Source organism: Escherichia sp. 93.0816 (assembly GCF_013368855.2).
Taxonomy (GTDB): Bacteria; Pseudomonadota; Gammaproteobacteria; order Enterobacterales; family Enterobacteriaceae; genus Escherichia; species Escherichia ruysiae.
In genome coordinates, this window is record NZ_JABWNC020000005.1 from 113144 (window position 1) to 226871 (window position 113728).

The following is a 113728-nucleotide window of genomic DNA, read 5'->3' on the forward strand; positions in this document are numbered from 1 at the left end:
ATTTGTACGCTGACTTCGCCGTCGCTAAAGCGACCTACAGCGGCGTCGCCGAGTGAAGTGTACAGGCGGTTGGCAATACGTTGTGCTAGTTCCGGGGTGGCGTTACCAGCAAAAAGCTTCATATCAGGCACGAGAAGAACCTCAGGCATGCGTCCATTGGTGGAAAGAATCTGCCGAAAACTGTGCGGGCCAGGCAATATTCTTTCCAGGCGGTGTATTAAAGAGCGCGATGCAACGTCTGGAACAAGGTGACGTTGTCACCGAAACTCAGCTTGCCCGGCTTAAAGCATGGCTCTGTGCAATGGGGAAAGATTAACACCTTTCGCCACAAAGCCATTGAGCCATTCCGGGGCTTGCTCTAGCACCTGGCGGGCTTCAGACTCTGTATCAAATTCAGCAAAGACACAGGCCCCTGTCCCAGTCAGGCGCGACGGGGCGTATTCTAACAGCCAGGAAAGCACCGCATCAACCTCGCGAAAACGTTTTCTTGCGATAACCTCGCAATCATTGCCGAATTCACATTTTAGCAACGTATCAATTGACCTTTTTGGCGTATTGCGCGGGAGTTCGGGATCTTTAAAAATCACCGGTGTCGGAATACTTACACCAGGGTGCGCCACCAGATACCATTTCTCTGGCGGATTCACTGGCGTTAATATTTCACCCACTCCCTCAGCAAAAGCGGCATGACCACGGACAAATACAGGAACATCTGCGCCCAGCGTCAGACCCATTTCCTCTAGCTCATCGATGCTCAGGCCGCATTGCCAGAGATGATTCAGCGCCACCAGAACAGTCGCGGCATTCGATGAACCACCGCCGAGACCGCCGCCCATCGGCAAACGCTTGTCAATGCTGATATCTGCACCGCTTCTCGCCGGAAGACGCCCGCTGTTTGCCGCTGTTTTCATCAACAACCGTGCTGCGCGAACGATCAGATTATCTTCGTGTTCCACGCCTTCAACGGGTGTTAACAGGCGAATATCCCCATCGTCACGAAGTTCAATGCTGATGGTGTCGCCGTAATCAAGAAACTGAAACAGCGTTTGCAGCGTGTGGTAACCGTCCGCACGCTGACCGGTAATGTATAAGAACAGATTAAGTTTTGCCGGAGAGGGCCACTGTGTCCGCATTATTTCACTATCCAGTTATCCATTTTTAACTTGATGCGCTGACCACCGTCGGTGAGTTCCATATTGGCTGGCATCGCAGGTTGCGTTTTGGTGTCATAACCACCGTATACGACTTTCCAGTTTTTGCCGTTCTGGCTGTAGGTGATTTCGCTCAGGCGGTACTGTTCGTCCAGTTTGTAGTCGGTCGCATCACCAGGCAAACCTAAAATCCACTGACGCAAGCTGTTGAGCGGAATCGGCATTCCTGTCAATTTGCCAATCATCTCTTCGGCGTCATCGGCGGTGTAACGCTGACCTTTGTTATCTACCAGCTGCACGTTACCCGGCTGAGCATTCAGCTCCAGTTCGGTGCTTCCCAATGGGTTAGTCAGCAGCAGACGGTAGCGATCCTGGCCAGTTTGCTGCCAGAAGAAGCGGGCATACACTTTCTGCTGGTCGGAAATATACGCAAATGCACCGCGTGTCTGATACTGATTGAGGTTACGAACGTCTTGCTGATGCTGACGCCACTGCGGGGAATCCGGGCTTTTGCCGGGGCCTTTTGGCGTGGTAACGGAACAGGCAGTGAGCACGAGGGCAGCCAGCGGTAGCAGGCGAATAAAGCGAAAATCGGGCAGGGGCATAGTGATGACAAGTCCTTGAGATACGTTGCAGTTATAACCCTTAATGCTAGCGTTACCGTCCGCTATCGTCTATGTTCAAGTTGTCTTAATTGCCAGAATCTAACGGCTTTTGGCAATTACTCCAAAAGGGGGCGCTCTCTTTTATTGATCCCACGCATCCTGTATGATGCGAGCAGACTAACCATATCAACGTTGGTATTATTTCCCGCAGACATGACCCTTTTAGCACTCGGTATTAACCATAAAACGGCACCTGTATCGCTACGAGAACGTGTATCGTTTTCGCCGGACAAGCTCGATCAGGCGCTTGACAGCCTGCTCGCGCAGCCGATGGTGCAGGGCGGCGTGGTGCTGTCGACGTGTAACCGCACGGAACTTTATCTTAGCGTTGAAGAGCAGGATAACCTGCAAGAGGCGCTCATTCGCTGGTTGTGCGATTACCACAATCTCAACGAAGAAGATCTGCGTAATAGCCTCTACTGGCATCAGGATAACGACGCGGTCAGCCATCTGATGCGTGTTGCCAGCGGGCTTGATTCACTCGTCCTTGGTGAGCCGCAAATCCTCGGTCAGGTGAAAAAAGCATTTGCTGATTCGCAAAAAGGCCATATGAAGGCGAGCGAGCTGGAACGCATGTTCCAGAAATCTTTCTCTGTAGCAAAACGCGTCCGCACTGAAACGGATATTGGCGCCAGTGCCGTATCTGTCGCTTTTGCGGCTTGTACGCTGGCGCGGCAGATCTTTGAATCGCTCTCAACGGTAACGGTTTTGCTGGTTGGTGCGGGTGAAACCATCGAGCTGGTGGCGCGTCACCTGCGCGAACACAAAGTTCAGAAGATGATTATCGCCAATCGTACTCGTGAACGTGCCCAAATTCTGGCAGATGAAGTCGGTGCGGAAGTGATTGCATTGAGCGATATCGACGAACGTCTGCGTGAAGCCGATATCATCATTAGTTCCACTGCAAGCCCGTTACCGATCATCGGTAAAGGTATGGTGGAGCGCGCATTAAAAAGCCGTCGCAACCAACCGATGCTGTTGGTGGATATTGCCGTTCCGCGCGATGTTGAGCCGGAAGTCGGCAAACTGGCGAATGCTTATCTTTATAGCGTTGACGATCTGCAAAGCATTATTTCGCATAACCTGGCGCAGCGTAAAGCTGCAGCAGTTGAGGCGGAAACTATCGTCGCTCAGGAAACCAGCGAGTTTATGTCCTGGTTACGCGCACAAAGCGCCAGCGAAACCATTCGCGAGTATCGCAGTCAGGCAGAGCAGGTTCGCGATGAGTTAACCGCCAAAGCGTTAGCAGCCCTTGAGCAGGGCGGAGACGCGCAAGCCATTATGCAGGATCTGGCATGGAAACTGACTAACCGCCTGATCCATGCGCCAACGAAATCACTTCAACAGGCCGCCCGTGACGGGGATAACGAACGCCTGAATATTCTGCGCGACAGCCTCGGGCTGGAGTAGCAGTACATCATTTTCTTTTTTACAGGGTGCATTTACGCCTATGAAGCCTTCTATCGTTGCCAAACTGGAAGCCCTGCATGAACGCCATGAAGAAGTTCAGGCGCTGCTGGGTGATGCGCAAACCATCGCTGACCAGGAACGTTTTCGCGCATTATCTCGTGAATATGCGCAGTTAAGTGATGTTTCGCGCTGTTTCACCGACTGGCAACAGGTTCAGGAAGATATCGAAACCGCACAGATGATGCTCGACGATCCTGAAATGCGTGAAATGGCGCAGGATGAACTGCGCGAAGCTAAAGAAAAAAGCGAGCAACTGGAACAACAACTTCAGGTTCTCTTGCTGCCAAAAGATCCTGATGACGAACGCAACGCCTTCCTCGAAGTGCGTGCCGGAACCGGTGGTGATGAAGCCGCATTATTTGCCGGCGATCTGTTCCGTATGTACAGCCGTTACGCAGAAGCCCGTCGCTGGCGCGTGGAAATCATGAGCGCCAGCGAGGGCGAGCATGGTGGCTATAAAGAAATCATCGCCAAAATCAGCGGTGACGGCGTGTATGGGCGCCTGAAATTTGAATCCGGCGGTCATCGCGTACAGCGTGTTCCGGCCACTGAATCTCAGGGGCGTATTCATACTTCTGCTTGTACCGTTGCTGTAATGCCAGAACTGCCTGACGCGGAACTGCCGGATATCAACCCGGCAGATTTGCGCATTGATACTTTCCGCTCTTCAGGGGCAGGCGGGCAGCACGTTAACACCACCGATTCGGCAATCCGTATTACTCACTTACCAACCGGTATTGTTGTTGAATGTCAGGATGAACGTTCACAACATAAAAACAAAGCTAAAGCTCTTTCTGTACTTGGTGCTCGCATCCACGCAGCAGAAATGGCAAAACGCCAGCAGGCGGAGGCGTCTACCCGTCGTAACCTGCTGGGCAGTGGCGATCGCAGCGACCGTAACCGTACCTACAATTTCCCGCAGGGGCGCGTCACCGACCACCGTATCAACCTGACGCTCTACCGTCTGGATGAAGTGATGGAAGGGAAGCTGGATATGCTGATTGAGCCAATTGTCCAGGAACATCAGGCTGACCAACTGGCGGCGTTGTCCGAGCAAGAATAATGGAATATCAACACTGGTTGCGTGACGCAATAACCCAACTTCAGGCGAGCGAAAGTCCGCGTCGCGATGCTGAAATCTTGCTGGAGCATGTTACCGGCAAGGGGCGTACCTTCATTCTCGCTTTTGGCGAAACACTGCTGACGGATGCGCAGTGTGAGCAACTTGACGCACTGCTGGCGCGTCGTCGTGCGGGTGAACCTATTGCTCATTTAACCGGTGTGCGTGAATTCTGGTCGTTGCCGTTATTTGTTTCGCCAGCGACCTTAATTCCCCGTCCTGACACCGAATGTCTGGTGGAACAGGCTCTGGCGCGGTTGCCTGAACAGTCTTGTCGTATTCTCGATCTCGGTACGGGCACCGGGGCAATTGCGCTGGCGCTGGCCAGCGAGCGCCCAGATTGTGAGGTAACCGCTGTTGACCGAATGCCGGATGCCGTTGCCCTTGCGAAGCGTAATGCGCAGCATCTGGCGATTAAAAACATCCATATCCTGCAAAGCGACTGGTTTAGTGCGCTTGGCGAGCAGCAGTTTGCGATGATTGTCAGCAATCCGCCATATATCGACGAGCAGGATCCCCATCTTCAACAAGGCGATGTCCGCTTTGAGCCGCTGTCGGCGTTGGTTGCGGCAGACAGCGGTATGGCGGATATTGTTCACATCATCGAAAAGTCTCGTAACGCACTGATATCCGGAGGATATCTGCTTCTTGAGCATGGCTGGCAGCAGGGCGAAGTGGTTCGACAGGCATTTATGCAGGCGGGTTATCGTGATGTCGAAACCTGCCGGGATTACGGTGATAACGAGCGCGTGACGCTTGGTCGCTATTATCGATGACAAGTTTTACTACGCTGCTTAGCGTTCATCTCATTAGCATCGCGCTTTCTGTTGGGCTATTAACCTTACGTTTCTGGCTACGTTATCATGAGCATCCTCAGGCATTTGCTCGCTGGACGCGCATTACGCCGCCGGTTATCGACACGGTGTTATTGTTAAGCGGCGTTGCGCTAATGGCTAAAGCGCACATCCTGCCATTTTCCGGGCAGGCACAATGGCTGACTGAAAAGCTGTTTGGAGTTATCATTTATATCGTTTTGGGTTTTATTGCTCTCGATTATCGTCGGGTGCACAGTCAGCAGGTGCGCATTATTGCCTTCCCGCTGGCGCTGGTGGTGCTGTACATCATCATTAAACTCGCCACCACAAAAGTACCGTTACTGGGGTAAGTCATGAGATCGTTAGCTGATTTCGAATTTAATAAAGCGCCGCTGTGCGAAGGCATGATCCTGGCTTGCGAAGCAATCCGCCGCGATTTTCCCTCGCAAGATGTATACGACGAACTGGAGCGTCTCGTTAATCTGGCGAAGGAAGAAATTAGCCAGCTTCTGCCTTTAGAAGAGCAGCTGGAAAAATTGATCGCGTTGTTTTACGGCGAATGGGGATTTAAAGCCTCACGCGGTGTTTATCGTCTTTCCGATGCATTATGGTTGGATCAGGTGTTAAAAAATCGGCAGGGCAGTGCGGTATCATTAGGCGCCGTTTTGGTGTGGGTCGCTAATCGTCTCGATTTGCCGCTGATGCCGGTGATATTCCCGACGCAGCTTATATTGCGCATTGAATGTCCGGATGGCGAAATTTGGTTGATTAACCCTTTTAATGGTGAATCGTTAAGCGAACATATGCTGGATGTATGGTTAAAGGGAAATATCAGCCCGTCAGCGGAACTGTTTTATGAAGACCTGGATGAAGCCGATAACATTGAGGTTATCCGCAAACTATTGGATACGCTGAAAGCGTCGCTGATGGAAGAAAATCAGATGGAACTGGCATTACGCACCAGCGAGGCCTTATTACAGTTCAACCCGGAAGATCCGTATGAAATTCGCGATCGTGGGTTGATTTACGCGCAACTGGATTGCGAACACGTTGCGTTAAATGATTTAAGTTATTTCGTTGAACAGTGTCCGGAAGACCCGATCAGCGAAATGATCCGTGCGCAAATTAATAACATCGCGCATAAACATATTGTGCTGCATTAATTAATCGACATTTTACTTAAGATTAAGGCGATCCTATGAAACAAAAAGTGGTTAGCATTGGCGACATCAACGTAGCAAATGACCTGCCGTTTGTGCTGTTTGGCGGTATGAACGTGCTGGAATCTCGCGATCTGGCGATGCGCATTTGCGAACACTACGTAACCGTGACCCAGAAACTGGGTATCCCTTACGTGTTCAAAGCCTCTTTTGACAAAGCCAACCGCTCCTCCATCCACTCTTATCGTGGACCAGGCCTGGAAGAAGGGATGAAAATCTTCCAGGAATTGAAGCAAACTTTTGGCGTGAAAATTATTACTGACGTTCACGAGCCAAGCCAGGCACAGCCAGTTGCTGATGTTGTGGACGTGATTCAGTTACCGGCGTTTCTTGCTCGCCAGACTGACCTGGTGGAAGCCATGGCGAAAACCGGTGCGGTAATTAACGTCAAGAAACCACAGTTTGTCAGCCCGGGCCAGATGGGTAACATCGTTGATAAATTCAAAGAAGGCGGCAACGATAAAGTGATTCTTTGCGATCGCGGCGCTAACTTTGGCTATGACAACCTGGTTGTTGATATGCTGGGCTTCAGCATAATGAAGAAAGTGTCTGGCAACTCGCCGGTGATTTTCGACGTGACCCACGCACTGCAATGCCGCGATCCGTTTGGCGCAGCTTCCGGCGGTCGTCGTGCTCAGGTGGCTGAGCTGGCACGAGCCGGTATGGCGGTAGGTCTGGCGGGGCTGTTTATTGAAGCACATCCGGACCCGGAACACGCAAAATGCGATGGCCCATCTGCGCTGCCGCTGGCTAAACTGGAACCGTTCCTCAAGCAGATGAAAGCGATTGATGATCTGGTGAAAGGTTTCGAAGAACTGGATACCAGCAAGTAATTTTTTGCTTGAAAACAAAAGCCTTATCGTTCTGCGGTAAGGCTTTTTTCATGGTTGACGGAGACAAAAAAGGCCGCAGGCTGTTACCCCTGCGGCCGGTTTCGGGCGCATATTGCCATCACGGCAGCCTGACGCCCGTTTTCACCTTACTTCCGGTTACGCCACCAGCCGACAATCGCTGCGGTAATAATTCCCGCCAGGATCGGCGCTGCCAGGTCGTGCCAGAAAATCACGGCAAACTGTGCGAGCGTCATATAACCGCCTTGTTGTAATGACAACATTTTGCGGCTATTCTTGAATTGTTGATGGTTCAAGATTAGCCCCCGTTCTGTTGTCAGGTTTTACCTCTCAACGTGCGGGGGTTTTCTCTTTCCAGCAACCAATGCCGCCAGGGATAAAGCCCCCACAACATTGCGCCTCACCGGATAACGCCGGCTTGGTGTGGATACTACGTCTCAAGTCTTCTTTACTTCACCACTGAAACGTTCGTAATGAAGAGTTCATTCCAGCTTTTCATCAACTGTTGCAGTGCTTTCTTGCATGTTGTGGTACAGGCTCGCAATCATGTCTGACGAATTGTTCAGAATAACTGAAGAAAGGAACCGGGCAGGTATTTTTATTATCTCCCCCAGCTTCCGTCGCCAGGGGAGATATTAATGTCAGGCAAATATTGTCATCAAATAGGCGGCAAAGAGTGCCAGATGTGCAGCGCCGTTGAGCACGTTAGTACGTCCGGTGGAGAAGGAGATATGGCACAGCACCAAAGAGGCTACCATCACCACCATTTCTGGCGCACCAAGCGCAAACTGCAATTCATTGCCTGTCATAAAGGCGATCAGCGTGACGACAGGTACGGTAAGCGAAATTGTCGCTAAAACCGAACCAAAGAACAGATTCATCGCGCGCTGGACCTGGTTGTTTAATACCGCTTTTAACGCCCCTAAACCTTCCGGCGAAAGAATCAATAGCGCCACCAGGAAACCGGTAAAGGCCACCGGGGCATTCATGCTGGTGAGCAGTGTTTCCAGCGGACTTGCGTTCATTTTGGTAACCGCTATCACTGCAATTAAATGGATAATCAACCAGACGGCATGCCACAGGCTGCTATGGGCAGAGGGTTTGCCATGGTGCGGATCGTCATCATCACTGTCATCTTCATGTTCATAGACAAACAGACTTTGATGCGTTTTGGTCTGAATTAGCAAAAATACGCCGTACATTGCTGCGGAAATTAATGCCACCAGCAACGCCTGACCGGTTGAAAAATTCGCCGCAGGCAGGGCCATCGGGAATACCAGCACAATAATTGCCAATGGAAACAGGGCGATTAAATACTGTTTAATACCAAACAGATTCATATATTGGGTGGCAAATTTGCGCCCGCCCAACAGTAATGAAAAACCAACCAGTCCACCAGTAACAATCATAATGATTGAATAGAGCGTATCTCGCATTAACGTTGGCGCCGCATCGCCGGTCGCCATTAAGGCTGATATCAGGCTGACCTCAAGAATAACCACGGAAAGGCTAAGAATAAGAGAACCATAAGGTTCCCCCAGTCGATGGGCTAATACGTCCGCATGACGGACAACACTAAAGGCGCTGCTTAAAATACCAATAAGCGCAAGAAGATTGATGCCTATGACCACTGGTAGTGTTTGACTGCTTCCCCAAAGGAACAGCACTACCAGCGCCAGAACCGGGAAAATAAGCGAGGTCTCCTTGTGGCGGGTTTTTACCGCCTCGTGAGCATTTGTCATTATGGTTATCCTTTGCAGATGAATTTGTCGAAAATGTAATAAATAGGCAGAAAAAATAACAGAAAGTGTCTGGATATCGGTAACATTTTACGAAATTTTACCCCGCTGTCGCTTTTTTACTCTTTGGGGTATAAAAATAATCAACGTGTTTAGACAACGTTTGTATTAGCACCTCTTAAGAAGAGTCTGACGTGAAAAGTCTTATATGCTGGCAAGCGTGGATATTGTTGACCACACTTAAAGTTCACCTTTAAAAAAGGAGTCAACAATGCCGTATAAAATAAAAAGCGATCTGCCGGAAAATGTAAAACACGTTCTACCGTCCCATGCCCAGGATATCTATAAAGAGGCATTCAACAGCGCCTGGGATCAATATAAAGATAAAGAAGATCGGCGTGATGATGCCAGTCGGGAGGAGACAGCGCATAAAGTGGCCTGGGCAGCAGTGAAACATGAATATGCCAAAGGGAGTGATGATAAATGGCATAAAAAGTTATAACTCCCGGTGATGAGTTAAAGCTATTCGTGCGGCGTCGCCTTGCAAGTGGTCTGCAGATTGCATATTGTCCCGGTAATGGTTCCAAAATGAGCAGTAAAAATGTCCGGAAGACACCAAAAAGTTGTCGCAGGGAAGTATGCAGTGGCGGAGGTATAAGGTGATAACGCGGGATTTCTTGATGAATGCCGATTGTAAAACGGCATTTGGCACTATTGAAGAATCACTCTTATGGTCGGCAGAACAGCGGGCAGCCTCGCTGGCAGCTACGCTGGCTTGTCGTCCTGATGAGGGGGCGGTGTGGATCTTCGGTTATGGATCGTTGATGTGGAATCCGGCGCTGGAGTTTATCGAGTCCTGTACCGGTACGCTGGTTGGCTGGCACCGGGCGTTCTGTCTGCGCCTGACCGCCGGAAGGGGGACTGCACACCAGCCGGGAAGGATGCTTGCCCTGAAAGAGGGCGGTCGCACCACGGGAGTGGCGTATCGCTTGCCGGAAGAGACGCTGGAGCAGGAACTGACCCTGCTGTGGAAACGGGAGATGATTACCGGCTGCTATCTGCCAACCTGGTGCCAGCTTGATCTTGATGACGGGCGCACAGTCAACGCGCTGGTGTTTATTATGGATCCGCGCCATCCTGAATATGAGTCCGATACCCGAGCTCAGGTGATTGCTCCGTTGATTGCTGCGGCGAGTGGTCCACTTGGAACCAATGCACAGTATTTATTTTCTCTGGAACAAGAGCTCAACAAACTGGGGATGCAGGATGACGGGCTGAATGATTTACTGGTGTCGGTGAAAAAACTGCTGGCGGAGAATTTCCCGGATGGTGTCTTACGGCCCGGTTTTGCCTGATGAAACAGTCATCACAGCGGGGCGTTTCTGTAACCTTGAGCGCCCCATACTGCAATTAAAACGTGAGCACTTTATCGGCAACCAGCGTCCATTGCGCCAGCTCGACCAGTGTGCCAATTTCAACTCCATCAATCAGCGGAAGTGGGCTGATACCGCGACCATCGGTGCAGGTTTTGCACAATTTCACAGGCACATTTTGCGCAGTGAGGATCTCAAGCATTTGCTGAATATTGTAGCCTTCCCCCGGTTTTTGTCCGCGTAATCCGGCAGTTACCGCATCAGACATCAGGAACAGACGTAGATCCAGGTTGCTCTCCTGCTCCCGTAGCGCAATGGCCAGCCGCAGGCTGTTAAATAAGGATTCGCTTCCGTAGGGCGCGCCATTGGCAACGATCACGATTTTTTGCATTACTCACTCCTGTATTCAGATAATTAGATTTCCGACTTCTATCTTACTGCTTTTACGCTGTCTGACCAATTTGCCACATTTTTAGGATTTTCCATAAAGCATGAGAAAGTACGAGAAAAGTTACCAGTAATCGTTATTCTATAAAGTAATGGGTGTTCATTTTTACCGGAAATTACTGACGTTTTGAGCCGTATCGTCTCTCGTGTTACCTCACTTTATTTACTCTTGCTGCTGGCAGGCGGTATAGCCAGCGCACAGCCATCCGTTGAGCAGCAATCGGCAAATCCTTTTGATAACGATAAGGATGGTCTGCCGGACTTAGGAATGGCACCGGAAAATCATGACGGTGAAAAACACTTCGCCGAAATCGTGAAAGATTTTGGTGAAACCAGTATGACTGATAACGGTCAGGATACAGGTGAGCAGGCAAAAGCCTTTGCGCTGGGAAAAGTTCGTGATGCGCTCAGTCAGCAGGTTAATCAGCATGTGGAATCGTGGCTTTCGCCGTGGGGGAACGCCAGTGTTGACGTCAAAGTGGATAACGAAGGGCATTTCACCGGCAGCCGGGGGAGCTGGTTTGTACCGTTGCAGGATAACGAGCGTTATCTCACATGGAGCCAACTTGGACTCACCCAGCAGGACGATGGCCTCGTAAGTAACCTTGGCGTTGGTCAACGCTGGAGGCATGGCACATGGTTGATGGGATACAACACGTTTTATGACAACTTGTTAGATGAAAATCTTCAGCGGGCAGGGGTTGGCGCTGAAGCATGGGGAGAATATCTGCGTCTGTCGGCAAATTATTATCAGCCTTTTGCCTCATGGCATGAACAGACTGCCTCGCTCGAGCAGCGTATGGCGCGTGGTTATGATTTGACTGCCCGGATGCGAATGCCGTTTTACCAGCATCTCAACACCAGCGTCAGTCTCGAACAATATTTTGGTCAGCGTGTCGATCTGTTTAATTCTGGTACGGGCTATCATAATCCTGTCGCCATGAGTCTGGGGCTTAATTACACCCCTGTACCACTCGTTACTATGACCGCCCAGCATAAACAAGGCGAAAGTGGAGAAAGCCAAAATAATCTCGGGCTGAATATTAACTACCGCTTTGGGGTGCCACTAAACAAACAACTTTCTGCTGGCGAAGTTGCTGAGAGTCAGTCGTTGCGCGGCAGTCGCTATGACAATCCGCAGCGGAATAATCTGCCGGTCATTGAGTATCATCAGCGTAAAACCTTAACGGTATTTCTGGCGACGCCCCCCTGGGATCTTAAACCTGGTGAAACGGTACCGCTGAAATTACAAATCCACAGTCGTTACGGTATTCGACAATTGATCTGGCAGGGAGATACGCAGATGTTAAGTCTGACATCGGGAGCAACTGCCAACAGTGCGGATGGCTGGACGCTGATCGTGCCGGACTGGCAAAGTGGAGAAGAGGCGACCAATCGATGGCGCTTGTCGGTGGTGGTGGAAGATAATCAGGGACAGCGTGTCTCCTCCAATGAGATCACGCTAACGCTTGCCGAACCTTTCGATGCAATGGCAAAGGACGAACTGCGCTGGGAACCATAATCAGAAAATACGTTCCTGATGCACCCATACTGCGGCTTCCACACGAGATTTTAGCTTCATTTTTTTCAGCATGTGCTTCACGTGCACTTTGACCGTGCTTTCAGTGATGTCCAGGCGGCGGGCGATCATCTTATTCGGTAAGCCCTGAGCAATCAGTTTCAGAATATCGCGCTCGCGCGGCGTTAACTGGTTGACGTCGCGTTCAGTCGTGGCGCGGTTAGCACGCAGGCTGGCGGCCAGAACAGGGGTTAAAGCCTCGCTTAGTACCATTTCGCCAGCTGCAGCCTGGTGCAATGCTTTCAGCAGATCTTCCGGCTCCATATCTTTTAACAGATAGCCATCTGCGCCGCGTTTCAGCGCGGTGACGACGTCCTCTTCATGGTTCGAGACGCTGAATACCACAATGCGCCCTGAGAGGGACTTTTCGCGCAGTTTATCCAACGTTTCCAGACCGTTCATACCGGGCATATTCAGATCAAGCAGAATCAGATCAGGATCGAGAGATTCCGCAAGTAAAATACCCTGCTCGCCATTGCTCGCTTCGCCAACCACAGTGATATCGGGGGCCATGCTGATAAGCTGTTTTACGCCAGTTCGCAGCATCGGGTGATCGTCGATCAGCAGGATAGTAGCCGGTTCCTGATTACTCATGGGTATCTCCTTGGACGTCTGTGAAAGTTTTTTCGGGAATAAAAGTGACTACCACTTCGGTGCCACCTGATTCACGACGGCGGACGCGGCAGTCGCCACGCAGACTTTGCGCACGGTCACGCATAATTATCATGCCGTAGTGATTGCTGCGGATGGCATTTTCAGGCACCCCGCAGCCGTTATCCTGGACGGTCAGTTTGACCTGATTATCGTTTTGCGCCACCGTTACAACGACCTCGCTCGCTTGCGAATGTTTGAGGGCGTTACTTAATGCCTCACGGGCAATTTGCAATAGATGGATTGCCTGATGCGAGGGCACCAGACGCGGTGGCAACTGGTAATCCAGCTTCACCGGGAAGCCAAATTTGGCGCTGTACTCTTCACAACTCGCCTCCAGTGCCGGGCGTAATCCCGGTTCGGTGAGCTGCAAACGGAATGTGGTGAGCAACTCACGCAACTGCGCCCATGACGCATTCAGTTCGTTACGGATCTGGCTTAACAGTTCGCGGCTGCTTTCTGGCAGTGCGTCGCCTTGCATCTGTAAACAACTCACCTGCATCTTCATACAAGAGAGAGATTGGGCAATAGAATCATGTAGTTCGCGCGCAATGGTGGCACGCTCTTCCATCACGATCAACTGCTGCTGGCGTTCCTGATGGCGATCCAGCGCCAGAGTGGCGGTTAATTGCTCAACCAGTGTATCCACCAGTTGCTGTTGATCATGGCTCAGATGGCGGCCCTGAGGCAGGGTCGCCAGCAAAATACCGTACTGCATATGAGAATCCGCCAGTCGCCATTTCAGGGTCGTGCCGCGATCGCCGACGGGTAATACCCCGCGCGGGCAGAGTTGGCAGCCTTTGTCGTCGCAGGTCATATCCGGCTGGCAGGTGAACTCCTGATGATTCTCTTCATCTTCAGTGTCATATACCCGTAGTTCGATATCACGCAGCAGGGTTAAATTTTGCAAGCCGTTGAGTACAGGTGACAGGCGTTCACACAGCGGGGCGCGAGAATGCAAACGACGATTAGCCTGCCACAAAAACGAGAGTATTTGATTTTTATGCTCCAGCCCGGCGGTTTTCTCCTGTACCCGATGCTCAAGTACGGCATAACTCTCCGCCAGTTCCGCAGACATATTGTTCAGTGCCGTTCCGAGCATCGCCATTTCGTTGCGCCCGCTGATATTCGCTCGCTGGGTAAAATCGCGATGGCTGACGGCACTCGCCATCGCCAGCAATTGCCGCCATGGCTGTAGCAGCCGTGCCCGCAGCCATATGATGGTAAATACCAGTAGAAGTGCCATAAACACAGCCATCACCCGATGGACCAGTACGACCGTCTCAATACGCATTTCCGTGGTGCGGTCAAAACCAGATACCAACTGATCAAGCCCGGCAACAAACTGGCTGACGTCAGCCGACACCGTTTCGCGGCTTTGTGCGTGTAGCAGCGCAGGAATCAGCTCATGGCGCCAGTAATCCTGCAAACCCTGCAATTGCGCCAGTTGCCCGTCTCGTTCTGCTGCTCGAGTTAATTCGGTGCTAAATGCCGTTTGTTCCATCTCCTTGATTAAGGGCTTGTCTTTCTCGCTTAATGGCACTGCCGCCAGTAGCCGATAAGTTTGCATACGCAGCGATCCCGCTTTGTTAATAGCATGGGCGCTGCCCTGAACGCCTTGTACCAGCCAGCCAGAAACCGCCATCCCCGCCAGTCCAATAGCGGTAGAAAGCAAAACAATAAGCGCAACCTGATTAACCAGGGTGAGCGGAGAGAGACAACGTTTAAGCATGTAAACCTCTTCCTTCAGGCTTTGAATGAGCAATAACCTTAATGAATGTGACGATACATTCTGGGATGGCGTTATTCTCGGCTATTGGCTGAAGTATACCCATACCCGGAAAGAGTTACTCCTTATTTGCCGTGTGGTTAGTCGATTTACATCAGTAAGAGTAGGGATTTTACAGTACTGTGAAAAATCTCATAATTTTTATGAAATCTCTGTACTCACTATGGGTAATGATAAATATCAATGATAGATAAAGTTATCTTATCGTTTGATTTACATCAAATTACCTTTGGCTACAGACACTAAGGTGGCAGACATCGAAACGAGTATCAGAGGTGTCTATGAGTCACTCATCCGCCCCCGAAAGGGCTACTGGAGCTGTCATTACTGATTGGCGACCGGAAGATCCTGCGTTCTGGCAACAGCGCGGCCAGCGTATAGCCAGCCGCAATCTGTGGATTTCCGTTCCCTGTCTGCTACTGGCGTTTTGTGTATGGATGTTATTCAGTGCCGTCGCGGTGAATTTGCCGAAAGTCGGCTTTAATTTTACGACCGATCAGCTGTTTCTTTTGACCGCACTACCTTCGGTTTCTGGTGCATTATTGCGTGTGCCATACTCCTTTATGGTTCCGATCTTCGGTGGTCGTCGCTGGACGGCGTTCAGCACCGGTATTCTGATTATTCCTTGCGTCTGGCTGGGTTTTGCCGTGCAGGATACCACTACGCCATACAGCGTATTCATCATCATTTCTCTGCTGTGCGGCTTTGCTGGCGCGAACTTCGCCTCCAGTATGGCAAACATCAGCTTCTTTTTTCCGAAGCAGAAGCAGGGTGGCGCGCTGGGGCTGAACGGTGGTTTGGGCAACATGGGCGTTAGCGTCATGCAGCTGGTTGCTCCGCTGGTGGTATCGCTGTCAATTTTTGCTGCATTTGGCAGCCAGGGCGTAACACAGCCGTATGGCACCGAGCTGTATCTGGCTAACGCGTCCTGGGTATGGGTGCCGTTCCTCGCCATCTTCACCATTGCAGCGTGGTTTGGCATGAACGACCTTGCTACCTCGAAAGCCTCTATCAAGGAGCAGTTGCCGGTACTCAAACGGGGTCATCTGTGGATTATGAGCCTGCTGTATCTGGCAACCTTCGGTTCCTTCATCGGCTTCTCTGCGGGTTTTGCCATGCTGTCTAAAACGCAGTTCCCGGATGTGCAGATCCTACACTACGCCTTCTTCGGACCGTTTATTGGCGCACTGGCGCGTTCTGCGGGGGGGGCATTGTCTGACCGTCTCGGCGGTACTCGTGTAACGCTGGTGAACTTCGTGCTGATGGCGATTTTCAGTGGTCTGCTGTTCCTCACCTTACCGACTGACGGGCAAGGCGGAAACTTCATGGCGTTCTTTGTAGTCTTCCTGGCGCTGTTCCTGACGGCGGGGCTGGGTAGTGGTTCCACCTTCCAGATGATTTCCGTGATCTTCCGTAAACTGACGATGGATCGCGTGAAAGCAGAAGGCGGTTCTGACGAACGTGCCATGCGTGAAGCGGCAACCGACACTGCGGCGGCGCTGGGCTTCATCTCCGCGATTGGCGCTATTGGTGGCTTCTTTATCCCGAAAGCGTTCGGTAGCTCACTGGCATTAACAGGGTCGCCAGTCGGTGCAATGAAAGTATTTTTGATTTTCTATATCGCCTGCGTGGTAATTACCTGGGCGGTATACGGTCGGCATTCTAAAAAATAAATCGTAATATTTGATTATCCTTTGCGCGGCGTAATGTCGCGCTTTTTTTATTTCTCATTTAGTTACAACATACTTTAAGAGGATAATTATTTCAACGGCGTCAATTAAGCGCCATTAATATGTCATCCATGGGGGATACTCCTTAATACCCATCTGTATAAAAATCCGAAGTGTTTAAATGGTGATGGATGTAAAAACCATTAATTTACAATAAGTTGTGTAATAAATATTAATTATCCCAAAGGGGTATATTAGGAATTTACTTTATTTTTCATCCCCACCACTCTTGATCGTTATCAATTCCCACGACGTTTCAGAGCGTTACCTTCGTTTTAAACATTAGCAATGTCGATTTATCAGAGAGCCGACAGGCTCCCACAGGAGAAAACCGATGAGTAAATTCCTGGACCGGTTTCGCTACTTCAAACAGAAGGGTGATACCTTTGCCGATGGGCATGGCCAGCTTCTCAATACCAACCGTGACTGGGAGGATGGATATCGCCAGCGTTGGCAGCATGACAAAATTGTCCGCTCAACCCACGGGGTAAACTGCACCGGCTCCTGCAGCTGGAAAATCTACGTTAAAAACGGTCTGGTGACCTGGGAAACCCAGCAGACTGACTATCCGCGTACTCGTCCGGATCTGCCAAACCATGAACCTCGCGGCTGTCCGCGCGGTGCCAGCTACTCCTGGTATCTCTATAGCGCCAACCGCCTGAAATACCCAATGATGCGTAAACGCCTGATGAAAATGTGGCGTGAAGCGAAGGCGCAGCATAGCGATCCGGTTGAGGCATGGGCTTCTATTATCGAAGACGCCGATAAAGCGAAAAGCTTTAAACAGGCGCGTGGACGCGGTGGTTTTGTTCGTTCTTCCTGGCAGGAAGTGAACGAACTGATCGCCGCATCTAACGTTTACACCATCAAAAACTACGGTCCGGATCGTGTCGCTGGTTTCTCGCCAATTCCGGCAATGTCGATGGTTTCTTACGCATCGGGTGCGCGCTATCTCTCGCTGATTGGCGGTACTTGCTTAAGCTTCTACGACTGGTACTGCGACCTGCCTCCTGCGTCTCCGCAAACCTGGGGCGAGCAAACTGACGTACCGGAATCCGCTGACTGGTACAACTCCAGCTACATCATCGCCTGGGGCTCTAACGTTCCGCAGACGCGTACCCCGGACGCTCACTTCTTTACCGAAGTGCGTTACAAAGGCACCAAAACCGTTGCCGTCACGCCGGACTACGCTGAAATCGCCAAACTGTGCGATCTGTGGCTGGCACCGAAACAGGGCACCGACGCAGCAATGGCGCTGGCAATGGGTCACGTGATGCTGCGTGAATTCCATCTCGATAACCCAAGCCAGTATTTCACCGATTATGTGCGCCGCTACACCGACATGCCGATGCTGGTAATGCTGGAAGAGCGCGACGGTTATTACGCTGCGGGTCGTATGCTGCGCGCCGCCGATCTGGTTGATTCGCTGGGTCAGGAAAACAACCCGGAATGGAAAACCGTAGCCTTTAATACGCAAGGTGAAATGGTTGCGCCGAACGGTTCGATCGGTTTCCGTTGGGGCGAGAAGGGCAAATGGAATCTTGAACAGCGCGACGGCAAAACTGGTGAAGAAACCGAACTGCAACTGAGTCTGCTGGGTAGTCAGGATGAGATCGCTGAAGTGGGCTTCCCGTACTTTGGCGGCGACGGCACGGAACACTTCAATAAAGTGGAGCTGGAAAACATTTTGCTGCACAAGCTGCCGGTAAAACGCCTGCAACTGGCTGATGGCAGCACTGCACTGGTGACCACCGTTTATGATTTGACGATGGCAAACTACGGCCTGGAGCGTGGTCTGAACGACGTTAACTGCGCGACCAGCTATGACGACGTGAAAGCCTACACCCCTGCGTGGGCTGAGCAGATCACCGGTGTTTCTCGTAGCCAGATTATCCGTATTGCCCGTGAATTTGCCGACAACGCTGATAAAACGCACGGTCGTTCGATGATTATCGTCGGTGCCGGTCTGAACCACTGGTATCACCTCGATATGAACTATCGCGGTCTGATCAACATGCTGATTTTCTGCGGCTGTGTCGGTCAGAGCGGCGGTGGCTGGGCACACTACGTGGGGCAGGAAAAACTGCGTCCGCAAACCGGCTGGCAGCCGCTGGCGTTTGCCCTTGACTGGCAGCGTCCGGCGCGTCACATGAACAGCACCTCTTACTTTTATAACCACTCCAGCCAGTGGCGTTATGAAACCGTGACCGCAGAAGAGTTGCTGTCGCCGATGGCGGATAAATCCCGCTATACCGGACACCTGATCGACTTCAACGTTCGTGCGGAACGTATGGGCTGGCTGCCGTCTGCGCCACAGCTAGGCACTAACCCGCTGACTATTACTCGCGAAGCAGAAAAAGCGGGCATGAATCCGGTGGACTATACGGTGAAATCCCTGAAAGAGGGGGCAATCCGTTTTGCTGCCGAACAGCCGGAAAACGGCAAAAACCATCCGCGTAACCTGTTTATCTGGCGTTCTAACCTGCTGGGCTCTTCCGGTAAAGGTCATGAGTTTATGCTCAAGTACCTGCTGGGGACGGAACACGGTATCCAGGGTAAAGATCTGGGGCAGCAGGGCGGCGTGAAGCCGGAAGAAGTGGACTGGCAGGATAACGGTCTGGAAGGCAAGCTGGATCTGGTGGTGACGCTGGACTTCCGTCTGTCGAGCACCTGTCTCTATTCCGACATTATTTTACCGACGGCGACCTGGTACGAAAAAGACGACATGAATACTTCGGATATGCATCCGTTTATTCATCCGCTGTCTGCGGCGGTCGATCCGGCCTGGGAAGCGAAAAGCGACTGGGAAATCTACAAAGCCATCGCGAAGAAATTCTCCGAAGTGTGCGTCGGTCATCTGGGTAAAGAAACCGACATCGTTACGCTGCCAATCCAGCACGACTCCGCCGCCGAACTGGCGCAGCCGCTGGATGTGAAAGACTGGAAAAAAGGCGAATGCGACCTGATCCCAGGTAAAACCGCACCGCACATTATGGTGGTTGAGCGCGATTATCCGGCCACTTACGAACGCTTTACTTCTATCGGCCCGCTGATGGAGAAAATCGGCAACGGCGGTAAAGGGATTGCCTGGAACACCCAGAGCGAGATGGATCTGCTGCGTAAGCTCAACTACACCAAGGCTGAAGGTCCGGCGAAAGGCCAGCCGATGCTCAACACCGCAATTGATGCGGCAGAGATGATCCTGACGCTGGCACCGGAAACCAACGGTCAGGTAGCCGTGAAAGCCTGGGCGGCACTGAGCGAGTTTACCGGTCGCGACCATACGCATCTGGCGCTGAATAAAGAAGACGAGAAAATCCGCTTCCGCGATATTCAGGCACAGCCGCGCAAAATTATCTCCAGCCCGACCTGGTCTGGTCTGGAAGATGAACACGTTTCTTACAACGCCGGTTACACCAACGTTCACGAGCTGATCCCGTGGCGTACGCTCTCTGGTCGTCAGCAGCTGTATCAGGATCATCAGTGGATGCGTGATTTCGGTGAAAGCCTGCTGGTTTATCGTCCGCCGATCGATACCCGTTCGGTGAAAGAAGTGATGGGACAGAAATCCAACGGTAACCCGGAAAAAGCCCTGAACTTCCTGACGCCACACCAGAAGTGGGGTATCCATTCCACTTACAGCGACAACCTGCTGATGCTGACTTTAGGTCGCGGTGGTCCGGTGGTCTGGCTGAGCGAAGCCGATGCTAAAGATTTGGGCATTGCCGACAACGACTGGATTGAAGTCTTCAACAGCAACGGTGCGCTGACTGCCCGTGCGGTTGTCAGCCAGCGTGTTCCGGCAGGGATGACCATGATGTACCACGCGCAGGAACGTATCGTTAACCTGCCGGGTTCGGAAATCACGCAGCAGCGTGGGGGTATTCATAACTCAGTCACCCGTATCACGCCGAAACCGACGCATATGATCGGCGGCTATGCCCATCTGGCATACGGCTTTAACTACTACGGCACCGTAGGTTCTAACCGCGATGAGTTTGTTGTAGTGCGTAAGATGAAGAACATTGACTGGTTAGATGGCGAAGGCAATGACCAGGTACAGGAGAGCGTAAAATGAAAATTCGTTCACAAGTCGGCATGGTGCTGAATCTCGATAAGTGCATCGGCTGCCACACCTGTTCAGTTACCTGTAAAAACGTCTGGACCAGCCGCGAAGGCGTGGAGTACGCGTGGTTCAACAACGTGGAAACCAAGCCGGGTCAGGGTTTCCCTACCGACTGGGAAAACCAGGAAAAATACAAAGGCGGTTGGATCCGTAAAATCAACGGCAAACTGCAACCGCGTATGGGTAACCGCGCGATGCTGCTGGGTAAAATCTTCGCCAACCCGCATTTGCCGGGGATCGACGATTATTACGAGCCGTTCGATTTTGATTATCAGAATCTGCATACCGCACCGGAAGGCAGCAAATCGCAGCCGATTGCCCGTCCGCGTTCGCTGATTACTGGCGAACGGATGGCGAAAATCGAAAAAGGGCCGAACTGGGAAGATGACCTGGGCGGCGAGTTTGACAAACTGGCGAAAGACAAGAACTTCGACAACATCCAGAAGGCGATGTATAGCCAGTTCGAAAACACCTTCATGATGTATTTGCCGCGCCTGTGTGAACACTGCCTCAACCCGGCATGTGTGGCGACCTGTCCGAGCGGGGCTATCTACAAACGTGAAGAAGATGGCATCGTACTGATCGATCAGGATAAATGCCGTGGCTGGCGTATGTGCATCACCGGATGCCCGTACAAAAAAATCTACTTTAACTGGAAGAGCGGTAAATCTGAGAAGTGCATCTTCTGCTATCCGCGTATTGAAGCCGGTCAGCCGACGGTGTGCTCAGAAACCTGTGTGGGTCGTATCCGTTATCTTGGCGTGCTGCTGTACGATGCTGACGCTATTGAACGTGCAGCCAGCACCGAGAACGAGAAAGATCTCTACCAGCGTCAGCTGGAAGTGTTCCTCGATCCGAACGATCCGAAAGTCATCGAGCAGGCGATTAAAGACGGTATTCCGCTGAGCGTTATTGAAGCCGCACAACAGTCGCCGGTTTATAAAATGGCGATGGAATGGAAACTGGCGCTGCCGCTGCATCCAGAATATCGCACATTGCCGATGGTCTGGTACGTGCCGCCTCTGTCACCGATTCAGTCTGCGGCAGACGCGGGCGAGCTGGGTAGCAACGGCATTCTGCCAGACGTAGAAAGCCTGCGTATCCCGGTTCAGTACCTGGCGAATCTGCTGACCGCCGGTGATACCCAACCGGTACTGCTCGCGTTGAAACGTATGCTGGCAATGCGTCATTACAAACGAGCTGAAACCGTTGACGGTAAAGTTGATACCCGTGCGCTGGAAGAGGTCGGCCTGACCGAAGCCCAGGCACAGGAGATGTACCGTTATCTGGCGATTGCAAACTACGAAGATCGCTTTGTGGTGCCGAGCAGCCATCGTGAACTGGCGCGGGAAGCCTTCCCGGAGAAAAATGGTTGCGGCTTTACCTTTGGTGACGGCTGCCACGGTTCAGATACCAAATTCAATCTGTTCAACAGTCGTCGTATCGATGCCATCGACGTGACCAGTAAAACGGAGCCGCATCCATGATCGAACTCGTGATTGTATCGCGTCTCCTTGAATATCCGGATGCTGCCTTATGGCAGCATCAACAAGAGATGTTTGAGGCGATTGCTGCGTCGGAAAATCTGTCGAAAGAGGATGCCCATGCGCTGGGCATTTTCCTGCGCGATTTAACCGCGATGGATCCGCTGGACGCTCAGGCACAGTACAGCGAACTGTTCGACCGTGGTCGCGCCACGTCGCTGTTACTGTTTGAACATGTGCACGGCGAATCCCGCGATCGTGGTCAGGCGATGGTGGATTTGCTGGCGCAGTATGAGCAACACGGCTTGCAGTTAAACAGTCGTGAACTGCCGGATCATCTGCCGCTGTATCTGGAGTACCTGGCGCAGCTGCCGCAAAGCGAAGCCGTGGAAGGTTTGAAAGATATCGCGCCGATTCTGGCGTTGCTAAGTGCTCGTCTGCAACAGCGTGAAAGCCGTTATGCCGTGCTGTTTGATCTGCTGCTGAAACTGGCGAATACCGCTATCGACAGCGACAAAGTGGCGGAAAAAATTGCCGATGAAGCGCGCGATGATACGCCGCAGGCGCTGGATGCTGTCTGGGAAGAAGAGCAGGTTAAATTCTTTGCTGACAAAGGCTGCGGTGATTCGGCAATCACTGCTCATCAGCGTCGCTTTGCCGGTGCCGTCGCGCCGCAATATCTGAATATCACCACTGGAGGACAGCACTAATGCAATTCCTGAATATGTTCTTCTTTGATATCTACCCGTACATTGCCGGGGCGGTCTTCCTGATTGGTAGCTGGCTGCGCTATGACTACGGGCAGTACACCTGGCGCGCGGCGTCCAGCCAGATGCTGGATCGCAAAGGGATGAACCTGGCGTCTAACCTGTTCCATATCGGGATTCTGGGGATTTTTGTGGGTCACTTCTTCGGTATGCTGACGCCGCACTGGATGTATGAAGCCTGGCTGCCAATTGAAGTGAAACAGAAAATGGCGATGTTTGCTGGTGGTGCCAGCGGCGTGCTGTGCCTGATTGGCGGTGTACTGTTGCTGAAACGCCGCCTGTTCAGCCCGCGCGTGCGTGCAACGACTACCGGAGCGGATATCCTGATCCTGTCGCTGCTCGTTATCCAGTGCGCGCTGGGCCTGCTGACCATTCCGTTCTCCGCTCAGCATATGGACGGTAGCGAGATGATGAAACTGGTTGGCTGGGCGCAGTCGGTAGTGACCTTCCACGGTGGCGCTTCTCAGCACCTTGATGGTGTCGCGTTTATCTTCCGTTTGCACCTGGTGCTGGGGATGACGTTATTCCTGCTGTTCCCGTTCTCGCGTCTGGTGCACATCTGGAGCGTACCGGTGGAGTATCTGACACGGAAATATCAGCTAGTGCGTGCTCGCCACTAAGTCAGGAAAATAAGTCGTCTGGCGCGAAACGGCAAAATGCCTGATGCGCTGCGCTTATCAGGCCTGCGAAAATTCTGCAATGTATTGAATTTGCAGGTTTTTGTAGGCCGGATAAGTCGTTCGCGCCGCATCCGGCATAACGTAACGCACGTTGTCAGTCTGCTGAAATCGCCAGTTACACTCTGTCGATTTTTTCAGATTGTAGGCAAACATAGCTCATCTATATGATAGGTCCCCCTGGAGCAGTGAAGGAGCACTGACCGTGGATCTACCTAATCATCCGACGCTCTCTGCGGCGTTAAAAATAATCGCCACGGGGATCGCCTTACCCCCTGATAAAATCACCTCTCAACAACTGGATGTTCAGTTAAATAAACCTGCGGGCTACGTTGAGCGACGTTCCGGGATTTGCTGGCGTTATTTTGCCAGCAACGACGCCAGCCAGGCCGAACTGGCGGCAGAAGCTTTGCATAATGCGTTAACAGCGGCTGCCTTAAAACCTTCTGATATCGATCTGCTAATTTGTGCGTCAGCCATTGCCGTACAGGCATTACCCTGTAGCGCAATTCATATTCTTAAAGCCGCTGCCATGCCCGCAGGCGTTGCCGGGTTTGATATCAACAGCAGCTGCGTGAGCTTTATTTCCGCTCTGGAAGTCGCTGCCGGATTATTAAACTGTGGAGCATACCGACGGATTGCCATCGTCTCGGCAGATATCGCTTCACGCGGTATCGACTGGGATCATGAAGAGTCGTCTTTAATTTTTGGTGATGGCGCGGCGTGCGCGATTGTCGAGCGGGGTGATGGTCGCAGCGGGATTATCGCCAGCCTGATCGAGATGTATCCCGAAGGTAACGAGCTGTGTGAAATTCGTGCTGGCGGCACGCGGCGTAATCCTCGTTCAGGCATCAGTGATAACGACTTCCTTTTTCATATGCAGGGGAAACCGCTGTTTCGTTTTGCCTCTTCGCTTATTGAAAACTATTTTTCGCGCTTACTGCAAAAAAGCGGCCTGCAACTGGCTGATATTGGCACTGTTGTTCCACATCAGGCCAGTCATCTTTCCCTTGAACATATGCGTAAACGGCTGCGAGTGCCGGAATCTGCGCTTATTGATGTCTACCGTTTCTACGGCAATCAGGTCGCGGCCTCTATCCCCACGGCGCTGCATGAAGCGGTGATTAGCGGTCGTTTTACTGCGAATAAACCGGCGATGTTGATTGGCACAGCGGCGGGATTAACGCTGGCTGGCATGGTGCTTTTACCGTGAAAATCCTTGTAACGGGGGCAACCAGCGGCCTGGGGCGAAATGCTGTGCAATATTTGTTGGAGTCGGGTGTTTCGGTTGTCGCAACAGGGCGAAATCGCGAGGTGGGCAAAAAACTGACGAGCGAAGGCGCGCAGTTTGTGGCTCTCGACTTAACCGAGGCAACTGAGGATGACTGCGCCCGATTGATGGACGGCTGCGATGCCGTCTGGCACTGTGCGGCTAAGTCCTCACCCTGGGGCGACAAAACGGCATTCTGGCTTGCCAATGTCAAAGCGACCCACACCCTGGCACAGGCGGCAGGCAGGCTGAATATTCCCCGGTTTATCCATATCTCCACGCCTGCGGTTTACTTTGATTTCCAACATCACTATGACCTGAAAGAAACGTATCTTGCGCGAGCATTCTCCAGCCATTACGCCAGCAGTAAATATGCCGCTGAGCAGACTATTGCCGGGGCAGTAGCACGATATCCTGCCACAACGTTTATTCTTTTGCGCCCACGCGGGCTTTTTGGCCCTCATGACCAGGTGATTGTTCCCCGTTTGATGCAGCAGTTGCAACAGGGCGGCGGCAGTTTACGTTTACCGCGCGGGGGCGAAGCGTTACTGGATCTCACGTTCGTGCAAAACGTGGTGTATGCCATGCAGCTCGCAACGCAAGTCGAAGGTTTACGCTCTGGCAGTATTTACAACATCAGCAATCATCAGCCGCAGCAGCTATCGGTGATGCTTGACGCCTTGCTGCGCCAGCAACTGGGTTTGAATTACCGCATTGCTACCGTTCCCTGGCCTTTGCTTTCTCTGGTCGCGCGCGGCCTGGAACTGTACGGAAAATGCGTTAACCAGGAACCCATCATCACACGTTACAGCGCCGGTACAGTCTGTTTTGATATGACGTTGAGTGCGCGAAAGGCCATTGCCGAGTTGGGATATCACCCGCGCTTTTCGATGGAAGAAGGCATTGCAATCACAGGACAATGGCTGAGGGAACATGGCAAAAATAACTGCTTTTGAAATGGGCTGGTGTACCCATATTGGCTGCATTGCGCTGAAAGGGGCAGGGATGAAAGTGTGTAAATTCCCCGCCCGCGCCTGGCTGCTGGAAGCGGGCGAGAAACGCTGGCTGTGGGACACCGGTTATTCTTCGTGGTTTGAACATTACACGCAATCCGGCGTATTTCGTCTTTATCGCCAGGTCACGCCGGTTTATTACGATCCGCAACAGGCGCTGGTGCGGCAACTTTGCGCAAACGGACTGGCGGCGAAAGATGTTGATGCGATTATTCTGTCGCATTTTCATGCCGATCATATTGCCGGTCTGCGCGATTTCCCTTATGTCGCCTGCATCTGTTCTGGTGAAGGCTGGCGGCAGGTAAGAACGCTGCGTGGCATAGCAGCACTGCGTCAGGCCTTTGTGCCAGGGCTGATCCCGGAAAATTTTGAGTCCTCATTGCGCTTTATTGAAAGTTTTTCATCGGTGAATTTACCCCCAGAACTGGCGCCGTTTGAGTACGGCTATTTGCTGCCAGAAAGTAATGGCGAAATTATCCTCGTGCCGCTTGCGGGTCATGCTGCCGGACATATTGGTGCGTTTGTGTTAACCGACAATGGCTGGACTTTACTGGCTGCCGATGCAGCATGGGCGCCAGCTAACTACCGCGAACTGCGGGGACCTTCTCCGCTGGCGCATCTGGTTATGTCGGACAGCCACGCTTACTACCGCACGCTTGGGCAATTGCATCAGCTTTGGCAAAACGGCGCAGTGGAGATTCGTTTGTGCCACGAGGGGGATTTATGATCCCGTTGGCCTTGCTCTGGCGCTACTTTCGTACCTGCCGGCTGCGTTTCACCGATCGCCAGACGCTGGAAAACTGGCAGGCAAAACGGCTGCATCAGTTCCGGCAAAATGTCTTATCTAAAAGCCCGTGGTTTCAGCGTTATCTGGCATTGCCGTTTAACCAGTGGCCATTGATGGAGAAAGCGTTAATGATGACGCACTTCGATGAGATGAATACCGCAGGTTTAAAGTGCGATGAGCTTCTCGCCTGTGCGATGCGCAGTGAACAAAGCCGTGATTTCAAACCCCGCGTTGGTACGTTCAGCGTTGGACTTTCATCTGGCACATCGGGGCGTCGTGGACTTTTCGTGGTTAGCCCGCACGAGCAACAGATGTGGGCCGCCGGTGTGCTGGCAAAAGTGTTACCTGACGGTTTATTTGCCAAAGAGCGGGTGGCGCTGTTTTTGCGTGCGGACAACAACCTTTATCAAAGCGTGAATAACCGCTGGTTAAGTCTCGATTTTTACGATCTGCTAGCGCCATTTCAGGCGCAACTCAAACTTCTCGAACAGCGAGCGCCCACGATTATTGTCGCACCTGCCCAGGTATTACGTGCGCTGGCGCTGGCGGTCATTGCCGGAGAGTTAACGCTAAAGGTTAAAAAAGTGATTTCAGTGGCGGAAATTCTGGAGCCGCAGGATCGGGAATTACTGCGCAACGTGTTCAACAATGTGGGTGAGATCTATCAGGCGACAGAGGGATTTCTCGCTTCTACCTGCCGTTGTGGCATGTTACATCTCAATGAAGAATTTGTTCACATTGAACCGCAATGGCTGGATGAGCACCGTTTCGTGCCGATCGTCACTGACTTTACCCGTACCACGCAGCCGGTGGTGCGTTATCGACTGGATGACGTGCTGGTGGCAAGTGAACAGCCATGTCCCTGTGGCAGTGCGACAATGACGATTGCGCGTATCGAAGGGCGGCAGGATGACCAACTGCAACTGCCGACAAGAACTGGCGATATGCAGACCGTTTTTGCCGATGCCTGTAGTCGTGTGCTGGCGATAACGCTGCCGCTAACGGCCGATTATCGGCTGCTACAAACCGGGCCAGCACAATTGACGTTAATAGCCGATTGTGAGCTGCGGATGCTGGAGCATTGCCGGGAGGCGTTGAATGCCTTGTTTATACGCCAGGATATCGCAGTGGAGAAATTGATATGGTCGCTGGAATCGCAAACTGTGCCAGTCGCTTTTGCAGCCAAGCGGCGGCGCATTGTGCGTCAGTGGGGGCGGGAATGAGTATTCTACTGCTACGCCTGAAACAGATGTTGCTGGGCTGGGGAACCGTTGGGGTTATCTACAACATTAGCGACTCCCTGCAAGGTGAGGGATATCAATTAACCCCGTCAGTAATTGATAATTTAATTGCGTTTTCTCCTTCTGCCGTGTGGCTGTATCTCTCGTTTTTTCTAATTGTGCCGTTAGGTTATTTATCCACGCCACTTTGCCATCTGAGCTGGCTGGTACGGTCAATGCAACTTTCGGCACTGGTAGCTGGCCTGTTTTATCTTCTCTGGCCCACAACAATGCAATACCCCTCATTTGGACAGTCGAGGATATCTGCGGATGCACTAAACGGGCTGATAGCGATTGACTCAAGCCAGAACTGTTTTCCCTCATTACACGCGGCGCTTACGCTGTTGGCAGTATGGGCGATTGCCAAAAAGGGGAACCGTTGGCTGACGTTATTGAGCGTAGTCTGGGCGATAGCCATCGCCTTTTCGATCCTGCAATTACGCAGACATTTATTTATCGATTTAGTCGGCGGCGCGTTGATGGCGTCAATTTGCGGTTGGATATGCGCAACATACGAGAAAAGGAAGACGCGTTATGAGTGATTTATTGTTCCCCATCATATCGATGGTGCTGTTGGTGTTAGCCGAAGCGGGCGTGTTGCAGATTTCCAGGCGGCAAAAAGTGGACTGGCTGGATGTGATTTTTAATATTAACTCCGGTCATATGATGCTGTGGTTATTTCGCTGCCTGGAAGTGCTCTGCTATGGCCTGGTGGTCAATCACTTTAGCCTTGGGCTGTTTGATAATGCACCGATGCTCCTGCTGTGGCTGTTTACTATTCTGGCGTGGAATTTCGGCTTTTACTGGCTGCATCGCTGGCATCATGAGATGCGCCCGCTGTGGGCGGTACATGTGGTGCATCATCAGGGGGAACACTACAACCTGTCATTAGGTGTGCGGAACTCGTGGTACTCCTCGTTAACCTCAATCCCGTTTTTTATGCTGCTGGCGATGCTTGGTGTGCCGTTGCAGGTCTTTTTGGCAGTTTCTATTATTCACTACAGTTGGCAGTTTTTTAACCATAACGCGCTCACGCCGAAACTGGGCTGGCTGGAAAAAGTACTGATCACGCCTTCGCACCATCGCGTCCATCATCTGAATGAAAAGCAATATGCCGATACCAATTACGGCGGCACCTTTTTGTTATGGGATAAACTTTTCGGTTCCTGGAGTGCAGGGCCGGATCATGACGTGGCCTATGGCGTAAAAAATAGTCGATCGTCGTGCAACCCGATGCGTGAAAGTAACCTGCCGTTTTTACGCTTAATGGGCTTTCGCTCATTTGGCAAAGCGATTGAACGTCGCTACCAGAGTTCTCCGTGGGCGGTGGGGGCAGGGGTGATCCTGCTGTTTATGCTGGTGCTTGGCTACATCCAGCAATATGGCTATGGCATTGAGTTTATTACCAGTGAGCAGGCTGTATTATTTGTGTTGCTGGTGGCAGGCTCAGTAGCCTTAGGGGGGATGAGCGACGGGCAGCGTTGGGGAATGATTCTGTGGTGCTCTGTGACGTTGTCACTACTCTATTTTATTCTTTATAGGTGCTCATGGAGCACTCTGCTCTGGAAGGGATTAGCGGGCATTTTGCTGGCCCATTGCGTGTTATTCGTGATCGGTGTGGGACGTAAGTCACTAAGGAAACGCTATGAACCTGTTTAATCCCGACAGGTTGATTACTTTTCCTGCCGATGATCCGCAACTGGTGAAACAACTGCAAAACGGTACGAAAGTTTATCTGGCGAAATCAGGCGATCATCGGTATGCCGACGGCTGGGCATTCGCCAAAATGGTAGTGTTGATTTTTGTTGGTCTATCCTGTTATTCACTGGCGTTGTCTCAAAGTCAGTGGGGACTGTACTTATTGTGGTATCTGGCGATGATGTTTTGCGCCATGCTGTTAGCGGTCAATGTGGTGCATGACGCTTCGCATGATGCGTTTTTGCGCGGTAAAAAGGCCAATGCCTGGCTTAACCGGTGGGTTGCGTTCCCGATGGGGCTTGATCCGGATTGCTGGCGGGTGCGCCACGTTCGCTTTCATCACGGCTTTACCAATATTGAATTTTACGATCCAGATACCGCAGAAAATGGCATTCTTCGCCAGACTCCGTGGCAGCGGTGGCGACCTTTTATGCGCCAGCAACATCGCTACTGGCCGCTGGTCGCGGCGCTCACCTTTCCCTGGTATATCTGGGGGGTAGACTGGCTCGATCGCGCCGGGTATACGCCGGTAACGCGTCATCTGGCTGAGCGTGGCCTTGCTGGCTGGGGGTATTTCTTAGCCGGAAAACTGGCGCATTGTGCGCTGTGCCTGATACTTCCCTGGCTTCTGTCTGAATTTGGTTTTATGACCATCCTGCTAACGTATCTGCTTAGCCAGTTGCTGGCGTCACTGATCTTTGTGATGTTGATTATCGGCACGCACTGGGCAAAGGGGCATACGCAGTTACCGCCGGAAGAGGGCAAAATGGTAAGAGGCAGGCTGGCGCATACTTTCGCCACCACCTTTGACTGGACGCCACAACCTGCATGGCTGGGCTACTGGCTGGGCGGAATTAATTTGCATCTTACCCATCATCTGTTTCCTCACTGGCATCATCGTCATTATCCAGCGTTAAGCCGCATTATTGAGCAAATCGCCACACAGCAAGGGCTGGATTATCAGTTGTTGACGTTAGCGGATTTGTTGAGGCTACAGCAGCAGTTTTTGCGGCGAATGGGGGAGAAGCCGAAGGATTGAGAGAAGAATTAAATGATGGTGGTGGGGGAAGGATTCGAACCTTCGAAGTCGATGACGGCAGATTTACAGTCTGCTCCCTTTGGCCGCTCGGGAACCCCACCACGGGGTAATGCTTTTTACTGGCCTGCTCCCTCATTGGGAAGCGGGGCGCATCATACCAAATGACACGCCGCTGTAAAGCGTTACGTTGAGAAAAATGAACTGGTTGCGTAATTTTCATCCGTAACGGATTAAAGGCAACCAGTTATTTTTGCTGGCGATTAAAGAATAATCGTCCGGTTACCGTAAACAAACACACGTTGCGCCAAAACCTGGTAAAGGGCGCGGCTTAATACGTTTTTCTCGACGTCACGACCTGCACGCATCATATCTTCGGCTGTATAAGTGTGATCCACATGAATAACGTCCTGCATAATGATTGGACCTTCATCCAGATTGTCATTTACATAGTGTGCCGTTGCGCCAATTATCTTCACGCCGCGTTCATAGGCTTGATGATACGGACGTGCCCCAATAAACGCCGGCAGGAATGAGTGGTGAATATTGATAATTTTATTCGGGAAGCGCGCTACAAATTCCGGCGTTAATACGCGCATATACTTCGCCAGCACAACGTAATCAGGCTGATAAGCATCAATGGCATCCGCCATCTTTTGATCGTGCTCGTTGCGACTTAATCCTTCATGGCTGACCAGTTCAAATGGAATATCAAAACGTTCAACCAGCGAACGCAAGGTATCGTGGTTGCCGATGACTGCCGCGATTTCCACATCCAGTCCACCGTAATTGGCTTTCATCAGCAGATCGCCAAGGCAATGCGCTTCTTTAGTGACCAGAATGACTATCCGGCGACGACCGGCGGGATTTAGTTCGCGCACAGAGCCTTCCGGCAATGCGCTATCGAGATCCGCCAGCAGGGTCGAATCATTAAAAATGCCTTCCAGTTCCGTGCGCATAAAAAAGCGTCCGGTACGATGATCAACAAATTCATTGTTCTGCACGATATTTAACTCGTGCTTGTAGCAAATATTAGTAATGCGCGCGATTAGACCTTTTTGATCCGGACAAATAGTACGCAGAACTTTTCGTTGGAGTGAGTGCATTGCTGGAAAAACCTTGTTGAGAGTGTTTGCTAAACCGTACCGTCAACCATTATTGGCCGCAGCACTTTTTAAATTTTTTACCTGAACCACAAGGGCAGGGATCGTTGCGGCCAAACTGTGGACGTGTACCGTCAATATAGTACCACTGACCGTTTTCTTTCAAAAATCGCGAACGTTCAATTATCGCTCCTGTTTTGCCCTGTTCGGCAAATCGGGCGACGAAGCTAACATAACCTACGTTATCTCCTTCGTGATATGAACGCTCAAATACGTTCAGCCCTAACCATTCGGTATGCGCAAATCCGGCAATCAATTCGGCACGTAACGCCGCTGCGCCACAGGACGGATGCCAGGTCTTAATTAAATAATCTGCGTCCTGCATCACAAAAGCGCAGTAACGCGAACGCATGAGATGTTCTGGATCAGGTGCGACCTTTTCACCAGACACATAACGGTGGCAACATAGGCTATACTCGACAGCACTACCACAGGGACAAAGCTCAGACACAAATAATCTCCCTGGAAACAATAACGGCGTATTAATCGCCTGCGTAGCACTATGTTAACCGAGCAGTAGCGATGTGGCTACGGCTGCATTCCAGGGGAAGCCTTCAGGAACAATGAGAAAGATAAAAATAGGGCTGGCGCTAGGATCTGGCGCGGCGCGAGGATGGTCGCATATTGGCGTCATTAACGCGCTTAAAAAAATGGGCATTGAAATAGATATCGTCGCAGGATGTTCAATCGGTTCGCTGGTGGGCGCAGCCTATGCATGCGATCGCCTGACCGCGCTTGAACAGTGGGTTACCTCTTTTAGCTATTGGGATGTTTTACGGCTGATGGATCTTTCCTGGCAGCGTGGTGGATTGTTGCGCGGTGAGCGTGTGTTCAACCAGTACCGCGAAATTATGCCGGAAACAGAGATCGAAAATTGTTCACGCCGTTTCGCTGCGGTCGCCACTAATTTAAGCACGGGGCGAGAACTGTGGTTTACCGAAGGCGACCTCCATCTTGCTATTCGTGCATCATGCAGCATCCCCGGCCTGATGGCGCCGGTCGCTCATAACGGCTATTGGCTGGTTGATGGCGCAGTTGTTAATCCGATTCCTATTTCCCTCACGCGTGCGATGGGCGCTGATATTGTGATTGCGGTCGATCTGCAGCACGATGCTCATTTAATGCAACAAGATCTCCTTTCATTTAATGTCAGTGAAGATAATGGCGAGAACGACGATCCTCTCCCGTGGCATGCGCGTCTGAAAGAACGATTAGGTAGTATAACTGCACGTCGGGCAGTGACTGCGCCAACCGCAACAGAGATTATGACCACGTCTATCCAGGTGTTGGAAAACCGTCTTAAACGAAACCGTATGGCTGGGGATCCGCCTGATATTCTGATTCAACCTTTATGCCCGCAGATATCCACTCTGGATTTTCATCGCGCAAATGCTGCCATTGCGGCAGGACAATTAGCGGTAGAGAAAAAAATGGATGAACTTTTACCGCTGGTTCGAACCAACGTTTTGACCTGATTTTTTATCTACACTTAAGTTAATTCTGACAGGCACTGATGGCAATAGCATGTCACTATTGAATAAAGCCAGTCAGGGGAGAGAACATGACGCAGCCATTGGTCGGAAAACAGATTCTCATAGTTGAAGATGAGCCAGTCTTTCGCTCGCTTCTGGATTCATGGTTTTCCTCATTGGGAGCAACAACAGTACTGGCGGCTGATGGGGTGGATGCCCTTGAGCTACTGGGCGGTTTAACACCCGATCTGATGATATGTGATATTGCAATGCCAAGAATGAATGGCTTAAAACTGCTGGAACATATACGCAACCGGGGAGACCAAACCCCGGTTCTGGTGATTTCTGCTACGGAAAATATGGCAGATATTGCGAAAGCATTACGACTGGGTGTGGAAGATGTTTTGCTGAAACCAGTTAAAGACCTTAACCGCTTGCGTGAGATGGTTTTTGCTTGCCTGTATCCCAGTATGTTTAACTCCAGGGTTGAGGAAGAAGAAAGACTTTTTCGCGATTGGGATGCAATGGTCGATAATCCGACAGCTGCCGCGAAATTATTGCAAGAATTACAACCACCGGTTCAGCAGGAGATTTCCCATTGCCGGGTTAATTATCGCCAACTCGTTGCTGTTGATAAACCTGGTCTGGTACTTGATATTGCAGCACTTTCGGAAAACGATCTGGCTTTTTATTGCCTTGATGTAACCCGTGCTGGACATAATGGCGTCCTTGCCGCCTTGTTATTACGTGCGTTGTTTAATGGCTTATTACAAGAACAGCTTGCGCACCAGAATCAACCTTTGCCTGAGTTAGGCGCGTTATTGAAGCAGGTAAACCATTTACTACGCCAGGCCAATCTGCCCGGTCAATTTCCTCTATTAGTCGGCTATTATCATCGTGAATTAAAAAATCTCATTCTGGTATCCGCAGGCTTGAATGCGACGTTGAATGCGGGTGAACACCAGATTCAAATCAGTAATGGCGTTCCGTTAGGAACATTAGGCAACACTTATTTGAATCAATTGAGTCAGCGATGTGATGCCTGGCAATGCCAAATTTGGGGCGCTGGTGGAAGGCTACGCTTGATGTTGTCTGCGAATTGAGCAAACGATAATTTGGGATAAAATTGCATTACCCGCTAATGTCGGCTGGTGGTACTATCGTCGCCATTCGTATAAGTAATTGTCTTAATTATGTTAACTCGCTTCCTTTTCGGAACCAGGCGTCGCCAGGGTACTGATATACTGGGATGTGATACAGAAATATGAACACGTTCAATACACGAACAGTCCAGGAGAATTTAAATGGCTGCCATTAACACGAAAGTCAAAAAAGCCGTTATCCCCGTAGCGGGATTAGGAACCAGGATGTTGCCGGCGACGAAAGCTATCCCGAAAGAGATGCTACCGCTTGTCGATAAGCCATTAATTCAATACGTCGTGAATGAATGTATTGCGGCTGGTATTACTGAAATTGTGCTGGTGACTCACTCATCGAAAAACTCTATTGAAAACCACTTTGATACTAGTTTTGAACTGGAAGCAATGCTGGAAAAACGTGTAAAACGCCAGCTGCTTGATGAAGTGCAGTCTATTTGCCCGCCGCACGTAACTATTATGCAAGTTCGTCAGGGGCTGGCGAAAGGTTTAGGGCACGCAGTATTGTGTGCTCACCCGGTAGTTGGTGATGAACCTGTGGCTGTTATTCTGCCTGACGTTATTCTGGATGAATATGAATCCGATTTGTCGCAGGATAACCTCGCAGAGATGATCCGCCGCTTTGATGAAACTGGGCATAGCCAGATCATGGTTGAGCCTGTTGCTGATGTGACTGCATATGGTGTTGTGGATTGCAAAGGCGTGGATTTAGCGCCGGGTGAAAGTGTACCTATGGTCGGTGTAGTAGAAAAACCGAAAGCAGATGTTGCACCGTCCAATCTCGCTATTGTTGGTCGTTACGTACTTAGCGCCGATATTTGGCCGCTGCTGGCAAAAACTCCTCCGGGAGCAGGCGATGAAATTCAACTTACCGATGCTATTGATATGCTGATCGAAAAAGAAACGGTTGAAGCCTATCACATGAAAGGGAAGAGCCATGACTGCGGTAATAAATTAGGTTACATGCAGGCTTTCGTTGAATACGGTATTCGTCACAACTCGCTGGGTGCTGAATTTAAAGCCTGGCTTGAAGAAGAGATGGGCATTAAGAAGTAACACCAATAGCGGTGTTTTCTACGAAACGGCATTGAGTTATCAATGCCGTTTTTTTATAGCTTATTCTTATTGGATAGTCTTAAAACGGACAATAAAAAATCCCGCCAATGGCGGGATTTTAAGCGAGCGTAATCTAAAAAAGATTATTACTTGATCAGGAAATCGTCGAGGGATTTACCTTGCTCATCCATTGCTTTTTTGATTACAGCCGGAGTACGACCCTGGCCAGTCCAGGTTTTGGTTTCGCCGTTCTCGTCAACGTAGCTATATTTAGCTGGACGCTGTGCGCGTTTAGCTTTGGTGCCGGATTTAACAGCCGCCATGCTATTCAGCAGTTCGTTCGGGTCAATACCGTCAGCGATCAGCATTTCACGATATTGTTGCAGTTTACGAGTGCGTTCTTCAACTTCAGCAGCAGCCGCACTTTCTTCTTCGCGACGCTCGTTAACAACTACTTCTAATTTTTCCAGCATTTCTTCCAGCGTTTCAAGTGTACATTCTCTTGCTTGCGCACGAAGAGTACGGATGTTGTTCAGAATTTTAAGTGCTTCGCTCATTGTAGTAATCTCAAACTTATATTGGGGTGGTTTGTTGAGGTAATAATAGAGCCTTAAATTCAGTTGTGCAATAGCCAGGAATGTAAGGAATTCAAAATTGTTCTTTATTTTGTGCCGCCAATAAATATCTTTTCATAAAATTAGCCAGAAAAGATGCGGCATATAGCCCTATTTGCACCGATGATTTCGCATCATCTAAGGTTAAAACTTCCTGATTCATGTCACATTTTATGTAGGGATTAATACGCGCTGACGTCTTTTACTCTTCGGTATTAGTCATGTTTACGAAAAATCCTCTATTAAGAGAATGATGAAAAGAAGAACAGTCGCAATAAGTGCAGGGACTTCGTATTGCCGTATCCTGGAGGTCAACAGAGGGTTATTACTTGTGCAACAAGTTAAAGATTGTGAATAGTTACCAGGAGTCATTTACGCGGTTATAACAAGCAAAAACAGACACAATGATAGCTCTGAAGGATTATGTCATCCTTCTTAAGGAATGATGTATATACGCTCTTCTGCGTGTACTGTTGGGCTGTAAAACTGGCGAATTATGATAAACTTCAGCCAACTTTATTTCATATCATTGAGGGCCTGTGGCTGATGGCACAGCTATATTTCTACTATTCCGCAATGAACGCGGGTAAGTCTACGGCATTGTTGCAATCTTCATACAATTACCAGGAACGCGGTATGCGGACCGTCGTATATACGGCGGAAATTGACGATCGTTTCGGGGCAGGGAAAGTCAGCTCGCGTATAGGTTTGTCATCACCGGCAAAATTATTTAACCAAAATTCATCATTATTTGATGAGATTCGTGCGGAACATGAACAACAGGCAATTCATTGTGTACTGGTTGATGAATGCCAGTTTTTAACCAGGCAACAAGTATATGAATTATCGGAGGTTGTCGATCAACTCGATATACCTGTTCTTTGTTATGGTTTACGTACAGATTTTCGCGGTGAATTATTTACCGGTAGTCAATACTTACTGGCATGGTCAGACAAACTGGTCGAATTAAAAACTATCTGCTTTTGTGGTCGTAAAGCAAGCATGGTGCTACGTCTTGATCAAGAGGGTAGGCCTTATAACGAAGGCGAGCAGGTAGTTATTGGTGGTAATGAGCGTTATGTCTCGGTTTGCCGTAAACACTATAAAGAAGCGTTAGAAGTCGGTTCTTTGACGGCTATTCAAGAAAGACATCAACACGATTAATAAGATTTTCTTTACTGACAGGATGAATCGAGGCTTTTATCCTGTCAGTTCGTTTTACTAACTTCTTCCGAGCCATAATCCTTTCTCTACTCCTAACCATCGCTAAAAACGTAACAGAACGATTTAGTGCTTCGTCATCTACGATGTTGAGTCATTTTCAGGTTATCGCGGTTTGTGCGCATTAGATAACAGTATATATATGAGAATACTAATGCTGTTGGGTTATTTGACTTTGTGTAGCGTGTGGCGAAAACAAAAAAAACGGCCCCAAAAGGGACCGTTTATGAGGATGTACAGAGTTACTGATTAAGCGGATTTCTTCGCTTTTTTCTCTGCTTTAGCTGGAGCTGCTTCCTTTGCTGCCGGTGCTCCTTCTACGTAATCACGACCATAGTAGGTATCCAGCAGAATCTGTTTCAGCTCGGAGATCAGCGGGTAACGCGGGTTAGCGCCGGTGCACTGGTCATCGAATGCGTCTTCAGACAGTTTATCTACGTTCGCCAGGAAGTCAGCTTCCTGAACGCCAGCCTCACGGATAGATTTCGGAATACCCAGTTCTGCTTTCAGCGTTTCCAGCCATGCCAGCAGTTTCTCGATCTTCGCAGCAGTACGGTCACCCGGTGCGCTCAGACCCAGATGGTCTGCGATTTCAGCATAACGACGACGAGCCTGCGGACGATCGTACTGGCTGAATGCAGTCTGCTTGGTCGGGTTGTCATTCGCGTTGTAGCGGATAACGTTACAAATCAGCAGGGCGTTGGCCAGACCGTGCGGAATATGGAACTGGGAACCCAGTTTGTGCGCCATTGAGTGACATACACCCAGGAAGGCGTTCGCAAACGCGATACCCGCGATAGTTGCCGCACTGTGAACACGTTCACGCGCTACCGGGTTTTTAGCCCCTTCGTGGTAAGACGCTGGCAGATATTCTTTGAGCAGTTTCAGCGCCTGCAGAGCCTGACCGTCAGAGAACTCAGATGCCAGTACAGAAACATAAGCTTCCATGGCGTGAGTGACTGCGTCCAGACCACCGAAAGCACACAGAGACTTCGGCATATCCATAACCAGGTTGGCGTCAACAATCGCCATATCCGGGGTCAGTGCATAGTCTGCCAGCGGATATTTCTGACCTGTTGCGTCGTCGGTTACAACCGCAAACGGAGTCACTTCAGAACCTGTACCGGAAGTGGTGGTGACGGCGATCATTTTCGCTTTCACGCCCATTTTCGGGAACTTGTAGATACGTTTACGGATATCCATAAAGCGCAGCGCCAGTTCTTCGAAGTGAGTTTCTGGATGTTCGTACATAACCCACATGATTTTCGCGGCGTCCATCGGGGAACCACCACCCAGCGCGATGATCACGTCTGGCTTGAAGGAGTTCGCCAGTTCGGCACCTTTACGAACGATGCTCAGTGTCGGGTCAGCTTCAACTTCAAAGAAGACTTCAGTTTCAACGCCGGCAGCTTTCAGTACAGAAGTAATCTGGTCAGCATAACCGTTGTTGAACAGGAAGCGGTCAGTCACGATGAGCGCACGTTTGTGGCCATCAGTAATCACTTCATCCAGCGCGATTGGCAGTGAGCCACGGCGGAAGTAGATAGATTTCGGAAGTTTGTGCCACAACATGTTTTCAGCTCGCTTAGCAACGGTTTTCTTGTTGATCAAGTGTTTTGGACCAACGTTTTCAGAGATGGAGTTACCACCCCAGGAACCACAACCCAGAGTCAGGGAAGGTGCGAGTTTGAAGTTATACAGGTCACCGATACCACCCTGAGAAGCCGGGGTGTTGATCAGGATACGGGCAGTTTTCATTTTCTGACCGAAGTAGGCAACGCGTGCCGGTTGGTTATCCTGGTCGGTGTACAGGCAAGAGGTATGACCGATACCGCCCATGGCAACCAGTTTCTCTGCTTTCTCTACCGCGTCTTCGAAATCTTTTGCACGGTACATTGCCAGAGTCGGGGACAGTTTTTCATGTGCAAACGGTTCGCTTTCATCAACAACGGTCACTTCACCGATCAGAATCTTAGTGTTTTCTGGTACAGAGAAGCCCGCCAGTTCAGCAATTTTATAAGCCGGTTGACCAACGATAGCTGCGTTCAGTGCGCCGTTTTTCAGGATAACGTCCTGAACGGCTTTCAGCTCTTTACCCTGCAGCATGTAACCGCCGTGGGTAGCGAAACGTTCACGTACAGCGTCATAAACAGAGTCAACAACAACAACAGACTGTTCAGAAGCACAGATTACGCCGTTGTCGAAGGTTTTGGACATCAGTACGGATGCAACTGCACGTTTGATATCTGCGGTTTCATCGATAACAACCGGAGTGTTACCAGCACCTACACCGATTGCCGGTTTACCGGAGCTGTATGCTGCTTTAACCATGCCCGGACCACCGGTCGCGAGAATCAGGTTAATGTCAGGGTGGTGCATCAGCGCGTTGGACAGTTCAACAGAAGGTTGATCGATCCAGCCAATCAGATCTTTCGGTGCACCAGCAGCGATAGCAGCCTGCAGAACGATATCAGCAGCTTTGTTGGTTGCATCTTTTGCACGCGGATGCGGAGAGAAGATGATGGCGTTGCGGGTCTTCAGGCTGATCAGCGATTTGAAGATTGCAGTTGAAGTCGGGTTAGTCGTTGGAACGATACCGCAGATAATACCGATTGGTTCAGCGATAGTGATAGTACCGAAAGTGTCGTCTTCAGACAGAACACCGCAGGTTTTTTCATCTTTATAGGCGTTGTAGATATATTCAGAAGCAAAGTGGTTTTTAATTACTTTATCTTCGACGATACCCATGCCGGATTCGGCAACGGCCATTTTCGCGAGTGGGATTCGAGCATCTGCGGCAGCCAGAGCGGCGGCGCGGAAGATTTTATCAACTTGCTCTTGAGTGAAACTGGCATATTCACGCTGGGCTTTTTTTACACGCTCTACGAGTGCGTTAAGTTCAGCGACATTAGTAACAGCCATAATGCTCTCCTGATAATGTTAAACTTTTTTAGTAAATCATCTGCTCGAATACGAGAGTATAGTCAGTGTGGTGATGATTTGCTTAACCTATGAAAATCAAAAGCTTACTCGCGCTCACACTCACTGTGATTTACTAAAAGAGTTTAAACATTAGAGAGACTAATCTCTAATGCGTCACTTCCAGGTGGCGTAAGCAAGATTACTCACTTCTGGGTACTGATTACGTGATCTAGATCAAAATTCCGCAAAGCTGACACCTTTCAGCTCCGCTTTTAGCTATAAAAGCTAATAGTTAATAAATTGTAGTATTTATTGTTGGCTACATTAGCATGTTTTGCACGACTAGATAACAATAATGAATGATAGTAATTTTAAGCGGTTAGGAGGTGAAAAATGCTGCCAAAAGGCGTATTGTCAGCGCGTATTTTTTTACCTTTGTTTATGGCTAACATTATCCGGCTTTTGCTTCGGAGCTAACCGTGATTCAGACACTCTTTGATTTTCCCGTTTACTTTAAATTTTTCATCGGGTTATTTGCGCTGGTTAACCCGGTTGGGATTATCCCCGTGTTTATCAGTATGACCAGCTATCAGACTGCGGCAGCGAGAAACAAAACAAATCTGACTGCCAACCTGTCGGTAGCGATTATCTTGTGGATCTCGCTTTTTCTCGGCGACACGATTCTGCAACTTTTTGGAATATCGATTGATTCGTTCCGCATCGCGGGCGGCATACTGGTGGTTACAATTGCGATGTCGATGATCAGCGGTAAGCTTGGTGAGGATAAACAGAACAAACAAGAGAAATCAGAAACCGCAATTCGAGAAAGCATCGGCGTTGTACCGCTCGCATTGCCTTTGATGGCGGGGCCAGGGGCGATCAGTTCAACTATCGTTTGGGGAACGCGTTATCACAGCATTGGTTATCTGTTCGGCTTTTTTGTGGCAATTGCATTGTTTGCTTTATGTTGCTGGGGCTTATTCCGCATGGCGCCCTGGCTGGTGCGAGTTCTGCGCCAGACCGGTATAAACGTGATTACTCGTATTATGGGGTTGCTGCTGATGGCATTAGGGATTGAATTTATCGTTAATGGAATCAAAGGGATTTTCCCTGGTCTGCTCAATTAATTCCTTTCATACGAAACGGAGCCATGGTGCTCCGTTTTTTCGTCATTATTTTTACTTTTGCCCAGCGCAGTTATCAAAAGCAAACGAAATAGATAAATATTTTTCCTCATATTACAGCTAGTTATAAGAATATCCTTACCCCGCCATTCTCCTCATCATGTTATTTTCGCGACATCATAATCCTGGGTCTTGCTGAAGAATAATTGAAATGATATTAGTAATTCCACTGCGTTTGGCAGAGGAATGTGCTAAATAATGGTCTGTTGTTAAATTATTGTGTATTTCTCTGTCGTGACGGCAACAAGAAAAAACAGACTTGCTTTCCTCGGTTTTATATCATTGTTTTTAAATGATTTTATTGGCGGTCTGATGAGGTCTTTAGATATTGGCGCGGTCAGTAAAAGAGAATTGCTTAACAATTTTGCAAAATGTATTGGCGGGCAAGAAGCGCATTTGATACTTTCCGGCCAACCGTCAGGCGATTTTTTTGGTAATGAGAATAATTAACAATAAAAATTGCTGCATTAAAGAATAAATGTGTCTCGACAGGGGAGACACAGTAGGAACCGACGTAAGGTGGTCGTTCGAATCACCAGAATAAATAAAGTCGGTGATAGCAAAGCGTAACGATATATCAACCTGGCAGCAGAAAGTCTCCGAATCTGTCCAGGGTCCCAACCCGGGATTACACATGCTGGTTAAAGCCAGTAATTATAATGAGGGAGTCCAAAAAACAATGACCAACATCACCAAGAGAAGTTTAGTAGCAGCAGGCGTTCTGGCTGCGCTTATGGCAGGGAATGTTGCGCTGGCGGCTGATGTACCCGCTGGTGTTCAGCTTGCAGAAAAACAAACGCTGGTGCGTAACAATGGTTCTGAAGTTCAGTCATTAGATCCGCACAAAATTGAAGGGGTTCCGGAGTCTAATATCAGTCGCGACCTGTTTGAAGGCTTGCTGGTCAGCGATCTCGATGGTCATCCGGCGCCTGGCGTCGCTGAGTCCTGGGATAATAAAGATGCCAAAGTCTGGACATTCCATCTGCGTAAAGATGCGAAATGGTCCGACGGCACGCCAGTCACTGCGCAGGACTTTGTATACAGTTGGCAACGTTCTGTTGATCCGAACACCGCTTCTCCCTATGCCAGTTATCTACAATATGGGCATATCGCCGGTATTGATGAAATTCTCGAAGGGAAAAAACCGATTACCGATCTCGGCGTGAAAGCCGTCGATGACCACACTTTAGAAGTCACATTAAGTGAGCCTGTTCCGTATTTCTATAAATTACTGGTTCACCCATCGACTTCTCCGGTGCCAAAAGCCGCTATTGAGAAATTCGGCGAGAAATGGACCCAGCCAGGAAATATTGTCACTAACGGTGCCTATACCTTAAAAGATTGGGTCGTTAACGAACGTATCGTTCTTGAGCGCAGCCCGACCTACTGGAACAACGCGAAAACCGTCATTAATCAAGTCACCTATTTGCCGATTGCTTCTGAAGTCACCGATGTTAACCGCTATCGTAGCGGCGAAATTGATATGACCTATAACAACATGCCGATCGAGCTGTTCCAGAAGCTGAAAAAAGAGATCCCGAACGAAGTTCACGTCGATCCGTATCTGTGCACCTACTATTACGAAATTAACAACCAGAAACCGCCATTCAACGACGTGCGTGTGCGTACCGCACTGAAACTGGGTATGGATCGCGATATCATTGTTAATAAAGTGAAAGCACAGGGCGATATGCCAGCCTATGGTTACACTCCTCCTTACACAGATGGTGCAAAATTAACTCAGCCGGAATGGTTTGGCTGGAGCCAGGAAAAACGTAACGAAGAAGCGAAAAAATTGCTGGCTGAAGCGGGCTATACCGCAGATAAACCGTTGACCATTAACCTGCTATATAACACGTCCGATCTGCATAAAAAGCTGGCGATTGCCGCCTCTTCACTGTGGAAGAAAAACATTGGTGTAAACGTCAAACTGGTTAACCAGGAGTGGAAAACCTTCCTCGATACCCGTCACCAGGGAACTTTTGATGTGGCTCGTGCAGGCTGGTGTGCTGACTACAACGAACCAACTTCCTTCCTGAACACCATGCTGTCGAACAGTTCGATGAATACCGCGCATTATAAGAGCCCGGCCTTTGACAGCATTATGGCGGAAACGCTGAAAGCGACTGACGAGGCGCAACGTACTGCACTGTACACCAAAGCAGAACAGCAGCTGGATAAAGATTCGGCCATTGTTCCGGTTTATTACTACGTGAACGCGCGTCTGGTGAAACCGTGGGTTGGGGGTTATACCGGCAAAGATCCGCTGGATAATACCTACACCAGAAATATGTACATTGTGAAGCACTAATGGCAATACGTGGGGCGGGGCTTCCTGCTCCACGGTGTCTGATTTTTATCGCATTACAGAAGGCACTGGCCAGAAGGTACGGCAATGTTAAAATTTATTCTACGTCGCTGTCTGGAAGCGATTCCGACGCTATTTATTCTTATTACTATTTCGTTCTTTATGATGCGTCTGGCGCCGGGAAGTCCGTTCACCGGCGAACGGACGTTACCGCCAGAAGTGATGGCAAATATCGAAGCGAAATATCATCTTAATGATCCGATCATGACACAGTATTTCAGCTACCTGAAACAACTGGCGCATGGCGATTTCGGTCCGTCTTTTAAATATAAAGATTATTCGGTCAATGACCTGGTCGCATCCAGTTTTCCTGTTTCTGCAAAATTGGGGGCAGCCGCGTTTATACTTGCGGTAGTGCTGGGTGTTAGTGCTGGCGTTATTGCCGCATTAAAACAAAACACCAAATGGGACTATACCGTTATGGGGCTGGCAATGACCGGGGTGGTTATCCCCAGTTTTGTGGTTGCGCCGTTATTAGTCATGATATTCGCGATCATATTGCATTGGCTACCAGGCGGTGGCTGGAATGGCGGGGCGCTGAAATTCATGATACTGCCGATGGTTGCGTTGTCTCTTGCCTATATCGCCAGTATTGCGCGTATTACCCGTGGTTCGATGATTGAAGTTTTACATTCCAACTTTATTCGTACTGCCCGCGCGAAAGGTTTGCCTATGCGCAGGATCATCTTTCGCCACGCATTAAAACCTGCTCTGTTACCCGTACTCTCATATATGGGGCCCGCATTTGTCGGCATAATTACCGGTTCTATGGTCATCGAAACCATTTATGGTTTACCTGGGATCGGGCAATTGTTTGTTAATGGTGCGTTGAACCGTGACTATTCATTGGTATTAAGCCTGACCATTCTGGTTGGTGCATTAACCATTTTGTTTAATGCCATTGTCGATGTGCTATATGCGGTTATCGACCCGAAAATCCGTTACTGATACTGGAGCTCGCGATGATGTTAAGTAAGAAAAACAGCGAGACGCTGGAAAATTTCAGTGAAAAGCTGGAGGTCGAAGGGCGCAGCTTGTGGCAGGACGCACGCCGACGTTTTATGCATAACCGTGCGGCGGTCGCCAGTCTGATTGTACTGGTGCTGATTGCGCTGTTTGTTATCCTGGCACCGATGCTTTCGCAATTTGCCTATGATGATACCGACTGGGCAATGATGTCCAGCGCCCCGGATATGGAATCTGGTCATTACTTCGGTACGGACTCATCTGGTCGCGACCTGCTGGTGCGCGTCGCGATTGGCGGACGAATCTCACTCATGGTCGGTGTCGCTGCGGCGCTGGTGGCAGTGGTTGTCGGTACACTTTATGGTTCACTTTCCGGTTATCTTGGCGGCAAAGTGGATTCGGTAATGATGCGTCTGCTGGAAATCCTCAACTCCTTCCCATTCATGTTCTTCGTCATTTTGCTGGTGACCTTTTTCGGTCAAAACATTCTGCTGATTTTTGTAGCGATTGGCATGGTTTCCTGGCTGGATATGGCGCGTATTGTGCGTGGGCAAACCCTGAGTCTGAAGCGCAAAGAGTTTATTGAGGCGGCACAAGTTGGCGGTGTATCTACGCCCGGCATTGTAATTCGCCATATTGTGCCCAACGTGCTCGGCGTGGTGGTGGTCTACGCATCGCTACTGGTGCCAAGCATGATCCTCTTTGAATCCTTTTTAAGCTTCCTGGGGCTGGGTACACAAGAGCCGTTAAGCAGCTGGGGCGCATTGCTGAGCGATGGCGCGAACTCGATGGAAGTCTCTCCGTGGTTACTGCTGTTCCCTGCGGGATTCCTCGTGGTGACGCTGTTTTGTTTCAACTTTATCGGCGATGGCTTGCGTGATGCCCTCGACCCGAAAGATCGTTAAGGAGTGCAGCCATGAGCGTAATTGAAACTGCAACTGTGCCGCTCGCACAACAACAGGCTGACGCACTACTGAACGTGAAAGATTTGCGTGTCACCTTTAGTACCCCGGATGGCGACGTCACGGCGGTCAATGATTTGAATTTTTCCCTGCGTGCCGGGGAAACTCTGGGTATCGTTGGTGAATCTGGTTCGGGTAAATCGCAAACCGCGTTTGCCTTAATGGGGCTGCTGGCTGCCAACGGACATATTGGCGGCTCGGCAACGTTCAATGGGCGAGAAATCCTCAATCTTCCAGAGCGAGAACTCAACAAACTGCGCGCTGAACAAATCTCGATGATTTTTCAGGATCCGATGACCTCATTAAATCCTTATATGCGCGTCGGTGAGCAGTTGATGGAAGTGCTGATGCTGCATAAAAGCATGAGCAAGGCTGAAGCGTTTGAAGAGTCGGTGCGGATGCTTGATGCAGTAAAAATGCCAGAAGCGCGTAAGCGCATGAAGATGTTCCCGCATGAATTTTCTGGTGGGATGCGTCAGCGCGTCATGATTGCGATGGCGTTGCTGTGTCGGCCTAAACTGCTGATTGCCGATGAGCCGACAACCGCGCTGGACGTGACCGTACAGGCGCAGATCATGACGCTATTGAATGAACTGAAGCGGGAATTTAATACCGCCATCATTATGATCACTCACGATCTTGGTGTCGTGGCGGGGATCTGTGACAAAGTGCTGGTGATGTACGCCGGGCGCACGATGGAATATGGCAATGCGCGCGATGTCTTTTATCAACCCGTTCATCCTTATTCTATCGGTTTGCTGAATGCGGTGCCGCGCCTTGATGCGGAAGGTGAAACCATGTTGACCATCCCGGGTAATCCGCCAAACCTGCTACGTTTACCGAAAGGTTGCCCGTTCCAGCCACGTTGTCCGTATGCGATGGAGATTTGTAGTAGTGCGCCGCCGCTGGAAGAGTTTACGCCTGGTCGCCTGCGTGCCTGCTTTAAACCGGTGGAGGAGCTGTTATGAATGCTGTAACCGAAGGAAGAAAAGTCCTCCTCGAAATAGCTGACCTGAAAGTGCACTTTGAGATCAAAGATGGCAAACAGTGGTTCTGGCAACCGACAAAAACGCTGAAAGCGGTCGATGGTGTCACGCTTCGCCTGTATGAAGGGGAAACATTAGGTGTGGTAGGGGAATCGGGATGCGGTAAGTCCACCTTTGCTCGTGCCATCATCGGTTTGGTCAAGGCCACTGACGGTCGTGTTGCCTGGTTAGGCAAAGAGCTGTTGGGGATGAAGCCCGATGAATGGCGTGCCGTTCGTAGTGATATCCAGATGATTTTTCAGGACCCGCTGGCGTCTCTGAATCCACGTATGACCATCGGCGAGATCATCGCAGAACCGCTGCGCACCTATCATCCGAAAATGTCACGTCAGGAAGTTCGTGAGCGCGTGAAGGCGATGATGATGAAAGTTGGCTTGCTACCCAATCTGATTAACCGCTATCCGCATGAGTTCTCCGGCGGGCAGTGTCAGCGTATCGGGATTGCTCGTGCACTTATTCTTGAACCGAAGCTGATTATCTGCGATGAGCCGGTGTCGGCGCTGGACGTCTCAATTCAGGCGCAGGTAGTCAACCTGCTCCAGCAGTTGCAACGTGAGATGGGATTGTCATTAATCTTTATCGCCCACGATCTGGCAGTGGTAAAACACATTTCCGATCGCGTGCTGGTGATGTATCTCGGACATGCGGTAGAACTGGGGACGTATGATGAGGTCTACCATAATCCGCTGCATCCTTATACCAAAGCATTGATGTCGGCAGTGCCCATTCCTGACCCGGATCTGGAAAAGAATAAATCTATTCAGTTACTGGAAGGGGAATTACCGTCGCCGATCAACCCGCCTTCTGGTTGTGTTTTCCGTACCCGCTGCCCGATTGCCGGTCCTGAGTGTGCCAAAACGCGACCTGTGCTGGAGGGGAGTTTCAGACATGCCGTTTCTTGCCTGAAAGTCGATCCGCTTTAAAACAAAAAGGGCTGACAACTGTCAGCCCTTTATCACGCCAAAAGCGATTATTTATTCTCGCCAGATAATATGGCAAAGTTTGTGATCTTTTTCGCGGCATAACAGGATACGGGCGAAAATATCGTTGATTTCACCATCTTCACTGTCCGCCAGGCCAATCACCACTTCGGCAAAAAAGTCCGGGTTCAAGTCGAAATCAACATGCTCCTGCCAGTCTTCTGCCGGGTCGAATAACTCCGCACCGCCGCGCTCTTCAAACTGAAGATTGAACAGCAGGACATCAGCCGGATCGAGATTATCTGCGGCCAGTTCGAGAAAAATATCATAGGCCTGTTCAAGTGTTTCATCTTCGGTCAGGCGATTGTTTAAATCCATATCCATAGTCACTACCCGTTTAACATCTGTTGGCCACGTTTTACAGCAACGGGCTGAAGAAGTAAAACAGTCGCTCGGCAACGCGCTGCCAGAGTGGTCGTTTCGCCCACAATCGCGCATCAAGTAAACGTGAACGCGAAATATAATCGTCCTGAACGGCGGCGAGGTCAGCACCAAAACCTTTATCGTCGATCGCCAGCGTGATTTCAAAGTTCAGCCAAAGACTACGCATATCGAGGTTAACGGTGCCCACCAGACTTAACTCGCCATCGACCAGCACGCTCTTGGTATGCAGTAATCCGCCTTCAAACTGATAAATTTTAACCCCTGCAGCCAGTAGTTCAGTAAAGAACGCGCGGCTGGCCCAGCCAACCAGCATTGAGTCATTTTTACGTGGCAGGATAATACTGACATCAACACCACGTTGCGCTGCCGTGCAAATAGCGTGAAGCAAATCATCGCTGGGCACGAAGTAGGGCGTCGTCATAATTAAATATTCGCGCGCCGAATATGCAGCGGTGAGTAGGGCCTGGTGAATCAGGTCTTCCGGAAAGCCGGGGCCAGAAGCAATGGTATGGATCGTATGACCGCTGGCCTGCTCAAACGGCATAATATTGACGTCTGGCGGTGGTGGCAGAATGCGTTTTCCAGTTTCAATCTCCCAGTCACAGGAATAAATAATCCCCATTGCAGTAGCAATAGGACCTTCCATGCGCGCCATCAGGTCAATCCATTGTCCTACACCTGCATCCTGTTTGAAGAAGCGCGGATCGACCATGTTCATGCTGCCGGTATAAGCAATGTAGTTATCGATCATGATCATCTTGCGGTGCTGGCGAAGATCCATACGGCGTAAAAATACGCGCATCAGATTAACTTTTAGGGACTCGACCACTTCGATACCGGCATTACGCATCAGTTCTGGCCACGGACTGCGGAAGAACGCGACGCTACCGGCGGAATCGAGCATTAGTCGGCAATGAATACCGCGTCGGGCTGCTGCCATCAATGACTCAGCTACCTGATCCGCCATACCGCCGGGTTGCCAGATATAAAACACCATCTCAATATTATGCCGGGCGAGCTGGATGTCGCGGATTAACGCCTGCATTACATCATCAGATTCGGTCATCAGTTGTAGCTGATTTCCTTTGACCCCGGCGATCCCCTGACGACGCTCGCAGAGCTTGAATAACGGCCCGGCGACACTGCTGTTTTCTTCCGCGAAGATATGTTTACAGGCTTTAAGATCGTTAAGCCATTTAGCGGTAGAAGGCCACATCGCTCTGGCGCGTTCGGCACGGCGTTTACCTAAGTGGAGTTCGCCGACTGCAAGATAGGCAATAATTCCGACCAGCGGCAGAATATAAATGATCAACAGCCAGGCCATGGCGGAGGGAACTGCACGTCGTTTCATCAGAATGCGTAATGTTACGCCTGCAATGAGCAACCAGTATCCCAGAATGGCCAACCAACTCACCAACGTATAAACGGTTGTCATAGATTAGAAATCCTTTTGAAAGCGCATTGTTATGAGTTTACGCATATGGATTCATCTGGCAAATAAAAACGCGGGAAAAGCACTGGTCAGCGTCGGGGGCGAGGGTATAATGACCGCTCTGTTATTGCATAGAGTAGTTAACATGAAGCGGAGTAGAACGGAAGTGGGACGCTGGCGTATGCAGCGTCAGGCTAGCCGGCGTAAATCGCGTTGGCTTGAGGGGCAGTCTCGCCGAAATATGCGTATCCACAGCATCAGGAAGTGCATTCTAAACAAACAGCGTAACTCGTTATTGTTTGCGATCTACAATATCTGAATGTTCCGGGCACCATCGCGGTGCCCGATAAGTTTGCCTTCAGCCTTTATAATCTATTTTTGCGCCGATTCATTACTGCCAGTTTTCGTTTCATCGTCATCGCTGAAAATACCATGCCCGGAGTTCAGCAACATTGAGACGAGCATATCATTATTAATCTCTTCACCATTTAAAACCCGCGCCAGAATTTCGCTGCCAAAAAGCTGCGGCGAAAGAATGATGTCCGGATGTACCATTTTAATTTTGTTCAGGTTTTTGCTATCACTGACCGCAAGCACCGTTTTGACATCTTTGCTCATATCTTTGGCTGACAGGACGACAAAAGCGTTATCTGCATCGTTATCACTGAGCGCCAGAATAGCCCGACAGTGATCGATTCCCGCTTTCTTTAATACCGAACTGTCATTGCTGTCACCGGGAATAACATCAGCATTGTCGCCTAAGCGTTGCTCAAGTTGTTTGATGTCATCTTCTGGCAAGTTACTGATAACAGTTACGTTTTGTCCGCGTTGATTCAGTTGTAGAATCGTGTTGATTGCCAGAATGGAGTGACCGCAAACAATAAAGTGATCTTTACGATTCATCGTATGCTTGTTTCCTTTCACAAGTTTATTGAATCCTCCTCGGATAAGGGGACCAAAAATAGAGGTCATGGAGGTGGCGAAAACGGTAATGCCAGAAATAATGACGGAAATAGTAAACAGGCGTGCCGATTCAGAAACGGGGACGATATCGCCATAGCCCACGGTTGACATCGTTTCTATCGAAAAATAGAAGGCGGTCATCAGGCTCTCTATTCGCGGATTGAAACCCTCGCTTAAATACAGCGCGCCGTAGGTGGAGTAAAACAGTAACGTCGTAAAACTAATAAAAGCAAAAATTGTCCCGGCTGCGGCACTACTGTGTGAGAAGTCTTTGCGCAGCACCAGTAAAATTACCAGCGTAAAGATGCAAAAACCGATGCTGAATTTCAGCCAGGGATAAAAATGAAGGGTGTAAATCAGTGTTATTAACAACAAAATAATACTGATTGCCCATGCCAGTTTTGCCCGAAATAACAAGCCGATCGAATTCAGAACAAGAAAGACGCCGAGCATAAACAGCGGCGCATTGGCCAGCAAGGAGAGATCAAGTTCCGAAAACGCCTGGATATGGAAGATATCGAGCAGATTGACCGACATACCATAGATTGTTTTAAAAATAAGCAATCCATTTAAAAAGACGGCTAGCGCGATAATATCGTGCCGCAGGGTCACCCATAAATTTACTGCTGTTTGCCTGAATGTAGCCCAGTGACTCACTGATACCTCTGTAACCACAATTTTGTTTAATTATCTCTACGCGTACATAATGTGAGCATACATGCGACGCGTGAATATGTTAAACAATAGTAGATGACTTTATCCGCAGTAATCAAAGGATTTGATTGAGCAATACCTTGTCCGGGAGGGGCATTTTTCCTGAATATGCTGACATCGTATAAAGAAATACAGATAAAGTTATTATCTGTTTGTGATGGTGGCTGCGATGGCATACCTACAAGGAAAGGCCAAACAAGAACACGGTTGCTAAAACCGTGTTCTAAGATGTGGAGCCTCTATTCAGAACACTTTCTTAAAGGGCTTTACTGAAACTTGTTCGTACACTCCGGCCGCCACGTAAGGATCGGCATCGGCCCAGGCTTGCGCTGCTTCCAGAGATTCAAATTCAGCAATCACCGTCGAACCGGTAAAACCTGCGGCACCAGGATCATTGCTATCAACTGCTGGCATTGGTCCCGCAGTCAGCAAACGACCTTCATCATGCAGTAACTGCAAACGCGCTAAATGTGCCGGACGAACGGAAAGGCGTTTTTCGAGACTATCGGCTTTGTCTTGAGCGTAAATTACATACAACACGGGCACAACTCCTTGTTCGGAAAAGTTGTAAAGTACGTTATTTGAAAGGGCGAAGATCTGCAACGGAAAGATGATGTCTTTGTTAAGAGTCTGGATAAAGTCAGGCTAATTACGCCAAAAATTGCGTTTTCACTGATCCTGATCGCTTTGTGTTATTGAATATGATTGCTATTTGCATTTAAAATCGAGACCTGGTTTTTCTACTGAAATGATTATGACTTCAATGACCCTTGATTTACCTCGCCGCTTCCCCTGGCCGACGTTACTTTCAGTCTGCATTCACGGTGCTGTCGTGGCGGGTCTACTCTATACCTCGGTACATCAGGTTATTGAACTACCTGCGCCCGCGCAGCCGATTTCTGTCACCATGGTTGCGCCAGCCGATCTTGAACCGCCACAAGCTGTTCAACCGCCACCAGAGCCGGTGGCGGAGCCAGAGCCGGAACCTGAACCAATACCAGAACCGCCAAAAGAAGCGCCGGTGGTCATTGAAAAGCCGAAGCCGAAGCCGAAACCTAAGCCAAAACCGAAGCCAGTGAAAAAGGTGCAGGAACAGCCAAAGCGTGATGTTAAACCAGCGGAGTCGCGTCCGGCATCTCCGTTTGAAAATACGGCACCAGCGCGCCCGACCACCAGCACGGCAACGGCTGCAACCAGCAAGCCGGTTACAAGTGTGGCGTCAGGTCCGCGCGCATTAAGCCGTAATCAGCCGCAGTATCCAGCGCGCGCGCAGGCATTGCGCATTGAAGGGCAGGTTAAAGTTAAATTTGACGTTACACCGGATGGTCGCGTGGATAACGTACAAATTCTTTCCGCCAAACCCGCAAACATGTTTGAGCGCGAAGTGAAAAACGCGATGCGCAGATGGCGTTACGAGCCGGGTAAGCCAGGAAGTGGGATTGTGGTAAATATTCTGTTTAAAATTAACGGCACCACCGAAATTCAGTAAGCAAAAAGTCAAAAGCCTCCGACCGGAGGCTTTTGACTATTACTCGACAGGTAAGGCGCGAGGCTTTCCTTCAGGATCAACCGCGACATACTTAAATAATGCTTCCGTCGCTTTATAGCGTTGCCCAAGTGGTTCAGACGCTACCTTTTTCACCCACACTTCAATATTAATGCTGACAGATGTTGTCCCTTTCTTGACACAGCGCGCATAGCAGCACACCACATCACCGACTGCTACAGGTCGCAGAAAAGTCATGCCTTCCACGCGAACGGTCACGACGCGACCATGTGCAATTTCTTTTGCCAGAATGGCACCACCAATATCCATCTGCGACATCAACCAACCACCAAAAATATCGCCATTGGCATTGGTATCGGCAGGCATGGCTAAAGTTCGTAAAACCAGATCGCCCTGGGGGACGTTATGTGTTGTTGACATGGTAAAACCGACTAAAAAGGAAAATCACAGGCGCGATGCTACTATGATTTTCCTGAGGAGAACAGAGGAGATACAGCGCCAGCCCCGAAGGACTGGCAGTCTGGTTATGATTTATCTTCCTGTGGCATGTGGCGGTAGATATAGATACCGCTTAACAGCGTGAAGATTAAGGTGAGGGCGGTCAGACCGAACACTTTGAAGTTGACCCAAATATTTTGTGGCAGCCAGAAAGCGATATAGATGTTTGCCAGCCCGCAAAGGATAAAAAAGACTGCCCAGGCCAGATTCAACTTCGACCATACTGGCTGCGGCAGGGTAAGCTCTTTACCCAACATACGTTGAATCAGCGGCTTTTTCATTACCCATTGGCTAACCAACAGGGCACCGGCAAACAGTGCGTAAATAACGGTGACCTTCCATTTAATAAACTCATCATTGTGGAAGAAAAGCGTCAGACCGCCGAAGACGACCACCAGAACAAAGGTGATCAGGGCCATCTTCTCAACCTTACGAAAGCGAACCCAGCTATAAATAAGCACAATCGCTGTGGCGACGATCAGCGCCGCAGTTGCCGCATAGATGTCATAAATCTTATAGAACGCGAAGAAGACAACCAGCGGTAGAAAATCAAGAAACTGCTTCATTTTACGATTCCGTAATCAAATGCTTAGGGTTATTGGCGAATCAACATGTACAGACGGAACAGATAGATGAGCAATACGGCTGAAATCAGGTTGCTCAAGGTGTTCGCCAGTACAGCGCCAATTTCTGGGGTTAATGCGGCAAATGAAGAGGCAAACAGCAACAACAGAGTTTTTGCCAGTAACCAGCTCAATACCGCAGGTGCCACCAGACGCATATTCGCCCATGTCAGCCGCATACTGCTGCGCATGGAGGCGAAAACGCCCATTTTATCCTGGACTAGCATCACGGGAGCCAACGCCAGCAGGATGGCCATGATGATACCAGGAACGACCACCAGCATGATGCCTATTTGCACAATCAATGTCGTCAGGAGGATTAGCAAGAATAACTTCGGTAATACCGGAGCGCTCGCGCCAATTGCCCGTAACGCGCTGACCCGCTGACCGGCGGACACTAGCTGGATCATTAATAATACGCCGCCCGCAAGAATGGCGTTACCGATTAATCCTGAAAAGGTAGAAGCGGCAGACGCACGCAGCAAAATCTGCTGTTGTTCCGGGGACATATTTTGTACCAGGTCGAACAACCCACCGCCGCCACTAACGGGTACACCGTCATTGAGCTGCGCAAGTTGAGCGTCACTGGGTGAGAAAACATGTCCTAACACCACTGTGATAAATGCACAAAGCAACGATACCAACAGAATGGTCATAAATTGATTACGGAAGAAATTTCCGGTGTCACGGTATACGGACTGCGCCGTGATAGACATGCACTCTCCTTGAGTTTTATGCAGGTGTTAATTAGCGGGCAATTGTACCCTGGTTAGCCTCTCAGTGGCAGCATCAGGTCATGTATGGAAAAGCATATCTTTGTAAAGCGGAGGTAATTGTTGGCATTTATGTGTGCAGACAGGAGCAAGTAGCGAGCGCGTTAATATTTGCGCAGCGAAAATATATAAAAATTGATTTAAATCACGTTAACCAGGATTTTTGATACAACTTCTAAATTAATCCAGATCAATAAATGGTGATTTAGAGAATGTAGTGTGATCTGTGTAGGATCATTTGTTACCCCAATGTAGGTATATTTGTCACGTTTTTATAACCATAACGACGGAGCGGATATGAAAAAATTAACAGTGGCGGCTTTGACAGTAACAACTCTTCTCTCTGGCACGGCCTTTGCGCATGAAGCAGGCGAGTTTTTTATGCGTGCAGGTTCTGCGACTGTGCGTCCGACAGAAGGCGCTGGTGGTACATTAGGAAGTTTGGGTGGGTTTAGTGTGACTAATAACACTCAGTTGGGCCTGACGTTTACGTATATGGCGACTGACAATATCGGTGTTGAATTACTGGCAGCGACGCCTTTTCGCCATAAAATTGGTACTCGCGCGACCGGTGATATTGCAACAGTCCATCATCTGCCGCCAACACTGATGGCGCAGTGGTATTTTGGTGATGCCAGCAGCAAATTCCGTCCTTACGTTGGTGCCGGTATTAACTACACCACGTTCTTTGATAATGGATTTAACGATCATGGCAAAGAGGCCGGGCTTTCCGATCTCAGTCTGAAAGATTCCTGGGGAGCTGCCGGGCAGGTGGGGGTTGATTATCTGATTAACCGTGACTGGTTGGTTAACATGTCAGTCTGGTACATGGATATCGATACTACCGCCAATTATAAGCTGGGCGGTGCACAGCAACACGATAGCGTACGCCTCGATCCGTGGGTGTTTATGTTCTCAGCAGGTTATCGCTTTTAATTCCCCGCAAAAATGACCCCGTAATTACGGGGTCAATAAGGACATGGCATAAAGGGTATTATTTCTTCGCCTCTACGCCATCAGCTTCAGAGCGAATTAAAAATTTCTCAGTTGTTTGCGGAATATGCTGAATCAGCCAGTCGGCCATCTGCTTTTCCTCATTTAAAATCGCTTCGATGACCGGAACAGAGGCGGTATCACCGGCATTTTTTGCCGCAGCTAATAGTGAGGTATAGCAGGCGATTTCAAATTGCTCGAAGACATAGCCGCTAATTGAACCTTTTACAATTTCATCAGAAGGGAAAATACCACCAATAGACTGCCCAAGTGCCGCCATTTTACTCATCGAATCTTTAATGACTGAGCGCGAAATGTCATTACGGTCAAGAATAGTCTCCAGTTGAACAATCTGGTTTTTAGTTTCGCTAAGATGTTGTTCAATACGTGCGCGTAAATCAGGATAATTATCTATGCGGCTGGCCATTGATTCAAGCATAGATTCTGCTTGTTTTTCCATTGCATGGGCGTCACGTAGCCAGTCATGATAATGTTCAATACGATTCATGAAAATGTCCTCTTTATAAAATTACTGAAAGTTGAAGTTCATATTTCAGGCTTTATTTTCGGCTTTCTTATTTACGTTATTAAGGGCCAGATCAGTCAGTTTGATATCGGTAGCCTTTTCTTCTTCCAGGCTTTCTTTAAGAAGCTTCGCTGCTTTACGATAACCTAACTGTTCAGCCAGCGTCGCTAATGTCCCGTAACTGGCAATCTCATAGTGCTCGACTTTCTGTGCGGCGGCAATCAGTGCGGCATCACGCACTTCGTTTTTCTCAGTGCTTTCGATGACCTCATTAGCTTCTTCAATGAGTCCTTCCATTGCTACACACTTCATGCGTTTAATTTTAAGATTTGATTCGGATTCTACGACTTGATCAATACGTTCTATCTGTCCATGAGTTTCCTCAAGGTGCGCATGAAAAGCCTGGCTTAATTTTTCGTTAGATGTCGCTCTGGAAAGTTTTGCCAGCGCGCGAGTTAACTGTTTTTCTGCGCTGTAGGTGTCTGAAAGCAGGTGAATAAATACATCTTCAATGGTCTTCATATTCATATTTTTCTCCAGTGAAATCACTGCGAGCCAGAAGGCTCGCAGATGCAATTATCTTTATCAGCTGATATTAATAATTAACGGTGGATCAGGATTTTCCTGATTTATTACCACCGCTTTGTTGACCGCCTTTTTTACCCGCTTCGGATGCGCGTTGCGGATCATTTTTAAAATTACCGCCGCTGTGCTGACCGCCTTTACGACCTGCGTCGGATGCCTTCTCACGATCTTCGGCGAAATTTCCTGAACCACCACGATGTTCGGCCATGTTATTTCTCCCGTTGCGTTGCATTGTTTCATTAATATGAGTGTTGTGTGTCGACACTCATTAAAATTAGTCGCTAATGAGAATTAGTCAAATTAAGCGTGACAAGAAAGAGGATGGGAAATATATTTTGAGGAAAGTTCTGGATATATTAACAATTGCCTGAGGAATAAGTGACTTAGGAAAAATTATTGATTTTACTGGTGTTATGTTGCGGGATTAATTTGTTTGATTATATTACTGTTGGGCGGAAAAATGACGTAAGTTGACGTATGTTAGGGCTAAGCGAAACAGTAAAAAGGCAAATAATAAATAAAATTAAGATTTTTCTGGCTTCGTTAAGGGAATACAAAATGCCGTCAGCAGAACTGACGGCTGTGGGATTAACTGCGTGTTGCCGCTTTCATCGGTTGTACAAAAGCTTTCAATGCTACCAGCATTTTCTCTGGCTCATTAATATGTTGCTCGATGATTTTAACAATTGCCGAACCAGAAATCGCGCCCGCAGCTCCTGCATCAATCGCTGCTTTTACCTGTTCCGGGGCAGAAATACCAAACCCTTGTAACGGAGGCGCAGCGTTGTACTCTTTCAGCTTCGCGACCAGATGATTGATGGGTAACGCGGCGCGTTTTTCAGCTCCGGTCACGCCTGCACGTGACAGCAAGTAGGTGTAACCACGACCGTAAGAGGCAATCTGGCGCAGCAAATCATCATCGGCATTGGGCGGGCAGATAAAGATAGGTGCAACATTATGGCGCAACGCGGCCTGACGGAAGGGCGCAGACTCTTCCACGGGCACATCGGCAACCAGCACCGAATCGACGCCGGCTTTCTCGCACTGGGCATAAAATTCATCAATGCCTTTGTTAAACACCAGATTGGCGTACATCAGTAGGCCAATGGGAATCGTTGGGTGCTTCTGGCGAATCAGCGCCAGCATTTCAAAGCACTGCGCGGGAGTAACACCAGCCGCAAAGGCGCGCAGGGTCGCGTTTTGAATGGTCGGGCCATCTGCCAGCGGGTCGGAGAAGGGGATGCCTAACTCCAGCGCGTCAGCACCGGCTTCAATTAGCGCATCAATAATCTTCAGCGACTGCTCAATGCCAGGGTCACCGAGAGTCACGAAAGGAACAAATGCGCCTTCTTTGCGCTCCTTCAACTGGGCAAACAGAGTTTCATAGCGTTCCATCAGATTTCCCCTCGAGCTTTCAAAATATCGTGAACGGTGAAGATGTCTTTATCGCCGCGACCGGAAAGGTTAACAACCAGCAGCTGCTCTTTTTCCGGATTTTCGCGCATCATTTTCAGCGCATGAGCCAGGGCATGGGAGGATTCCAGCGCCGGAATAATCCCTTCATGCAGGCACAGCGTTTTAAAGGCTTCCAGTGCTTCATCATCGGTAATTGACACGTAATCAGCGCGTCCAATGCTGTTGAGATACGCATGTTGCGGCCCGACGGACGGGAAATCCAGTCCGGCGGAGATGGAGTAAGATTCTTCAATCTGCCCGTCTTCGGTCTGCATCATCGGTGCTTTCATACCGAAATAGATGCCCACGCGACCATGTTTTAACGGTGCGCCGTGCTCTCCGGTTTCGATACCGTGACCACCAGGCTCCACGCCAATCAGGCCGACGTCGGTTTCGTTGATGAAATCAGCAAACATACCGATGGCATTAGAACCGCCGCCAACGCAGGCGATAACGGCATCCGGCAGGCGACCTTCTCTTTCCAGAATTTGCGCTTTCGTTTCTTCGCCAATCATCCGCTGAAACTCACGCACAATGGTCGGGTAAGGATGCGGGCCTGCTGCGGTGCCCAGCATATAGTGCGCGGTTTCATAACTGCCTGACCAGTCGCGCAGCGCCTCATTACAGGCATCTTTCAGCGTAGCGGAACCGCTATGCACCGGGATCACTTCTGCGCCCATTAAGCGCATACGAAAAACGTTAGGCGACTGGCGTTCAACGTCTTTGGCTCCCATATAAATGCGGCATTTCAGGCCGAGCAGGGCGCTGGCAAGGGCAGACGCCACGCCATGCTGACCAGCACCGGTTTCGGCGATGATTTCGGTTTTACCCATCCGCTTCGCCAGCAACGCCTGACCCAGCACCTGGTTGGTTTTATGTGCGCCGCCGTGCAATAAATCTTCGCGCTTCAGGTACAGCGTGGTTTTAGTGCCCGCCGTAATGTTCTGGCATTTAGTCAGCGCGGTCGGACGTCCGGCATAGTTTTTCAGCAGATCGTTGAACTGAGCCTGAAATTCAGGATCCTTTTGCGCGCTGACGAAGGCCTCTTCCAGCTGGCGCAGGGCAGGCATCAGGATTTGTGGCACGTACATGCCGCCAAACTCACCAAAATAGGGGTTAAGTAATGTTGTCATTGTTCCTTTCCTTAATATGCGCGCAGTGTCTGAAAGACCGAGGCCAAAAGATGTGCATCTTTGATGCCCGGTTGTGACTCTACAGCAGAATTAAAATCAAGCCCGGCGCAGCCGGTTTGTGCCGCTTCCACGCAGTTATCTGCGCCTAAGCCACCCGCCAGCAGGACGTTGCCAAGCGATTGACCATTTAACAGTGACCAGTCGAAACGTTGCCCGCTCCCACCCTGACCGTTGTCGAAAACATATTTATCAATGTGCTGAAAATCGCGCGCGGGCAGGGTTTCTCCAACGCTCAATGCTTTCCAGATGGCAACGTTTGCTGGCAGAGCATCACGCAGTGCGTCGATATATTGCTGATCTTCATTGCCATGCAGTTGTACTGCTGCCAGCGATAAGGTATTCGCTTTTGCTAGCACATCGGTGAGGTCGTGGTTACGGAACACGCCGACATACTGTAGTGGCGCCGCAGTCATTACTTCTTGCGCCTGTTTAACGCTGACGCAGCGCGGCGATGTCGCAACAAAAATCAATCCGCCGTAAATCGCGCCTGCGTCATAAGCTGCTCTGGCATCTTGTGGGCGAGTCAGGCCACACACTTTATTCTCGCCCAGTAGTACCCGACGCACGGCGGCGTGCAAATCGTCATGGGCCATCAACGCCGAACCAATCAGAAAACCGTTAGCGAAGTGGCTTAACTCGCGTACCTGAGCGTAAGTATTGATGCCGGATTCGCTGATTACCGTCACGTTGTGCCCCAGTTTCGGCGCAAGCTCGCGGGTACGGTTGAGATCAATCGACAAATCACGCAGATCGCGGTTGTTGATGCCAACGACCCTTGCCCCCAATGCAATGGCGCGCTCCAGTTCCTCTTCATTACTGACTTCGGTCAGCACACCCATCTCCAGACTGTGGGCGACGGCGGCAAGCTGGCGATATTGTTCGTCATCCAGTACTGAAAGCATTAATAAGCAGGCATCGGCCTGGTAATAGCGCGCCAGATAGATCTGGTAAGGATCGATAATGAAGTCTTTACATAAAATCGGCTGCGGGGCGATTTGGCTGACGATGGGGAGGAAATCAAAGCTCCCCTGAAAATATTTCTCATCAGTCAGCACCGAAATTGCCGAAGCGTAATGTTTATAAATGGCGGCAATGCGTGCTGGATCGAAATCATCACGGATCACGCCTTTTGACGGCGACGCTTTCTTGCACTCCAGAATAAACGCCGTGCGCGCACCCTGTAGCGCATCATAAAAATGTCGCGTGCTCGGCTGAACCTCATTCTGAAAACTGGCCAGCGGTTGCTGCTGTTTGCGGGCTTCTATCCAAATCGCCTTGTCTGCGACGATTTTCGCTAAAACGGTTTGCATCATTTACCCTCGTGCCGCCAGTGCGGTGACTCTGTCGTAAGCGGAACCACTGCGCAGTACCTCAAGAACGGTTTGCGCATTGGCTTGCAGATCTTCATGGCCATGCAGGCGCATTAACATGGCGACGTTCGCAGCGACGGCTGCTTCATGGGCGGCGTCGCCTTTACCTTGTAACAAACGTGTTAAAATGTCACGGTTTTCTTCCGGTGTTCCGCCTGCCAGTTGCTCCTGGTGGTAGGGAGTCAGGCCAAAATCTTCAGCGGTCAATTGATAGCTCTTAATTTCGCCGTCATGCAGCTCGGCAACGATTGTCGGCGCGTGTAATGAAACTTCATCCATCCCGCCGCTGTGCACCACCGCCGCGCGTTGATACCCCAGCACGCGCAAGGTTTCGGCAATCGGCAGCACCAGTTCCGGACTATAAACACCAATTAACGCCAGCGGCGGATGCGCCGGGTTAATCAATGGCCCCAGCACGTTGAACAAAGTGCGGGTTTTCAGTTGCTGACGAACTGGCATCGCATGGCGGAATCCAGTGTGATATTTCGGCGCAAAGAGGAAACAAACACCTAACTCGTCCAGCGCCTGGCGCGATTTATCGGCATTCATATCCAGGTTGATACCAAACGCTGCCAGCAGATCCGACGAACCCGATTTACTGGAGACGCTGCGGTTGCCGTGCTTCGCCACTTTCAGGCCACAAGCTGCTGCAACAAAAGCACTGGCGGTAGAAATGTTGATACTGTTGCTGCCGTCACCGCCGGTGCCGACGATATCGGCAAACAGATAATCCGGGCGCGGGAACGGCGCGGCATTTTCAAGAAGCGCAGTTGCTGCTCCGGCGATTTCGTTCGGGTGCTCGCCGCGAATTTTCATGCTCACCAGCGCCGCCGCCAGTTGTTCCGGTTTCAGTTCGCCACGCACCACTGCTGAAAAAAGCTGGTGGCTTTCCTGCTGACTAAGGGTCTGCGCCTGATACAGTTTTTCCAGAATCGGTTGCAGCGTGTTGGTCGGCTCCAGCTTTTGCTGGGCCCAGGCCAGCGTTTGTTCCAGCAAGCGAGCGCCCTGAGTGGTGAGAATGGATTCCGGATGGAACTGGAATCCACAGACGCGATCCGCATCATGACGAACCGCCATCACCATGCCATTAAAATGGGCATTGATGGTTAAACCGGCCGGAATGTTACTGCCAACCAGCGAGTGATAACGCGCCACCGGCAGTGGGTTTGTTAACCCGGCAAACATCGCCTGACCGTCATGTTCAATGCTCGACGCTTTACCGTGCAGAATTTCGCCCGCCTGGCCGACATAACCCCCATAGGCTTCGACAATCGCCTGATGACCGAGGCAAATGCCAATAATCGGCAGCTTGCCGCGCAGACGGGTAAGCAGTTCCGGCATACAACCCGCTTCGCTTGGCACACCGGGGCCAGGAGAAAGCATCAGCACCGGATTGCTCATCGTCGCCAGGCGTTCAATTAAGGTCTGCGCCGGAATATGGTTGCGGTAAATCAACACGTTATGACCATTGCTGCGCAACTGATCTGCCAGGTTGTAAGTAAAAGAGTCGATATTATCGAGCAGCAGAATGTCAGCCATCAGAAAGTCTCCTGTGCATGATGCGCGGTGGCGATAGCGCGCAGTACAGCGCGGGCTTTATTACGGGTTTCGTCGGCTTCCGACTGCGGAACAGAATCAAGAACCACGCCAGCACCGGCTTGCACGGTGGCGATGCCGTTTTCCACCAGCGCCGAGCGGATCACAATGCAGGTATCGAGATCGCCGTGTGCGGTGAAATAGCCTACCGCGCCGCCGTAACTGCCGCGTCGACGACCTTCTGCTTCGGCAATTAACTGCATGGCTCGCACTTTTGGTGCGCCACTTAACGTGCCCATATTCATACAGGCGCGGTAAGCGTGCAGGGCGTCGAGATCGTGGCGCAATTCACCGACAACGCGGGAAACGAGATGCATAACGTAAGAGTAACGGTCAACTTTGGTGAGATCGGCGACGTAGCGGCTGCCGGGGGCGCAAATGCGTGCCAGATCATTACGAGCGAGATCCACCAACATCAGATGTTCCGAAAGCTCTTTATGGTCGGTACGCATCTCCAGTTCAATGCGGCTGTCGAGGTCTCTGTCCAGTGAACCATCGGCGCGACGACCGCGTGGGCGTGTTCCGGCAATCGGGTAGATTTCAATCTGGCGGCTGGTGGCGTCATACTTGAGCGAACTTTCCGGCGACGCGCCAAACAGGGTGAAATCATTATCCTGCATAAAAAACATGTACGGGCTGGGATTACTCTTTTTCAGCACGTAATAGGCCGCCAGCGGTGACGGGCAGGGTAGTGAGAAACGGCGAGAGGGTACGACCTGGAAAATCTCTCCGGCGCGAATCGCTTTTTGCAACGAACGCACGACACCGCCGAACTCTTCATCACTTTGATTACACTCACAACGCATATGCGGCACAGAAACCACCGGCAGCGGCGGTGCGGTTTCGGTTAGCTGTTGGCGAAGTTCAGCAAGGCGTGCGGTGAGGCGCTGTTTTTCTTCTTCATTTGGAGCAAACAGGCTGGCCTGAATACGGGTACTTTTCTTCTGATGGTCAATCACCATCAGCGTTTCAGCGAGATAAAAACAGAAATCAGGGCAGCTATTTTCCGCCGTTAGTTGCGGTAAATCTTCAAATCCTGCGACCAGGTCATAAGAGAACAGACCGCCAAAGAACATTGCTTCCCGTTCTTCCTTTGGCATATCCAGCAGATTCTGCAATAAGCGGAAAGCGTCAAAAACAGAAAGGGAGCATAAGCGAGCGTCTTCATCCAGCAGTGAACTGACAGGGGGGAAGCGCAGCACACGGCAGTTTGGTGATTGTTCATTTTCCACACCCGCTGGCAGGGCTGCATCCAGCAATGTCAGAAGTGCTTCGCCATTGCCGGAAAGTGCCTTAATTGTGACAGTGTCACCTAAAGCTGTAATGCGCAGCGCACTGTCCACCAACAGCAGGCTTTTTAAATCATCTTTACTGTCGATATCCGCCGATTCCAGCAGCAGCGTTGCAGGACGATCCCCACACAATTGGTGAAAAAGTGCGGTTGGATTGTCGCGATAAGCACCTTCGCAGGTTAACAGTTCGAGAGTCGGTTTTTGTGTTTGCATTGTTATTCTCGTTAATTTTGTTCAAAAAAAAGCCCGCTCATTAGGCGGGCTGGGTATCTGATTGCTTTACGCATGGTGAATACACTGCCCGTTTCAGGAAGTGCGCCACCAACCTTTCAGTACGAAAATCGCTTTCATTGTCGATACCCTTTTTACGTGAACTTGCGTACTAGTTAACTAGTTCGATGATTAATTGTCAACAGCTCATTTCAGAATATTTATCAGAACCGTTATGATGTCGGCGCAAAAAACATTTTCCAAAACGGGAGTGCGCCTTGAGCGACACAAATTACGCAGTCATTTATGACCTGCACAGCCATACCACGGCTTCCGATGGCTGCCTGACGCCAGAGGCGCTGGTACACCGTGCCGTAGACATGCGCGTCGGCACCCTGGCGATCACTGACCATGACACCACAGCAGCAATCGCACCAGCAAGAGAAGAAATTTCACGTTCAGGACTGGCGCTGAATCTTATTCCAGGCGTGGAAATTTCTACCGTATGGGAAAATCATGAAATTCATATTGTCGGGCTGAATATTGATATTACTCATCCGCTAATGTGTGAGTTCCTGGCGCAGCAAACCGAACGGCGCAATCAGCGGGCGCAGCTAATTGCCGAAAGACTTGAAAAAGCGCAAATACCTGGTGCTCTGGAAGGCGCGCAAAGACTGGCGCAGGGGGGCGCAGTGACGCGCGGTCATTTTGCTCGTTTTCTGGTCGAATGCGGCAAAGCCAGTTCAATGGCGGATGTCTTTAAAAAATATCTGGCGCGTGGGAAAACCGGATACGTTCCGCCGCAGTGGTGTACAATAGAACAAGCTATTGATGTCATTCATCATTCTGGCGGTAAGGCGGTGCTAGCTCATCCTGGGCGGTACAATCTTAGTGCTAAATGGCTGAAAAGATTGGTTGCGCATTTTGCCGAACACCACGGCGACGCGATGGAAGTCGCGCAGTGCCAGCAATCGCCCAATGAACGCACCCAACTGGCGACACTTGCCCGCCAGCACCATTTATGGGCATCACAAGGATCTGATTTTCATCAGCCGTGCCCGTGGATTGAACTGGGTCGTAAACTCTGGCTGCCCGCAGGCGTTGAAGGCGTCTGGCAGCTATGGGAACAGCCGCAGAACACCACAGAGAGGGAATTATGAGTCAGTTTTTTTATATTCATCCTGATAACCCGCAGCAACGTCTGATCAACCAGGCGGTAGAGATTGTGCGTAAAGGCGGGGTGATTGTTTATCCAACCGATTCCGGCTATGCGCTCGGCTGTAAAATTGAAGATAAAAACGCCATGGAGCGTATTTGTCGTATTCGCCAGCTGCCGGACGGTCACAACTTTACTCTGATGTGTCGCGATCTGTCTGAACTTTCGACCTATTCCTTTGTGGATAACGTCGCGTTTCGCCTGATGAAAAACAACACGCCAGGTAACTACACTTTCATCCTGAAGGGAACGAAAGAGGTGCCACGCCGTTTGTTGCAGGAAAAACGCAAAACCATCGGGATGCGCGTACCGTCTAACCCCATCGCTCAGGCGTTACTTGAGGTGCTGGGTGAACCGATGCTTTCCACTTCGTTAATGCTGCCGGGTAGCGAATTTACTGAATCCGATCCGGAAGAGATTAAAGACCGTCTGGAAAAACAGGTGGATTTAATTATTCATGGCGGCTATCTCGGACAGAAACCAACAACGGTCATCGACCTCACCGATGATACGCCAGTCGTGGTGCGTGAAGGCGTGGGTGATGTGAAGCCTTTCTTATAAGAGCGTAACTCTGTATACTACGCGGCCTTAAAATGGCACTTAATGGTGCCATTCATTCTCCTGTTCGACGCCTGTGAAGGCGACACCAAAAGGAAGCTCTATGAGCGAAAAGCTACAGAAAGTGCTGGCGCGTGCCGGCCACGGCTCTCGCCGTGAAATCGAATCTATTATTGAAGCCGGTCGTGTGAGTGTTGATGGCAAAATTGCTAAACTCGGCGATCGCGTTGAAGTTACCCCTGGACTGAAAATCCGTATTGATGGTCATCTTATTTCGGTGCGTGAGTCCGCTGAGCAAATTTGTCGCGTTCTGGCCTATTACAAGCCGGAAGGTGAGTTATGTACCCGTAATGATCCGGAAGGGCGTCCGACAGTATTTGACCGTCTGCCGAAGCTGCGCGGTGCGCGCTGGATTGCCGTTGGGCGTCTCGACGTTAACACTTGTGGTCTGCTGCTGTTCACCACTGATGGTGAGCTGGCAAACCGGTTAATGCACCCCAGTCGTGAAGTTGAACGTGAATATGCCGTGCGTGTATTTGGTCAGGTTGACGACGCGAAACTGCGTGATTTGAGTCGTGGCGTGCAGCTGGAAGATGGTCCGGCAGCCTTTAAAACCATCAAGTTCAGCGGCGGCGAAGGGATCAACCAGTGGTACAACGTTACCCTGACCGAAGGCCGTAACCGTGAAGTTCGTCGTTTGTGGGAAGCGGTTGGCGTGCAGGTTAGCCGCCTGATTCGTGTGCGTTATGGTGATATCCCTCTACCGAAAGGTCTGCCACGTGGTGGCTGGACGGAGCTGGATCTCGCCCAGACTAACTATTTGCGTGAGCTGGTGGAACTACCGCCAGAAACCAGTTCTAAAGTTGCCGTAGAAAAAGATCGTCGTCGTATGAAGGCGAATCAAATTCGACGTGCGGTGAAACGTCACAGTCAGGTGAGTGGCGGTCGTCGTTCTGGTGGACGTAATAATAACGGTTAATTTAAGTTAAGTATAAAATAAAGGCCCTACGGGGCCTTTTCTTCATTTGAAGCATGATAAATAGTCGCAGTATTTTAATTTAATTTCATACTTGCTTATGAATAATACCCGGAAATAGCCACATTAATATTTAATTATCTGAGATAAACTCAACGTCAAGAGGTGGGTTATGATTAGATATAGTGGAATATTTCTATCTCTGTTAATGCTTTCAGGATGTGCAACCGAAGCATTAAAGAATGAACAAGCTGAATCTGTTATTACTGCGGGTAACAAGGCGGTTGCGGCGAATGCAAGTTTCTTTAAACAATACTACGCTTCCCGTGAAAACTTTCTTGTTAATTTTTATGCGACTAATCCAGAGTGTGCACCTCGACCAGATTATGAGGTAGTTATTGAAAACAGTACCAGTGATGAGTCATTATGTCAGCAATCTGGAGATAAGCACAAAAAATCTCAAGAAGATCTTTTTACTACAAAGATAGTCGCTACTGAAAAAGAAAGATTGCTAGCTTCTATGGAAATCATTAGCAGTATGAGTTCTTATGTCGAACTTTTGAATGAGGATTTAGATGTTAAAGACAGCAAACAGTTCATATTGCTTAAACAAGCTCTGGATCACGCGAATAATGCGGGGGCACTTCTGGGCATCAATGATGGTGGAACATTAACAAAATCTGCAGCAGCGGTTAAAGATTTAGTGGTTTATTTCAATGGGTTGTATAAAACAAGGGTAAGCGCAGGGAATATAGGTAGTACGGTAAATAATCATTGGCAAAGAATAAAAAATGATCTAACTGATATACGAAACGATATCGCGACAAAAGGTAAACAAACTGGAAGAAATACCTTTGCGACGGTACATAATAATCTCGTTTATTACAATGCCTCCTTAAAAAAAGGAGGAGGTAATGAATTTAAGACATTGAAGAGCAGACAAGAATTCCTGGCTGCGATTATCAGTATTAATGAAACACGTCTTCGTGCAGCAGATCCAGCAATTCCAGCAATACAAGCACTGAACTCATTTCTTGACGAGGGGAATCACCTTAAGGATTTATACACTAATAAAACACGCACAGCGGCTGAACAAAAAAGGCTAAATGAAATATTACGTGCACAAGTAATTAGTGGATTAAAGGCGTCTGAGGGGCTGGCAAAACTACTTCTTGCTAGCGGAATAATAATGTTATAGGAGGCTTTTTATGAACGATGTACAAAATCGTAGAATACTGGCATTACTCGACATGCTGTATAATACCCTGGGCAACAAAACCACATGCAAGGTTTGCCATAAATATTTTATCCTTATCCTCACGGTGATGAACAATCTGACGATTAACTACGGTACTGAAACTTCGCCAGAGTTAAGCGGAATCAGTTATGAAGATGCCAATGCGTTAATTACTGAACTGATATTATTTATTGAAGATGTTGACGCTGAGAATCATGAAGCATATCCGGGACATTTGAGTGAGATTAAACGCATTCTGAATTTCGCTATTGCTGCTTGAATATAATAATGATTAAAGCACCTCAAGAGGTGAACTTTTGAGGTGCTTTCACTTAATAATCAATCCCGATTTGCGCCTTAACGCCTGCATCAAACGCATGTTTGACGGGGCGTAATTCACTGACGGTATCTGCCAGCTCAAGTATATCCCGATGACAGCCACGACCCGTGATAATCACCGTTTGCTGATGTGGACGATCATTTAAGGCCTGCATCACTTCTTCCAGTGGCAAATAGTCATACGCTACCATATACGTCAGCTCATCGAGCAAAACCATATCTAGCGAGGAATCAGCCAGCATTCGTTTTGCATGTTGCCAGACTTCGCGGCAGGCGGCGGTATCGGACTCGCGGTTTTGTGTATCCCAGGTAAAGCCGGTTGCCATCACCTGAAACTCGACGCCGTGCGGCTCCAGTAGATTTCGTTCGCCGTTAGGCCAGGTGCCTTTAATAAACTGCACGACGCCCACTTTTTTTCCGTGACCTACTGCGCGCGTTGCCGTACCAAATGCCGCAGTGGTTTTGCCTTTTCCATTGCCAGTAAAAACGATAATAATGCCGCGTTCATCCTGGGCCTGCGCCACACGGGCATCCACTTTTTCTTTAACTCGTTGCTGACGCTGTTGGTAGCGTTCATCACTCATTGGGAAATTCCTGGTTTACGGCCCGGTTGGGCGTCAAAGGTCATGCCGGTTTTACGGCGGCTATCATCGCCCATCAGCCAGAGGTAAAGTGGCATGATATCTGCGGGGGTTTTGAGTTTCTGCGGATCTTCCGTCGGGAAGGCGCTGGCACGCATGGCAGTTCGTGTACCGCCCGGGTTAATGCAGTTCACGCGCAGGCGCTGTTGATATTCATCGGCCAGTACCTGCATCATTCCTTCGGTGGCAAATTTCGACACCGCATATGCGCCCCAGTTGGCCCGCCCCTGACGCCCAACGCTTGATGAGGTAAAGACCAGCGAACCGGCGTCCGATTTGAGTAATAAAGGAAGCAGTGCCTGGGTCAGCATAAAGGTGGCATTAACGTTGACCTGCATGACATCCTGCCAGACCTGCGGATTTTGTTCGCTCATCGGGCAAACTTCGCCAAGCAATCCGGCATTATGCAGAACGCCGTCCAGACGCGGATAATTAACGGCAATGCGCTGTGCCAGTTGATGGCAATCTTCGGATGTGCAGGTCAGTAAATCGAGAATAAACCACTGTGGATGACGTCCGGTCTCTTCGAACATACGCTGGGCGACCTGACGTAATTTTTCGTCATTACGACCCAGTAAAATCACTGTTGCGCCATAACGCGCATAAGTCTGAGCGGCTTCACGACCAATGCCGTCGCTGGCGCCGGTTACCAGGATAATACGATCATTGAGTAAATCTTGTTTTGGTTGGTAATGCATGGCTACTCCTCAACGACATCATCAGTCGCGCTGCCAGTGTACTTTATGACTTTGAGGGGTTATGCCTTAAACAGAGGCGCATTTCAATCGGCCTGGGGCGATAACGCCGCAAAATGAATACTTTGTCATACTTTCTCGTCAAGAATATCTCTGCGAGACGGCTTAAGATGCCTGTTGTAAACTGTGAGGCAAAGCGTTGTTTAACCAAGGTGGGACTCGTGGAATTGTTGTCTGAATATGGTTTGTTTTTGGCGAAAATTGTCACCGTTGTTGTGGCGATTGCGGCTGTTGCCGCCATTATTGTCAATGTTGCCCAACGTAATAAACGCCAGCGTGGCGAGTTACGGGTTAACAATCTCAGCGAACAATATAAGGAGATGAAAGAAGAACTGGCAGCAGCGTTGATGGATCCGCATCAGCAAAAGCAGTGGCACAAAGCGCAGAAGAAGAAGCACAAGCAAGAAGCGAAAGCAGCGAAAGCGAAAGCCAAACTGGGCGAGGTGGTGACTGACAGTAAACCCCGCGTCTGGGTACTGGATTTCAAAGGCAGTATGGACGCGCATGAAGTTAACTCGTTACGCGAAGAGATAACCGCAGTACTCGCGGCATTTAAGCCACGGGACCAGGTTGTTTTGCGTCTGGAAAGCCCCGGTGGCATGGTTCATGGTTATGGCCTGGCAGCCTCGCAGTTGCGGCGTCTGCGCGATAAAAACATTCCTTTAACCGTTACGGTAGATAAAGTAGCTGCCAGCGGCGGGTACATGATGGCCTGCGTGGCTGACAAAATTGTTTCCGCGCCGTTTGCCATTGTTGGCTCCATCGGTGTGGTGGCGCAAATGCCCAACTTTAACCGCTTCCTGAAAAGCAAAGATATTGATATCGAACTGCACACTGCCGGGCAATATAAGCGCACGCTGACATTGCTGGGTGAAAATACTGAAGAAGGGCGCGAAAAATTCCGCGAAGAACTGAACGAAACACATCAGCTATTTAAAGATTTTGTAAAACGTATGCGTCCGTCTCTGGATATTGAAGAGGTGGCTACCGGTGAACACTGGTACGGGCAACAGGCGGTAGAGAAAGGCCTGGTTGACGAAATCAACACCAGTGATGAAGTCATTCTTAGCCTGATGGAAGGTCGTGAAGTGGTCAATGTACGTTATATGCAGCGTAAACGGTTGATCGACCGATTCACCGGCAGTGCGGCAGAGAGCGCCGACCGATTGTTGCTACGCTGGTGGCAACGCGGGCAAAAGCCGTTGATGTAAAAGATAAACGCGAGGGTAAAACCTCGCGTTTTGCTTTAATCCACCAGATGGTATTTTTCCGAGAGCACGTGTGCCAGGTGTTTGAACATATTAAACACCGCAGTGCTTTTCGCTGTCGGCAGTCCTTGCTCATCTAAAAAGTAATCGCCGGTGAACACCAGCACGCCATTACGCTGCGTGACGCCGGTGGCTTCAATTCCTGCGAGCGTGTCCTCATGCTCACGAATGATTTTGTTGGCCTCTTTCAACAGCGTTTCGCGGTCGATGGGTTGTGTCTCTTTGTTCATTATTTACTCCTTAAACAAGGACATTAGTCTACGCCAGGCATGGCATACAGACAAATATACCACGCTGGCGTCAGGAGCGCCTTACTGGCAACTTTGGATTTTGCATGCTAATAAAGTTGCGTAACGGATTTTATCAGGTACAGTGTGACGCTTTCGTCAATCTGGCAATAGATTTGCTTGACATTCGACCAAAATTCCGTCGTGCTATAGCGCCTGTAGGCCAAGACCTGTTAACTCAGTCACCGGAATTTTCGTGAACAGAGTCACGACAAGGGGTTGATATCCGCAGAGAGCGAGTCCATATCGGTAACTCGTTGCCAGTGGAAGGTTTATCAATGTGCGACGCATTCCTGGAAGAATCAAATTAGGTAAGGTGAATATGGGTAAAGCTCTTGTCATCGTTGAGTCCCCGGCAAAAGCCAAAACGATCAACAAGTATCTGGGTAGTGACTACGTGGTGAAATCCAGCGTCGGTCACATCCGCGATTTGCCGACCAGTGGCTCAGCTGCTAAAAAGAGTGCCGACTCTACCTCCACCAAAACGGCTAAAAAGCCTAAAAAGGATGAACGTGGCGCTCTCGTCAACCGTATGGGGGTTGACCCGTGGCACAATTGGGAGGCGCACTATGAAGTGTTGCCTGGTAAAGAGAAGGTCGTCTCTGAACTGAAACAACTGGCTGAAAAAGCCGACCACATCTATCTCGCAACCGACCTTGACCGCGAAGGGGAAGCCATTGCATGGCACCTGCGGGAAGTGATTGGGGGTGATGATGCGCGCTATAGCCGAGTGGTGTTTAACGAAATTACTAAAAACGCGATCCGCCAGGCGTTCAACAAACCCGGCGAACTGAATATTGATCGTGTTAATGCCCAGCAGGCGCGTCGCTTTATGGATCGCGTAGTGGGTTATATGGTTTCTCCGCTGCTGTGGAAAAAGATCGCTCGCGGTCTTTCCGCCGGACGTGTGCAATCCGTAGCGGTCCGCCTGGTGGTCGAGCGTGAGCGTGAAATTAAAGCGTTCGTGCCGGAAGAATTCTGGGAAGTCGATGCCAGCACGACTACGCCTTCTGGTGAAGCGTTGGCTTTGCAGGTGACTCATCAGAACGACAAACCGTTCCGCCCGGTCAACAAAGAACAAACTCAGGCTGCGGTGAGTCTGCTGGAAAAAGCCCGCTACAGCGTGCTGGAACGTGAAGACAAACCGACAACCAGTAAACCAGGCGCTCCTTTTATTACCTCTACGCTGCAACAAGCTGCCAGCACCCGTCTTGGTTTTGGCGTGAAAAAAACCATGATGATGGCACAGCGTCTGTATGAAGCAGGCTATATCACTTACATGCGTACCGACTCCACTAACCTGAGTCAGGACGCGGTAAACATGGTTCGCGGTTATATCAGCGATAATTTTGGTAATAAATATCTGCCGGAAAGTCCAAACCAATACGCCAGCAAAGAAAACTCACAGGAAGCGCACGAAGCAATTCGTCCTTCTGACGTCAATGTGATGGCGGAATCGCTGAAAGATATGGAAGCAGATGCGCAGAAGCTGTACCAGTTAATCTGGCGTCAGTTTGTTGCCTGTCAGATGACCCCGGCGAAATATGACTCCACTACGCTGACCGTTGGCGCGGGTGACTTCCGCCTGAAAGCGCGCGGTCGTATTCTGCGTTTCGACGGCTGGACGAAAGTGATGCCTGCTCTGCGTAAAGGCGATGAAGATCGTATTTTACCGGCTGTCGATAAAGGTGACTCCCTGTCGCTTGTTGAACTGACGCCTGCGCAGCACTTTACCAAGCCGCCAGCTCGTTTTAGCGAAGCTTCTCTGGTTAAAGAGCTGGAAAAACGTGGGATCGGTCGTCCGTCTACTTATGCGTCGATCATTTCGACCATTCAGGATCGCGGCTATGTGCGTGTGGAAAACCGTCGCTTCTATGCGGAAAAAATGGGTGAGATCGTTACCGATCGCCTGGAAGAAAATTTCCGCGAGTTAATGAATTACGACTTTACCGCGCAGATGGAAAACAGCCTCGACCAGGTGGCAAATCACGAAGCAGAGTGGAAAGCTGTACTGGATCACTTCTTCTCTGATTTCACTCAGCAGCTTGATAAAGCGGAAAAAGATCCGGAAGAGGGCGGTATGCGCCCGAACCAGATGGTTCTGACCAGCATTGACTGCCCGACCTGTGGTCGAAAAATGGGGATTCGCACCGCCAGCACCGGGGTATTCCTGGGCTGTTCCGGTTATGCGCTGTCGCCGAAAGAGCGTTGCAAAACCACCATCAACCTGGTGCCGGAAAACGAAGTGCTTAACGTGCTGGAAGGCGAAGACGCTGAAACCAACGCGCTGCGCGCCAAACGTCGTTGCCCGAAATGCGGTACAGCGATGGACAGCTATCTCATCGATCCGAAACGTAAGTTGCATGTTTGTGGTAATAATCCAACCTGCGACGGTTATGAGATCGAAGAGGGCGAATTCCGTATTAAAGGTTATGACGGCCCGATCGTTGAGTGTGAAAAATGTGGTTCTGAAATGCACCTGAAAATGGGGCGTTTCGGTAAATACATGGCCTGCACCAATGAAGAGTGTAAAAACACACGTAAGATTTTACGTAACGGTGAAGTCGCGCCGCCGAAAGAAGATCCGGTTCCGCTGCCAGAATTACCGTGCGAAAAATCGGATGCTTATTTCGTGCTGCGTGATGGCGCTGCCGGTGTGTTCCTGGCTGCCAATACTTTCCCGAAATCACGTGAAACGCGTGCGCCGCTGGTGGAAGAGCTTTATCGCTTCCGCGACCGTTTACCAGAAAAATTGCGTTATCTGGCTGATGCGCCACAGCAAGATCCAGAAGGTAATAAGACAATGGTTCGCTTTAGCCGGAAAACCAGGCAGCAATATGTCTCTTCGGAAAAAGACGGAAAGGCAACTGGCTGGTCAGCATTTTATGTTGATGGCAAATGGGTTGAAGGGAAAAAATAACCTTTAATTCTTTCTGGTTTTTTAAAACAAAGGGTCGCAAAAGCGACCCTTTTTTATTGCATATTATTTTATCTCCACACCTATACACTAAAGCTATAAATGATATAGTGGTTATAGTTAGCACCTTTTTTATTATTAAATCGTATTAGTCACCCGTCAGGTGTGACGAAAAAACGATGTTCTGATGGCGTCTAATTGGATGGTTTAACATGAAATTACAACAACTTCGCTATATTGTTGAGGTCGTCAATCATAACCTGAACGTCTCATCAACGGCTGAAGGACTTTACACATCACAACCTGGGATCAGTAAGCAAGTCAGAATGCTGGAAGATGAGCTGGGTATTCAAATTTTTTCCCGTAGCGGCAAGCATTTGACGCAGGTTACTCCAGCCGGGCAGGAAATAATTCGTATCGCTCGTGAAGTTCTGTCGAAAGTTGATGCTATTAAATCGGTCGCCGGAGAACACACCTGGCCAGATAAAGGCTCGCTGTATATCGCCACCACGCATACCCAGGCGCGCTATGCATTACCGAATGTCATCAAAGGTTTCATTGAGCGTTATCCTCGCGTTTCTTTGCATATGCATCAGGGGTCGCCGACCCAAATCGCCGATGCCGTCTCTAAAGGTAATGCCGATTTCGCTATCGCCACGGAAGCACTTCATTTGTATGAAGATTTGGTGATGCTGCCATGCTATCACTGGAATCGGGCTATTGTGGTGACACCAGACCATCCGCTGGCGGGCAAAAAAGCAATTACCATTGAAGAACTGGCGCAGTATCCGTTGGTGACGTATACCTTCGGTTTTACCGGACGCTCCGAGCTGGATACCGCCTTTAACCGCGCAGGGTTGACGCCGCGTATTGTTTTCACTGCTACCGATGCTGACGTGATTAAAACTTACGTTCGATTAGGGTTGGGTGTAGGGGTGATTGCCAGCATGGCGGTGGATCCGGTTTCGGATCCCGACCTGGTTCGTGTTGATGCGCATGACATTTTCAGTCATAGCACAACCAAAATTGGTTTTCGCCGCAGTACGTTTTTGCGCAGTTATATGTATGATTTCATTCAGCGTTTTGCGCCGCATTTAACCCGCGATGTCGTTGATGCCGCCGTAGCACTGCGTTCCAATGAAGAAATTGAGATCATGTTTAAAGATATCAAATTGCCGGAAAAATAATTACCTGCATTATTTCCGGCACCTTTTATGTTTTTAGGGTGCCGGAATATATCCTCTGTTCTTTCTTATTTGTCCACCGCTCACAATATAATTATCCCTGAAATCTTTATGGTAAATCGGACATAAAGTAGTGTCTAATTACCTGCCTCGCAAATGTCAGTCTTCAAATATCTATTTCAGGTCAAAAGATTGAATTATTCACTGGAGACGATTCGTAAATTAGCTGGATTTTTGGCTAAAGTTTCATTAGGATTTGTCTCATCAATTGATTAATTATACCAATCGTTTAGCGTCTTGCTGATAAGTGATGGCGATTATATGAGGTTAGCAATGCCTTCTGGAAATCAGGAACCTCGCAGGGACCCTGAATTGAAACGCAAAGCCTGGCTTGCGGTATTTCTTGGTTCTGCGCTCCTCTGGGTGCTTGTCGCACTGCTAATTTGGAAAGTGTGGGGGTAAAGCATGGTCGTTCAGGAGCAGCATCAGGTTGCTTTGCCACTATCTCAGCATAGTGACAATGAAACGGAAACGAAACGGGAATGTTCAGTCGTTATTCCAGATGGCTGGAAACTGACGTCGCAACAGCAAGCTTTTATAGAGATGTTTGCTGAAGATGATCAGCAGAAACAATAATTATCATCATTCTTATTATCCGATATATTCGTGAATTAAACGGTTTTTAATACACCACAGCAATAAAAGGTTGAATAATTTCAACAGAAAGTAATAACAAGTGAAGGGTGTAGCCTATGATCACCACAAATATGAAATACTGGTCCTGGATGGGCGCATTTTCTCTGTCGATGCTCTTCTGGGTTGAACTCATCTGGATAGTTGCTCACTAATCTCTGACCTCGCTACGGCGAGGTTTTTCTTTTCTTATCCGCAAGGTTTCCCTCTTTTATCAATTCGGGTTGTTATCAAATCGTTACGCGGTGTTTGTGTTATCTTTAATATTCACCCTGAAGAGAATCAGGGCATCGCAACCCTGTTATTAAGGAGGAGCTATGTCGTCAACCCTACGAGAAGCCAGTAAGGACACGTTGCAGGCCAAAGATAAAACTTACCACTACTACAGCCTGCCGCTTGCTGCCAAATCACTGGGCGATATCACCCGTCTGCCTAAGTCACTCAAAGTTCTGCTCGAAAACCTGCTCCGCTGGCAGGATGGTAACTCGGTTACCGAAGAGGATATCCACGCGCTGGCTGGCTGGTTGAAAAATGCCCATGCTGACCGTGAAATTGCCTACCGTCCGGCAAGAGTACTGATGCAGGACTTCACCGGCGTGCCCGCTGTCGTTGATCTTGCGGCGATGCGAGAAGCGGTAAAACGTCTCGGTGGCGATACCGCGAAAGTGAATCCGCTCTCACCGGTCGACCTGGTAATTGACCATTCGGTGACCGTCGATCGTTTTGGCGATGATGAAGCATTCGAGGAAAACGTGCGTCTGGAAATGGAGCGAAACCACGAACGTTATGTATTCCTGAAATGGGGGCAGCAGGCGTTCAGTCGTTTTAGCGTCGTGCCGCCAGGCACAGGCATTTGCCATCAGGTTAACCTCGAATATCTCGGCAAAGCAGTGTGGAGTGAACTGCAGGACGGTGAATGGATTGCTTATCCGGATACGCTCGTCGGTACTGACTCGCACACTACTATGATCAACGGTCTTGGCGTACTGGGGTGGGGCGTTGGCGGGATCGAAGCGGAAGCCGCAATGTTAGGTCAGCCGGTTTCCATGCTTATCCCGGATGTAGTGGGCTTTAAACTTACCGGAAAATTACGTGAAGGTATTACCGCCACAGACCTGGTTCTCACTGTTACCCAAATGCTGCGCAAACATGGCGTGGTGGGGAAATTCGTCGAATTTTATGGTGATGGTCTGGATTCACTACCGTTGGCGGATCGCGCCACCATTGCCAATATGTCGCCAGAATACGGCGCGACCTGCGGCTTCTTCCCAATCGATGCGGTCACCCTCGATTACATGCGTTTAAGCGGGCGCAGTGAAGATCAGGTCGAGCTGGTCGAAAAATATGCTAAAGTGCAGGGCATGTGGCGTAACCCGGGCGATGAACCGATTTTTACCAGTACGTTAGAACTGGACATGAATGACGTTGAAGCGAGTCTGGCGGGGCCAAAACGCCCACAGGATCGCGTTGCACTGCCCGATGTACCAAAAGCTTTTGCCGCCAGTAACGAACTGGAAGTGAATGCCACGCATAAAGATCGCCAACCGGTCGATTATGTTATGAACGGACATCCGTATCAGTTACCTGATGGCGCAGTGGTTATTGCTGCCATCACCTCGTGCACCAACACCTCTAACCCAAGTGTACTGATGGCCGCAGGCTTGCTGGCGAAAAAAGCCGTAACTCTGGGCCTCAAGCGGCAACCGTGGGTCAAAGCGTCGCTGGCACCGGGTTCGAAAGTGGTTTCTGATTATCTGGCAAAAGCCAAACTGACACCGTATCTCGATGAGCTTGGCTTCAACCTTGTGGGATATGGCTGTACCACCTGTATTGGTAACTCTGGCCCGTTGCCCGATCCTATCGAAACTGCAATCAAAAAAGGCGATTTGACCGTCGGTGCGGTGCTGTCCGGCAACCGTAACTTTGAAGGACGTATTCATCCGCTGGTTAAAACTAACTGGCTGGCTTCGCCGCCGTTGGTGGTTGCCTATGCGCTGGCGGGCAATATGAATATCAATCTGGCTTCAGAGCCTATCGGTCATGATCGTAAAGGCGATCCGGTATATCTGAAAGATATCTGGCCATCGGCACAAGAAATTGCCCGTGCGGTAGCACAAGTCTCTACAGAAATGTTCCGTAAAGAGTACGCAGAAGTTTTCGAAGGGACAGCTGAGTGGAAAGAAATTAACGTTGCGCAATCCGATACCTACGGTTGGCAGAATGATTCGACCTATATTCGGTTATCACCGTTCTTTGATGAGATGCAGGTAATACCTGCGCCAGTGGAGGATATTCACGGCGCGCGGATACTCGCAATGCTGGGGGATTCGGTCACTACTGACCATATCTCTCCGGCGGGCAGTATTAAGCCCGACAGTCCGGCGGGTCGATATCTACAAGGTCGAGGTGTTGAGCGGAAAGACTTTAACTCCTACGGTTCGCGGCGCGGCAACCATGAGGTGATGATGCGCGGCACATTCGCCAATATTCGCATTCGTAACGAAATGGTGCCCGGTGTTGAAGGTGGAATGACGCGGCATTTACCTGCCAGCGATGTCGTTTCTATTTATGATGCAGCGATGCGCTATAAGCAGGAGAAAACGCCCCTGGCGGTGATTGCCGGTAAAGAATATGGTTCTGGCTCCAGCCGTGACTGGGCGGCAAAAGGTCCGCGTCTGCTTGGTATCCGGGTGGTTATTGCCGAATCGTTTGAACGTATTCACCGCTCGAATTTAATTGGCATGGGCATTTTGCCGCTGGAATTTCCGCAAGGCGTGACGCGTAAAACATTAGGGCTGACCGGGGAAGAGAAGATTGATATTAGCGATCTGCAAAATCTACAACCCGGCGCAACGGTTCCAGTGACACTAACGCGAGCTGATGGTAGTCAGGAAGTTGTGCCGTGCCGTTGTCGTATCGACACTGCGACGGAATTAACCTATTACCAGAACGACGGGATTTTGCATTATGTCATCCGTAATATGTTGAAGTAACGAGTATTTGCTTGCCGGAAGTCAGATAACCGGCAAGCAAATTAACTTCACAACGCAAGTGGGTTATTTGTTCAACAGATGACCCATTTTCTCGGCTTTGGTATCGAGATAATGTTCGTTATTGGGGTTACGACCAACAATCAACGGCACGCGTTCAACAATATTAATCCCGGCTTCGGTCAGAATTTCGACTTTTTTCGGGTTGTTGGTTAACAAACGGACTTCATTGACACCAAGGAGTTTGAACATATCAGCGCAAAGAGTGAAGTCGCGCTCATCAGCAGCGAAGCCTAACTGGTGGTTAGCCTCTACGGTGTCGTAGCCTTGATCCTGCAATGCGTAAGCGCGAATTTTATTCAGCAGACCAATGTTACGACCTTCCTGGCGGTGATACAGCAAAATACCACGGCCTTCTTCGGCGATTTGTGTCAGCGCCGCTTCCAGCTGGAAGCCACAATCGCAGCGCAAGCTGAACAGGGCGTCACCGGTCAGACATTCGGAATGGACGCGCGCAAGTACCGGGGTATGCCCGGAAATATCGCCATAGACTAGCGCGACATGATCGTGTCCGGTTGCCAGTTCTTCAAATCCCACCATCAGGAAATCGCCCCATGGGGTTGGCAGTTTGGCTTCTGCCACACGTTTAAGCTGCATGAAATTCTCCAGATAATGCTGGTTCTGTATTGGCTTATTTTGCCATAACGCGAAGGCGTTCACCTAATCACGACGCGTCGATCGTTCACTGAATGGCACAAATCTGTCAATTTTTCCAGGTCAGGGCATTTTCAGTTATGATTGTGAGACTTATAAGAAAGGAGAGACCATGCGTTCGATTGCCAGACGTACCGCAGTTGGAGCTGCACTATTACTTATCATGCCTGTAGTGGTATGGATTTCTGGCTGGCGTTGGCAACCAGGAGAGCAAAATGGGTTGTTAAGAACGGCCTTTTGGGTCACTGAAACCGTCACTCAGCCCTGGGGCGTCATTACGCATCTGATTTTATTCGGTTGGTTTCTCTGGTGTCTGCGCTTTCGTATCAAAGCTGCAATTATGTTGTTTGCCATACTGGCGGCGGCGATCCTTGTCGGGCAAGCGGTAAAATCCTGGATTAAAGACAAAGTTCAGGAACCGCGCCCGTTTGTTATCTGGCTGGAAAAAACACATCATATTCCGGTTGATGAGTTCTACACTTTAAAGCGTGCAGAGCGCGGAAATTTAGTGAAAGAACAGTTGGCTGAAGAGAAAAATATCCCGCAATATTTGCGTTCTCATTGGCAGAAAGAGACCGGTTTTGCCTTTCCTTCTGGTCACACAATGTTTGCTGCCAGTTGGGCTCTGCTGGCCGTTGGGTTGTTATGGCCGCGTCGGCGAACCGTAACCATTGCACTCTTGCTGGTTTGGGCAACGGGAGTCATGGGAAGCCGCCTGCTGCTTGGGATGCATTGGCCGCGCGATCTGGTGGTGGCTACGTTGATTTCGTGGGCGCTGGTCGCGGTAGCAACCTGGCTTGCGCAACGTATTTGTGGGCCATTAACACCACCACCGGAAGAAAATCGTGAGATAGCGCAACGAGAACAAGAAAGTTAATACTGGTTGAATTTCTGAATTTAACCCTCAAATCATCAACAATGATTGTGGCTACCATTTCGCAGACGTCGTGAAAATGGTAATTTAAAGGGCTATTGCGGTAAGTTGACCATAATTTATTCGCTCTAACCACATAACGGGAAGTAATGTGAAATATTTACTCATTTTCTTACTGGTGTTAGCGATTTTTGTGATTTCCGTCACATTAGGTGCGCAGAATGATCAGCAGGTAACGTTTAATTATCTGTTAGCGCAAGGGGAGTATCGTATCTCCACATTGCTCGCTGTATTGTTTGCTGCGGGTTTTGCTATTGGTTGGTTGATTTGTGGCCTTTTCTGGCTGCGAGTTCGTGTTTCTCTGGTACGCGCTGAACGTAAAATAAAGCGACTGGAAAACCAGCTTTCACCTGCGACTGGCGTGGCGGTAGCGCCTGATTCGTCAGTGGCGAAGGAATAACTTTCTATGCTGGAGTTGTTGTTTCTGCTCTTGCCTGTAGCCGCTGCCTATGGCTGGTATATGGGCCGCAGAAGTGCGCAACAAAACAAGCAAGATGAAGCCAACCGCCTGTCACGCGATTACGTAGCAGGTGTTAACTTCCTGCTTAGTAATCAACAGGATAAAGCGGTTGATCTGTTCCTCGATATGCTCAAAGAGGACACCGGCACCGTTGAAGCCCACCTTACGCTCGGAAACCTGTTCCGTTCGCGTGGCGAAGTCGATCGCGCGATTCGTATTCATCAAACCTTAATGGAAAGTGCCTCGTTGACCTATGAGCAACGCTTGCTGGCAATTCAGCAACTGGGTCGTGATTACATGGCGGCGGGTTTATACGATCGTGCGGAAGATATGTTTAATCAACTGACCGATGAAACTGACTTCCGTGTTGGCGCATTGCAACAGTTGTTACAAATCTATCAGTCCACCAGTGAATGGCAGAAAGCAATTGATGTTGCAGAACGCCTGGTGAAGTTGGGAAAAGATAAGCAACGCGTTGAGATCGCGCATTTCTACTGTGAACTGGCGCTCCAGCACATGGCCAGCGACGATCTTGATCGTGCTATGACCTTGTTGAAAAAAGGGGCGGCGGCAGACAAAAACAGCGCCCGCGTATCCATCATGATGGGACGTGTGTTTATGGCGAAAGGAGAATACGCCAAAGCGGTCGAAAGCCTGCAACGTGTCATTTCCCAGGACAGAGAACTGGTCAGCGAAACGCTGGAAATGCTGCAAACCTGCTATCAGCAACTGGGTAAAACTGCCGAATGGGCAGAGTTCCTGCAACGCGCGGTGGAAGAGAATACCGGTGCCGATGCTGAATTGATGCTTGCAGACATTATCGAAGCGCGCGACGGCAGTGATGCCGCACAGGTCTATATTACGCGCCAGTTACAACGTCACCCGACCATGCGCGTGTTCCACAAGTTAATGGATTACCACCTGAATGAAGCAGAAGAAGGGCGCGCTAAAGAGAGCCTGATGGTGCTGCGTGACATGGTTGGTGAGAAGGTGCGTAGTAAGCCGCGTTATCGTTGCCAGAAGTGTGGTTTTACCGCATATACGCTCTACTGGCATTGCCCGTCATGTCGGGCGTGGTCAACCATTAAACCTATTCGCGGCCTTGATGGCCTGTAATTTTTAAAAAAATCCAGCTTTAGTTACAACATCCTAATGGTTGTTCCCACATTTTGCTTCGGCAACTCCTGCGTAAAAAAGCCTGGCAGGGGAAAAATCGCAACTGTTAATTTTTTATTTCCACGGGTAGAATGCTCGCCGTTTACCTGTTTCGCGCCACTTCCGGTGCCCATCATCAAGAAGGTCTGGTCATGACGTTAACTGCTTCATCTTCTTCCCGCGCTGTTACGAATTCTCCTGTCGTTGTTGCCCTTGATTACCATAATCGTGACGCCGCGCTGGCATTTGTCGACAAGATCGACCCACGTGATTGTCGTCTGAAAGTCGGCAAAGAGATGTTTACGCTGTTTGGGCCGCAGTTTGTGCATGAACTACAACATCGTGGTTTTGATATTTTCCTCGATCTGAAATTTCACGACATTCCCAACACCGCAGCGCACGCTGTGGCTGCAGCGGCTGACTTAGGCGTGTGGATGGTTAACGTTCATGCCTCCGGTGGGGCACGTATGATGACCGCAGCGCGTGAGGCTCTGGTTCCGTTTGGTAAAGATGCACCGCTATTAATTGCTGTGACTGTATTGACCAGCATGGAAGCCTGCGACCTGACCGATCTTGGCGTGACACTGTCACCAGCGGATTATGCAGAACGTCTGGCGGCATTGACGCAAAAATGTGGGCTTGATGGTGTGGTGTGTTCTGCTCAGGAAGCTGTGCGTTTTAAACAGGTATTCGGCCAGGAGTTCAAACTGGTTACTCCGGGCATTCGTCCGCAGGGGAGTGACGCTGGTGACCAGCGCCGCATTATGACGCCAGAACAGGCGTTGGCGGCTGGAGTTGATTATATGGTGATTGGTCGCCCGGTAACGCAATCGGCAGATCCAGCGCAAACGCTGAAAGCGATCAACGCCTCATTACAACGGAGTGCATGATGAGTGATTCCAATAGCCGTCTGGTTTACTCAACGGAAACCGGACGTATTGATGAGCCAAAAGCGGCCCCTGTACGCCCTAAAGGCGACGGCGTGGTGCGCATTCAACGTCAAACCAGTGGACGTAAAGGAAAGGGCGTTTGCCTGATCACTGGAGTCGATCTCGATGATGCAGAACTGACAAAACTGGCAGCGGAGCTGAAGAAAAAATGCGGCTGCGGTGGAGCAGTAAAAGACGGAATTATCGAAATCCAGGGAGATAAGCGTGATTTATTAAAATCACTCCTTGAAGCGAAAGGAATGAAAGTAAAACTCGCTGGCGGTTAACAAAAAAGCCACGGAAATATTCCGTGGCTTTCGTTTATTTTACTGTGTGTACTATTCAGTTATTTCGTAATGAACAGAGTCAAGCGTATTATAATTGCGAGTCGCTTATCGACATTTATTTACGATTATTTACCGACCTGGTGACCGATAATACCACCAACTGCTGCCCCACCTAATGTACCCAGTGTGCTGCCATCAGTCAGTACTGCACCACCTAAAGCCCCAGCACCCGCACCGATTGCGGTGTTGCGGTCTCGTTTAGACCAATTAGAACAGGCGCTTAGAGACATTGCCAGTGTAATTGCCAGAACAGCTGCGGTCATTTTTTTGCTCGTTACAAACATAATACTCTCTCCTGAATTTATGATTCACGGAAGTAAGCTCTCTATAACTATAATAGTTCAGAATACGCCCGGTAAAATAATTCCGTGAAATCCTCTCGCGCGCAGGGTTATATCACGCAGGTGATAGTGACTTCCTGTTATATCGCTGATAATAAGTTTATAACTTTAGGATGTTAATAACAGGTAAATAGTCTTAATTATCAACCAGGAATCATCTTAGAGCGGATGATTTGCGTCAGGGCAAACCATCCGTAGGGAGGGAAAGTGATTATATGTCAACGACGTGAACGATTAATTTACTGTGTTCCAAAAGCATCATATCGCTGGCGCGAATCTTCGAATCGGTTATAACACGTTTGATTCTCTCCACAGGACCGATGGAGTAAGAGTGTACGGCACCAAACTTAGAACTGTCAGTCAGGACTATGGTTTCGCATTCTTTTTCCAGCACGGCATTAACCACATCGGTACGCATCATGTCGCGACCTGTAAATCCAGTTTCAGGTTGCCAGCCATCGATACCAATAAATGCCTTACTGAAATGCACCTGTTGGATGCACTGACGTGTCAGTGGCCCAACCATACTTTCGCTTTTTTTCTGGTACACGCCGCCAAGTAAAATGACTTCACAAGGCGCGTCTTTCAGTAAATGCGCTATATAGCTGCTGACCGTAATGATGGTGACATTTTTCTTCTGCTCACCTAATGCGCGAGCCAGAAGGGCGTTACTGCTACCATTCTCGATAAAGATGGTTTCACCCGGTTGAACCAGTGAGGCGGCAAACTCGGCGAGTTCACGCTTCAGCGTATAATTACTCATCATACGGGTTTCAACGTCATCACTATCAAGCGAAACTGCAAAGCCATGTGCACGGCGTAGATAGCTAAGTTTTTCGAGGGTGTTGAGATCCTGGCGAATGGTAACTTCGGAAACTCCAGTGGCTTTCGCCAGATCGGTTACGCTAACCTGACCCTGCTCAATGACCATCTGTAGAATAGTTTGTTGTCGGGAATTCATCGCTGTAATTCTTATAACGTTATAATACTAAATAAAAAATGCTGACGTGCCGGGCATCCTTAAATAGGGAAAACTGAAAGCACGATTGTTAAATCTCCCACGGTGCCTTCGGGATGTCTGGCGTAGATGCAGCAACCTGGCGCAACAGTTCTGCTTTAAGTATCTCGAGATTATGGATCGCAGAGTGGTAATCGCCCGCCACAAGGATATCTAACACAATATCAATACGTTCGGCAACGCGTTGGGCATCAAATTCAGACATCAGGGTATCCTCAAGGCAAAAAGTGAAAATGAATAATGCAAAAATTGCCGCTAAAAGAGAAGTGCTTAACGGCAAAGGCTAATTATCATTCATTAATACGATATGTAATGGAATTATATACCGTTACATTTATATATTCGTCTCTTTATGCGCGCTTCAGATATCGTTTATACCAGCGTTCGAAAGCTACGGCAGGCATCGGTTTGGCAAACAAAAATCCTTGTCTCTCATTGATGCCATTTTTGGTCAAAAAGGCATCTTCTTTTGCACTCTCTACACCTTCGGCAATCACCTGAAGATTGAGTGCCTGAGCCACGGCGACGATCGCACGTACCAGCGACTGCGAGACTGGCTGTTTGTGAATATCACGAACAAAAACCTGGTCGAGTTTTATAGCATCGATGGGGAATCGTGCCAGTTGGGAAAGAGAAGAGTAACCCGTGCCGAAATCATCCAGATGAACCTGCGCGCCTAATTGACTGAATTGCTGAATAACGGAAAGCGCCAGCTGATCGTTTTCAATCAGACAGCTTTCAGTCAGTTCGACATCAATAGGGCAATACTCAAATTTAAGTTCCTGGAGTACCTGTTTCAGGTCAGTGAAAATGGTTTGATCGGCAAGTTGGCGTGCTGAGACATTCACCGCTACCCGAAGATTAATGCCTTTATCTCTCCATTTTGCTACCTGGCGCACGACGTCGAGAATAACCCAACGGCCTAGTGGCACAATCAGACCGGACTCTTCGGCATAGGAAATAAAGTCCAGAGGGGGAATTAAGCCACGTTCGGGAGACTGCCAGCGTACCAGAGCTTCCAGACTGCGTACTTCACCGCGCCAGGTGATTTTCGGCTGATAGTGAATGACTAACTGATCGTTTTCCAGTGCTTTACGCAGGTTGGTATCCAGCCACAGATATTCAAATACCCGTTGATTCATTTCCGGCGAAAAGACGCAAAATTGTCCTCGTCCGCCTTCTTTGGCACTGTACATTGCCGTATCGGCATGGCGAATAATCGCCGCGCTATCTGGACCGTGTTGTGGTGAAAGTGAAATACCAATTGAACAGCCAGTATAAACTTCGATTAAACCGATGCGAAAGGGTTGGCGCAGGCGGGTCAAAATCCGCGATGCCATTGCTTCCAGGGCACTTTGCGAGGTGTCTGGTGCGAGTACCAGAAATTCATCGCCGCCAAGACGTGCCAACACCTGATCCTGTTCAAGACAGCTTAAAATGGCCAGTGAAACCTCGCGTAACAGCTGGTCGCCAAACAAATGCCCGTAGGCATCGTTCACTTTTTTAAAATTGTCTAAATCGAGATAAACCACTCCGACCTTACTCTCGTCGGCCTGATTAATGGCATAGTCGATTAATTCCTGCATTGCGTTACGATTCGGTAGCCCGGTGATGCTGTCAGTGTTAGCCAGGATTCGCAAGCGTTCCTGGGCGTGACGTTCTTCGGTGATATCGGTGCCGGAACAGATTAAATAGATCTCATTTTTGCCGCTACCGCTGTGGACAAATTTGTTGCGAAACAGAAACAGTCGCTGACCTTTGCGAGTCTGTACCCAACGCTCGACTTCATAGGCGTTGCCACTACGAAAAAAACTGCTGTTGTTACGCCGTGAGATCGCAGCTTCACGGCGACTCATAAACAATTTAAACACGCTTTGCCCAATGACATCGTGTTCTTTCAGCCCTGTATATTCTTCACATAACCGATTAAAACGCTGGATATTTCCCCGGCTGTCCAGAATCACAATTGCGGAATGGGCTTCAGAAACTACCTGTTCGGCAAAGGAAAGTCCGTGTGATAAATCACGAGCAACTGCCGGTGTATCATGCCATGCCGACGCGTTGCCACCCCATTCGCGCTTATTGATTTTTCGTCCCACCAGATGGACAGAAAGGTCGCTCTCATCGACTGTCAGACTCATCATCAGGCTGGAGGTGATGACCGTCATTTCCCGGATGCGAGCAGCCTGTTCGGCGGATAACTGCAGAGTACGTTCAGGTTCTGTTGTTTCAGTGGTGGAAAAGCGCAAAACATCACTGTTTTCCGACAACCGCCAGTATGGGTTGTGCGATCCGAGAAAGTTGTACAACGTTGTGGACTCCCTAACGGTTTTCATGATGCATACCCTACGGTTAACGGCGAACCATGCCATTAAATGAAAGGTCCAACATGACTTACATGAAATTAATGTCGGCTAAACGTATTGTTTTTTTTATATATTTATTTGTAATCCAGTTTTGGGAAAACGCCAGTTTTCAAACGGAAGTCATTAAAAAAAATCTGCTGAGATAAAACGAATGCGAAGGAAGGGGGAAACGCAAACGGCCCATCCGTAATGAACGGGCCGTGAAGGGGGATTACGCGACCGGGCGCGCAATAATACTGCGGGTTTCCATGCGTACTTCGGCGATGGTGACGTCGATAACGTCGGTTACCTTGTAAACTGTTTCACCTTTAATTTGTACGGTGCCGTTTTCCTGACTGCAAACCAGTTCATCGCGCACGGCGTGTAAGAATGGTGCAGGGATAAAGGCAATAGCGCCGTTATCGACCAGCCGCACACGCATACCGCCACGGCTGATATCGACGATTTCTGCCGCAAAACGGGTGTCGGTTCCGGCTTTGTCTTTCAGGAAACGTGCGTATAACCAGTCGCCGACATCACGTTCTGCCATCCGGTTAAGACGGCGACGTTCTGCCATTTGGACGGTGATTTCATCCTGCGGGCGCGTCGCTGTTTCGCCTTTGATGATCGCTTTCAGCAGACGATGGTTGATCATGTCGCCATACTTACGAATCGGTGAAGTCCAGGTGGCATACGCTTCCAGACCGAGACCAAAGTGAGGGCCAGGTTCGGTGCTGATTTCTGCAAAAGACTGAAAACGGCGAATGCGGCTGTCGAGGAAGCCAGTCGGTTGCGCATCCAGCTCACGGCGCAGTTTGCAGAATCCGTCCAGTGTGAGCACTTCTTCGGCGTCAACATGCAGGCCGTGCGTTTTCAGTAATGATGCCAGCGCGTCGGCATTTGCCGGATCAAAGCCCATATGTACGTTATAGATACCGAAACCGAGCTTATCGCGCAGCACGCGAGCCGCACAAATGTTAGCGGCGATCATCGCTTCTTCGACGATACGGTTAGCAATACGACGCGGTTCAGCGACGATATCCAACACTTCACCTTTTTCACCCAGAATAAAACGGTAATCCGGGCGATCTTTAAACACCAACGCATGGTTATTACGCCATTCGCCGCGACGCTGGCAAATTTGCGCTAACAGGCGGATTTGTTCCGCAATCGCATCACTTTCTGGCTGCCAGTCACCGGTGTTTTCCAGCCAATCGGAAACCTGGTCATAAACCAGCTTGGCTTTGGATTCGATGGTAGCAGCAAAAAATTCGATGTCGTCTTCAATGGTGCCGTCAGCGGATAGCGTCATCCGACATGCCAGCACCGGACGCACTTCATTGGCACGCAGGGAGCAGAGGTCGTCGGAAAGTTCCCGTGGCAGCATTGGGATATTGAAGCCTGGCAGATAGTTGGTGAACGCACGAATTTTCGCGGCTTTGTCCAGCTTGCTGCCTTCTGCGATCCACGCGGTTGGGTCGGCAATAGCCACAATCAGCTGTAGTTTGTCATCCGGCAACGCCTTCGCGAAAAGGGCATCATCCATATCCTCCGTGCTGGCGCTGTCAATGGTGACAAAGTCCAGAGCAGTCAGATCTTCACGTTGCAGACCTTCATCGAGCATTTCGGTAGCAACACCGTCTGGCGCTTCTTTTTCCAGATTATGGCGTGCCAGGGTTACCCACCACGGTACGAAGTGGTCGTCACCAAAAGTGATGTATTGTGTCAGTTCCGCATAGAAGGAGCGATCGCCTTTCAACGGATGGCGGCGCATTTCGGCAACCGCCCAGTCGCCTTCTTTAAACTCATGGGTCAGGCCACGAGCCGCGCGACAAGGAATGGCGTCTTTTAAGAGTGGATGATCAGGAACGATGGCCAGACGGTCATTTTTGCCCTGAATCTTACCCACGAAACGAGTCAGAAACGGTTCAACCAGTTCTTCTGGCTCTGCGGATTCACGTTCTTTTTCACTGTGGATCACTGCGATAATTCGGTCGCCATGCATGACTTTTTTCATCTGCGGCGGCGGAATGAAATAACTTTTCTGTGCGTCGACTTCCAGGAAGCCAAAGCCTTTTTCAGTGGCTTTTACTACCCCTTCAGCGCGGGGCGTCTGGGAGTGCAGTTGCTGTTTAAGCTGCGCTAGCAGCGGGTTGTCCTGAAACATAATTGTCTATTTTGGTGGCCATTAGAGCGGCTGACAGTTTTACGCGATTCTGCCTGACGCAGCAAGGTTAATGTGTTTCACCCAACGCGATTTTTAAGCGATTTATCCAACCACAAAACCCGCTCCATACCAGCAGATTGATAACCTGAGCTGATGATATTTCATGTTCGAGTAATGGGCTGAACTGGGCGGCGCTAAAGCGATCGGGTGCTCGTGTCAGCCATTGTATCGCCTGAACGGTAGCGCGCTCAACAGAATGACGGTCAGCCCATTGGTTTATTTCGTTTTCGCCCTGACGCAGAATGCATATTGCGTCTTTATATTCAACATTTGAATGAATTAAGGAGGTGAAACAGGCAACGCTACCGTTAATTCGCGCACTGAGTAAGGCAGCAAGTTGATGGCTGGATTTTGTTGTTACCAACGAGCTGGATAGCAACGTCACAAAGAGTGAAAGTGAGGCAGGGTGCAGATTCAGGATTGCGACCAGTTGGCGGAGTTCGGATGGTAACTGTCGGTGAGCATTCATCTCTTGCTCTTGCGGAGATTTCTCCACTTCGTAGCAGGCACGCCAGCCAGTTGATGTTTCAGCAAAAAGTGAACCGTCTGCGTAGCTTTGCACTTCCAGACCGGGTAGCCAGCGTATCGGTTGCTCAAGATAAGCCTGAAATGTGGCGATCGCTCGCGCCTGGAAACCAACAAAGCCGATGATTTGGTTGATAATCACACAATCCCAGGCGGTAAGCCCGACATCGTTAAGATGCTGGCGGGACTGACCGTCGATGATAGATGGAGAACCAGCCAGTTGGCGGGCATATTGCGTGATTTGCGCCAGTCGATGATTGCTTTCCCTGGAGGAGTCAGGTCCGGGAAGCGGTGTCAGACGCGCGGAATAGTAGTTACATAACCGCTGGACGCCGCAGACCTGGGCAACCGTCAGGGCGGTCGTCAGGCGTTCATAGGCGGTGAATGTTTGTAAGCGTGTCACTGTAAGCTGGTCGGGGAAGAACTCTACAGCAAGAGCACGCGCCGGGATCAGCCACGAATGAAAGGGATCAAGTGTTTCTTCATCAAGGATCACGTCGAGCAGAAAAGGATCGGTTACCTTTGCGGCTCCCGGAACCAGTGGTAAAACGTCATACTCCGAAGTACTGGATTGCGTTTCATGATACCAGTGGCTTTTGCCGGTAATGTGGCGTTGTTCCATGGGGACTCCTTGGTCGTAAAGGAAATCGTTATCCTGACGCAAGGCTGGGAGGGGAGAAAGACGGATCGGCGATAACAAATATCAGAAAGGTATAACAGAGAAATCGGGCGGCAGAACGCCGCCCATCTTTACCAACAGAACGATTATTTCAGTTCCAGTTCGTTCATGGCAGCGATGCTGAAACCGCCGTCAACGTGAACGACTTCACCGGAGATACCTGCGGAGAGATCGGAGCACAGGAACGCTGCAGAGTTACCCACATCTTCGATGGTAACGGTACGACGAATCGGTGTAACCGCTTCGCAGTGAGCCAGCATTTTACGGAAGTCTTTGATGCCGGAAGCCGCCAGAGTACGGATCGGACCAGCAGAGATGGCGTTAACACGCACACCTTCCGGACCCATCGCGTTAGCCATATAGCGTACGTTCGCTTCCAGAGACGCTTTTGCCAGACCCATAACGTTGTAGTTCGGGATAGCGCGTTCGGCGCCCAGGTAGGAGAGGGTCAGCAGGGCAGAACCCGGATTCAGCATGGAACGGCAAGCTTTTGCCATTGCAACGAAGCTGTAAGAGCTGATGTCGTGGGCAATTTTGAAGCCTTCACGGGTAACGGCGTTAACATAGTCACCATCCAGCTGATCGCCAGGTGCAAAACCAATAGAGTGTACGAAGCCGTCAAATTTCGGCCAGACTTTACCCAGTTCAGCGAACATGGTGTCGATGCTGGCATCTTCGGCAACATCGCACTGCAGAACGACGTCAGAACCTAATTGAGCGGCAAATTCTTCTACGCGGCCTTTCAGTTTGTCGTTCTGGTAGGTGAATGCCAGTTCAGCTCCTTCGCGGTGCATCGCCTGAGCGATACCGTAGGCGATGGACAGTTTGCTGGCAACACCGGTTACCAGAATGCGCTTACCGGAAAGAAAACCCATAGCTTTAATCCTTATTGTTGATGCTTGTTGTGCCTGAAAATCAGGCGATTCGTCGTTTTAGTAAACAGTACGAACAGATAAACGGTTATTATAATCAACCAGGCTGTGGGTGGCTATAGTTGCCAGGTCCGACCGGAGCAGGGCGCGGGCAGGGTGGGTGCTTTTCCCCTCACCCTAACCCTCTCCCCAGAGGGGCGAGGGGACCGTATTGTGCAAATATTGTCACCCCAGCAACAAACAGGCACATACAGCCCCTTTCAGGGAGAGGGCTGGGGTGAGGGTAACCGGCGGTTCAGTCCTTGCCGAATATTCTTCATCATTCGCCTCCATATTTTCACCACAACAGCCACCTGGCTCGGTCGGCTCCCTCGCCCTTTCAGGGAGAGGGCTGGGGTGAGGGTGACAGGCGACTCAGTTCCTGCAGAATAATCTCCAGCACCGCCTCCTCATTACAATCGATCTCATTATTCCAGAAACGCAGCATGGTCCAGCCCTGCGACTCAAGCCAGCGTGTGCGCCTGGTATCATAGGCAACTGTCGAATCATGCTGCCCACCATCCAGCTCAACAACTACACGCGCCGAGCAGCAGGCAAAATCGAGAATGTAGCTCCCCACCGGATGTTGACGGCGAAATTTGAAATCACCAAAACGTCGGCTGCGAAGATATCGCCAGAGCTTTCGTTCCTGCGGGGTGAGATTGCGTCTTAAATAACGCGCATTTGATTTTATTTTATCCATCCACTCATTCTGACAAGATTTAATCCCTTGTCAGAATGAGGTGAATTATCTGGAAGACGGGTTCAGAAAATCAACGATCTTTACGCCACGCATCCGCCGTTAACGCTTCGCCAAAGTGCCCGGCAATCAGCCGTTTGGTGAGTTCATGCAGCGGTGATGCCAGCACATCCGCGGTGCTGCCTCGCTCGACAACCTCGCCCTGATGCATCACCAGAACCTGGTCGCTGATATGCTTCATCATCCCGATATGTTGGGTAACATAAATATAAGAAATGCCCTGTTTCTCTTGTAGCTCCAGCATCAGATTAATCAACTGCGAACGCATCGACATATCCAGCGAGGCGAGAGCTTCATCCGCGATAATAACTTTTGGGCGCAATATTAGCGCGCGTGCCAGACCCAGACGTTGTTTTTGCCCTGGTGCCAGCATATGCGGATAGTAACTGACGTGATCCGGTAGCAGCCCGACCATACGCATTGTTTCAATAATCTGTTTGCGCCGCTGTTCAGGCTCCAGATCGGTGTTCAAACGCAGAGGAAAATCAAGGATCTGCGAGATACGCTGACGCGGATTCAACGAGGTCGAAGGATCCTGAAAAATCATGCGAATCCGCTGGCTGCGGAAGGAATAATCACCAAAATGCAGCGGATGATCGTCAATCAATAACTCGCCGCTGGTTGGCTCAATCATTCCTGCCAGCATTTTCGCCAGCGTCGATTTACCCGAACCGTTTTCACCAATAATCGCCAGCGTCTGGCGTTCACGTAGCGTAAAGCTCAAGGGTTTTACGGCTTCTACGGTCTGACGACGAAACCAGCCAGTTCGGTAGCGGAACGTTTTGCTTAAATTACGCACTTCGAGCAGAGTTTCTATCATCTCACTCTTTCTCCATATTCAGCGGGAAATGACAGGCATAGAGATGATTTTTCGCGCCTGTCAGGCGCGGCGTCACTATACATTCTCGTTGTGCATACGGGCAACGTGGCCCCAGACGACAACCAATGGGTAATTGTTCCAGAAGCGGGATTGCGCCAGGCAGCGTATTGAGGCGACTTTTATGCGGCATTGCGCTGCCGAAATCCGGTATCGCGCGGATCAGCGCCTGGGTGTAAGGATGATGCGGCATCGTCACCAGCTCCTTACTCGGCGCTGTTTCCACCGTCTGCCCGCAGTAAAGCACGTTAATTTTGTCCGCCCATTGACTAAGCATTTGTAAGTCATGACTAATAAGCAAAATCGTTGTATTGCTGTTTTGATTCAAACGCGTCAGCAGGCGAAATATTTGCGCCTGGGTAGTAGGCTCCATCGAGTTTGTCGGTTCGTCAGCTATCAGCAGACGTGGTTGATTCGCCAGCGCGATGGCAATCATCACTTTCTGGCATTCACCTTCGGTCAACTCATACGGAAAACTGCGCATCGCATCTTTGTGATCTTTAATCCCCACGCGGTGCAGCAGTTCAATGGCGCGACGTTTGCGCCAGCCAAAACGCTGCCACCAACGGCCTTTATAAGTCCAGGCCGGGATGTTTTGCATTAACTGACGCCCCACACGTTCAGAAGGGTCGAGACACGATTGCGGTTCCTGAAAAATCATCGACACGTTGTGCCCAACCAGCTTGCGCCGTTCGCGCGCGGAGAGACGCAGCAGATCGATGTCATCAAAACGCATACGGTCAGCGGTAACACGCCAGTTATCTTTATTGACGCCACAAATCGCTTTCGCAATCAAACTTTTGCCGGAGCCGGATTCACCAACAAGGCCACGGATTTCACCTTCGGTTAAGGTCATACTCACGCGGTCAACGGCTTTAACCCACTCATCACCGGTTTTAAATTCAATGGTCAGGTTACGAATATCCAGTAACGGCATTATTCTACCCCCGCAATAATCGCACGACGCACACCATCACCAAGGAGGTTAACCAACAACACGCTGATCATAATTGCCGCACCAGGCAGCATGACGGTCCACGGGGCGACATAAATCAGTTCCAGTGCATCGCCGAGCATCGCTCCCCATTCAGGTGAGGGGAGTTGCGCGCCGAGATCAAGAAAGCCCAGCGCGGCGATATCAAGAATTGCCATCGACAGTGCGCGGGTGATCTCCGTGACCAGCCCAGCGGTGATGTTTGGCAGCACGGCAAACCAGAGAATATTCAGCGTCGTTGCACCATCCAGGCGAGCAGCGATAACGTACTCTTTTTCCAGCTCATCATGCACCATGCTGTAGACCGAACGCACCATACGCGGCAGTAGTGCCAGCCAGACGGCAAACATCGCGTGCGACAAACTCGGTCCGGCAAACGCCACAACGATAATTGCCAGCAGCAGGGACGGGATCGCCAGTAAGGTATCCAGAATATGATTAAGTACCGCTGACCGTAGACCATGCGTCGCACCGGCGAAGGTGCCGAGCACCAGACCACAGACGGTAGCAGCAAGTGTCACCACAAATGCGCCGCCAACGGTAGGCGCCGCGCCGCTCAATAAACGGCTTAAAACGTCGCGTCCGAGGTCGTCAGTCCCCAGGAAGAAAGAGACTTCGCCATAGCGCGACCATGACGGTGGCAACAATTGATAACCGAGAAATTGCTGGTCAATGCCGTAAGGCGCAAACCAGCCGCCAAAAATACACAGTACAGCCAGCCCCGCGCAGCCGTACAGGCCGACCATTGCAGCGGCGTCACCATAGAATTTGCGCCAGGCGGTACGTAGCGTGCCCGGCGGGCGCTTCTCGCTGTATACGCTATCGTAAGGCATACCATTCCTTATGTTTCAGAGGGTTAGCCATAGCACCCAAAATATCAGAAATCACGTTAACAATAATGACCAGCGAACCACACACCATCACACCGGCGGAAATCGCTGCGTAATCTTGTTGGCGAATGGCGTTAATTAACCAGCGCCCCAAACCAGGCCAGCTAAAGACCATTTCGGTGATCATCGCCAGCGTCAGCATGGTGGAAAACTGCAAACCCAGACGAGGGATGACAGGGGGTAACGCGTTATGCAGCACATGGCGACGCAAAATAGTAAAGCGTGACAAACCACGAGTCGCCGCTGCTTTCACATAATTCTGGTCATAGACTTCGATGGTGCTGATACGCATCAATCGGATCACTTCAGTTGTTGGCGCAACCGACAGAGTGATGACCGGCAATACCATATGGCGTATTGCGCTCATGATCATTTCATCCCGCCACGGAGAGTCCGAAAGCCAGGCATCAATCAACGCAAAGCCGGTAACAGGTTTCACTTCATAGAGCAAATCGAAACGCCCTGAAACGGGCAGCCAGCCCAGCGTCAGCGAACAAAACAGCGTCAGCAGAAGCGCCAGCCAGAAAACCGGGATTGAAAAGCCCAGCAACGCGATGGCATTGATCAAATTATCTTGCCACTTATGGCGCGTAATCCCGGCAATCATGCCCACCGGGATGCCGACAATCAGCGCAAAACCGAAAGCGAGAATGCATAGCTCAATCGTTGCCGGAAAGACCTCTTTTAACTGTTCGGCTATCGGCTGACCGTTAATGCTGGAAACGCCAAAATCCCAGTGAATCAGGCCGTTAAACCAGAATACCCAGGCATTCCCCAGTGAAGCGCCTTGTAACGGCGCATGTGGCGTGAAATAGCTCAAACTGAAGCCAACAAAAGTCAGCAGGAACAAGGTCACGATCAATAATAAAACGCGGCGTAAGGTGAAGATAATCATGGTTTTTTCACCTCATTTTGCTTTTCGCGGTACACACCAGCGAAGGAGGCGTTACCAAATGGGCTAAGAACCAGCCCCTTGATATCGTACCGATAGGCCTGCAAGCGTAGTGATGAGGCCAGCGGTAGAATGGGTAACTCCTGTGCCAGAATACTTTGCGCTTCGTCATAGGCTTCAATACGCGCCGCCAGTTGCTGCGAGGAGAGCGCCTTACGCAACACGCTGTCGAATTTCGGATCGCACCAGTGGGCAAGGTTGGTCTGCGAATGAATTGCCGCGCAGCTCAGTAACGGGCGGAAGAAACTGTCCGGGTCGTTACTGTCCGTCGCCCAGCCGGATAACGTCAGATCATGGCTCATATCCATCAACCGCGCCTCCTGAAAACGACCTTCTACCGGCACAATCACCACTTTCACGCCGACCTGCGCCATATCCGCCTGAATCAGCTCGGCAGTTTTCAGCGGACTGGGGTTCCACGCTTGCGAGCGTATTGGCACCCACAGTTTCAGCGTTAAATTTTCCAGCCCCAACGCCTTCAACTGTTCGCGTGATTTCGCCGGATTGTATTCGGTAATTTTAGACTCGTTGTCATAAGCCCACGAGGCGCGCGGTAAAATAGAGGCCGCCGTTTCAGCCGTACCGTAATAGATAGATTGCATCAGGCGCTGGTTATTAATCGCCAGTGCCAGCGCATGACGTACTGCCGGATTATTAAGCGGTGGTTTGGCAGTGTTAAACGCCAGATAGGCGACGTTCATCCCAGGACGCAGCGTTAAACGCAAGCGCGGGTCGTCACGCAAAATGGATAGCTGGCTGGCAGCAGGCCAGGCCAGAACGTCGCATTCACCAGTCAGGAGTTTCGACAGACGTCCGGTGCCGCCGGAGCCTAAATCCACCACCACCTGCGGCATTAACGGTTTACCGCGCCAGAAGTCATCATGACGTTGTAGGCGAATAAATTGCCCGGCGCGGTATTCCGACAACTGATACGGTCCAGTGCCGACCGGTTGACGGTCGAGTTGCTCCTGGCGATCTTCTTTCTCTAACTTCCGGGCATATTCTGCCGACATGACCGAAGCATAATGGGTTGCGAGGTGCCACAAAAAAGAAGCATCCGGCTGAGCCAGACGGAACTCAACGGTATGATTATCCAGTTTACGGACGCTTTTCACGTTATCGGCAAATTGCAGGCTGTCGAAGTAGGGGAAGTTGCTGCCGTTGACGTTATGCCACGGGTTGTTGCGGTCAAAAATTCGCTGGAAGGTAAACACCACATCGTCGGCATTCATTTTACGAGTGGGAGTAAACCAGTCGGTTTTTTGAAACGGAACATCGCGACGCAGGTGGAAGCGATAGGTCGCGCCGTTGTCGAGTACTTCCCAGCTTTCGGCAAGTTCCGGCATCAGGCGATAGGTATAGGGATCGACATCCAGCAGTCGATCATAAAACTGGGCGGCAAGGGTATCGACAATTAACCCACTGCTCGCTTTGGATGGGTTAAAGGTGTTGACTTGCCCGCTGACGCAATAGACAAAACCGCTGTCGCGGATATCAGCATGCGGGGTGGATTCAGGCGCGGCGATTGCCTGACCACTCACCAGTCCAGCAATCACCAAAAGAGACGATAATACCTGGCGCATAATATTAAGGGATTTTATGTAAAGAGGCTATCTTACTAATATTTAATGACATTTGCCATTACCGTTTGTGTTCAGGAGTCGTAATGAGGGCCGTGTGGTTGGTCGTTGAACAGGTGGCGTCGCCATCTGTTCAACATTCGTACCCGTGATTTCTCTATAACTATAACTCACAGAACAACTTAGCGAGGAGCAGAGCGGTACGATCGTGAGAAACCCATTAAAGCACGCTGCAGTGCGTGTCATTTTAACCGGATGCAGCGTGAACGCTTTATCCGGACAACGATACTGACCGATCGTCTGCAATTAAATAATTACTCATTACCCCATTGATTCAAAAACTCTGCGATCTCATCAATGCGTACGGGATTAATCCCCGCTTCAGCAGCCATTTCATGTTGGGCTTCTTCGCTGATCTCTTCATTGTTCATCAAACGGGTGAGCAGTAACTGGAAGTAGTGGGCCAGCGGTGTGCGTTCAGCGTCTGCGACAGGCTCTGCGCATTCGGTCGCGTACTCATCGGCAATATCAAAATATTTTAGCGGGATATCGTGGTTCATTATTTGCCCCTGGGGTTAATGCGCTAAGCATAAGGGCGGATGATAGCACTCGTGATCCGGGTCATACATCTTTTTATAGATAATGACGCGGCGCATTGCCCCCGGCAGGACAATGCGCCGCGCATCCTACGTATTACGTTTCGCTAACCGGAGTTCTGTCGCCCTCGTACAGCGGCACTTTGCGATAGCGACGGATCAGATACCACAAATATGCGCCGCCTAATGAGGCCCATACCAGACCGAGCGTCAATGAGGTCGACTCAAGGTTAACCCACAACACGCCCACCGTAAGAGCGCCAACCAGCGGCATTAATAAATAGTGGAAGTGTTCCTTCCAGCTTTTATTCATCCCTTTGCGTCGCCAGAAGTGATTAAACACAGACAAATTAACGAAGGTAAACGCCACCAGTGCGCCGAAATTAATCAACGCCGTGGCGGTGACTAAATCAAAGAACAGCGCCGACAGTGCCACAATTCCTACCATAATGACGTTCAGTGCCGGAGTCCGCCATTTCGGGTGCACATAGCCAAACACGCGTTCCGGGAACACATTGTCGCGGCCCATCACATACAGCAGACGCGAGACGCTGGCGTGCGACGCGAGGCCAGACGCTAACGTGTTCACAAACGTGGTGCAAAGGAAAATCGACTGGAACAGCTTGCCGCCGACGTACAGTGCAATCTCCGGCAGTGCAGCATCCGGGTCTTTAAAGCGGCTGATATCCGGGAAGAACAGTTGCATAAAGAACGATGCGGCAATAAAGATAACGCCACCGTAAACCGCCGTCAGGAAGATGGCTTTCGGGATCACGCGTGCGGCGTCCGGTGTCTCTTCCGAAAGCGTAGTCACCGCATCAAAACCGAGGAACGAGAAGCAGACGATCGTCGCCCCGGTAATAATCGGAATCAGATGCGCGTTCTCGCTGATAAACGGCTGTAGCGACCAGACCGTGCCAACACCTTCACCTTTATGCAATCCCTGAACCACCAGGAAGATAAACACCACCATGATGGAGATTTGTACCAGTACAAACAGGGTATTGAAGTTGGCGACCAGGTTGACGCTCTTCAGATTCGCGGCGGTTAAAATGGCGACGAAGGTTACCACCCACACCCACGGCGGCACTTCCGGGAAGAGGGCGGAGAGATAGATTTTCGCCAACAAGACATTGATCATCGGCAAAAAGAGATAATCCAGCAGCGATGACCAACCGACCATAAAGCCGACGTGCGGGTTAATCGACTTTTGCGCGTAGGTATAGGCCGAGCCAGCTTCCGGGAACTGGCGAACCAGTTTGCCGTAGCTGATCGCGGTAAACAGCACGCCTGCCAGCGCCAGCAGGTAGGATGCCGGAACGTGACCGTCGCTAATACCGGACACAATGCCAAAAGTATCGAACACGGTCATCGGTGTGAGATAGGCCAGACCCATCATCACCACCTGCCACAATTTCAGTGATTTTCGCAGGCGAGTTTTGCCCGGTTGTGCAGCAATGTCCAGCGGTGAATTAATAGCCATAATCGCTGCCTCCACTGCGCAATCGGGTTTGCGGTCGCGTCGACCTGAAATCAAACCTGTTTAGCAGGGGAAGCAAAGGGGGCGGAGTCCGGTCAGTCGCAGGGGGAACGCATACGCAGCCTCCCTCGCCATGCGGGAATTTCATCATCGGCATCATCTCATTTCCTCGTCACAGTCTTAATCGTTAACGGAAGCCCGTTGCCGCCTGCGCTCCATAACGCGACATCCGGGAAATGTCTGGATTACCAGCAAATGTCAGGCCTGGCTCCGCTCAGGCCGATGAGACAACCCCCGCAAGGGGGCACTACGCGTTTTTCAACATCCACTCAATTTCTGTTTCTGTGATGAGGCGCTCAAACTGCAACAGCTCATCATTTTTACAGGCGTGATACACATGACAGAAACGCTCGCCTAAATAGTGGCGCAGGTGATCGTTTTCGATAAACTCCCACAGGGCATCGCTCTGGCGAATCGGGAAGGGTAATCCTTCCTGTTCCAGCCCGTTACCTTCAACTTCCTCCTGCAACGGCAGCTCGTTATCAAGACCGTGCAGAATACCGGCGAAAATCGCCGCCATCACCAGATACGGGTTGGCATCCGCCCCCGCCACGCGATACTCCACGCGGTGGTTATGACGATCGCCGCACGGAATACGCAGGGCAACGGTACGGTTGTTATGACCCCACGATGCCTGCGTCGGCACATACATTCCTGGCTGGAAGCGGCGATATGAGTTTACGTTCGGCGCCAGCAATGCCATTGATGACGGCATCAGGTCGATCATCCCGGCGAGCATCTTTTTCAGCAGCGGCGAATCTTCGCCTTCCGCGTCAGACAGCACGTTCTCGCCACGATTATTTTGCATACTGATATGGATATGCATCCCGCTGCCCGCGTGCTCTTCATACGGCTTCGCCATAAAAGTGGCGTGCATCTTATGCTTTTCCGCCATCAAGCGCACCAGGCGTTTAAGGGCTAATGCATCATCGCAGGCTTCCAGCACGTTATCGGTATGGTAGAGGTTGATTTCAAACTGACCTGGCGAAGCCTCGGCGACCGCGCCATCTGCCGGAATCAGCTGTAACTGCGCCAGTTCATCAATATCATTGAGCACATCGGCGAAGTGGTTGAGGTTATCGACAGAGTAGACCTGGCTTTGGGTATTGCGGTCATCGGTGCCTGGCGCGCAGGGCGGTTGCAGATACCCTTCGGCGTCGCGCTGGCGATCCAGTAAATAGAACTCCAGCTCTACCGCTACGACCGGGAACAATCCGCGCTGGCGTAGCTGCTGCCACAGGCGGTTGAGTACATTCCTCGGCTCAACGTCAAAGGGAGCGCCATCTTCATCGACCATGGTCAGAAGCATTTGACCAATAAACTCAGGATCGGCGGCGGAAGGGGTCAAAGAACCGAGAATGGGGACACAGGTACGATCGGGTTCGCCCATTTCTTGTCCTAGCCCAGCTTCTTCTACCACATTGCCCAGAATATCCATCGCAAACACCGAAGCCGGGAAGTAGCATCCTTTCTCCAGTTTTTTCAGGCTGGAGAAGGGGACGCGTTTTCCACGAAAACAGCCATTAAGATCGGTAAGTAAAACATCAACATATTGCGTATTAGGGTAGCGTTCCAGGTAGCGTTTCACTTCCTGCGTAAAGGCGCTACCCCGCCTCTCTTCTGACTGCTGAACAAAGTTCTCTACTTCAACGATATTGGTTTCCATGATTCTTCGCCTTTGGTTTTGTTTTCCACTCGTTATCAGAGCGTAAAATATAATGACCACTCTTCGAATCTGTATGCAAACTAAATGTTTGCCAAATGTTAAATTGAGTTTGCAAAAAAGAAAACTCACTGCTAGATTGAAAAAATATTGAACAGAAAGGTCATTTAAACCGCAGTAATGGCGATAATTTAGTCCACTTTGTGAGATTGAGCATGGAAAATATAATGAACAATCCTGTTATCGGTGTCGTAATGTGCAGGAACAGGCTTAAGGGTCATGAGGCCCAGACTCTGCAAGAAAAGTACCTGAATGCCATCATTCACGCGGGTGGTTTGCCGATTGCGCTGCCCCATGCGCTGGCGGAACCGTCATTACTTGAACAACTTCTGCCGAAACTTGACGGTATTTATCTTCCTGGTAGCCCCAGCAATGTGCAGCCGCACCTATATGGTGAAAACGGCGATGAGCCTGACGCCGATCCCGGGCGTGATCTTCTGAGCATGGCGTTAATTAACGCCGCACTCGAAAGGCGCATCCCCATTTTCGCCATCTGCCGGGGGTTACAGGAAATGGTGGTGGCAACAGGTGGCTCGTTGCATCGCAAGTTGTGCGAACAGACTGAGCTACTGGAACATCGTGAAGACCCCGAACTGCCGGTAGAGCAGCAATATGCGCCGTCGCATGAAGTTCAGGTTGAAGAGGGGGGATTACTGTCTGCGCTGTTACCTGAATGTAGCAACTTTTGGGTAAACTCTCTGCATGGACAAGGGGCGAAGGTTGTTAGCTCACGGTTGCGTGTTGAAGCTCGCTCGCCGGATGGCTTAGTTGAGGCGGTTAGCGTCATCAATCATCCTTTCGCGCTGGGCGTACAGTGGCACCCGGAATGGAACAGTAGCGAGTATGCGCTTTCGCGTATATTGTTCGAGGGCTTTATCACCGCTTGTCAGAACCATATCGCTGAAAAACAGCGACTCTGACCACTACAGTTAAGGAAATGCAAATATGAGTGATGAGGGACTGGCGCCAGGAAAACGCTTGTCGGAAATCCGCCAGCAGCAGGGGCTTTCACAACGTCGTGCCGCCGAACTCTCCGGGCTGACTCACAGTGCTATAAGTACGATAGAACAGGATAAAGTCAGCCCTGCCATCAGTACGCTGCAAAAGCTGCTGAAGGTGTATGGACTGTCACTCTCGGAATTCTTTTCCGAGCCGGAGAAACCTGATGAGCCGCAGGTCGTCATTAATCAGGACGACTTAATTGAAATGGGCAGTCAGGGTGTGTCAATGAAGCTGGTGCATAACGGTAACCCGAATCGCACGTTGGCGATGATCTTTGAGACGTACCAGCCGGGCACAACCACTGGGGAAAGAATTAAGCATCAGGGTGAGGAAATAGGCACTGTACTGGAGGGTGAAATTGTTCTGACCATTAATGGACAGGATTATCACCTCGTCGCGGGGCAAAGTTATGCCATTAATACCGGCATCCCGCACAGTTTCAGTAATACGTCGGCAGGTATTTGCCGGATTATCAGCGCCCATACCCCCACCACGTTTTAATCTTTTTGTTCTGTAAGCCGGGTAAGCGCAATGCGCCCGGCAATCTATAAGGAATGTCGCCGGAAATAAACGGGCTCATCGCCCGGGGATCTCTGCGCCCTGACGTTCACAAACTGCATATATCTGATAGACGTGAAACAGGAGTCATAATGAATTTTCATCATCTGGCTTACTGGCAGGATAAAGCGTTAAGTCTCGCCATTGAAACCCGCTTATTTATTAACGGTGAATATACCGCTGCGGCGGAAAACGAAACCTTTGAAACTATTGATCCGGTCACCCAGGCACCGCTGGCGAATATTGCGCGCGGTAAGAGCGCCGATATTGACCGTGCGGTGAGTGCGGCGCGCAGCGTATTTGAGCGCGGCGACTGGTCGCAAACGTCTCCAGCAAAACGCAAAGTGGTACTGAATAAACTCGCCGATTTAATGGAAGCCAACGCGGAAGAACTGGCGCTGCTGGAAACCCTCGACACCGGTAAACCGATTCGTCACAGCCTGCGTGATGATATTCCCGGCGCGGCGCGCGCCATTCGCTGGTACGCCGAAGCTATCGATAAAGTTTACGGCGAAGTCGCTACCACCAGTTGCCATGAGCTGGCGATGATTGTGCGCGAACCGGTCGGCGTAATTGCCGCCATTGTACCGTGGAACTTCCCGCTGCTGCTGACCTGCTGGAAACTCGGCCCGGCGCTGGCGGCAGGTAACAGTGTTGTCCTGAAACCGTCCGAAAAATCGCCGCTCAGTGCGATTCGCCTTGCGGGGCTGGCGAAAGAAGCCGGTCTGCCGGATGGCGTGTTGAACGTGGTAACTGGTTTTGGTCATGAAGCCGGGCAGGCGCTTTCGCGTCATAATGATATCGATGCCATCGCCTTTACCGGTTCAACCCGCACCGGGAAACAACTGCTGAAAGATGCGGGCGACAGCAACATGAAACGCGTCTGGCTGGAAGCAGGTGGTAAAAGCGCCAACATCGTTTTCGCCGACTGCCCGGATTTGCAACAGGCTGCAAGCGCCACCGCCGCAGGCATCTTCTACAACCAGGGCCAGGTGTGCATCGCCGGAACCCGTTTATTGCTGGAAGAGAGTATCGCCGATGAATTCTTAGCCCTGTTAAAACAGCAGGCGCAAAACTGGCAGCCAGGGCATCCACTTGATCCTGCAACCACGATGGGCACGTTAATCGACTGCGCTCACGCCGACTCGGTACACACCTTTATCCGTGAAGGCGAAGGCAAAGGGCAACTGCTGCTGGATGGTCGCAACGCTGAACTGGCTGCGGCCATCGGCCCGACCATCTTTGTGGATGTGGACCCGCATGCGTCCTTAAGTCGCGAAGAGATTTTCGGCCCAGTGCTGGTGGTCACCCGTTTCACATCAGAAGACCAGGCGCTACAGCTTGCCAACGACAGCCAGTACGGCCTCGGTGCGGCGGTATGGACGCGCGATCTCTCCCGCGCACACCGCATGAGCCGTCGCCTGAAAGCCGGTTCCGTCTTCGTCAATAACTACAACGACGGCGATATGACCGTACCGTTTGGCGGTTATAAGCAGAGCGGCAACGGTCGCGATAAATCCCTGCACGCCCTTGAAAAATTCACCGAACTGAAAACCATCTGGATAAGCCTGGAGGCCTGAAATGACCGAACATACCAGTAGTTACTACGCCGCCAGTGCGAATAAATATGCGCCTTTCGACACGCTGAATGAGTCAATCACGTGTGATGTTTGCGTGGTTGGCGGCGGCTACACCGGGCTTTCCTCTGCACTGCATCTGGCGGAAGCGGGCTTTGACGTGGTGGTACTCGAAGCCTCACGCATTGGCTTTGGCGCCAGCGGACGCAATGGCGGGCAGCTTGTGAACTCCTACAGCCGCGACATCGACGTGATCGAAAAAAGCTACGGCATGGACACCGCCCGTATGCTCGGCAGCATGATGTTTGAGGGTGGCGAGATCATCCGCGAACGTATCAAACGTTATCAGATTGACTGCGACTACCGCCCCGGCGGCCTGTTTGTGGCGATGAATGATAAACAGCTCGCGACTCTGGAAGAGCAGAAAGAGAACTGGGAACGCTACGGCAATAAACAGCTGGAGCTGCTGGACGCCAACGCCATTCGCCGTGAAGTTGCCAGCGATCGCTACACCGGTGCGCTGCTGGATCACAGCGGCGGGCATATTCACCCGCTGAACCTCGCCATTGGCGAAGCCGACGCCATTCGTCTGAACGGCGGGCGCGTGTATGAGCTTTCTGCGGTGACGCAGATCCAGCACACCACGCCAGCCGTTGTGCGCACTGCTAAAGGCCAGGTGATGGCGAAGTATGTGATTGTCGCCGGGAATGCGTATCTGGGCGATAAAGTGGAGCCGGAACTGGCGAAGCGCAGTATGCCGTGCGGCACGCAGGTAATCACCACCGAGCGGCTTTCCGATGATTTAGCCCGTTCGCTGATCCCGAAAAACTACTGTGTCGAAGACTGTAACTATCTGCTTGATTACTATCGTCTCACTGCTGACAACCGCCTGTTGTACGGCGGCGGCGTGGTGTACGGTGCGCGCGACCCGGATGATGTCGAGCGTCTTGTGGTGCCGAAACTGCTGAAAACTTTCCCGCAGTTGCAGGGCGTAAAAATCGACTACCGCTGGACGGGCAACTTCCTGCTGACCCTGTCGCGTATGCCACAGTTTGGTCGCCTCGATAAAAACATTTACTACATGCAGGGCTACAGCGGCCACGGCGTGACCTGTACCCATCTCGCCGGGCGTTTAATTGCTGAACTGCTACGCGGAGATGCCGAGCGTTTCGACGCCTTCGCCAATCTGCCGCATTACCCGTTCCCCGGCGGGCGCACGCTGCGCGTGCCGTTTACCGCGATGGGCGCAGCCTATTACAGCCTGCGCGATCGTCTGGGCGTTTAATTTCCGATTAACCGTGAAGAGTCAAAAGGTGTGAAACATGAGCAACAATGAATTCCATCAGCGTCGTCTTTCTGCCACTCCACGTGGGGTTGGCGTAATGTGTAACTTCTTCGCCCAGTCGGCTGAAAACGCCACGCTGAAGGATGTTGAAGGCAATGAATACATTGATTTCGCCGCAGGCATTGCGGTGCTGAACACCGGACATCGCCATCCTGAACTGGTGGCAGCGGTGGAACAGCAACTGCAACAGTTTACCCACACGGCGTACCAGATTGTGCCATACGAAAGCTACGTCACGCTGGCGGAGAAAATCAACGCCCTTGCGCCGGTCAGTGGTCAGGCTAAGACCGCGTTCTTCACCACCGGTGCGGAAGCGGTTGAGAATGCGGTCAAAATCGCCCGCGCCCATACCGGACGCCCAGGCGTGATTGCGTTTAGCGGCGGCTTTCACGGTCGCACGTATATGACCATGGCGTTAACTGGCAAAGTTGCGCCGTATAAAATTGGCTTCGGCCCGTTCCCGGGTTCGGTGTATCACGTGCCGTATCCGTCAGATTTGCATAGCGTTTCGACGCAAGATTCCCTCGACGCCATCGAACGCTTGTTTAAATCAGACATCGAAGCGAAACAAGTCGCGGCGATTATTTTCGAACCGGTGCAGGGCGAGGGCGGTTTCAACGTGGCGCCAAAAGAGTTGGTTTCTGCCATTCGCCGCCTGTGCGATGAGCACGGCATTGTGATGATTGCTGATGAAGTGCAAAGCGGTTTTGCGCGTACCGGTAAACTGTTTGCCATGGATCATTATGCTGACAAGCCCGATTTAATGACGATGGCGAAAAGCCTCGCGGGTGGGATGCCGCTTTCGGGTGTGGTCGGTAACGCCAGCATTATGGACGCGCCAGCGCCGGGCGGGCTTGGTGGCACCTACGCTGGGAACCCGCTGGCGGTGGCTGCCGCGCACGCAGTGCTCAACATTATCGACAAAGAATCCCTTTGCGACCGTGCGAATCAACTTGGTCAGCGCCTGACGCAAACGCTGATTGAGGCTAAAGAAAGCGTTCCGGCAATTGCTGCGGTACGCGGTCTGGGGTCAATGATTGCGGCAGAGTTTAACGACCCGCAAACGGGCGAGCCGTCGGCGGCGATTGCGCAGAAAATCCAGCAACGCGCGCTGGCGCAGGGGCTGCTTCTGCTGACCTGTGGCGCATACGGCAACGTGATTCGTTTCCTGTATCCGCTGACCATCCCGGATGCGCAATTCGATGCGGCAATGAAAATTTTGCAGGATGCGCTGAGAGATTAATACGCAGAAGCAGGGGTAACGCAATAATGCCTGATACGCTGCGCTTATCAGGCCTGCAAACGACGTATTGATTATGTATGCCGGATAAGGCGTTCACGCCGCATCCGGCAAGTTGTATTGCCCAACTTCGCTAAATCTGGTGCTTTTTCAACAACGCGCGGAACTGATGATAGGTTAAGCCCAGCAATTCAGCTGCGCGCTTCTGGTTATATTTCCCCTGTTGCAAACTGAGTTGCAGCAACTCTTTTTCCTGCTGCATTTGAAACTCACGTAAATCCAGCGGCAGCGTTGGAAGCGAGGTGTTTTCTGAAACGGCGATGGCTTCTTCAGGTGGACGCCGTTTAAAGGGATCAATAATGATGTCATCAAGCGGATAATCGCTGGTGCCGTGGCGATACACTGAACGTTCCACCACGTTTTTCAATTCACGAATATTCCCCGGCCAGCGATAATTCAGTAACGTTTCTCTGGCGCGCTCGGTAAAACCCGGGAACAGAGGCAGCTTGATTTCCCGACACATCTGGATGGCAAAGTGTTCCGCCATCAGCATAATGTCGCCTTCACGCTCGCGCAGGGGCGGCAGTTGCACCACGTCGAAAGCCAGGCGGTCCAGCAGGTCAGCGCGAAAAGTGCCTTCATCAACCATCGCCGGAAGATCGGCATTTGTCGCACATACCAGCCGCACATTGACCTGTAATGGCTGGCTGCCGCCAACGCGTTCCAGTTCACCATATTCGATCACGCGTAATAATTTTTCCTGCACCATCATTGGTGCCGTAGCGAGTTCATCAAGAAACAGCGTTCCGCCGTCGGCACGTTCAAATCGTCCAGGATGGCGTTTTTGCGCCCCGGTAAACGCGCCCGCCTCGTGCCCGAACAATTCGGAATCCAGCAGATTTTCATTTAACGCCGCGCAGTTAAGGGAAATAAACGGCCCTTGCCAGCGGGAGGAGAGATAATGCAAACGGCTGGCGATCAGCTCTTTACCGGTGCCGCGCTCGCCAATAATCAAAACCGGTTTGTCCAGCGGCGCGAGATGCGAAACCTGTTCCAGCACTTCAAGAAAGCTGTTCGCCTCACCGAGTAAGTTATCTTTGTATTCTGCCATGATGAAATTCGCCACTTGTTAGTGTAATTCGCTAATTCATCCTGGCATGTTGCTGTTGAATCTTCAATCAGATCTTTATAAATCAAAAAGATAAAAAATTGGCACGCAAATTGTATTAACAGTTCAGCAGGACAATCCTGAACGAAGAAATCAAGAGGACAACATTATGGGTATTTTTTCTCGCTTTGCCGACATCGTGAATGCCAACATCAACGCTCTGTTAGAGAAAGCGGAAGATCCGCAGAAACTGGTGCGTCTGATGATCCAGGAAATGGAAGATACATTAGTTGAAGTGCGTTCTACCTCGGCGCGTGCGTTGGCGGAAAAGAAACAGCTGACTCGCCGTATTGAACAAGCGTCGGCGCGTGAAGTTGAGTGGCAGGAAAAAGCCGAACTGGCGCTGCTGAAAGAGAGAGAAGATCTGGCGCGTGCGGCACTAATTGAAAAACAGAAACTGACCGATCTGATTAAGAGCCTGGAACATGAAGTGATGCTGGTGGACGATACGCTGGAGCGTATGAAGAAAGAGATTGGCGAGCTGGAAAACAAATTGAGCGAAACTCGCGCTCGCCAGCAGGCATTGATGTTGCGTCATCAGGCTGCAAACTCGTCGCGTGACGTGCGTCGTCAACTGGACAGTGGCAAACTGGATGAAGCAATGGCGCGTTTCGAATCTTTCGAGCGTCGTATCGACCAGATGGAAGCGGAAGCAGAAAGCCACAGCTTCGGCAAACAAAAATCGCTGGACGATCAGTTTGCCGAACTGAAAGCCGATGATGCAATCAGTGAGCAACTGGCACAATTAAAAGCCAAAATGAAGCAAGATAATCAATAATAACACCCAGGCGGCGTCTGAACGCGCCGCCGCTCATTCTTTAAGGAGTACTTATGAGCGCGCTATTTCTGGCTATTCCGTTAACCATTTTTGTGCTGTTTGTTTTACCTATCTGGTTATGGCTGCATTACAGCAACCGCTCCAGTCGCGGTGAATTGTCGCAAAGCGAACAGCAGCGATTAGCGCAATTGGCTGATGAAGCAAAGCGGATGCGCGAGCGTATTCAGGCGCTGGAGTCCATTCTTGATGCAGAACATCCGAACTGGAGGGATCGCTAATGGCGGGCATTAATCTCAATAAAAAGTTATGGCGTATTCCACAACAGGGCATGGTGCGCGGCGTCTGTGCGGGGATTGCTAATTATTTTGATGTACCGGTAAAACTGGTGCGTATCCTCGTGGTGCTGTCGATTTTCTTTGGCCTGGCGCTATTTACCCTGGTTGCTTACATCATTTTGTCATTTGCCCTTGACCCGATGCCGGACAACATGGCGTATGGTGAACAACAACCTTCCAGCATCGAATTGCTGGATGAAGTCGACCGTGAACTGGCGGCCAGTGAAACGCGTTTACGCGAGATGGAACGTTATGTCACTTCCGATACCTTCACGCTGCGTAGCCGTTTCCGTCAATTGTGAGGAAAGTTATGAATATTCGCTGGCAACAGGCCGGGCAAAAGGTGAAGCCTGGTTTTAAATTAGCAGGCAAGCTGGTTCTTCTTACCGCACTGCGCTACGGCCCGGCGGGCGTGGCTGGCTGGGCGATAAAATCTGTTGCTCGCCGCCCGCTGAAAATGTTGCTGGCTGTGGCGCTGGAACCGCTGTTAAGTCGGGCTGCCAATAAACTGGCGCAGCGTTATAAAAGGTGAGGGGAGTTTCGCAAAAATTGTTAAATCTCAGGCGTATAATGGATGGCAATTTTCATCCATAGAAGGACGCTTACATGTTTAAAAAAGGCTTACTTGCGCTGACGCTGGCGTTTTCACTGCCTGTTTTTGCTGCTGAACACTGGATCGATGTTCGTGTTCCAGAACAGTATCAGCAAGAACACGTTCAGGGAGCCATCAATATTCCCCTGAAGGAAGTGAAAGAGCGCATTGCCACCGCCGTTCCGGATAAAAACGACACCGTGAAAGTGTATTGCAACGCCGGACGCCAGTCCGGGCAGGCAAAAGAGATCCTCAACGAAATGGGATATACCCACGTTGAGAACGCCGGTGGTCTTAAAGACATTGCGATGCCGAAGGTCAAAGGTTAACAAATTACTTATTGAGCGGTGTAAATAACGCCGCTTATTCATTTGATAAATCAAAATTAACCCACATTATTATCTCCAGCATCTCATCCTTTCTACAGCTTTCTGGCACAGGACAGCAATGAAGCGACTCAAAAATGAACTTAACGCGCTGGTGAATCGTGGCGTCGACAGGCACCTGCGACTGGCGGTAACCGGACTTAGCCGTAGTGGCAAAACGGCGTTTATCACCGCGATGGTCAATCAGTTGCTCAATATTCATGCAGGAGCACGCTTGCCGCTGTTAAGCGCGGTGCGTGAAGAGCGCCTGCTGGGTGTGAAGCGTATTCCACAGCGCGATTTTGGCATTCCGCGTTTTACCTACGACGAAGGGTTAGCGCAGCTGTACGGCGATCCTCCCGCCTGGCCGACGCCAACGCGTGGTGTCAGCGAAATCCGCCTGGCATTGCGTTATAAATCGAACGATTCGCTACTGCGTCACTTCAAAGACACCTCCACGCTGTATCTGGAGATTGTGGATTATCCCGGCGAATGGCTACTCGATCTGCCAATGCTGGCGCAGGACTATTTAAGCTGGTCACGGCAGATGACGGGCTTGCTTAATGGTCAGCGCGGCGAGTGGTCGGCAAAATGGCGGATGATGTGCGAAGGGCTTGATCCGTTAGCGCCTGCCGACGAAAACCGTCTTGCTGATATCGCCGCCGCGTGGACCGATTATCTTCACCACTGCAAACAGCAGGGGCTGCACTTTATCCAGCCAGGCCGCTTTGTTCTGCCGGGAGATATGGCAGGCGCGCCCGCGCTGCAATTCTTCCCGTGGCCGGATGTCGATGCCTGGGGCGAGTCTAAACTGGCACAGGCCGATAAGCATACCAACGCCGGAATGCTGCGCGAGCGGTTTAATTATTACTGCGAGAAAGTGGTGAAGGGGTTCTATAAAAACCACTTTCTGCGCTTTGACCGCCAGATTGTGCTGGTGGATTGCCTGCAACCGCTGAACAGTGGGCCGCAGGCGTTTAATGACATGCGTCTGGCGCTGACGCAGTTGATGCAAAGTTTCCACTACGGGCAACGTACACTTTTCCGGCGCTTGTTCTCGCCGGTTATCGACAAATTGCTGTTTGCCGCGACGAAAGCGGATCATGTGACCATCGATCAGCACGCCAATATGGTTTCATTACTGCAACAACTAATTCAGGATGCCTGGCAAAATGCGGCGTTTGAAGGGATCAGCATGGATTGTCTGGGGCTGGCCTCCGTACAGGCGACCACCAGCGGCATTATCGACGTCAACGGCGAGAAAATCCCGGCTCTGCGCGGTAATCGACTGAGCGATGGCGCACCGCTCACCGTTTACCCTGGTGAAGTTCCTGCGCGTTTGCCCGGTCAGGCGTTCTGGGATAAGCAAGGCTTCCAGTTTGAAGCGTTTCGCCCGCAGGTGATGGATGTCGATAAACCGCTGCCGCATATTCGCCTTGATGCCGCGCTGGAATTTTTAATAGGAGATAAATTGCGATGACCGAACCGTTAAAACCACGTATTGATTTCGACGGTCCGCTGGAAGTCGATCAGAACCCTAAATTTAAGGCGCAGCAGACCTTTGATGAAAATCAGGCGCAAAATTTTGCCCCGGCAACGCTCGACGATGTGCCGGAAGAAGAGGGGCAAGTCGAAGCGGTAATGGATGCGGCGCTGCGTCCGAAACGCAGTTTGTGGCGTAAAATGGTCATGGGTGGGGTGGCGCTGTTTGGCGCGAGCGTTGTTGGCCAGGGCGTGCAGTGGACGATGAATGCCTGGCAAACTCAGGATTGGGTAGCACTGGGCGGTTGTGCCGCTGGGGCATTGATTATCGGGGCTGGCGTTGGCTCAGTGGTAACAGAGTGGCGACGCTTATGGCGCTTGCGCCAGCGTGCGCACGAACGCGATGAAGCGCGCGATTTGTTGCATAGTCACGGCACTGGCAAAGGGCGCGCATTTTGCGAGAAACTGGCGCAGCAGGCCGGTATTGATCAGTCGCATCCGGCGCTGCAACGCTGGTATGCCTCAATCCATGAAACGCAGAACGATCGTGAAGTCGTCAGTCTGTACGCACATCTGGTTCAGCCAGTGCTGGATGCGCAGGCGCGCAGAGAAATCAGCCGTTCGGCGGCAGAATCTACCCTGATGATTGCCGTAAGCCCGTTGGCACTGGTGGATATGGCGTTTATTGCCTGGCGTAATCTGCGGTTGATTAATCGTATCGCTACGCTCTATGGCATTGAACTGGGTTATTACAGCCGTTTGCGCCTGTTCAAACTGGTATTGCTGAATATCGCTTTTGCCGGTGCTAGCGAGCTGGTGCGTGAAGTGGGGATGGACTGGATGTCACAAGATCTCGCTGCTCGTTTGTCAACGCGTGCTGCCCAGGGGATTGGCGCCGGACTCCTGACCGCGCGACTGGGAATTAAAGCTATGGAACTTTGCCGTCCGCTGCCGTGGATCGACGATGACAAACCTCGCCTGGGGGATTTTCGTCGCCAGCTTATCGGTCAGGTAAAGGAGACGCTGCAAAAGGGCAAAACGACCAGCGAATAATAACGCAATATCGGGTGCTGATCGGATATCTTTACGCCGAAGTGCCCGATAATCCGTCTTTGTGTCAATCTTTGTTGACAGAAATCTTCCTGCCACTCGAATAGTGTCATATCATCATATTAATTGTTCTTTTCTCAGGTGAAGGTTCCCATGCGTCTGGAAGTCTTTTGTGAAGACCGACTCGGTCTGACCCGCGAATTACTCGATCTACTGGTTCTAAGAGGCATCGATTTACGCGGTATTGAGATTGACCCAATCGGGCGGATTTACCTCAATTTTGCCGAACTGGATTTTGACAGTTTCAGCAGCCTGATGGCGGAAATTCGCCGTATTGCAGGTGTTACCGATGTGCGCACTGTGTCATGGATGCCTTCCGAGCGCGAACATCTGGCGTTGAGCGCATTGCTTGAGGCGTTGCCTGAACCCGTGCTTTCTGTCGATATGAAAAGCAAAGTGGATATGGCGAATCCGGCGAGCTGTCAGCTATTTGGTCAAAAACTTGATCGTTTACGCAATCATACCGCTGCGCAATTGATTAACGGATTTAATTTTTTACGCTGGCTGGAGAGTGACCCGCAGGATTCACATAACGAACATGTGGTGATTAACGGGCAAAATTTCTTGATGGAGATAACGCCGGTTTATTTGCAGGATGAACACGACCAACACGTCCTGACCGGTGCGGTAGTGATGCTGCGCTCGACGATTCGTA

At 50.4% G+C, this 113728-nt stretch carries 117 protein-coding genes, 1 tRNA gene, 1 pseudogene and 1 other annotated feature (2 of these 120 cut by a window edge); of the genes and pseudogenes, 67 read left to right on the forward strand and 52 right to left on the reverse strand.

Annotated features, from left to right (window positions below; genetic code table 11):
- The 3 genes from prs to lolB all read right to left on the reverse strand — a co-directional run.
- Window positions 1-131, reverse strand: the start of a protein-coding gene (gene prs, locus HEM79_RS08185; protein ID WP_001298109.1) for a ribose-phosphate diphosphokinase. 817 nt of this gene lie to the left of the window's left edge; 131 of the gene's 948 nt are visible here — the first part of the coding sequence; its start codon is at window positions 129-131; the stop codon falls past the left edge of the window.
- Window positions 132-281: 150 nt separating this feature from the next.
- Window positions 282-1133 carry a 4-(cytidine 5'-diphospho)-2-C-methyl-D-erythritol kinase gene (gene ispE, locus HEM79_RS08190; RefSeq protein ID WP_176240986.1) on the reverse strand — a complete coding sequence of 284 codons (852 nt, stop codon included), beginning with the start codon at window positions 1131-1133 and terminating at the stop codon, window positions 282-284.
- Window positions 1133-1756: a lipoprotein insertase outer membrane protein LolB gene (lolB, locus tag HEM79_RS08195; RefSeq protein ID WP_176240987.1), complete on the reverse strand. Its 624-nt coding sequence runs from the start codon at window positions 1754-1756 to the stop codon at window positions 1133-1135. Before lolB ends, ispE begins: the two co-directional genes overlap by 1 nt.
- Before the next feature lie 213 nt (window positions 1757-1969).
- Here lolB and hemA point away from each other — a divergent pair, with 213 nt between their 5' ends.
- The 6 genes from hemA to kdsA are packed head-to-tail and all read left to right on the forward strand — an operon-like array spanning window position 1970 to window position 7274.
- Window positions 1970-3226 carry a glutamyl-tRNA reductase gene (gene hemA / locus HEM79_RS08200; protein ID WP_010354707.1) on the forward strand — a complete coding sequence of 419 codons (1257 nt, stop codon included), beginning with the start codon at window positions 1970-1972 and terminating at the stop codon, window positions 3224-3226.
- Window positions 3227-3266: 40 nt separating this feature from the next.
- Window positions 3267-4349, forward strand: a complete 1083-nt coding sequence (gene prfA / locus HEM79_RS08205) for a peptide chain release factor 1 (RefSeq protein ID WP_000804729.1) — start codon at window positions 3267-3269, stop codon at window positions 4347-4349.
- A complete protein-coding gene (gene prmC / locus HEM79_RS08210) occupies window positions 4349-5182 on the forward strand; it encodes a peptide chain release factor N(5)-glutamine methyltransferase (protein ID WP_176240988.1) in 834 nt (277 codons plus the stop codon). The genes prfA and prmC overlap by 1 nt, the downstream gene beginning before the upstream one ends.
- The gene (sirB2, locus tag HEM79_RS08215) at window positions 5179-5571 is read left to right on the forward strand and encodes an invasion regulator SirB2 (RefSeq protein WP_176240989.1); all 393 of its coding nucleotides are present in this window, start codon (window positions 5179-5181) and stop codon (window positions 5569-5571) included. The genes prmC and sirB2 overlap by 4 nt, the downstream gene beginning before the upstream one ends.
- Window positions 5572-5574: 3 nt before the next feature.
- A complete protein-coding gene (sirB1, locus tag HEM79_RS08220) occupies window positions 5575-6384 on the forward strand; it encodes an invasion regulator SirB1 (RefSeq protein WP_001257033.1) in 810 nt (269 codons plus the stop codon).
- 35 nt (window positions 6385-6419) lie between these two features.
- Window positions 6420-7274, forward strand: coding sequence for a 3-deoxy-8-phosphooctulonate synthase (kdsA, locus tag HEM79_RS08225; RefSeq protein ID WP_000811058.1), 855 nt, complete (start codon window positions 6420-6422; stop codon window positions 7272-7274).
- A 146-nt stretch (window positions 7275-7420) separates the two neighbouring features.
- Here kdsA and HEM79_RS08230 read toward each other — a convergent pair whose 3' ends face one another.
- Window positions 7421-7528 carry a type I toxin-antitoxin system toxin Ldr family protein gene (locus HEM79_RS08230; RefSeq protein ID WP_001441942.1) on the reverse strand — a complete coding sequence of 36 codons (108 nt, stop codon included), beginning with the start codon at window positions 7526-7528 and terminating at the stop codon, window positions 7421-7423.
- A gap of 405 nt (window positions 7529-7933) precedes the next feature.
- Window positions 7934-9034: a sodium-potassium/proton antiporter ChaA gene (chaA, locus tag HEM79_RS08235; protein ID WP_000180147.1), complete on the reverse strand. Its 1101-nt coding sequence runs from the start codon at window positions 9032-9034 to the stop codon at window positions 7934-7936.
- Between the two features lie 268 nt (window positions 9035-9302).
- Here chaA and chaB point away from each other — a divergent pair, with 268 nt between their 5' ends.
- Both chaB and chaC read left to right on the forward strand, forming a co-directional pair.
- A complete protein-coding gene (chaB, locus tag HEM79_RS08240; protein ID WP_176240990.1) occupies window positions 9303-9533 on the forward strand; it encodes a putative cation transport regulator ChaB in 231 nt (76 codons plus the stop codon).
- Between the two features lie 157 nt (window positions 9534-9690).
- Window positions 9691-10386 carry a glutathione-specific gamma-glutamylcyclotransferase gene (gene chaC / locus HEM79_RS08245; RefSeq protein ID WP_010351803.1) on the forward strand — a complete coding sequence of 232 codons (696 nt, stop codon included), beginning with the start codon at window positions 9691-9693 and terminating at the stop codon, window positions 10384-10386.
- Between the two features lie 55 nt (window positions 10387-10441).
- Here chaC and ychN read toward each other — a convergent pair whose 3' ends face one another.
- On the reverse strand, window positions 10442-10795 hold the full coding sequence (gene ychN / locus HEM79_RS08250; protein WP_001169665.1) for a DsrE/F sulfur relay family protein YchN: 354 nt from the start codon (window positions 10793-10795) through the stop codon (window positions 10442-10444).
- Window positions 10796-10978: 183 nt separating this feature from the next.
- Here ychN and HEM79_RS08255 point away from each other — a divergent pair, with 183 nt between their 5' ends.
- On the forward strand, window positions 10979-12373 hold the full coding sequence (locus tag HEM79_RS08255) for a YchO/YchP family invasin (protein WP_176240991.1): 1395 nt from the start codon (window positions 10979-10981) through the stop codon (window positions 12371-12373).
- On the opposite strand, the gene narL is transcribed toward HEM79_RS08255, so the two are convergent.
- Together narL and narX are read right to left on the reverse strand one after the other, a co-directional pair.
- Entirely contained in the window at window positions 12374-13024 is a 651-nt protein-coding gene (gene narL / locus HEM79_RS08260; RefSeq protein WP_000070495.1) for a two-component system response regulator NarL, read from the reverse strand.
- On the reverse strand, window positions 13017-14813 hold the full coding sequence (gene narX, locus HEM79_RS08265; protein ID WP_000918093.1) for a nitrate/nitrite two-component system sensor histidine kinase NarX: 1797 nt from the start codon (window positions 14811-14813) through the stop codon (window positions 13017-13019). The genes narL and narX overlap by 8 nt, the downstream gene beginning before the upstream one ends.
- Before the next feature lie 338 nt (window positions 14814-15151).
- On the opposite strand from narX, the gene narK reads away from it, so the two are divergent.
- From narK to narI, 5 genes are all read left to right on the forward strand, one after another.
- Window positions 15152-16543: a nitrate transporter NarK gene (narK, locus tag HEM79_RS08270; protein WP_176240992.1), complete on the forward strand. Its 1392-nt coding sequence runs from the start codon at window positions 15152-15154 to the stop codon at window positions 16541-16543.
- A 391-nt stretch (window positions 16544-16934) separates the two neighbouring features.
- Window positions 16935-20678, forward strand: coding sequence for a nitrate reductase subunit alpha (locus HEM79_RS08275; RefSeq protein WP_176240993.1), 3744 nt, complete (start codon window positions 16935-16937; stop codon window positions 20676-20678).
- Window positions 20675-22213, forward strand: coding sequence for a nitrate reductase subunit beta (gene narH, locus HEM79_RS08280; RefSeq protein WP_000702663.1), 1539 nt, complete (start codon window positions 20675-20677; stop codon window positions 22211-22213). The genes HEM79_RS08275 and narH overlap by 4 nt, the downstream gene beginning before the upstream one ends.
- Window positions 22210-22920, forward strand: a complete 711-nt coding sequence (gene narJ / locus HEM79_RS08285) for a nitrate reductase molybdenum cofactor assembly chaperone (protein ID WP_000571678.1) — start codon at window positions 22210-22212, stop codon at window positions 22918-22920. Before narH ends, narJ begins: the two co-directional genes overlap by 4 nt.
- Window positions 22920-23597, forward strand: coding sequence for a respiratory nitrate reductase subunit gamma (gene narI, locus HEM79_RS08290; RefSeq protein WP_001160110.1), 678 nt, complete (start codon window positions 22920-22922; stop codon window positions 23595-23597). The genes narJ and narI overlap by 1 nt, the downstream gene beginning before the upstream one ends.
- A 57-nt stretch (window positions 23598-23654) precedes the next feature.
- Here the strand turns inward: narI and HEM79_RS08295 are convergent, their stop codons facing one another.
- Window positions 23655-23810, reverse strand: a complete 156-nt coding sequence (locus HEM79_RS08295; protein ID WP_176240994.1) for a hypothetical protein — start codon at window positions 23808-23810, stop codon at window positions 23655-23657.
- Window positions 23811-23859: 49 nt separating this feature from the next.
- Between HEM79_RS08295 and HEM79_RS08300 the strand changes: the two genes are divergently transcribed.
- Genes HEM79_RS08300 through HEM79_RS08330 form a run of 7 tightly spaced genes read left to right on the forward strand, consistent with a single transcriptional unit; the run spans window position 23860 to window position 30741 of the window.
- A complete protein-coding gene (locus HEM79_RS08300; RefSeq protein WP_176240995.1) occupies window positions 23860-24867 on the forward strand; it encodes a 3-oxoacyl-[acyl-carrier-protein] synthase III C-terminal domain-containing protein in 1008 nt (335 codons plus the stop codon).
- Entirely contained in the window at window positions 24864-25880 is a 1017-nt protein-coding gene (locus HEM79_RS08305; RefSeq protein WP_176240996.1) for an NAD-dependent epimerase/dehydratase family protein, read from the forward strand. The genes HEM79_RS08300 and HEM79_RS08305 overlap by 4 nt, the downstream gene beginning before the upstream one ends.
- Complete coding sequence (locus HEM79_RS08310) at window positions 25858-26664, forward strand: MBL fold metallo-hydrolase (RefSeq protein ID WP_176240997.1); 807 nt, start codon at window positions 25858-25860, stop codon at window positions 26662-26664. The genes HEM79_RS08305 and HEM79_RS08310 overlap by 23 nt, the downstream gene beginning before the upstream one ends.
- Window positions 26661-27947, forward strand: a complete 1287-nt coding sequence (locus tag HEM79_RS08315; protein ID WP_176240998.1) for a F390 synthetase-related protein — start codon at window positions 26661-26663, stop codon at window positions 27945-27947. The genes HEM79_RS08310 and HEM79_RS08315 overlap by 4 nt, the downstream gene beginning before the upstream one ends.
- On the forward strand, window positions 27944-28546 hold the full coding sequence (locus tag HEM79_RS08320) for a phosphatase PAP2 family protein (protein ID WP_176240999.1): 603 nt from the start codon (window positions 27944-27946) through the stop codon (window positions 28544-28546). Before HEM79_RS08315 ends, HEM79_RS08320 begins: the two co-directional genes overlap by 4 nt.
- Window positions 28539-29663 carry a sterol desaturase family protein gene (locus HEM79_RS08325; protein ID WP_176241000.1) on the forward strand — a complete coding sequence of 375 codons (1125 nt, stop codon included), beginning with the start codon at window positions 28539-28541 and terminating at the stop codon, window positions 29661-29663. Before HEM79_RS08320 ends, HEM79_RS08325 begins: the two co-directional genes overlap by 8 nt.
- Window positions 29650-30741, forward strand: a complete 1092-nt coding sequence (locus HEM79_RS08330; protein WP_176241001.1) for a fatty acid desaturase family protein — start codon at window positions 29650-29652, stop codon at window positions 30739-30741. Before HEM79_RS08325 ends, HEM79_RS08330 begins: the two co-directional genes overlap by 14 nt.
- Window positions 30742-30757: 16 nt before the next feature.
- Here HEM79_RS08330 and HEM79_RS08335 read toward each other — a convergent pair.
- From HEM79_RS08335 to HEM79_RS08345, 3 genes are all read right to left on the reverse strand, one after another.
- Window positions 30758-30842 (reverse strand) — tRNA-Tyr (locus HEM79_RS08335).
- Window positions 30843-31001: 159 nt separating this feature from the next.
- The gene (gene purU, locus HEM79_RS08340; protein ID WP_000555850.1) at window positions 31002-31844 is read right to left on the reverse strand and encodes a formyltetrahydrofolate deformylase; all 843 of its coding nucleotides are present in this window, start codon (window positions 31842-31844) and stop codon (window positions 31002-31004) included.
- A gap of 49 nt (window positions 31845-31893) precedes the next feature.
- Window positions 31894-32352, reverse strand: a complete 459-nt coding sequence (locus HEM79_RS08345; protein ID WP_176241002.1) for a YchJ family protein — start codon at window positions 32350-32352, stop codon at window positions 31894-31896.
- A gap of 112 nt (window positions 32353-32464) precedes the next feature.
- On the opposite strand from HEM79_RS08345, the gene rssA reads away from it, so the two are divergent.
- The 3 genes from rssA to galU all read left to right on the forward strand — a co-directional run bounded on the left by rssA (window position 32465) and on the right by galU (window position 35586).
- Window positions 32465-33376 carry a patatin-like phospholipase RssA gene (gene rssA / locus HEM79_RS08350; RefSeq protein ID WP_176241003.1) on the forward strand — a complete coding sequence of 304 codons (912 nt, stop codon included), beginning with the start codon at window positions 32465-32467 and terminating at the stop codon, window positions 33374-33376.
- Between the two features lie 86 nt (window positions 33377-33462).
- Window positions 33463-34476 carry a two-component system response regulator RssB gene (gene rssB / locus HEM79_RS08355; RefSeq protein WP_000193440.1) on the forward strand — a complete coding sequence of 338 codons (1014 nt, stop codon included), beginning with the start codon at window positions 33463-33465 and terminating at the stop codon, window positions 34474-34476.
- A 201-nt stretch (window positions 34477-34677) separates the two neighbouring features.
- Window positions 34678-35586 carry a UTP--glucose-1-phosphate uridylyltransferase GalU gene (gene galU, locus HEM79_RS08360; protein ID WP_000718987.1) on the forward strand — a complete coding sequence of 303 codons (909 nt, stop codon included), beginning with the start codon at window positions 34678-34680 and terminating at the stop codon, window positions 35584-35586.
- A gap of 146 nt (window positions 35587-35732) precedes the next feature.
- Here the strand turns inward: galU and hns are convergent, their stop codons facing one another.
- Window positions 35733-36143 (reverse strand): histone-like nucleoid-structuring protein H-NS, encoded by a 411-nt coding sequence (gene hns, locus HEM79_RS08365; protein ID WP_001287384.1) that lies wholly within the window; start codon window positions 36141-36143, stop codon window positions 35733-35735.
- Between the two features lie 603 nt (window positions 36144-36746).
- Here hns and tdk point away from each other — a divergent pair.
- On the forward strand, window positions 36747-37364 hold the full coding sequence (gene tdk / locus HEM79_RS08370; protein WP_016158403.1) for a thymidine kinase: 618 nt from the start codon (window positions 36747-36749) through the stop codon (window positions 37362-37364).
- A gap of 306 nt (window positions 37365-37670) precedes the next feature.
- Here the strand turns inward: tdk and adhE are convergent, their stop codons facing one another.
- Window positions 37671-40343 (reverse strand): bifunctional acetaldehyde-CoA/alcohol dehydrogenase, encoded by a 2673-nt coding sequence (gene adhE, locus HEM79_RS08375; RefSeq protein ID WP_000301666.1) that lies wholly within the window; start codon window positions 40341-40343, stop codon window positions 37671-37673.
- 479 nt (window positions 40344-40822) lie between these two features.
- Between adhE and ychE the strand changes: the two genes are divergently transcribed.
- The 7 genes from ychE to oppF all read left to right on the forward strand — a co-directional run bounded on the left by ychE (window position 40823) and on the right by oppF (window position 47792).
- A complete protein-coding gene (ychE, locus tag HEM79_RS08380) occupies window positions 40823-41470 on the forward strand; it encodes an NAAT family transporter YchE (protein WP_000616769.1) in 648 nt (215 codons plus the stop codon).
- Window positions 41471-41761: 291 nt separating this feature from the next.
- Window positions 41762-41977, forward strand: coding sequence for a hypothetical protein (locus tag HEM79_RS08385; protein ID WP_176241004.1), 216 nt, complete (start codon window positions 41762-41764; stop codon window positions 41975-41977).
- Window positions 41978-42206: 229 nt separating this feature from the next.
- Window positions 42207-43838 (forward strand): oligopeptide ABC transporter substrate-binding protein OppA, encoded by a 1632-nt coding sequence (oppA, locus tag HEM79_RS08390; RefSeq protein WP_024257611.1) that lies wholly within the window; start codon window positions 42207-42209, stop codon window positions 43836-43838.
- An 84-nt stretch (window positions 43839-43922) separates the two neighbouring features.
- Entirely contained in the window at window positions 43923-44843 is a 921-nt protein-coding gene (gene oppB, locus HEM79_RS08395) for an oligopeptide ABC transporter permease OppB (protein WP_021550880.1), read from the forward strand.
- Window positions 44844-44857: 14 nt separating this feature from the next.
- A complete protein-coding gene (oppC, locus tag HEM79_RS08400; protein ID WP_000979659.1) occupies window positions 44858-45766 on the forward strand; it encodes an oligopeptide ABC transporter permease OppC in 909 nt (302 codons plus the stop codon).
- Window positions 45767-45777: 11 nt separating this feature from the next.
- Window positions 45778-46791 carry a murein tripeptide/oligopeptide ABC transporter ATP-binding protein OppD gene (gene oppD / locus HEM79_RS08405; RefSeq protein WP_000110935.1) on the forward strand — a complete coding sequence of 338 codons (1014 nt, stop codon included), beginning with the start codon at window positions 45778-45780 and terminating at the stop codon, window positions 46789-46791.
- Window positions 46788-47792 (forward strand): murein tripeptide/oligopeptide ABC transporter ATP-binding protein OppF, encoded by a 1005-nt coding sequence (oppF, locus tag HEM79_RS08410; RefSeq protein WP_176241005.1) that lies wholly within the window; start codon window positions 46788-46790, stop codon window positions 47790-47792. The genes oppD and oppF overlap by 4 nt, the downstream gene beginning before the upstream one ends.
- Window positions 47793-47843: 51 nt before the next feature.
- Here oppF and HEM79_RS08415 read toward each other — a convergent pair whose 3' ends face one another.
- Entirely contained in the window at window positions 47844-48173 is a 330-nt protein-coding gene (locus tag HEM79_RS08415; RefSeq protein WP_000366958.1) for an HI1450 family dsDNA-mimic protein, read from the reverse strand.
- Window positions 48174-48207: 34 nt separating this feature from the next.
- Complete coding sequence (gene cls, locus HEM79_RS08420; RefSeq protein WP_000214525.1) at window positions 48208-49668, reverse strand: cardiolipin synthase; 1461 nt, start codon at window positions 49666-49668, stop codon at window positions 48208-48210.
- Between the two features lie 142 nt (window positions 49669-49810).
- Here cls and HEM79_RS08425 point away from each other — a divergent pair, with 142 nt between their 5' ends.
- Complete coding sequence (locus HEM79_RS08425; RefSeq protein WP_001309467.1) at window positions 49811-49984, forward strand: YciY family protein; 174 nt, start codon at window positions 49811-49813, stop codon at window positions 49982-49984.
- A gap of 53 nt (window positions 49985-50037) precedes the next feature.
- Here the strand turns inward: HEM79_RS08425 and kch are convergent, their stop codons facing one another.
- Window positions 50038-51285: a voltage-gated potassium channel protein gene (gene kch / locus HEM79_RS08430; protein ID WP_010350461.1), complete on the reverse strand. Its 1248-nt coding sequence runs from the start codon at window positions 51283-51285 to the stop codon at window positions 50038-50040.
- Between the two features lie 300 nt (window positions 51286-51585).
- The gene (locus tag HEM79_RS08435; RefSeq protein ID WP_000967596.1) at window positions 51586-51882 is read right to left on the reverse strand and encodes a YciI family protein; all 297 of its coding nucleotides are present in this window, start codon (window positions 51880-51882) and stop codon (window positions 51586-51588) included.
- A 223-nt stretch (window positions 51883-52105) separates the two neighbouring features.
- On the opposite strand from HEM79_RS08435, the gene tonB reads away from it, so the two are divergent.
- Window positions 52106-52831: a TonB system transport protein TonB gene (gene tonB, locus HEM79_RS08440; RefSeq protein ID WP_176241287.1), complete on the forward strand. Its 726-nt coding sequence runs from the start codon at window positions 52106-52108 to the stop codon at window positions 52829-52831.
- A gap of 39 nt (window positions 52832-52870) precedes the next feature.
- Here the strand turns inward: tonB and yciA are convergent, their stop codons facing one another.
- From yciA to HEM79_RS08455, 3 genes are all read right to left on the reverse strand, one after another.
- On the reverse strand, window positions 52871-53269 hold the full coding sequence (yciA, locus tag HEM79_RS08445) for an acyl-CoA thioester hydrolase YciA (protein ID WP_000108155.1): 399 nt from the start codon (window positions 53267-53269) through the stop codon (window positions 52871-52873).
- A 104-nt stretch (window positions 53270-53373) separates the two neighbouring features.
- The gene (locus tag HEM79_RS08450) at window positions 53374-53913 is read right to left on the reverse strand and encodes a septation protein A (RefSeq protein WP_000808667.1); all 540 of its coding nucleotides are present in this window, start codon (window positions 53911-53913) and stop codon (window positions 53374-53376) included.
- 29 nt (window positions 53914-53942) lie between these two features.
- Window positions 53943-54686, reverse strand: a complete 744-nt coding sequence (locus tag HEM79_RS08455; RefSeq protein ID WP_000028528.1) for a YciC family protein — start codon at window positions 54684-54686, stop codon at window positions 53943-53945.
- Window positions 54687-55040: 354 nt separating this feature from the next.
- Here HEM79_RS08455 and ompW point away from each other — a divergent pair, with 354 nt between their 5' ends.
- Window positions 55041-55679, forward strand: a complete 639-nt coding sequence (ompW, locus tag HEM79_RS08460) for an outer membrane protein OmpW (RefSeq protein WP_176241006.1) — start codon at window positions 55041-55043, stop codon at window positions 55677-55679.
- A 58-nt stretch (window positions 55680-55737) separates the two neighbouring features.
- Here the strand turns inward: ompW and HEM79_RS08465 are convergent, their stop codons facing one another.
- The 9 genes from HEM79_RS08465 to trpL all read right to left on the reverse strand — a co-directional run bounded on the left by HEM79_RS08465 (window position 55738) and on the right by trpL (window position 64104).
- The gene (locus tag HEM79_RS08465) at window positions 55738-56244 is read right to left on the reverse strand and encodes a ferritin-like domain-containing protein (protein ID WP_176241007.1); all 507 of its coding nucleotides are present in this window, start codon (window positions 56242-56244) and stop codon (window positions 55738-55740) included.
- A gap of 45 nt (window positions 56245-56289) precedes the next feature.
- Complete coding sequence (locus HEM79_RS08470; protein ID WP_176241008.1) at window positions 56290-56790, reverse strand: YciE/YciF ferroxidase family protein; 501 nt, start codon at window positions 56788-56790, stop codon at window positions 56290-56292.
- Window positions 56791-56875: 85 nt separating this feature from the next.
- Window positions 56876-57055: a con-10 family general stress protein gene (locus HEM79_RS08475; protein ID WP_000807651.1), complete on the reverse strand. Its 180-nt coding sequence runs from the start codon at window positions 57053-57055 to the stop codon at window positions 56876-56878.
- Between the two features lie 380 nt (window positions 57056-57435).
- A complete protein-coding gene (trpA, locus tag HEM79_RS08480) occupies window positions 57436-58242 on the reverse strand; it encodes a tryptophan synthase subunit alpha (RefSeq protein WP_176241009.1) in 807 nt (268 codons plus the stop codon).
- Window positions 58242-59435 (reverse strand): tryptophan synthase subunit beta, encoded by a 1194-nt coding sequence (gene trpB, locus HEM79_RS08485; protein WP_021550874.1) that lies wholly within the window; start codon window positions 59433-59435, stop codon window positions 58242-58244. Before trpB ends, trpA begins: the two co-directional genes overlap by 1 nt.
- Window positions 59436-59446: 11 nt before the next feature.
- A complete protein-coding gene (gene trpCF, locus HEM79_RS08490) occupies window positions 59447-60808 on the reverse strand; it encodes a bifunctional indole-3-glycerol-phosphate synthase TrpC/phosphoribosylanthranilate isomerase TrpF (RefSeq protein WP_176241010.1) in 1362 nt (453 codons plus the stop codon).
- Entirely contained in the window at window positions 60809-62404 is a 1596-nt protein-coding gene (gene trpD / locus HEM79_RS08495; protein WP_176241011.1) for a bifunctional anthranilate synthase glutamate amidotransferase component TrpG/anthranilate phosphoribosyltransferase TrpD, read from the reverse strand.
- Window positions 62404-63966: an anthranilate synthase component I gene (gene trpE / locus HEM79_RS08500; protein ID WP_176241012.1), complete on the reverse strand. Its 1563-nt coding sequence runs from the start codon at window positions 63964-63966 to the stop codon at window positions 62404-62406. Before trpE ends, trpD begins: the two co-directional genes overlap by 1 nt.
- Before the next feature lie 23 nt (window positions 63967-63989).
- Window positions 63990-64083 (reverse strand) — a sequence feature (Trp leader region).
- Window positions 64060-64104: a trp operon leader peptide gene (gene trpL / locus HEM79_RS08505; protein WP_001700591.1), complete on the reverse strand. Its 45-nt coding sequence runs from the start codon at window positions 64102-64104 to the stop codon at window positions 64060-64062. (Overlaps the previous feature by 24 nt.)
- A gap of 137 nt (window positions 64105-64241) precedes the next feature.
- On the opposite strand from trpL, the gene rnm reads away from it, so the two are divergent.
- The 5 genes from rnm to HEM79_RS08530 all read left to right on the forward strand — a co-directional run bounded on the left by rnm (window position 64242) and on the right by HEM79_RS08530 (window position 68230).
- On the forward strand, window positions 64242-65123 hold the full coding sequence (rnm, locus tag HEM79_RS08510) for an RNase RNM (protein ID WP_176241013.1): 882 nt from the start codon (window positions 64242-64244) through the stop codon (window positions 65121-65123).
- Window positions 65120-65740: an L-threonylcarbamoyladenylate synthase gene (locus tag HEM79_RS08515; RefSeq protein ID WP_001516499.1), complete on the forward strand. Its 621-nt coding sequence runs from the start codon at window positions 65120-65122 to the stop codon at window positions 65738-65740. Before rnm ends, HEM79_RS08515 begins: the two co-directional genes overlap by 4 nt.
- A gap of 100 nt (window positions 65741-65840) precedes the next feature.
- Window positions 65841-66716, forward strand: coding sequence for a 23S rRNA pseudouridine(2605) synthase RluB (gene rluB, locus HEM79_RS08520; protein WP_001291217.1), 876 nt, complete (start codon window positions 65841-65843; stop codon window positions 66714-66716).
- Window positions 66717-66885: 169 nt separating this feature from the next.
- Window positions 66886-67911, forward strand: a complete 1026-nt coding sequence (locus HEM79_RS08525) for a hypothetical protein (RefSeq protein WP_176241014.1) — start codon at window positions 66886-66888, stop codon at window positions 67909-67911.
- A 10-nt stretch (window positions 67912-67921) separates the two neighbouring features.
- Window positions 67922-68230: a hypothetical protein gene (locus tag HEM79_RS08530; RefSeq protein WP_176241015.1), complete on the forward strand. Its 309-nt coding sequence runs from the start codon at window positions 67922-67924 to the stop codon at window positions 68228-68230.
- 52 nt (window positions 68231-68282) lie between these two features.
- On the opposite strand, the gene cobO is transcribed toward HEM79_RS08530, so the two are convergent.
- Window positions 68283-68873: a cob(I)yrinic acid a,c-diamide adenosyltransferase gene (gene cobO, locus HEM79_RS08535; protein WP_001278900.1), complete on the reverse strand. Its 591-nt coding sequence runs from the start codon at window positions 68871-68873 to the stop codon at window positions 68283-68285.
- Window positions 68870-69628 carry a YciK family oxidoreductase gene (locus HEM79_RS08540; RefSeq protein ID WP_021550868.1) on the reverse strand — a complete coding sequence of 253 codons (759 nt, stop codon included), beginning with the start codon at window positions 69626-69628 and terminating at the stop codon, window positions 68870-68872. The genes cobO and HEM79_RS08540 overlap by 4 nt, the downstream gene beginning before the upstream one ends.
- A gap of 218 nt (window positions 69629-69846) precedes the next feature.
- On the opposite strand from HEM79_RS08540, the gene sohB reads away from it, so the two are divergent.
- Window positions 69847-70896: a protease SohB gene (gene sohB / locus HEM79_RS08545; RefSeq protein WP_000422075.1), complete on the forward strand. Its 1050-nt coding sequence runs from the start codon at window positions 69847-69849 to the stop codon at window positions 70894-70896.
- A 35-nt stretch (window positions 70897-70931) separates the two neighbouring features.
- Here sohB and HEM79_RS08550 read toward each other — a convergent pair whose 3' ends face one another.
- Complete coding sequence (locus HEM79_RS08550) at window positions 70932-71183, reverse strand: YciN family protein (RefSeq protein ID WP_001031530.1); 252 nt, start codon at window positions 71181-71183, stop codon at window positions 70932-70934.
- Between the two features lie 379 nt (window positions 71184-71562).
- Between HEM79_RS08550 and topA the strand changes: the two genes are divergently transcribed.
- The 6 genes from topA (at window position 71563) to acnA (ending at window position 79027) form a co-directional block, all read left to right on the forward strand.
- Window positions 71563-74160, forward strand: a complete 2598-nt coding sequence (gene topA, locus HEM79_RS08555) for a type I DNA topoisomerase (RefSeq protein WP_021550866.1) — start codon at window positions 71563-71565, stop codon at window positions 74158-74160.
- Between the two features lie 209 nt (window positions 74161-74369).
- Complete coding sequence (gene cysB, locus HEM79_RS08560; RefSeq protein ID WP_000776255.1) at window positions 74370-75344, forward strand: HTH-type transcriptional regulator CysB; 975 nt, start codon at window positions 74370-74372, stop codon at window positions 75342-75344.
- A gap of 318 nt (window positions 75345-75662) precedes the next feature.
- Window positions 75663-75803 carry a YmiA family putative membrane protein gene (locus tag HEM79_RS08565; RefSeq protein WP_286178551.1) on the forward strand — a complete coding sequence of 47 codons (141 nt, stop codon included), beginning with the start codon at window positions 75663-75665 and terminating at the stop codon, window positions 75801-75803.
- A 3-nt stretch (window positions 75804-75806) separates the two neighbouring features.
- Entirely contained in the window at window positions 75807-75977 is a 171-nt protein-coding gene (gene yciX, locus HEM79_RS08570; RefSeq protein ID WP_000261430.1) for a protein YciX, read from the forward strand.
- A 116-nt stretch (window positions 75978-76093) separates the two neighbouring features.
- Entirely contained in the window at window positions 76094-76189 is a 96-nt protein-coding gene (gene ymiC, locus HEM79_RS08575; protein ID WP_016158389.1) for a small membrane protein YmiC, read from the forward strand.
- A 162-nt stretch (window positions 76190-76351) separates the two neighbouring features.
- Window positions 76352-79027 carry an aconitate hydratase AcnA gene (gene acnA / locus HEM79_RS08580; RefSeq protein ID WP_176241017.1) on the forward strand — a complete coding sequence of 892 codons (2676 nt, stop codon included), beginning with the start codon at window positions 76352-76354 and terminating at the stop codon, window positions 79025-79027.
- 63 nt (window positions 79028-79090) lie between these two features.
- Here the strand turns inward: acnA and ribA are convergent, their stop codons facing one another.
- A complete protein-coding gene (ribA, locus tag HEM79_RS08585; protein WP_001176295.1) occupies window positions 79091-79681 on the reverse strand; it encodes a GTP cyclohydrolase II in 591 nt (196 codons plus the stop codon).
- Window positions 79682-79850: 169 nt separating this feature from the next.
- On the opposite strand from ribA, the gene pgpB reads away from it, so the two are divergent.
- The 5 genes from pgpB to yciH all read left to right on the forward strand — a co-directional run bounded on the left by pgpB (window position 79851) and on the right by yciH (window position 83503).
- Complete coding sequence (pgpB, locus tag HEM79_RS08590; protein ID WP_176241018.1) at window positions 79851-80615, forward strand: phosphatidylglycerophosphatase B; 765 nt, start codon at window positions 79851-79853, stop codon at window positions 80613-80615.
- Window positions 80616-80763: 148 nt separating this feature from the next.
- Complete coding sequence (gene lapA, locus HEM79_RS08595) at window positions 80764-81072, forward strand: lipopolysaccharide assembly protein LapA (RefSeq protein WP_000876294.1); 309 nt, start codon at window positions 80764-80766, stop codon at window positions 81070-81072.
- A 6-nt stretch (window positions 81073-81078) separates the two neighbouring features.
- The gene (gene lapB / locus HEM79_RS08600; protein ID WP_000891364.1) at window positions 81079-82248 is read left to right on the forward strand and encodes a lipopolysaccharide assembly protein LapB; all 1170 of its coding nucleotides are present in this window, start codon (window positions 81079-81081) and stop codon (window positions 82246-82248) included.
- 191 nt (window positions 82249-82439) lie between these two features.
- Window positions 82440-83177 carry an orotidine-5'-phosphate decarboxylase gene (gene pyrF, locus HEM79_RS08605; protein WP_176241288.1) on the forward strand — a complete coding sequence of 246 codons (738 nt, stop codon included), beginning with the start codon at window positions 82440-82442 and terminating at the stop codon, window positions 83175-83177.
- On the forward strand, window positions 83177-83503 hold the full coding sequence (yciH, locus tag HEM79_RS08610; RefSeq protein WP_001353236.1) for a stress response translation initiation inhibitor YciH: 327 nt from the start codon (window positions 83177-83179) through the stop codon (window positions 83501-83503). Before pyrF ends, yciH begins: the two co-directional genes overlap by 1 nt.
- 125 nt (window positions 83504-83628) lie before the next feature.
- On the opposite strand, the gene osmB is transcribed toward yciH, so the two are convergent.
- The 3 genes from osmB to HEM79_RS08625 form a co-directional block, all read right to left on the reverse strand.
- The gene (gene osmB, locus HEM79_RS08615) at window positions 83629-83847 is read right to left on the reverse strand and encodes an osmotically-inducible lipoprotein OsmB (protein WP_000498252.1); all 219 of its coding nucleotides are present in this window, start codon (window positions 83845-83847) and stop codon (window positions 83629-83631) included.
- A 268-nt stretch (window positions 83848-84115) separates the two neighbouring features.
- On the reverse strand, window positions 84116-84865 hold the full coding sequence (gene yciT, locus HEM79_RS08620; RefSeq protein ID WP_021550862.1) for a DNA-binding transcriptional regulator YciT: 750 nt from the start codon (window positions 84863-84865) through the stop codon (window positions 84116-84118).
- Window positions 84866-84953: 88 nt separating this feature from the next.
- Window positions 84954-85127 (reverse strand): YciZ family protein, encoded by a 174-nt coding sequence (locus tag HEM79_RS08625; RefSeq protein ID WP_001288366.1) that lies wholly within the window; start codon window positions 85125-85127, stop codon window positions 84954-84956.
- A gap of 35 nt (window positions 85128-85162) precedes the next feature.
- Between HEM79_RS08625 and HEM79_RS23165 the strand changes: the two are divergent.
- Window positions 85163-85228 (forward strand): annotated as a pseudogene (locus tag HEM79_RS23165) (hypothetical protein); the annotation flags it as partial.
- A gap of 44 nt (window positions 85229-85272) precedes the next feature.
- On the opposite strand, the gene pdeR reads toward HEM79_RS23165, so the two are convergent.
- The gene (gene pdeR, locus HEM79_RS08630; RefSeq protein WP_021550861.1) at window positions 85273-87258 is read right to left on the reverse strand and encodes a cyclic di-GMP phosphodiesterase; all 1986 of its coding nucleotides are present in this window, start codon (window positions 87256-87258) and stop codon (window positions 85273-85275) included.
- Between the two features lie 53 nt (window positions 87259-87311).
- On the opposite strand from pdeR, the gene HEM79_RS08635 reads away from it, so the two are divergent.
- Window positions 87312-87434 carry a hypothetical protein gene (locus HEM79_RS08635; protein ID WP_000221850.1) on the forward strand — a complete coding sequence of 41 codons (123 nt, stop codon included), beginning with the start codon at window positions 87312-87314 and terminating at the stop codon, window positions 87432-87434.
- A gap of 65 nt (window positions 87435-87499) precedes the next feature.
- Here HEM79_RS08635 and HEM79_RS08640 read toward each other — a convergent pair whose 3' ends face one another.
- The 13 genes from HEM79_RS08640 to puuA all read right to left on the reverse strand — a co-directional run bounded on the left by HEM79_RS08640 (window position 87500) and on the right by puuA (window position 101464).
- Complete coding sequence (locus HEM79_RS08640) at window positions 87500-89434, reverse strand: exoribonuclease II (RefSeq protein WP_176241019.1); 1935 nt, start codon at window positions 89432-89434, stop codon at window positions 87500-87502.
- 67 nt (window positions 89435-89501) lie between these two features.
- The gene (locus tag HEM79_RS08645) at window positions 89502-90641 is read right to left on the reverse strand and encodes a CMD domain-containing protein (RefSeq protein WP_176241020.1); all 1140 of its coding nucleotides are present in this window, start codon (window positions 90639-90641) and stop codon (window positions 89502-89504) included.
- Between the two features lie 143 nt (window positions 90642-90784).
- On the reverse strand, window positions 90785-91573 hold the full coding sequence (fabI, locus tag HEM79_RS08650; RefSeq protein ID WP_021550859.1) for an enoyl-ACP reductase FabI: 789 nt from the start codon (window positions 91571-91573) through the stop codon (window positions 90785-90787).
- A 376-nt stretch (window positions 91574-91949) separates the two neighbouring features.
- Window positions 91950-92312 carry a DUF559 domain-containing protein gene (locus HEM79_RS08655; RefSeq protein WP_176241021.1) on the reverse strand — a complete coding sequence of 121 codons (363 nt, stop codon included), beginning with the start codon at window positions 92310-92312 and terminating at the stop codon, window positions 91950-91952.
- 70 nt (window positions 92313-92382) lie between these two features.
- Window positions 92383-93189, reverse strand: coding sequence for a peptide ABC transporter ATP-binding protein SapF (gene sapF / locus HEM79_RS08660; protein ID WP_130222752.1), 807 nt, complete (start codon window positions 93187-93189; stop codon window positions 92383-92385).
- Window position 93190: 1 nt separating this feature from the next.
- Window positions 93191-94183: a peptide ABC transporter ATP-binding protein SapD gene (sapD, locus tag HEM79_RS08665; protein ID WP_001128858.1), complete on the reverse strand. Its 993-nt coding sequence runs from the start codon at window positions 94181-94183 to the stop codon at window positions 93191-93193.
- Entirely contained in the window at window positions 94183-95073 is an 891-nt protein-coding gene (gene sapC / locus HEM79_RS08670) for a peptide ABC transporter permease SapC (protein WP_001146146.1), read from the reverse strand. Before sapC ends, sapD begins: the two co-directional genes overlap by 1 nt.
- Window positions 95060-96025 carry a putrescine export ABC transporter permease SapB gene (gene sapB / locus HEM79_RS08675; RefSeq protein WP_000583302.1) on the reverse strand — a complete coding sequence of 322 codons (966 nt, stop codon included), beginning with the start codon at window positions 96023-96025 and terminating at the stop codon, window positions 95060-95062. Before sapB ends, sapC begins: the two co-directional genes overlap by 14 nt.
- On the reverse strand, window positions 96022-97665 hold the full coding sequence (sapA, locus tag HEM79_RS08680) for an ABC transporter substrate-binding protein SapA (RefSeq protein WP_176241022.1): 1644 nt from the start codon (window positions 97663-97665) through the stop codon (window positions 96022-96024). The genes sapB and sapA overlap by 4 nt, the downstream gene beginning before the upstream one ends.
- Before the next feature lie 311 nt (window positions 97666-97976).
- The gene (locus tag HEM79_RS08685) at window positions 97977-98222 is read right to left on the reverse strand and encodes a YmjA family protein (RefSeq protein ID WP_001015099.1); all 246 of its coding nucleotides are present in this window, start codon (window positions 98220-98222) and stop codon (window positions 97977-97979) included.
- 133 nt (window positions 98223-98355) lie between these two features.
- Entirely contained in the window at window positions 98356-99741 is a 1386-nt protein-coding gene (puuP, locus tag HEM79_RS08690; protein WP_176241023.1) for a putrescine/proton symporter PuuP, read from the reverse strand.
- Window positions 99731-99895 carry a YmjE family protein gene (locus HEM79_RS08695; RefSeq protein WP_176241289.1) on the reverse strand — a complete coding sequence of 55 codons (165 nt, stop codon included), beginning with the start codon at window positions 99893-99895 and terminating at the stop codon, window positions 99731-99733. Before HEM79_RS08695 ends, puuP begins: the two co-directional genes overlap by 11 nt.
- 150 nt (window positions 99896-100045) lie before the next feature.
- Window positions 100046-101464 (reverse strand): glutamate-putrescine ligase, encoded by a 1419-nt coding sequence (gene puuA / locus HEM79_RS08700; protein ID WP_000449634.1) that lies wholly within the window; start codon window positions 101462-101464, stop codon window positions 100046-100048.
- Between the two features lie 212 nt (window positions 101465-101676).
- Between puuA and puuD the strand changes: the two genes are divergently transcribed.
- The 5 genes from puuD (at window position 101677) to puuE (ending at window position 107246) form a co-directional block, all read left to right on the forward strand.
- Window positions 101677-102441 carry a gamma-glutamyl-gamma-aminobutyrate hydrolase gene (gene puuD / locus HEM79_RS08705; protein ID WP_176241024.1) on the forward strand — a complete coding sequence of 255 codons (765 nt, stop codon included), beginning with the start codon at window positions 101677-101679 and terminating at the stop codon, window positions 102439-102441.
- Window positions 102442-102466: 25 nt separating this feature from the next.
- Complete coding sequence (gene puuR / locus HEM79_RS08710) at window positions 102467-103024, forward strand: HTH-type transcriptional regulator PuuR (RefSeq protein WP_001278727.1); 558 nt, start codon at window positions 102467-102469, stop codon at window positions 103022-103024.
- Window positions 103025-103173: 149 nt separating this feature from the next.
- On the forward strand, window positions 103174-104661 hold the full coding sequence (gene puuC / locus HEM79_RS08715) for an aldehyde dehydrogenase PuuC (RefSeq protein WP_176241025.1): 1488 nt from the start codon (window positions 103174-103176) through the stop codon (window positions 104659-104661).
- Between the two features lies 1 nt (window position 104662).
- On the forward strand, window positions 104663-105943 hold the full coding sequence (gene puuB, locus HEM79_RS08720) for a gamma-glutamylputrescine oxidase (protein ID WP_176241026.1): 1281 nt from the start codon (window positions 104663-104665) through the stop codon (window positions 105941-105943).
- Window positions 105944-105980: 37 nt separating this feature from the next.
- A complete protein-coding gene (gene puuE, locus HEM79_RS08725; protein WP_176241027.1) occupies window positions 105981-107246 on the forward strand; it encodes a 4-aminobutyrate transaminase in 1266 nt (421 codons plus the stop codon).
- A 130-nt stretch (window positions 107247-107376) separates the two neighbouring features.
- Here puuE and pspF read toward each other — a convergent pair whose 3' ends face one another.
- Complete coding sequence (gene pspF, locus HEM79_RS08730) at window positions 107377-108354, reverse strand: phage shock protein operon transcriptional activator (RefSeq protein WP_176241028.1); 978 nt, start codon at window positions 108352-108354, stop codon at window positions 107377-107379.
- 166 nt (window positions 108355-108520) lie between these two features.
- Between pspF and pspA the strand changes: the two genes are divergently transcribed.
- The 8 genes from pspA to tyrR all read left to right on the forward strand — a co-directional run.
- Window positions 108521-109189: a phage shock protein PspA gene (gene pspA, locus HEM79_RS08735; protein WP_176241029.1), complete on the forward strand. Its 669-nt coding sequence runs from the start codon at window positions 108521-108523 to the stop codon at window positions 109187-109189.
- A 53-nt stretch (window positions 109190-109242) separates the two neighbouring features.
- On the forward strand, window positions 109243-109467 hold the full coding sequence (pspB, locus tag HEM79_RS08740) for an envelope stress response membrane protein PspB (RefSeq protein WP_001274965.1): 225 nt from the start codon (window positions 109243-109245) through the stop codon (window positions 109465-109467).
- Window positions 109467-109826 carry an envelope stress response membrane protein PspC gene (pspC, locus tag HEM79_RS08745; protein ID WP_176241030.1) on the forward strand — a complete coding sequence of 120 codons (360 nt, stop codon included), beginning with the start codon at window positions 109467-109469 and terminating at the stop codon, window positions 109824-109826. Before pspB ends, pspC begins: the two co-directional genes overlap by 1 nt.
- An 8-nt stretch (window positions 109827-109834) precedes the next feature.
- Window positions 109835-110056 (forward strand): phage shock protein PspD, encoded by a 222-nt coding sequence (gene pspD, locus HEM79_RS08750; RefSeq protein WP_001469239.1) that lies wholly within the window; start codon window positions 109835-109837, stop codon window positions 110054-110056.
- A gap of 74 nt (window positions 110057-110130) precedes the next feature.
- Window positions 110131-110445 (forward strand): thiosulfate sulfurtransferase PspE, encoded by a 315-nt coding sequence (pspE, locus tag HEM79_RS08755; protein WP_000473117.1) that lies wholly within the window; start codon window positions 110131-110133, stop codon window positions 110443-110445.
- Window positions 110446-110563: 118 nt separating this feature from the next.
- Window positions 110564-111961, forward strand: a complete 1398-nt coding sequence (locus HEM79_RS08760) for a YcjX family GTP-binding protein (RefSeq protein WP_000825801.1) — start codon at window positions 110564-110566, stop codon at window positions 111959-111961.
- Entirely contained in the window at window positions 111958-113016 is a 1059-nt protein-coding gene (locus tag HEM79_RS08765; protein ID WP_000138698.1) for a YcjF family protein, read from the forward strand. Before HEM79_RS08760 ends, HEM79_RS08765 begins: the two co-directional genes overlap by 4 nt.
- 150 nt (window positions 113017-113166) lie before the next feature.
- Window positions 113167-113728, forward strand: partial view of a transcriptional regulator TyrR gene (gene tyrR / locus HEM79_RS08770; protein WP_010357009.1) — the start only. It continues 980 nt past the right edge of the window; 562 of the gene's 1542 nt are visible here — the first part of the coding sequence; it begins with the start codon at window positions 113167-113169; its stop codon lies beyond the right edge, outside the window.

Bases quoted from the DNA above. Each gene is read 5' to 3' on its own strand.
- puuB (WP_176241026.1), top strand. From the start codon at position 104,663: ATGACCGAACATACCAGTAGTTACTACGCCGCCAGTGCGAATAAATAT.
- HEM79_RS08470 (WP_176241008.1), bottom strand. From the start codon at position 56,790: ATGAATATGAAGACCATTGAAGATGTATTTATTCACCTGCTTTCAGAC.
- sapC (WP_001146146.1), bottom strand. From the start codon at position 95,073: ATGCCTTACGATAGCGTATACAGCGAGAAGCGCCCGCCGGGCACGCTA.
- trpE (WP_176241012.1), bottom strand. From the start codon at position 63,966: ATGCAAACACAAAAACCGACTCTCGAACTGTTAACCTGCGAAGGTGCT.
- narK (WP_176240992.1), top strand. From the start codon at position 15,152: ATGAGTCACTCATCCGCCCCCGAAAGGGCTACTGGAGCTGTCATTACT.
- trpB (WP_021550874.1), bottom strand. From the start codon at position 59,435: ATGACAACATTACTTAACCCCTATTTTGGTGAGTTTGGCGGCATGTAC.
- sirB2 (WP_176240989.1), top strand. From the start codon at position 5,179: ATGACAAGTTTTACTACGCTGCTTAGCGTTCATCTCATTAGCATCGCG.
- narL (WP_000070495.1), bottom strand. From the start codon at position 13,024: ATGAGTAATCAGGAACCGGCTACTATCCTGCTGATCGACGATCACCCG.
- chaA (WP_000180147.1), bottom strand. From the start codon at position 9,034: ATGACAAATGCTCACGAGGCGGTAAAAACCCGCCACAAGGAGACCTCG.
- pyrF (WP_176241288.1), top strand. From the start codon at position 82,440: ATGACGTTAACTGCTTCATCTTCTTCCCGCGCTGTTACGAATTCTCCT.
- sapB (WP_000583302.1), bottom strand. From the start codon at position 96,025: ATGATTATCTTCACCTTACGCCGCGTTTTATTATTGATCGTGACCTTG.
- oppC (WP_000979659.1), top strand. From the start codon at position 44,858: ATGATGTTAAGTAAGAAAAACAGCGAGACGCTGGAAAATTTCAGTGAA.
- rssA (WP_176241003.1), top strand. From the start codon at position 32,465: ATGAGAAAGATAAAAATAGGGCTGGCGCTAGGATCTGGCGCGGCGCGA.
- oppF (WP_176241005.1), top strand. From the start codon at position 46,788: ATGAATGCTGTAACCGAAGGAAGAAAAGTCCTCCTCGAAATAGCTGAC.
- ispE (WP_176240986.1), bottom strand. From the start codon at position 1,133: ATGCGGACACAGTGGCCCTCTCCGGCAAAACTTAATCTGTTCTTATAC.
- tdk (WP_016158403.1), top strand. From the start codon at position 36,747: ATGGCACAGCTATATTTCTACTATTCCGCAATGAACGCGGGTAAGTCT.
- HEM79_RS08465 (WP_176241007.1), bottom strand. From the start codon at position 56,244: ATGAATCGTATTGAACATTATCATGACTGGCTACGTGACGCCCATGCA.
- sapD (WP_001128858.1), bottom strand. From the start codon at position 94,183: ATGCCGTTACTGGATATTCGTAACCTGACCATTGAATTTAAAACCGGT.
- oppB (WP_021550880.1), top strand. From the start codon at position 43,923: ATGTTAAAATTTATTCTACGTCGCTGTCTGGAAGCGATTCCGACGCTA.
- puuR (WP_001278727.1), top strand. From the start codon at position 102,467: ATGAGTGATGAGGGACTGGCGCCAGGAAAACGCTTGTCGGAAATCCGC.
- lolB (WP_176240987.1), bottom strand. From the start codon at position 1,756: ATGCCCCTGCCCGATTTTCGCTTTATTCGCCTGCTACCGCTGGCTGCC.
- yciT (WP_021550862.1), bottom strand. From the start codon at position 84,865: ATGAATTCCCGACAACAAACTATTCTACAGATGGTCATTGAGCAGGGT.
- cls (WP_000214525.1), bottom strand. From the start codon at position 49,668: ATGACAACCGTTTATACGTTGGTGAGTTGGTTGGCCATTCTGGGATAC.
- HEM79_RS08330 (WP_176241001.1), top strand. From the start codon at position 29,650: ATGAACCTGTTTAATCCCGACAGGTTGATTACTTTTCCTGCCGATGAT.
- prmC (WP_176240988.1), top strand. From the start codon at position 4,349: ATGGAATATCAACACTGGTTGCGTGACGCAATAACCCAACTTCAGGCG.
- ribA (WP_001176295.1), bottom strand. From the start codon at position 79,681: ATGCAGCTTAAACGTGTGGCAGAAGCCAAACTGCCAACCCCATGGGGC.
- HEM79_RS08515 (WP_001516499.1), top strand. From the start codon at position 65,120: ATGAGTCAGTTTTTTTATATTCATCCTGATAACCCGCAGCAACGTCTG.
- puuP (WP_176241023.1), bottom strand. From the start codon at position 99,741: ATGGCTATTAATTCACCGCTGGACATTGCTGCACAACCGGGCAAAACT.
- yciH (WP_001353236.1), top strand. From the start codon at position 83,177: ATGAGTGATTCCAATAGCCGTCTGGTTTACTCAACGGAAACCGGACGT.
- HEM79_RS08625 (WP_001288366.1), bottom strand. From the start codon at position 85,127: ATGTCTGAATTTGATGCCCAACGCGTTGCCGAACGTATTGATATTGTG.
- HEM79_RS08645 (WP_176241020.1), bottom strand. From the start codon at position 90,641: ATGGAACAACGCCACATTACCGGCAAAAGCCACTGGTATCATGAAACG.
- HEM79_RS08450 (WP_000808667.1), bottom strand. From the start codon at position 53,913: ATGAAGCAGTTTCTTGATTTTCTACCGCTGGTTGTCTTCTTCGCGTTC.
- osmB (WP_000498252.1), bottom strand. From the start codon at position 83,847: ATGTTTGTAACGAGCAAAAAAATGACCGCAGCTGTTCTGGCAATTACA.
- pdeR (WP_021550861.1), bottom strand. From the start codon at position 87,258: ATGAAAACCGTTAGGGAGTCCACAACGTTGTACAACTTTCTCGGATCG.
- pspA (WP_176241029.1), top strand. From the start codon at position 108,521: ATGGGTATTTTTTCTCGCTTTGCCGACATCGTGAATGCCAACATCAAC.
- pspC (WP_176241030.1), top strand. From the start codon at position 109,467: ATGGCGGGCATTAATCTCAATAAAAAGTTATGGCGTATTCCACAACAG.
- HEM79_RS08315 (WP_176240998.1), top strand. From the start codon at position 26,661: ATGATCCCGTTGGCCTTGCTCTGGCGCTACTTTCGTACCTGCCGGCTG.
- sapF (WP_130222752.1), bottom strand. From the start codon at position 93,189: ATGATAGAAACTCTGCTCGAAGTGCGTAATTTAAGCAAAACGTTCCGC.
- chaB (WP_176240990.1), top strand. From the start codon at position 9,303: ATGCCGTATAAAATAAAAAGCGATCTGCCGGAAAATGTAAAACACGTT.
- narJ (WP_000571678.1), top strand. From the start codon at position 22,210: ATGATCGAACTCGTGATTGTATCGCGTCTCCTTGAATATCCGGATGCT.
- narI (WP_001160110.1), top strand. From the start codon at position 22,920: ATGCAATTCCTGAATATGTTCTTCTTTGATATCTACCCGTACATTGCC.
- topA (WP_021550866.1), top strand. From the start codon at position 71,563: ATGGGTAAAGCTCTTGTCATCGTTGAGTCCCCGGCAAAAGCCAAAACG.
- HEM79_RS08295 (WP_176240994.1), bottom strand. From the start codon at position 23,810: ATGTTTGCCTACAATCTGAAAAAATCGACAGAGTGTAACTGGCGATTT.
- HEM79_RS08230 (WP_001441942.1), bottom strand. From the start codon at position 7,528: ATGACGCTCGCACAGTTTGCCGTGATTTTCTGGCACGACCTGGCAGCG.
- narH (WP_000702663.1), top strand. From the start codon at position 20,675: ATGAAAATTCGTTCACAAGTCGGCATGGTGCTGAATCTCGATAAGTGC.
- puuD (WP_176241024.1), top strand. From the start codon at position 101,677: ATGGAAAATATAATGAACAATCCTGTTATCGGTGTCGTAATGTGCAGG.
- hemA (WP_010354707.1), top strand. From the start codon at position 1,970: ATGACCCTTTTAGCACTCGGTATTAACCATAAAACGGCACCTGTATCG.
- pspE (WP_000473117.1), top strand. From the start codon at position 110,131: ATGTTTAAAAAAGGCTTACTTGCGCTGACGCTGGCGTTTTCACTGCCT.
- HEM79_RS08425 (WP_001309467.1), top strand. From the start codon at position 49,811: ATGAAGCGGAGTAGAACGGAAGTGGGACGCTGGCGTATGCAGCGTCAG.
- puuE (WP_176241027.1), top strand. From the start codon at position 105,981: ATGAGCAACAATGAATTCCATCAGCGTCGTCTTTCTGCCACTCCACGT.
- pspB (WP_001274965.1), top strand. From the start codon at position 109,243: ATGAGCGCGCTATTTCTGGCTATTCCGTTAACCATTTTTGTGCTGTTT.
- pgpB (WP_176241018.1), top strand. From the start codon at position 79,851: ATGCGTTCGATTGCCAGACGTACCGCAGTTGGAGCTGCACTATTACTT.
- pspF (WP_176241028.1), bottom strand. From the start codon at position 108,354: ATGGCAGAATACAAAGATAACTTACTCGGTGAGGCGAACAGCTTTCTT.
- pspD (WP_001469239.1), top strand. From the start codon at position 109,835: ATGAATATTCGCTGGCAACAGGCCGGGCAAAAGGTGAAGCCTGGTTTT.
- prfA (WP_000804729.1), top strand. From the start codon at position 3,267: ATGAAGCCTTCTATCGTTGCCAAACTGGAAGCCCTGCATGAACGCCAT.
- HEM79_RS08760 (WP_000825801.1), top strand. From the start codon at position 110,564: ATGAAGCGACTCAAAAATGAACTTAACGCGCTGGTGAATCGTGGCGTC.
- HEM79_RS08540 (WP_021550868.1), bottom strand. From the start codon at position 69,628: ATGCATTACCAACCAAAACAAGATTTACTCAATGATCGTATTATCCTG.
- HEM79_RS08310 (WP_176240997.1), top strand. From the start codon at position 25,858: ATGGCAAAAATAACTGCTTTTGAAATGGGCTGGTGTACCCATATTGGC.
- HEM79_RS08530 (WP_176241015.1), top strand. From the start codon at position 67,922: ATGAACGATGTACAAAATCGTAGAATACTGGCATTACTCGACATGCTG.
- HEM79_RS08415 (WP_000366958.1), bottom strand. From the start codon at position 48,173: ATGGATATGGATTTAAACAATCGCCTGACCGAAGATGAAACACTTGAA.
- trpCF (WP_176241010.1), bottom strand. From the start codon at position 60,808: ATGATGCAAACCGTTTTAGCGAAAATCGTCGCAGACAAGGCGATTTGG.
- acnA (WP_176241017.1), top strand. From the start codon at position 76,352: ATGTCGTCAACCCTACGAGAAGCCAGTAAGGACACGTTGCAGGCCAAA.
- galU (WP_000718987.1), top strand. From the start codon at position 34,678: ATGGCTGCCATTAACACGAAAGTCAAAAAAGCCGTTATCCCCGTAGCG.
- ymiC (WP_016158389.1), top strand. From the start codon at position 76,094: ATGATCACCACAAATATGAAATACTGGTCCTGGATGGGCGCATTTTCT.
- puuA (WP_000449634.1), bottom strand. From the start codon at position 101,464: ATGGAAACCAATATCGTTGAAGTAGAGAACTTTGTTCAGCAGTCAGAA.
- ychN (WP_001169665.1), bottom strand. From the start codon at position 10,795: ATGCAAAAAATCGTGATCGTTGCCAATGGCGCGCCCTACGGAAGCGAA.
- sapA (WP_176241022.1), bottom strand. From the start codon at position 97,665: ATGCGCCAGGTATTATCGTCTCTTTTGGTGATTGCTGGACTGGTGAGT.
- yciA (WP_000108155.1), bottom strand. From the start codon at position 53,269: ATGTCAACAACACATAACGTCCCCCAGGGCGATCTGGTTTTACGAACT.
- oppA (WP_024257611.1), top strand. From the start codon at position 42,207: ATGACCAACATCACCAAGAGAAGTTTAGTAGCAGCAGGCGTTCTGGCT.
- HEM79_RS08765 (WP_000138698.1), top strand. From the start codon at position 111,958: ATGACCGAACCGTTAAAACCACGTATTGATTTCGACGGTCCGCTGGAA.
- HEM79_RS08275 (WP_176240993.1), top strand. From the start codon at position 16,935: ATGAGTAAATTCCTGGACCGGTTTCGCTACTTCAAACAGAAGGGTGAT.
- rssB (WP_000193440.1), top strand. From the start codon at position 33,463: ATGACGCAGCCATTGGTCGGAAAACAGATTCTCATAGTTGAAGATGAG.
- hns (WP_001287384.1), bottom strand. From the start codon at position 36,143: ATGAGCGAAGCACTTAAAATTCTGAACAACATCCGTACTCTTCGTGCG.
- sirB1 (WP_001257033.1), top strand. From the start codon at position 5,575: ATGAGATCGTTAGCTGATTTCGAATTTAATAAAGCGCCGCTGTGCGAA.
- ompW (WP_176241006.1), top strand. From the start codon at position 55,041: ATGAAAAAATTAACAGTGGCGGCTTTGACAGTAACAACTCTTCTCTCT.
- lapB (WP_000891364.1), top strand. From the start codon at position 81,079: ATGCTGGAGTTGTTGTTTCTGCTCTTGCCTGTAGCCGCTGCCTATGGC.
- tonB (WP_176241287.1), top strand. From the start codon at position 52,106: ATGACCCTTGATTTACCTCGCCGCTTCCCCTGGCCGACGTTACTTTCA.
- HEM79_RS08695 (WP_176241289.1), bottom strand. From the start codon at position 99,895: ATGCCGATGATGAAATTCCCGCATGGCGAGGGAGGCTGCGTATGCGTT.
- HEM79_RS08635 (WP_000221850.1), top strand. From the start codon at position 87,312: ATGACTTACATGAAATTAATGTCGGCTAAACGTATTGTTTTTTTTATA.
- oppD (WP_000110935.1), top strand. From the start codon at position 45,778: ATGAGCGTAATTGAAACTGCAACTGTGCCGCTCGCACAACAACAGGCT.
- trpA (WP_176241009.1), bottom strand. From the start codon at position 58,242: ATGGAACGCTATGAAACTCTGTTTGCCCAGTTGAAGGAGCGCAAAGAA.
- HEM79_RS08325 (WP_176241000.1), top strand. From the start codon at position 28,539: ATGAGTGATTTATTGTTCCCCATCATATCGATGGTGCTGTTGGTGTTA.
- HEM79_RS08320 (WP_176240999.1), top strand. From the start codon at position 27,944: ATGAGTATTCTACTGCTACGCCTGAAACAGATGTTGCTGGGCTGGGGA.
- HEM79_RS08655 (WP_176241021.1), bottom strand. From the start codon at position 92,312: ATGGATAAAATAAAATCAAATGCGCGTTATTTAAGACGCAATCTCACC.
- HEM79_RS08565 (WP_286178551.1), top strand. From the start codon at position 75,663: ATGAGGTTAGCAATGCCTTCTGGAAATCAGGAACCTCGCAGGGACCCT.
- HEM79_RS08640 (WP_176241019.1), bottom strand. From the start codon at position 89,434: ATGTTTCAGGACAACCCGCTGCTAGCGCAGCTTAAACAGCAACTGCAC.
- puuC (WP_176241025.1), top strand. From the start codon at position 103,174: ATGAATTTTCATCATCTGGCTTACTGGCAGGATAAAGCGTTAAGTCTC.
- trpD (WP_176241011.1), bottom strand. From the start codon at position 62,404: ATGGCTGACATTCTGCTGCTCGATAATATCGACTCTTTTACTTACAAC.
- HEM79_RS08685 (WP_001015099.1), bottom strand. From the start codon at position 98,222: ATGAACCACGATATCCCGCTAAAATATTTTGATATTGCCGATGAGTAC.
- cobO (WP_001278900.1), bottom strand. From the start codon at position 68,873: ATGAGTGATGAACGCTACCAACAGCGTCAGCAACGAGTTAAAGAAAAA.
- kdsA (WP_000811058.1), top strand. From the start codon at position 6,420: ATGAAACAAAAAGTGGTTAGCATTGGCGACATCAACGTAGCAAATGAC.
- rluB (WP_001291217.1), top strand. From the start codon at position 65,841: ATGAGCGAAAAGCTACAGAAAGTGCTGGCGCGTGCCGGCCACGGCTCT.
- adhE (WP_000301666.1), bottom strand. From the start codon at position 40,343: ATGGCTGTTACTAATGTCGCTGAACTTAACGCACTCGTAGAGCGTGTA.
- cysB (WP_000776255.1), top strand. From the start codon at position 74,370: ATGAAATTACAACAACTTCGCTATATTGTTGAGGTCGTCAATCATAAC.
- purU (WP_000555850.1), bottom strand. From the start codon at position 31,844: ATGCACTCACTCCAACGAAAAGTTCTGCGTACTATTTGTCCGGATCAA.
- HEM79_RS08455 (WP_000028528.1), bottom strand. From the start codon at position 54,686: ATGTCTATCACGGCGCAGTCCGTATACCGTGACACCGGAAATTTCTTC.
- yciX (WP_000261430.1), top strand. From the start codon at position 75,807: ATGGTCGTTCAGGAGCAGCATCAGGTTGCTTTGCCACTATCTCAGCAT.
- fabI (WP_021550859.1), bottom strand. From the start codon at position 91,573: ATGGGTTTTCTTTCCGGTAAGCGCATTCTGGTAACCGGTGTTGCCAGC.
- HEM79_RS08525 (WP_176241014.1), top strand. From the start codon at position 66,886: ATGATTAGATATAGTGGAATATTTCTATCTCTGTTAATGCTTTCAGGA.
- narX (WP_000918093.1), bottom strand. From the start codon at position 14,813: ATGCTTAAACGTTGTCTCTCTCCGCTCACCCTGGTTAATCAGGTTGCG.
- HEM79_RS08550 (WP_001031530.1), bottom strand. From the start codon at position 71,183: ATGAACAAAGAGACACAACCCATCGACCGCGAAACGCTGTTGAAAGAG.
- HEM79_RS08475 (WP_000807651.1), bottom strand. From the start codon at position 57,055: ATGGCCGAACATCGTGGTGGTTCAGGAAATTTCGCCGAAGATCGTGAG.